Origin of the sequence: Streptosporangium sp. DT93 (assembly GCF_049844535.1) — a bacterium.
Taxonomy (GTDB): domain Bacteria; phylum Actinomycetota; class Actinomycetes; order Streptosporangiales; family Streptosporangiaceae; genus Streptosporangium.
Map to the genome: position 1 here is coordinate 498,600 of NZ_JBNCLF010000003.1, position 93,565 is coordinate 592,164.

At 72.1% G+C, this 93,565-nt stretch carries 72 protein-coding genes; 43 read left to right on the top strand and 29 right to left on the bottom strand.

What is annotated here, in order from left to right:
- Positions 1-203: 203 nt before the first annotated feature.
- From ACLQ2R_RS10030 to ACLQ2R_RS10055, 6 genes are all read right to left on the bottom strand, one after another.
- Entirely contained in the window at positions 204-1,376 is a 1,173-nt protein-coding gene (locus ACLQ2R_RS10030; RefSeq protein WP_425959175.1) for a lipid-transfer protein, read from the bottom strand.
- 155 nt (positions 1,377-1,531) lie between these two features.
- Entirely contained in the window at positions 1,532-1,957 is a 426-nt protein-coding gene (locus ACLQ2R_RS10035; protein WP_425959093.1) for a MaoC/PaaZ C-terminal domain-containing protein, read from the bottom strand.
- The gene (locus tag ACLQ2R_RS10040) at positions 1,957-3,171 is read right to left on the bottom strand and encodes a bifunctional MaoC family dehydratase N-terminal/OB-fold nucleic acid binding domain-containing protein (RefSeq protein WP_425959094.1); all 1,215 of its coding nucleotides are present in this window, start codon (positions 3,169-3,171) and stop codon (positions 1,957-1,959) included. The genes ACLQ2R_RS10035 and ACLQ2R_RS10040 overlap by 1 nt, the downstream gene beginning before the upstream one ends.
- Entirely contained in the window at positions 3,168-4,322 is a 1,155-nt protein-coding gene (locus ACLQ2R_RS10045; RefSeq protein ID WP_425959095.1) for an acyl-CoA dehydrogenase family protein, read from the bottom strand. Before ACLQ2R_RS10045 ends, ACLQ2R_RS10040 begins: the two co-directional genes overlap by 4 nt.
- On the bottom strand, positions 4,322-5,407 hold the full coding sequence (locus tag ACLQ2R_RS10050; protein WP_425959096.1) for an acyl-CoA dehydrogenase family protein: 1,086 nt from the start codon (positions 5,405-5,407) through the stop codon (positions 4,322-4,324). The genes ACLQ2R_RS10045 and ACLQ2R_RS10050 overlap by 1 nt, the downstream gene beginning before the upstream one ends.
- Positions 5,391-7,097 carry an AMP-binding protein gene (locus ACLQ2R_RS10055; protein ID WP_425959097.1) on the bottom strand — a complete coding sequence of 569 codons (1,707 nt, stop codon included), beginning with the start codon at positions 7,095-7,097 and terminating at the stop codon, positions 5,391-5,393. The genes ACLQ2R_RS10050 and ACLQ2R_RS10055 overlap by 17 nt, the downstream gene beginning before the upstream one ends.
- A gap of 276 nt (positions 7,098-7,373) precedes the next feature.
- Between ACLQ2R_RS10055 and ACLQ2R_RS10060 the strand changes: the two genes are divergently transcribed.
- The 5 genes from ACLQ2R_RS10060 (at position 7,374) to ACLQ2R_RS10080 (ending at position 12,618) form a co-directional block, all read left to right on the top strand.
- Complete coding sequence (locus ACLQ2R_RS10060) at positions 7,374-8,105, top strand: TetR family transcriptional regulator (protein WP_425959099.1); 732 nt, start codon at positions 7,374-7,376, stop codon at positions 8,103-8,105.
- Between the two features lie 130 nt (positions 8,106-8,235).
- Positions 8,236-9,390 carry a steroid 3-ketoacyl-CoA thiolase gene (locus ACLQ2R_RS10065; protein WP_425959100.1) on the top strand — a complete coding sequence of 385 codons (1,155 nt, stop codon included), beginning with the start codon at positions 8,236-8,238 and terminating at the stop codon, positions 9,388-9,390.
- Between the two features lie 131 nt (positions 9,391-9,521).
- Positions 9,522-10,541, top strand: coding sequence for an MBL fold metallo-hydrolase (locus ACLQ2R_RS10070; protein WP_425959101.1), 1,020 nt, complete (start codon positions 9,522-9,524; stop codon positions 10,539-10,541).
- 37 nt (positions 10,542-10,578) lie between these two features.
- Complete coding sequence (locus tag ACLQ2R_RS10075; protein WP_425959102.1) at positions 10,579-11,253, top strand: FadR/GntR family transcriptional regulator; 675 nt, start codon at positions 10,579-10,581, stop codon at positions 11,251-11,253.
- Between the two features lie 114 nt (positions 11,254-11,367).
- Positions 11,368-12,618 (top strand): MFS transporter, encoded by a 1,251-nt coding sequence (locus tag ACLQ2R_RS10080; RefSeq protein ID WP_425959103.1) that lies wholly within the window; start codon positions 11,368-11,370, stop codon positions 12,616-12,618.
- A gap of 109 nt (positions 12,619-12,727) precedes the next feature.
- Here the strand turns inward: ACLQ2R_RS10080 and ACLQ2R_RS10085 are convergent, their stop codons facing one another.
- Entirely contained in the window at positions 12,728-15,079 is a 2,352-nt protein-coding gene (locus ACLQ2R_RS10085) for a BTAD domain-containing putative transcriptional regulator (protein ID WP_425959104.1), read from the bottom strand.
- A gap of 449 nt (positions 15,080-15,528) precedes the next feature.
- On the opposite strand from ACLQ2R_RS10085, the gene ACLQ2R_RS10090 reads away from it, so the two are divergent.
- The 3 genes from ACLQ2R_RS10090 to ACLQ2R_RS10100 all read left to right on the top strand — a co-directional run bounded on the left by ACLQ2R_RS10090 (position 15,529) and on the right by ACLQ2R_RS10100 (position 19,437).
- Positions 15,529-16,698 carry a citrate synthase gene (locus tag ACLQ2R_RS10090; protein WP_425959105.1) on the top strand — a complete coding sequence of 390 codons (1,170 nt, stop codon included), beginning with the start codon at positions 15,529-15,531 and terminating at the stop codon, positions 16,696-16,698.
- A complete protein-coding gene (locus tag ACLQ2R_RS10095) occupies positions 16,691-18,088 on the top strand; it encodes an MmgE/PrpD family protein (RefSeq protein WP_425959106.1) in 1,398 nt (465 codons plus the stop codon). The genes ACLQ2R_RS10090 and ACLQ2R_RS10095 overlap by 8 nt, the downstream gene beginning before the upstream one ends.
- Positions 18,089-18,207: 119 nt before the next feature.
- Positions 18,208-19,437, top strand: a complete 1,230-nt coding sequence (locus ACLQ2R_RS10100; RefSeq protein ID WP_425959107.1) for an NADP-dependent isocitrate dehydrogenase — start codon at positions 18,208-18,210, stop codon at positions 19,435-19,437.
- 99 nt (positions 19,438-19,536) lie between these two features.
- On the opposite strand, the gene ACLQ2R_RS10105 is transcribed toward ACLQ2R_RS10100, so the two are convergent.
- On the bottom strand, positions 19,537-20,748 hold the full coding sequence (locus ACLQ2R_RS10105; protein WP_425959108.1) for an MFS transporter: 1,212 nt from the start codon (positions 20,746-20,748) through the stop codon (positions 19,537-19,539).
- A gap of 372 nt (positions 20,749-21,120) precedes the next feature.
- Positions 21,121-24,195 carry an amidohydrolase family protein gene (locus ACLQ2R_RS10110; RefSeq protein ID WP_425959109.1) on the bottom strand — a complete coding sequence of 1,025 codons (3,075 nt, stop codon included), beginning with the start codon at positions 24,193-24,195 and terminating at the stop codon, positions 21,121-21,123.
- A gap of 902 nt (positions 24,196-25,097) precedes the next feature.
- On the opposite strand from ACLQ2R_RS10110, the gene ACLQ2R_RS10115 reads away from it, so the two are divergent.
- The 11 genes from ACLQ2R_RS10115 to ACLQ2R_RS10165 all read left to right on the top strand — a co-directional run bounded on the left by ACLQ2R_RS10115 (position 25,098) and on the right by ACLQ2R_RS10165 (position 38,093).
- Positions 25,098-26,297 (top strand): iron-containing alcohol dehydrogenase, encoded by a 1,200-nt coding sequence (locus tag ACLQ2R_RS10115; protein ID WP_425959110.1) that lies wholly within the window; start codon positions 25,098-25,100, stop codon positions 26,295-26,297.
- Positions 26,298-26,317: 20 nt separating this feature from the next.
- Positions 26,318-27,640 carry a histidine kinase gene (locus ACLQ2R_RS10120; RefSeq protein ID WP_425959111.1) on the top strand — a complete coding sequence of 441 codons (1,323 nt, stop codon included), beginning with the start codon at positions 26,318-26,320 and terminating at the stop codon, positions 27,638-27,640.
- A 45-nt stretch (positions 27,641-27,685) separates the two neighbouring features.
- Positions 27,686-28,696 (top strand): C-terminal binding protein, encoded by a 1,011-nt coding sequence (locus tag ACLQ2R_RS10125; protein ID WP_425959112.1) that lies wholly within the window; start codon positions 27,686-27,688, stop codon positions 28,694-28,696.
- A gap of 139 nt (positions 28,697-28,835) precedes the next feature.
- Positions 28,836-29,774 carry a phosphoenolpyruvate mutase gene (gene aepX, locus ACLQ2R_RS10130; RefSeq protein WP_425959113.1) on the top strand — a complete coding sequence of 313 codons (939 nt, stop codon included), beginning with the start codon at positions 28,836-28,838 and terminating at the stop codon, positions 29,772-29,774.
- Entirely contained in the window at positions 29,771-30,916 is a 1,146-nt protein-coding gene (gene aepY, locus ACLQ2R_RS10135) for a phosphonopyruvate decarboxylase (protein WP_425959114.1), read from the top strand. The genes aepX and aepY overlap by 4 nt, the downstream gene beginning before the upstream one ends.
- The gene (locus tag ACLQ2R_RS10140) at positions 30,913-31,482 is read left to right on the top strand and encodes a hypothetical protein (protein ID WP_425959115.1); all 570 of its coding nucleotides are present in this window, start codon (positions 30,913-30,915) and stop codon (positions 31,480-31,482) included. The genes aepY and ACLQ2R_RS10140 overlap by 4 nt, the downstream gene beginning before the upstream one ends.
- Complete coding sequence (locus ACLQ2R_RS10145) at positions 31,433-32,704, top strand: CMP-5'-phosphonoformate--3-phosphoglycerate phosphonoformyl transferase (protein WP_425959116.1); 1,272 nt, start codon at positions 31,433-31,435, stop codon at positions 32,702-32,704. The genes ACLQ2R_RS10140 and ACLQ2R_RS10145 overlap by 50 nt, the downstream gene beginning before the upstream one ends.
- Entirely contained in the window at positions 32,701-33,930 is a 1,230-nt protein-coding gene (locus tag ACLQ2R_RS10150; RefSeq protein ID WP_425959117.1) for a hypothetical protein, read from the top strand. The genes ACLQ2R_RS10145 and ACLQ2R_RS10150 overlap by 4 nt, the downstream gene beginning before the upstream one ends.
- 234 nt (positions 33,931-34,164) lie before the next feature.
- Positions 34,165-35,058, top strand: coding sequence for a carboxyvinyl-carboxyphosphonate phosphorylmutase (gene bcpA / locus ACLQ2R_RS10155; RefSeq protein ID WP_425959118.1), 894 nt, complete (start codon positions 34,165-34,167; stop codon positions 35,056-35,058).
- On the top strand, positions 35,048-36,436 hold the full coding sequence (locus ACLQ2R_RS10160) for an aldehyde dehydrogenase family protein (RefSeq protein WP_425959119.1): 1,389 nt from the start codon (positions 35,048-35,050) through the stop codon (positions 36,434-36,436). Before bcpA ends, ACLQ2R_RS10160 begins: the two co-directional genes overlap by 11 nt.
- 274 nt (positions 36,437-36,710) lie before the next feature.
- Complete coding sequence (locus ACLQ2R_RS10165; RefSeq protein ID WP_425959120.1) at positions 36,711-38,093, top strand: collagen-binding domain-containing protein; 1,383 nt, start codon at positions 36,711-36,713, stop codon at positions 38,091-38,093.
- A gap of 43 nt (positions 38,094-38,136) precedes the next feature.
- On the opposite strand, the gene ACLQ2R_RS10170 is transcribed toward ACLQ2R_RS10165, so the two are convergent.
- The 5 genes from ACLQ2R_RS10170 to ACLQ2R_RS10190 all read right to left on the bottom strand — a co-directional run bounded on the left by ACLQ2R_RS10170 (position 38,137) and on the right by ACLQ2R_RS10190 (position 42,472).
- Complete coding sequence (locus tag ACLQ2R_RS10170; protein WP_425959121.1) at positions 38,137-38,508, bottom strand: mycoredoxin; 372 nt, start codon at positions 38,506-38,508, stop codon at positions 38,137-38,139.
- A gap of 234 nt (positions 38,509-38,742) precedes the next feature.
- A complete protein-coding gene (locus tag ACLQ2R_RS10175; RefSeq protein ID WP_425959122.1) occupies positions 38,743-39,678 on the bottom strand; it encodes an aldo/keto reductase in 936 nt (311 codons plus the stop codon).
- 128 nt (positions 39,679-39,806) lie between these two features.
- Entirely contained in the window at positions 39,807-40,553 is a 747-nt protein-coding gene (locus ACLQ2R_RS10180; protein WP_425959123.1) for an SDR family NAD(P)-dependent oxidoreductase, read from the bottom strand.
- Complete coding sequence (locus ACLQ2R_RS10185) at positions 40,546-41,580, bottom strand: enolase C-terminal domain-like protein (protein ID WP_425959124.1); 1,035 nt, start codon at positions 41,578-41,580, stop codon at positions 40,546-40,548. The genes ACLQ2R_RS10180 and ACLQ2R_RS10185 overlap by 8 nt, the downstream gene beginning before the upstream one ends.
- A gap of 46 nt (positions 41,581-41,626) precedes the next feature.
- The gene (locus ACLQ2R_RS10190) at positions 41,627-42,472 is read right to left on the bottom strand and encodes a fumarylacetoacetate hydrolase family protein (RefSeq protein WP_425959125.1); all 846 of its coding nucleotides are present in this window, start codon (positions 42,470-42,472) and stop codon (positions 41,627-41,629) included.
- A 359-nt stretch (positions 42,473-42,831) separates the two neighbouring features.
- On the opposite strand from ACLQ2R_RS10190, the gene ACLQ2R_RS10195 reads away from it, so the two are divergent.
- Together ACLQ2R_RS10195 and ACLQ2R_RS10200 are read left to right on the top strand one after the other, a co-directional pair.
- Positions 42,832-45,285, top strand: a complete 2,454-nt coding sequence (locus tag ACLQ2R_RS10195) for a glycosyl hydrolase family 95 catalytic domain-containing protein (protein ID WP_425959126.1) — start codon at positions 42,832-42,834, stop codon at positions 45,283-45,285.
- Positions 45,286-45,526: 241 nt separating this feature from the next.
- Positions 45,527-46,732: a cytochrome P450 gene (locus ACLQ2R_RS10200; RefSeq protein WP_425959127.1), complete on the top strand. Its 1,206-nt coding sequence runs from the start codon at positions 45,527-45,529 to the stop codon at positions 46,730-46,732.
- Positions 46,733-46,889: 157 nt separating this feature from the next.
- Here the strand turns inward: ACLQ2R_RS10200 and ACLQ2R_RS10205 are convergent, their stop codons facing one another.
- The gene (locus ACLQ2R_RS10205; protein ID WP_425959128.1) at positions 46,890-48,137 is read right to left on the bottom strand and encodes a macrolide family glycosyltransferase; all 1,248 of its coding nucleotides are present in this window, start codon (positions 48,135-48,137) and stop codon (positions 46,890-46,892) included.
- 251 nt (positions 48,138-48,388) lie between these two features.
- On the opposite strand from ACLQ2R_RS10205, the gene ACLQ2R_RS10210 reads away from it, so the two are divergent.
- Positions 48,389-49,291: a L,D-transpeptidase family protein gene (locus ACLQ2R_RS10210; RefSeq protein WP_425959130.1), complete on the top strand. Its 903-nt coding sequence runs from the start codon at positions 48,389-48,391 to the stop codon at positions 49,289-49,291.
- 71 nt (positions 49,292-49,362) lie between these two features.
- Here the strand turns inward: ACLQ2R_RS10210 and ACLQ2R_RS10215 are convergent, their stop codons facing one another.
- Positions 49,363-50,391 carry a GDP-mannose 4,6-dehydratase gene (locus ACLQ2R_RS10215; RefSeq protein WP_425959131.1) on the bottom strand — a complete coding sequence of 343 codons (1,029 nt, stop codon included), beginning with the start codon at positions 50,389-50,391 and terminating at the stop codon, positions 49,363-49,365.
- A gap of 290 nt (positions 50,392-50,681) precedes the next feature.
- Between ACLQ2R_RS10215 and ACLQ2R_RS10220 the strand changes: the two genes are divergently transcribed.
- From ACLQ2R_RS10220 to ACLQ2R_RS10245, 6 genes are all read left to right on the top strand, one after another.
- Positions 50,682-51,926, top strand: a complete 1,245-nt coding sequence (locus ACLQ2R_RS10220) for a glycosyltransferase family 4 protein (RefSeq protein ID WP_425959132.1) — start codon at positions 50,682-50,684, stop codon at positions 51,924-51,926.
- Positions 51,927-51,965: 39 nt separating this feature from the next.
- Complete coding sequence (locus ACLQ2R_RS10225) at positions 51,966-52,679, top strand: class I SAM-dependent methyltransferase (RefSeq protein WP_425959133.1); 714 nt, start codon at positions 51,966-51,968, stop codon at positions 52,677-52,679.
- A gap of 79 nt (positions 52,680-52,758) precedes the next feature.
- Positions 52,759-53,811, top strand: coding sequence for a prenyltransferase (locus ACLQ2R_RS10230; protein ID WP_425959134.1), 1,053 nt, complete (start codon positions 52,759-52,761; stop codon positions 53,809-53,811).
- Between the two features lie 94 nt (positions 53,812-53,905).
- Complete coding sequence (locus ACLQ2R_RS10235; RefSeq protein ID WP_425959135.1) at positions 53,906-55,165, top strand: DUF1702 family protein; 1,260 nt, start codon at positions 53,906-53,908, stop codon at positions 55,163-55,165.
- A gap of 133 nt (positions 55,166-55,298) precedes the next feature.
- On the top strand, positions 55,299-57,332 hold the full coding sequence (locus tag ACLQ2R_RS10240) for an FG-GAP repeat domain-containing protein (protein ID WP_425959136.1): 2,034 nt from the start codon (positions 55,299-55,301) through the stop codon (positions 57,330-57,332).
- Complete coding sequence (locus ACLQ2R_RS10245; RefSeq protein WP_425959137.1) at positions 57,329-58,354, top strand: enediyne biosynthesis protein UnbU; 1,026 nt, start codon at positions 57,329-57,331, stop codon at positions 58,352-58,354. The genes ACLQ2R_RS10240 and ACLQ2R_RS10245 overlap by 4 nt, the downstream gene beginning before the upstream one ends.
- Here the strand turns inward: ACLQ2R_RS10245 and ACLQ2R_RS10250 are convergent.
- The gene (locus tag ACLQ2R_RS10250; RefSeq protein ID WP_425959138.1) at positions 58,290-58,937 is read right to left on the bottom strand and encodes a class I SAM-dependent methyltransferase; all 648 of its coding nucleotides are present in this window, start codon (positions 58,935-58,937) and stop codon (positions 58,290-58,292) included. The two genes, ACLQ2R_RS10245 and ACLQ2R_RS10250, sit on opposite strands and share 65 nt — an antisense overlap.
- A 102-nt stretch (positions 58,938-59,039) precedes the next feature.
- On the opposite strand from ACLQ2R_RS10250, the gene ACLQ2R_RS10255 reads away from it, so the two are divergent.
- Genes ACLQ2R_RS10255 through ACLQ2R_RS10265 form a run of 3 tightly spaced genes read left to right on the top strand, consistent with a single transcriptional unit; the run spans position 59,040 to position 60,781 of the window.
- Complete coding sequence (locus ACLQ2R_RS10255; RefSeq protein WP_425959139.1) at positions 59,040-59,480, top strand: pyridoxamine 5'-phosphate oxidase family protein; 441 nt, start codon at positions 59,040-59,042, stop codon at positions 59,478-59,480.
- A 10-nt stretch (positions 59,481-59,490) separates the two neighbouring features.
- Positions 59,491-59,685, top strand: a complete 195-nt coding sequence (locus ACLQ2R_RS10260) for a ferredoxin (RefSeq protein ID WP_386234169.1) — start codon at positions 59,491-59,493, stop codon at positions 59,683-59,685.
- Between the two features lie 10 nt (positions 59,686-59,695).
- Entirely contained in the window at positions 59,696-60,781 is a 1,086-nt protein-coding gene (locus tag ACLQ2R_RS10265) for a zinc-binding dehydrogenase (protein WP_425959140.1), read from the top strand.
- 330 nt (positions 60,782-61,111) lie between these two features.
- Here the strand turns inward: ACLQ2R_RS10265 and ACLQ2R_RS10270 are convergent, their stop codons facing one another.
- From ACLQ2R_RS10270 to ACLQ2R_RS10295, 6 genes are all read right to left on the bottom strand, one after another.
- Positions 61,112-62,119: a sugar phosphate isomerase/epimerase family protein gene (locus ACLQ2R_RS10270; RefSeq protein ID WP_425959141.1), complete on the bottom strand. Its 1,008-nt coding sequence runs from the start codon at positions 62,117-62,119 to the stop codon at positions 61,112-61,114.
- Positions 62,116-63,330: a Gfo/Idh/MocA family protein gene (locus tag ACLQ2R_RS10275; protein WP_425959142.1), complete on the bottom strand. Its 1,215-nt coding sequence runs from the start codon at positions 63,328-63,330 to the stop codon at positions 62,116-62,118. The genes ACLQ2R_RS10270 and ACLQ2R_RS10275 overlap by 4 nt, the downstream gene beginning before the upstream one ends.
- Positions 63,330-64,397, bottom strand: coding sequence for a substrate-binding domain-containing protein (locus tag ACLQ2R_RS10280; RefSeq protein WP_425959143.1), 1,068 nt, complete (start codon positions 64,395-64,397; stop codon positions 63,330-63,332). The genes ACLQ2R_RS10275 and ACLQ2R_RS10280 overlap by 1 nt, the downstream gene beginning before the upstream one ends.
- A gap of 158 nt (positions 64,398-64,555) precedes the next feature.
- Positions 64,556-65,584: an ABC transporter permease gene (locus ACLQ2R_RS10285; RefSeq protein WP_425959144.1), complete on the bottom strand. Its 1,029-nt coding sequence runs from the start codon at positions 65,582-65,584 to the stop codon at positions 64,556-64,558.
- Entirely contained in the window at positions 65,581-67,095 is a 1,515-nt protein-coding gene (locus ACLQ2R_RS10290) for a sugar ABC transporter ATP-binding protein (RefSeq protein WP_425959145.1), read from the bottom strand. Before ACLQ2R_RS10290 ends, ACLQ2R_RS10285 begins: the two co-directional genes overlap by 4 nt.
- Positions 67,096-67,505: 410 nt before the next feature.
- Entirely contained in the window at positions 67,506-68,402 is an 897-nt protein-coding gene (locus ACLQ2R_RS10295) for an SDR family oxidoreductase (protein WP_425959146.1), read from the bottom strand.
- A 418-nt stretch (positions 68,403-68,820) separates the two neighbouring features.
- Here ACLQ2R_RS10295 and ACLQ2R_RS10300 point away from each other — a divergent pair, with 418 nt between their 5' ends.
- Positions 68,821-69,876, top strand: a complete 1,056-nt coding sequence (locus ACLQ2R_RS10300) for a dihydrodipicolinate reductase (RefSeq protein WP_425959147.1) — start codon at positions 68,821-68,823, stop codon at positions 69,874-69,876.
- Between the two features lie 51 nt (positions 69,877-69,927).
- Here ACLQ2R_RS10300 and ACLQ2R_RS10305 read toward each other — a convergent pair whose 3' ends face one another.
- On the bottom strand, positions 69,928-70,434 hold the full coding sequence (locus tag ACLQ2R_RS10305; protein WP_425959148.1) for a flavin reductase family protein: 507 nt from the start codon (positions 70,432-70,434) through the stop codon (positions 69,928-69,930).
- A gap of 190 nt (positions 70,435-70,624) precedes the next feature.
- Here ACLQ2R_RS10305 and ACLQ2R_RS10310 point away from each other — a divergent pair, with 190 nt between their 5' ends.
- The 7 genes from ACLQ2R_RS10310 to ACLQ2R_RS10340 all read left to right on the top strand — a co-directional run bounded on the left by ACLQ2R_RS10310 (position 70,625) and on the right by ACLQ2R_RS10340 (position 81,264).
- Positions 70,625-71,518, top strand: a complete 894-nt coding sequence (locus ACLQ2R_RS10310; protein WP_425959149.1) for a glutathione S-transferase family protein — start codon at positions 70,625-70,627, stop codon at positions 71,516-71,518.
- 345 nt (positions 71,519-71,863) lie between these two features.
- Positions 71,864-74,446, top strand: a complete 2,583-nt coding sequence (locus tag ACLQ2R_RS10315; RefSeq protein WP_425959150.1) for a glycoside hydrolase family 9 protein — start codon at positions 71,864-71,866, stop codon at positions 74,444-74,446.
- Positions 74,447-74,590: 144 nt separating this feature from the next.
- Positions 74,591-75,238, top strand: coding sequence for a B3/B4 domain-containing protein (locus ACLQ2R_RS10320; protein ID WP_425959151.1), 648 nt, complete (start codon positions 74,591-74,593; stop codon positions 75,236-75,238).
- Positions 75,239-75,432: 194 nt separating this feature from the next.
- Positions 75,433-79,221 carry a multifunctional oxoglutarate decarboxylase/oxoglutarate dehydrogenase thiamine pyrophosphate-binding subunit/dihydrolipoyllysine-residue succinyltransferase subunit gene (locus tag ACLQ2R_RS10325; RefSeq protein ID WP_425959152.1) on the top strand — a complete coding sequence of 1,263 codons (3,789 nt, stop codon included), beginning with the start codon at positions 75,433-75,435 and terminating at the stop codon, positions 79,219-79,221.
- Positions 79,222-79,328: 107 nt separating this feature from the next.
- Entirely contained in the window at positions 79,329-79,505 is a 177-nt protein-coding gene (locus ACLQ2R_RS10330; RefSeq protein WP_425959153.1) for a DUF6104 family protein, read from the top strand.
- Positions 79,506-79,735: 230 nt separating this feature from the next.
- Positions 79,736-80,557 (top strand): DUF4097 family beta strand repeat-containing protein, encoded by an 822-nt coding sequence (locus ACLQ2R_RS10335; RefSeq protein WP_425959154.1) that lies wholly within the window; start codon positions 79,736-79,738, stop codon positions 80,555-80,557.
- Positions 80,554-81,264, top strand: a complete 711-nt coding sequence (locus tag ACLQ2R_RS10340; protein ID WP_425959156.1) for a helix-turn-helix transcriptional regulator — start codon at positions 80,554-80,556, stop codon at positions 81,262-81,264. Before ACLQ2R_RS10335 ends, ACLQ2R_RS10340 begins: the two co-directional genes overlap by 4 nt.
- Positions 81,265-81,404: 140 nt before the next feature.
- Here the strand turns inward: ACLQ2R_RS10340 and ACLQ2R_RS10345 are convergent, their stop codons facing one another.
- The 4 genes from ACLQ2R_RS10345 to ACLQ2R_RS10360 form a co-directional block, all read right to left on the bottom strand.
- On the bottom strand, positions 81,405-82,484 hold the full coding sequence (locus tag ACLQ2R_RS10345; RefSeq protein WP_425959157.1) for an oxygenase MpaB family protein: 1,080 nt from the start codon (positions 82,482-82,484) through the stop codon (positions 81,405-81,407).
- A 171-nt stretch (positions 82,485-82,655) separates the two neighbouring features.
- A complete protein-coding gene (locus ACLQ2R_RS10350; RefSeq protein WP_425959159.1) occupies positions 82,656-83,618 on the bottom strand; it encodes a zinc-binding dehydrogenase in 963 nt (320 codons plus the stop codon).
- A 9-nt stretch (positions 83,619-83,627) separates the two neighbouring features.
- Positions 83,628-84,515: a hypothetical protein gene (locus ACLQ2R_RS10355; protein WP_425959160.1), complete on the bottom strand. Its 888-nt coding sequence runs from the start codon at positions 84,513-84,515 to the stop codon at positions 83,628-83,630.
- A gap of 296 nt (positions 84,516-84,811) precedes the next feature.
- Positions 84,812-86,302 (bottom strand): acetyl-CoA synthetase, encoded by a 1,491-nt coding sequence (locus ACLQ2R_RS10360; protein WP_425959161.1) that lies wholly within the window; start codon positions 86,300-86,302, stop codon positions 84,812-84,814.
- Positions 86,303-86,618: 316 nt separating this feature from the next.
- On the opposite strand from ACLQ2R_RS10360, the gene ACLQ2R_RS10365 reads away from it, so the two are divergent.
- Positions 86,619-87,737, top strand: coding sequence for a trypsin-like serine peptidase (locus tag ACLQ2R_RS10365; protein WP_425959162.1), 1,119 nt, complete (start codon positions 86,619-86,621; stop codon positions 87,735-87,737).
- A gap of 295 nt (positions 87,738-88,032) precedes the next feature.
- Here the strand turns inward: ACLQ2R_RS10365 and ACLQ2R_RS10370 are convergent, their stop codons facing one another.
- Entirely contained in the window at positions 88,033-88,566 is a 534-nt protein-coding gene (locus ACLQ2R_RS10370; protein ID WP_425959163.1) for an SSI family serine proteinase inhibitor, read from the bottom strand.
- A gap of 318 nt (positions 88,567-88,884) precedes the next feature.
- Here ACLQ2R_RS10370 and ACLQ2R_RS10375 point away from each other — a divergent pair, with 318 nt between their 5' ends.
- The 3 genes from ACLQ2R_RS10375 (at position 88,885) to ACLQ2R_RS10385 (ending at position 93,155) form a co-directional block, all read left to right on the top strand.
- Complete coding sequence (locus tag ACLQ2R_RS10375) at positions 88,885-90,447, top strand: hypothetical protein (protein ID WP_425959164.1); 1,563 nt, start codon at positions 88,885-88,887, stop codon at positions 90,445-90,447.
- Positions 90,448-90,659: 212 nt separating this feature from the next.
- Complete coding sequence (locus ACLQ2R_RS10380) at positions 90,660-91,862, top strand: trypsin-like serine peptidase (protein WP_425959165.1); 1,203 nt, start codon at positions 90,660-90,662, stop codon at positions 91,860-91,862.
- Between the two features lie 129 nt (positions 91,863-91,991).
- On the top strand, positions 91,992-93,155 hold the full coding sequence (locus tag ACLQ2R_RS10385) for a trypsin-like serine peptidase (RefSeq protein ID WP_425959166.1): 1,164 nt from the start codon (positions 91,992-91,994) through the stop codon (positions 93,153-93,155).
- Positions 93,156-93,565 lie beyond the last annotated feature (410 nt).

A 93,565-nucleotide genomic window follows, 5' to 3' on the forward strand; every position in this document is an offset into this window, starting at 1 on the left:
CGCTTGTGTACTACACCCCCCCCCCCCCCCCCCCCGCCCCCCCGCCTGCGCCCCCCCCCCGCGGGGCCCGCCCCCGGGCCCCCCCGCCGCGCCTCGCGCGTTCAGTCCTCCCGCGCTCCGACGGCCGCGTGTCCCTGACGGCGCGCGGCCGTCCTGGCGCCTGGGGGGTTCACGGCCCGCGCACTCCGGGGAGAGCCCGGCGCTCACTCCGAGGACAGCACCAGCCCGCTGGTCGGCACGCCCGTCCCCGCGGTGACCAGGACGTTCCTCACGGAGGGGACCTGGTTGACCGAGGTGCCCCGGATCTGCCGGACGGCCTCGGCGATCCCGTTCATACCGTGGATGTACGCCTCGCCGAGCTGGCCGCCGTGCGGGTTGACCGGCAGGCGCCCGTCGATCTCGATGCCGCCGTCGGCGACGTAGTGGCGGGCCTCCCCGCGCCCGCAGAAGCCCAGCTCCTCCAGCTGCGTGAGGACGAACGGGGTGAAGTGGTCGTACAGGATGGCCGCCTGCATGTCCGCGGGGCCGAGCCCGGACTGCTCCCAGAGCCTGCGGGCGACCACCCCCATCTCCGGCAGGCCGGTCATGTCGTCGCGGTAGTAGCTGGTCATCATCATCTGACCGGCGCCCGCGCCCTGGGCGGCGGCGGTGATCACCGCCGGTGACCTGCGCAGGTCCCTGGCCCGCTCGGCAGAGGTGACCACCAGCGCCACCGCGCCGTCGCTCTCCTGGCAGCAGTCGAGCAGGTGCAGCGGTTCCGCGATCCACTTCGACGCCTGGTGCTCCTGGAGCGTGATCGGGCGCCCGTGGAACCACGCGGCCGGGTTGGTGGCGGCGTGCCTGCGCATGGCGACCGCCACCCTGCCGAAGTCCTCGGAGGTGGCGCCGTAGACGTGCATGTACCGCCGGGCGAACATGGCCACCCAGGCGGCGGGCGTCATCAGCCCGTACGGCACGTGCCAGCTCATCTCCAGCCCCTGGGAGGAGGGTTCGCCGCCGATCCCGGCGTCGGGCCTGCCGAACCGGTGACCGGACCGCTCGTTGAACGCCCGGTAGCACACCACGGTCTCGGCGACCCCGGTGGCGACGGCCATCGCGGCGTGCATCACGGTGCCGCAGGCCGCGCCGCCGCCGTAGTGGACGCGGGAGAAGAACGACAGGTCGCCGATGCCCACCTCGCGGGCCACGGCGATCTCCTGGTTGGCGTCCTGGGTGTAGGTGACCATGCCGTCCACGTCCGCGGGCGCCAGGCCCGCGTCGTCGAGCGCCGCGAACACCGCCTCGGCGGCGAGCTGGAGCTCGGACCGGCCTGACTGCTTGGAGAACTCGGTCGCGCCGATCCCGGCGACGGCCGCGCTCCCCGAAAGGGAGACCACGGTGATGGGGCCTTTCTGCGTTTCACGTTTCACGCCCGCGTCCTCGTCCACGCTGGACGAGGGGCGGGGAGAGGGGGTCCGGTGACGGGATCCAGGGCACGGAAGCGGGGAGACGGGGTCAGGGATCCGGCGGGATCGGGAAGCGGGGGGCGGGGTCAGAGGGCGGGGAGAGAGAACCTGACGGTGCCCGAGGCGTGGTCGCCGAGGCTGACCCTGCCCCGCACCTCGGCCGTGAACTCGCCCTCCGCGCCGCCGTCGCCACCACCGGCCAGCACGGTGCCGGTGAAGACCAGCCGGTCTCCCGCGTACGCCGGGACGCCGAGTTTGACGTTGATACCCCGGATGATCGCCCCGGGCCCCGCCCAGTCGGTGACGTAGCGCTCGACGAGACCCATGGTGGTCAGGATGTTGAGGAAGATGTCCTTCGACCCCTGTGCCCTGGCCCCCTCCACATCGTGGTGGACGGGGGTGAAGTCCATGGTCGCCAGCGCGGTCGAGACGACCACCGTGGGGGTCAGCTCGATCGCGAGTTCCGGCAGCGGGGTCCCGTCCCGCACCTCGTCGTGGGTGAGTGTCCGCATCACGCCTCCCGGGGGGCCCACATGGGCAGGATCAGCTCGTCGTCCATCTGGTGATACGTCACGCGCACCGGCATACCGATACCCACTCGCGCGACGTCGCAGTCCACCACGTTGCCCACGATCCGTACCCCTTCCGGCAGTTCCACCACGGCCACCACGAAAGGCGTGCTGCGTCCCGGAACGGGTGGGTTGTGGTGGACCACGTAGCTGTAGACCTCGCCCTCGCCGCTCGCCGTCACGTGGGCGCGGGCGGTCGAGCGGCACGAGGGGCAGATCGGTCCCGGCGGGTGCCGGAGTTCCCCGCAGTCGGCGCACCGCTGGATCCGCAGCTCGCCCGCGGCGACGCCCTCCCAGAAGAACGCGGTGTCGGCGTTGACCGCAGGTCTCAGCGGGTACGGTTCGCGCGGCGCCTCCCGCCCCGCCTCGGCGCCGCCCCCCTCCGGCGCGGCTCCGTTCCCATCGGCGGGCCGCTCGCCCGCAAACCGCTCGCTCGTCGACGGCTCGCCCGCCGGGAACCCGTTCGGCGCGGAAGTGCCCGCGCCGGAGTTCCCGCCCGGGTCTCTCCCGGACGTCCCGCCCGGGTCCCCGCCGGAGGCGCCGGAGCGTTCCCTGGGACGGAACTTGAGCACCCGGAACAGCATCTCGGCCACGGCTTCGCCGTCGGCGTACCAGGTGACGTTCCACGTGACGAAGTAGCCCTCGCCGAGCGCGGTCCGCTTCGGGCCGGTGACGCCGGCGAACCGGGTGGCCGGGACCGGGGACTCGCCGAGCCGCAGGTAGCGGTGGTAGGTCTGCTCGCAGTTCGTGGCGACCACGCCGGTGTAGCCGTTGCCGTCCAGCATCGCCAGGACGGCGTCCACCGGCGTGCCGGCCCGCCCGGCGTCGCGGTCCAGGCCGGGCATGGTCCAGACCTGGATCATCGCCGGGGGCGCCACGATCTCCCCGTGCACCCCGGCGGCGGCGGCCCGGGCGTCGGTGTAGAGCGGGTTGGCGTCGCCCAGCGCGCCGGTCCAGTGCCGGATCATCGGCAGGTTCACCGGGTCGGCCGCCGCGACACCGCGTACCTCGCCCAGGGCGGCCTGGCGGTCGGCCAGGGCGGTGAGCCGCTCGTGCAGGGTGCCGGGGCCGGCCGCGGGATCGTCCGAAGGAACGGTCGCGGGGCCGGTCGAGGCGGCGGTTGCCGGGCCGTTCGAAGGGCCGGTCGTCGCGGTCATCGGGGCGGCCTCGGCAGGCTCAGGCCGAGCATGGCGATGAGTTCCCGCTGCACCTCGTTGACGCCGCCGCCGAAGGTGAGCACCAGTCCCCCCTTGGCCCCCCGGTCGACGCGCTCCATCAGGTCGGCGGTCTCGATGTCGGACGGGTCGCCGAAGCGGGCCAGGGTCTCGCCGACGATCCGGCCGACCTCCTGGAGCCGCTCGGAGCCGTACACCTTGGTCGCCGAGGCGTCGGGGGCGCCCAGCCAGCCCAGGCCCATGTTGGCCGCGACCTGCCAGTTCAGCAGCTCGTTGGTGCGGAAGTAGGCGTAGACGCGGCCGAGGGCGCGGCGCACCGCGGGTTCGTCGATCGCGCCGGTGCGGCGCGCCCAGGCCAGGAACCGGTCGTAGGTGTGGGCGATGTTGCCCGCCGGGCCGAGCGTGACCCGCTCGTGGTTGAGCTGGTTGACGATCAGGTCCCAGCCCCGGTTCACCTCCCCCACCACCATGTCCACCGGCACCCGCACGTCGGAGTAGTAGGTGGCGTTGGTGTGGTGGCGCCCGTCCATGGTCATGATGGGCGTCCAGGAGAAGCCGGGGTCGGAGCAGTCGGCGATCATCATGGTGATCCCGCGGTGCTTCCTCGCGTCGGGGTCGGTGCGCGCGGCCAGCCAGATGTACTGGGAGTAGTGGGCGCCGGAGGTGAAGATCTTCTGCCCGTTGACGACGTAGTGGTCGCCGTCGCGGACCGCGCTGGTGCGCAGGGACGCCAGGTCGGTGCCGGCCCCGGGCTCGCTGTAGCCGATCGCGAAGTGGCACTCCCCGGCCAGGATGCGCGGCAGGAAGAACTCCTTCTGCGCCGGCGTGCCGTACTGCATGAGGGTCGGCCCGACGGTCTGCACGGTGATGATCGGGTACGGCACCTCGGCGCGGGCGATCTCGTTGGCGAAGATCTGCTGCTCCAGCGGGCCGAGCCCGCCGCCGCCGTACTCCTTCGGCCAGCCAAGACCGAGCTTGCCGTCGCGGCCCAGGACGCGGCAGTGCTCCATGTACGCGTGGCCGAACGGGTCGGTGGCGATCTTCTTCCTGTCCTCGTCGGTGAGGCAGGACCGGAAGTAGTCGCGCAGCTCGGCGCGGAGTTCCTTCTGCTCGGGGGTGAGGTCGATCAGCATCAGACGAGCGCTCCGATCGTGTCGAGCCGGGCTTCGACCCCGCCCAGCAGGTGGGCGTGGTGCCTGCCCCAGGCGAAGTAGCGGTGCAGCGGGTAGGTCACGTCCACGCCGATCCCGCCGTGCAGGTGCTGGCAGGTGTAGAGGGCGCGCAGCGCCTCGTCGGTCGCGGTGAGCGCGCCCACCGCGAGGTCGGCCTCGGCCTCCTCGTCGTCGCCCCGTTCCAGCCGCCACGCCCCGGACCACACGGCCACGTCCAGCGCCCGCGCGGCGATGTAGACGTCGGCGATCTGCACGGTGACCGCCTGGAACTCGGCCAGGGCCCGGTCGAACTGCCTGCGGGTCCTGACGTACTCGGTGGTCAGCTCCAGGGCGCGGGCCAGCACCCCGGAGAAGACGGCGATGTTGCCGGACGTCACCAGGCGCCGCAGACCGGCGGCGGCCGTGCCGTCCGCGACGCCGACGAGCTCGCCGGGTACGCCCCGCAGGGTGAGCGCGACGGCCGGCTCGCCGGTGGAGACCGGCACCGGGTGCGTCTCCACGTCGGCGGGATCGACCAGGAACACGCCGCTCCCGGTATCGGTACGGGCCGTCAGCAGGATCTTCGAGGCCCCGGCGGCGTGGGGCGCGGTGCCCTTGGCGCCGTCCAGCACCCACCGGCCGCCGTCCTTTCGCGCGGTCGTGGCGGGCGGGGCGCCGAGGTCGCGGCCCGGCTCGGACGGGGCCACGGCCAGGGTGATCTCGCCCTCGGCCAGCGGGGCCAGCGCCTCGCGCTGCTCGCGGGAACCGTAGGCGGCGACGACCTGGGCGGCGACCAGGCTCGGCTCGACGGGGACCGGGGCCACGTGGGCGCCGATCTCCCGCAGCAGGACCGCCGTCCCCACCGGCCCCAGCCCGGCCCCGCCGGCCTCCTCGGGAAGGCAGGCGCCGAGCAGCCCCGCCTGGGCCAGGGAGCGCCACAGCGCGGCGTCGTAGGGGGCTCCGCTCTTCTCGTGCGCCTCCAGCCTGGCGGTCGTCACCTCCTTCCCGAGCAGGTCGGCCGCGAGCTGGCGCAGGTCGGTCCGGGTCTCGTCAAGGGTGAAGTCCACGCGCGCTCCAGGGGTGCCGTCGGCCGTTCCGGATGAACTCGTCGTCGATGCGGGTGATGTCGGCGGGGGTGAGGGGCCGCCAGGCGTCCTGCCCGGGGGGCCGCCACCAGACAGGGTCGCCGGTGGTGCCGCCGGTGTCGCCGGTGTGCCAGGCCTGCTCGGCCAGGACCCGTTTGACGACCTTGTGGGACGCGGTCTGCGGCAGCTCGCCGGAGATCCGCACGTAGCGGGGCGCGGCCTTGGCGCCCAGGTCCCCCCGGGACGTCAGGAACACCGCGAACGCCTCGGGGTCGAAGGCGCCCGCGAGCACCAGGGCCGCCATCACCTGGTCACCCGCGACCGCGTCCGGGACCGGGTAGACGACCGCCTCGACCACACCGGGGAACTCGCGCAGCACCGCCTCGATCGGGGCGACCGCGAGGTTCTCGCCGTCCACGCGTAATCGCTCGGTGCCGCGCCCGGCGAAGAACACGTGACCGGCGGCGTCGGCGTAGGCCAGGTCCCCCGACCAGAACGCGCCGTTGCGGACGCGCTCGCGGTCGGCGTCGGGGTCGTCGTAGTAGCCGTCGAACAGGCCCGCGCCCCGGGTGTTGACCAGCTCGCCGACCGCCTCGCCGGCGTTGAGCAGCCGCCCGTCCTCGAAGAGCGCGGGCGGGCAGCGCCGCCCGGTGAACGGGTCGCGGATCTCGACGCCGCCGGGGAGCCTGCCCAGGCTGCCGGGCGGCCCGGACGGGTCGGGGGTGATCGTGACCCCGGTCTCGGTGGAGCCGAAGCCGTCGACGACGTGGCAGCCGAACCGCTCGGCGAACCGGCGGATCGCGACGGCGCTCCCCTCGTTGCCGAAGGCGATCCTCAGCGTGTTGTCCGCGTCCCCGGGCGTCTCGGGGACGGCCAGCACGTAGGAGAGCGCCTTGCCCACGTAGTGCAGGTAGGTGACCCCGTGACGGCGGACGTCGGGCATCAGGCCCGAGGCGGAGAACCTGCGGCGCAGCACCAGCGCCGCCCCCGAGGCCACCGCCGGGGCGTACGCGGCCATGATCGCGCCGGAGTGGAACAGCGGCATCGAGCAGTACACGACGTCGTCCGGGGAGAGCATCGCGGCCAGGCTCGTCCCGGGCACGGCGATCTTCCGCTGGGTGATCCTCACGGCCCTGGGGCGCCCCGACGTGCCCGAGGTGAAGATGAGCATGGTCAGCCCGTCCTGCGAGCCGCGATCCGGCCCGCGGTCCGAGACGTGGTCCGAGACGCGGTCCGAGACGCCGGGCGGGGGCGCTCCCGGGGCGCGGAGGGCGGCGACCTCGGCGGCGAGGGTCTCGTGGCGGGGGTGGCCGGGCTCGTGCAGGATCAGGTCGACGTGGGTGGCGTCCGCGTCGCGGGCGAGCTCGGCGGCGCTCCTGGTGGTGTTCAGCGCGACGAGCACGTGTCCCGACAGGGCGGCCCCGCCCAGCAGGAAGAGCAGCTCGGGAACGTTGTCGAAGATCGCGCCGACGTGCAGGTTCCGGCCCCTGGCGTCCAGGGCGGCGGCGCGGGCACGGCATTCGGCGACGTACTCGCGCCAGCTCCAGGTCCGGTCCTCGAAGATCAGACCGGGCCGGTCGTCACCGGCGCGCCGCTCCAGCAGCCCCGCCAGCGTCACCTCGGACGGCGTCTCCGTGGACGGTGTCTCCGTGGACGGTGTCTTCTCGGACATTGCGCCTCCCGCCAGGATGCCCTCCTTCACCGTGCGGGCCCGCCCGGCCGGGACCCGCGTGCCGGGGACGGACGCGGGGCCCGCCCGTTCCGCGCGTCGTCGGCGCCCGTTCCGGCCCTCCCGAAAAGTAGAACACATTCTATTCTGTGTCCATAGCGAGCCGCGTCCGATAAGCCGGTATATAACCTCCATACGACATATGCCGTGTAAGCACGGGCATCTTTGTGACCGGCGAGTAACCCACCGGAGTATCCGGAAATCAGATAACGTGTTCTCATGCGTACCCCGCAGGTGACCACGGAGGCACCCGCCGCCGCGCGCCCGACCGGCAGGCACGCCCCGGGCAACGTCGATCCGACCACGACCAGGGCGACCAGAGGGACCAAGGGGGCATCCGGCGTGCAGAGCGAACCGGCGTCCACCGGCGTCCGCACCAGGAGCCAGCTCCAGCGGCGCAAGCGCATCGTCCAGGCCGCCGCCGCCCTCGCCTCGCGCGGCGGCGTCGAGGCGATGCAGATGCGGACCGTCGCCGAGCGTGCCGGGGTCGCCCTGGGAACGCTCTACCGCTACTTCCCCTCCAAGATGGATCTCGTCGTCGCCGTCGTCGGCGAGGAGATCGACCTCCTGGAGAGCAGCATCGAGCGCCGCCCGCCCACCGCCGTCGCGGCCTCGGGGCGGGCCGTGGACATCCTGATGCGCGCCACCCGCGGCCTGATGCGCGAGCCCGAGCTCGCCGACGCGCTCATCCGCTCGCTGATCATGGCCGAGGTCGAGACGCCGTTCGGCGACCGCATGACGGGGCTGCTGCTCCGGGTCGCCGGGGACGACCTCACCGTGGAGACCGCCACCGAGGAGCAGTTCGCGCTCGCGGGCTCGCTCTCCAGCGTCTGGGTGCACGAGCTGCTGGAGATGCTCCGGGGGCGGCGCACCTACGAGCAGATCCAGCGGCGCATCGAGATCGCCGCCGACCGGCTGCTCGCCGATTTCCGACCCCCTCCTTCCACCTGAAACTAGAACCCGTTACAGTCGCACTCGAAGGCGACTAGAGCGACGTTCTGGAGCGACGCGCGAGCGGGCGGACCGTCCCCGGCGGGCGCCCGACGGCCGCGAGTTCCTAGCCGGAAGGCGAGGAGATCGTATGGGTGCAGTGATCGTCGAAGCCGTACGGACCCCGATCGGCAGGCGCGGCGGATGGCTCGCGGGCCTCAAGCCGCAGGCCGTCCTCGCGGCGGCGCTGAGCGGTCTCGTCGGCCGCGCGGGCGTCGACCCGGCCGCGGTGGAACAGGTTTTCGCCGGCTGCGTCACGCAGTCCGGCGAGCAGGGCGGCCACGTCGGCCGGTACGCCTGGCTGTACGCGGGCCTGCCCTACCAGGCGGGCGTGACCACCCTCGACGCGCAGTGCGGCTCCTCCCAGCAGGCCGTGCACCTGGTCGCGGCGCTCATCCAGGCCGGGGTCATCGAGGTCGGCGTGGCCTGCGGCGTCGAGGTGATGAGCCGGGCGCCGCTCGGCTCCAACGTGCTCCCCGCCCGTCCCCGGCCCGACGACTGGTCCATCGACATGCCGAGCCAGTTCGTCGCCGCCGAGCGGATCGCCCGCCGGCGCGGGCTGACCCGCGAGCGGCTCGACCGGTTCGGCGCCCGCTCCCAGGAGAGGGCCGCGCGGGCGTGGGCCGAGGGCCGCTTCGACCGGGAGGTCGTCGGCGTGGACGCGCCCGTCCTCGGCGAGGACGGCGAGCCGACCGGCGAGACGCGCCTCGTCGACCGCGACCAGGGACTGCGCGAGACCACCGCCGAGGGGCTGGCCCGGCTCAGGCCGGTCACCGAGGACGGCCTGCACACCGCGGGCACCTCCTCGCAGATCTCCGACGGCGCGTCCGCCGTGCTGCTGATGAGCGAGGAGGCCGCCGCCCGGCACGGCCTGCGGCCCAGGGCCCGCATCCTCGCCCAGGCCCTGGTCGGCGCCGAGCCGTACTACCACCTGGACGGGCCGGTGGACGCGACCGCGAAGGTCCTGGCCTCCACCGGGATGAGCGTGGACGACCTCGACAGGTTCGAGGTGAACGAGGCCTTCGCCTCCGTGGTCCTATCCTGGACATCGGTGCACAAGCCAGACATGGAACGGGTCAACGTCAACGGCGGCGCCATCGCGCTCGGCCATCCGGTCGGCGCGACCGGAGCACGACTGATCACCACCGCACTGCACGAGCTGGAGCGGTCCGACTCCTCGACCGCGCTGGTCACCATGTGCGCGGGCGGGGCCCTGGCGACCGCGACCGTCCTGGAGCGCCTGTGAACGGCGCCCGCGAACGGCGTCCGTAGAAGGGCGCGGCTGGACAGCGCCCCTGAAGGGCGCCGATGAACAGCGCCCGTGAACGGCGCCGGCAAGGAGCGCCCCTCTCGGGGCGCCGGTAAGGAGCACCACCGTTGAAGTCCCGCCGCAGGCCGTACAGCGAGCAGCGCCCGTTCGACACCGGTGGCGGGGTGTGGAGCGTGCCGGTGCCCATCCCCGGCAACCCGCTCGGCTACACCCTGGTCTACGCGATCGAGTCCCCGGCGGGCCCGGTGCTGGTGGACGCGGGCTGGAACGCGCCCGAGGCGTGGCTGGCGCTGCGCGACGGGCTCGGCGCGGCCGGCATGGACGTCCGTGACGTACGCGGGGTGGTCGTCACCCACTTCCACCCCGACCACGCCGGGCTGGCCGGACAGGTCAGGGAGGAGTCGGGCGCCTGGATCGCCATGCACGAGGCCGACGCCGCGCTGGTCGGCCTGATGCACGCCACCGAGGAGAGCACGCACCGCGACTTCCAGGCCGACATGCTGCGCCGCGCCGGCGCGGGCACCGTGGAGATGGAGGAGGTCACCAGGAGCCGCCCCCGGCCGCCGGCCGCGCCCGACCGGGTGCTGACCGACGGCGACCTCGTCGACGTGCCGGGGCGCAGGCTGCGCACGGTCTGGACCCCCGGGCACACGCCCGGCCACATCTGCCTGCACTTGGAGGACGCCGACCGCCTCTTCACCGGCGACCACGTGCTGCCGGCGATCACCCCGCACGTCGGCATCTACCCCTACGACCGGGCCGACGTGGACCCGCTGACGGACTTCCTGGAGTCGCTGGAGAAGGTCAGGGGGCTGGGCGACCTCGAAGCCCTCCCCGCCCATGAATGGATATTTCCGGATACGGGGGCGCGGGCGGCCGAGATCGGCGTCCATCACGAGGAGAAGCTCCGACGGCTGGCCGAGCTGCTCGCCGAGGCCGGGGAGCCGCTGACCATCTGGGAGATCGCCGGGAGGATGACCTGGAACCGGCCCTGGGAGGAGTTCCCCCCCTTCCTGCGCGGGATGGCCGCGGGAGAGGCCGCGGCGCACCTGCGCACCCTGGAGGTGCGCGGCCTCATCCGCAGGACGGAGGGGACCGATCCGGTCCGGTTCGCCATACACTCATAGACATCGGATGTCTGGCGAACCCTGAGGACGGTGCAGCGTGGCGGTCACCGACGCCGCTATCGACAGGATCAAACAGATGATCCTGTCCGGCGAGCTCGTCCCCGGCAGCAGGCTGCCCAAGGAGGCCGACCTGGCCGACCGTCTCGGCCTCTCGCGCAACTCGCTGCGGGAGGCCGTCCGCGCGCTGGCCCTGATCAACGTGCTGGACGTGCGCCAGGGCGACGGCACGTACGTGACCAGCCTGGAGCCCAGGCTGCTGCTGGACGCGATGTCGTTCGTGGTCGACTTCCACCAGGACGACACCGTGCTGCAGTTCTTCCAGGTCCGGCGGATCCTGGAGCCCGCGGCGACCGCGATGGCGGCGACCTCCATGTCCGAGACCGGGATCGCCGAGCTGCGCGGGCTCCTCGACGGCCTGCCCGCCGATCCGAGCGTCGAGCAGCTCGTCGCCAACGACCTGGAGTTCCACCAGCGCATCGCGGAGGGGTCGGGCAACGCCGTGCTCTGCTCCCTCATCGAGAGCCTCTCCGGCCCGACGACCAGGGCCAGGATCTGGCGGGGCCTCACCCAGGAGAACGCCCTGGAGAAGACCCGCGAGCAGCACGGCGCGATCTGCGACGCCATCGCCGCCCGCCGGCCCGAGGTGGCGCGGGCCTGGGCCACGGTCCACATCGCCGGCGTCGAGGAGTGGCTCCGCAACACGCTCGCCTGAACGGCGTCCCGGGCACCGGCCTCGCCGTGCTTGGAACCGGCCGTCCCCGGGTAGGCACGTCGAGCACCGCGAACCTCGACGGCTCAGGCACCGCGGACCCCCCGGAGCAGACGCATGAGCACCCCCGTACGACTCGGCCTGCGCGCCAACCTCGCCCAGTTCACCCTGCTCGTCGCGGTCAACGCGCTGGTCGGCGGCATGCTCGGCCAGGAGCGCACCGTGCTTCCCCTGCTGGCCGAGCGGACCTTCCACGTGACCGCCTACAGCGGCGTGCTCACCTTCATCCTCGCCTTCGGCGTGGTGAAGGCGGTCACCAACTTCCTCGCCGGGACCCTCTCGGACCGCTACGGCCGCAAGCCCGTCCTGGTCGCCGGATGGCTCGTCGGGCTTCCCGTGCCCGCGATGCTGGCCTGGGGCCCGTCCTGGGGCTGGATCGTGGCGGCCAACGTCCTGCTCGGCGTCAACCAGGGTCTGACCTGGTCGACGACCATCATCATGAAGATCGACCTGGCCGGTCCCGAACGGCGGGGGCTGGCCATGGGACTCAACGAGGCCGCCGGGTACGTCGCCGTCGCGGCGACCGCGCTGGCCACCGGATACCTCGCGGGCGTCCACGGCCTGCGCCCCGTGCCGTTCCTGCTCGGTGCCGCCTACGCCGCCCTCGGCCTGGGCCTGTCGGTGCTGGCCGTGCGGGAGACCCGCGACCACGCCCGGTTCGAGGCGGCCGGGCACGGGCGTTCCGACCTGACCGTCCTGCAGATCGTCCGGCGTACCACCCTGACCGACAGGGCCCTGTCGGCGGCCAGCCAGGCGGGAACGGTCAACAACCTCAACGACGCCGTCGCCTGGGGCGTCTTTCCGCTGATCTTCGCCGCCCGGGGCCTGTCCGTCACCGAGATCGGCGTGCTGGCCGCCCTGTACCCGGCCGTGTGGGGGTTCGGCCAGATGCTCACCGGCTGGTGGTCCGACCGCGTGGGCCGCAAGCACCTGATCACCGCGGGCATGCTGGTCCAGGCGGTGGCCATCGCCATGGTGGCCACCGGCTCCACCTTCCCGGTCTGGGCCGCCGCGCAGGCGCTCCTCGGCGTGGGCACCGCGCTGGTCTACCCGACGCTGCTCACCGTCATCGGTGACGTCGCCCACCCGTCGTGGAGGGCTCGCTCCATCGGCGTCTACCGGCTCTGGCGGGACGGTGGCTTCGCCGTCGGCGCGCTGCTGGCCGGGGTGGTCGCCGACCTGTGGGGCCTGACCTCCGTCGCCTGGACCGCCGCCGCGCTCACCGCCGCCTCCGGACTGCTGGTCGCGGCCCGCATGTACGAGACCCTCCCGGGGAACGCGACGACCCGGCGGCGGCCCCCGCCGTGACAGGCGCGGAGGATTACCTCCCGGAGGCGTCCTCGCGCCCGTACGACCGTGGCGATCAAAGCGGTCACAGCGATCGAGGCGGTCACGGCGGTCACGGCGGTCACGGCGATCACGGCGAGAGGTCCGGAACTCCGATCTCCTCGGCGATGCCGAGGGCGTGCCGGAAGCAGTCGTCGGCCCGCTCCCGGCGCCCGGCCCGCAGGTGGAGGTGGCCCAGGCCGGTCAGCGCGTTGAGCTCGCCGGCGCCGTAGCCGATCGCGCGGGAGAGGTCCAGGGCCTGCCCGAGGCAGGTCCCCGCCAGGCCGGGCCGACCGGCCCGCAGGTGGGCGTGTCCCAGGCTCACCAGCGCCTCGGCCCGGCAGCGGCGGTCTTCGGCCTGGCCGGCGACGCGCATGGCCAGCCGCTGGAGGGCCTCGGTGTGGTGGGCGTGGTTGCGCAGGTGTCGGTGGAGGCTCACCGACAGGTGCAGGGCGTGCACGGGCAGATCGTGGTCGGCCGCGTGGTCGGCCGCGGCGAGCAGCCCGGCCAGCTCGGCCTCCATCCAGCGCGCCGCCTCCGCGGGAGCCTCGAAGCCCGGAGCGGGAGTGGGCGAGGAGCGGGGGGGCGGGCTCGGCGGCGCCTCCAGGGGGTGCAGGACCCTCGTCGCCTCCGAGGCGGTGTGGACGTAGTGGTCGAGCAGGCGGAGCAGGGCGGCCCGCCGCCGGTCGGGGGGCTCCTCGGCCTCGGCCCTGGCCGCGGCGTAGACGCGGAGCAGGTCGTGGAGCCGGTAGCGGCCGGGGACCGGTTCGGAGATGAGGCTGGCCTCCAGGAGGTCGCCGAGCAGCCGGTCGGCGTGCTGGAGAGTGGAGTCGGTCAGCGCCGCGGCGGCGTAGACGTCCAGGCCCGTCCCGGGGTCGTCCTCCGGCGCCGCGGCACGGGTGCCGGACGCCGCCCCGAGGCGCAGGCCGAGCAGCCGGAACATGCGCTGCTGGGCGGATGTCAGCTGGTGGTAGGACAGGTCGACGGCCGCCGTCACGCTGCGCTGCCCGACCTCGAGCTCGGCCAGCCGGCGACGCTCGTCGCGCAGCCGGTCGATCAGGTGTGCCAGGGTCCAGGCGGGCCGGGCGCGCAGGCGGGCGGTGGCGATACGGAGCGCCAGCGGTGACCTCCCGCACAGCCCGACCACCTCGGCGACCCGTTCAGGGGGGTGGTCCGCCCCGGCGACCTGGGAGAACATCGCGATCGCGTCGGCGGCCGGCAGCATGTCCAGCCGGATCCTGTGCGCGTCGTCCACGCCGGTCAACCGGCGCCGGCTGGTGATCAGGACCAGGCAGCCCGGACTGCCGGGCAGCAACGGCAGGACCTGGGTCTCGGTGGCGGCGTTGTCGAGCAGGATCAGCATGCGCCGCCCGGCCAGCGTGGTCCGCAGCAGGCCGGCCCGGTCGTCCAGCTGGTAGGGGATCTTCCCACCGGGCACGCCCAGCGCCCGCAGCAGCCCGTCCAGCGCGTCGGCCGGCGTGGTGGGTGCCACGCCGTAGGTGAAACCGTGCAGGTCGACGAAGAGCTGCCCGTCGGTGAAACGGCCGGCCAGGTGATGCGCGGCGTGCACCGCCAGCGCGGTCTTGCCGATGCCCGCCATGCCGTCGATCGTCCCGATCACCACGGTCGCCGGGGACCGTGTCTCGTCGCCGACCATGTCGAGCAGGCGGTCCAGCTCCGCGGCGCGGCCGGTGAACGTGGGCAGGTCGGCGGGCAGCTGCCGCGGGACCGGTGCCGCCTCGCCGGCCGGAGCCTGGGGCCGGTCGGGAACGGGATCGTTGCGCATGATCGCCAGGTGGAGTTCCCGCAGTTCGGCCGGAGGGTCCAGGCCGAGTTCCTCGCTCAGTCTCTGCCGGGTGCGCTCGTAGATCTCCAGCGCCTCGGCGGTGCGCCCGGCACGGTGCAGCGCCTGCATGAGCCCGCCGGTCAGGCGCGGGCGGCGCGGATGCTCGGCGGCCAGTGCCAGCAGCTCCTCCAGCAGGCTCTCGTGCCGGCCGAGACGCAGCCGCGCCTCGACGAGGTCCTCGACCGCGGTGAGGCGCGACTCGTCCAGCCCCCGGCACACGTTCTCCCTGACCTCCTCGGGCGCGGCCCCGGACAGCGCCGGCCCGCGCCACATCGCCAGCGCCCGGCTCAGCAGCTCCACCCGCCGTTCGTCGTCGCCGTTCCTGGCCTCGGCGAGCAGGGCGCGGAACCGGTGGACGTCGACGCGTTCGGGATCGCAGCACAGGGTGTAGCCGGCCGGCCCCCGGTCGATCCGGACCCCGTCGGACCTCCCGGGGCCGGCCACGACCGCGCGCAGCCCGCTGATGTAGGTGTGGATCATCCCTCTCGCGGTCATGGGCGGATCCTGCGGCCACGTCAGCTCGACCAGCCGCTCGGTGGTCACCTGTCTGTTCGCCTCCAGGGCGAGCAGCGCCAGCACGAACCGTTGCTTGCGCACCCCCACATTCACCGGCCGGCCCGCGGCACTCGCCTGAACGGAACCCAGTAGAAAGAACTCCAGAACAACCTCCCCGAGACAAGTCTCGTAAATTTCACAGTAAACACCAGGTCCCATCAAACCAGAAAGCCCGCCGACCGCAAGAAAATATAAAGATCAACTTGGGGCCGTGGCTGTAATTATTGGCCCTACAAGATCTCCGGTACATGAAGGGAGATACGTCAGGACCTTTTTCCCCTTAATCGCCGTCGCCTTTGTGATGGCCACCGGCCCGCCCGCGCGGGCGTCCACGCTTATTCGGCGTATTCACGATGTCGCCGATCGTATTCATAAGAGGATGCGCTCTCCGTGGAACTCACAGATACCGAACTCACCGTCGAACGTGCCGCGAGTAAGGGTGCCGGGAGCCGGCGCGGCGTCCCCCTCCCGCCGGCCCCGGGACGGACGCCGTGAGCGGCCCCAACCGGCCCGTGGTGTACGGGCTCAACGACATCATCCTGTGCCACACACAGATCTCACACGTGGACGGTCACCTCGGCCGATATCGCTACCGTGACCACGACGCCATCGAGCTGGCCGGCGCCTGCGCCCTGGAGGAGGTCTGGTGCCTGCTGCTGGACGGGCGGCTGCCCACGGCCGCGCGGCGGGAGGACTTCCTGCGGGAGATCGAGGCCCTGCGCGCGATCCCGCCCGCGGTCACCGAACTGCTTCCCGGCCTCGCCCGCCTGGGGAGCGAGGCCGACGGCATCGCCTGGTTGCAGTCGGCCGTCTGCCTGCTGGCCAGGGCCCTGGACTGGGCACCGGTCCTGGACCTGGACCACACCGTCCTGCGCCGCCAGGTGCTCCAGGCCACGGTGTCCGCCCCGATCCTGCTGGCGGCCCTGCACCGGCTGAGGAACGGCCTGCGGCCGGTGGCCCCGGACCCCGCCCTGGGCCACGCGGCCAACGCCCTCTACATGATGACCGGCGAGCCTCCCTCCGAGGAGCACGCCCGCGCCCTGGAGCAGTATCTGATCATCGCCGCCGAGCACGGCATGGCGGCCTCCACCTTCGCCGCGAGGGTCATCCTCTCCACCGGCGCCGACCTGGGATCGGCGCTGTCCGGCGCGCTCGGCGCGCTGAGCGGGCCGCTGCACGGAGGTGCCCCGATCCTCGCCCTGGAGATGCTGGACGAGATCGGCGCCCCGGACCGCGTGGAGCCGTGGCTGCGCGAACGGCTGTCCAGGGACGAGCGGATCATGGGCTTCGGCCACCGCGTCTACCGGACCGTCGACCCCCGGGCCACCACCCTGCGCGAGGTCGCCGCGCGCCTGGGGTGCGAGCGCCTCGACCTCACCCGGCGGGTGGAGAAGCACGCGGCCGTCATCCTCGACGAGGTCAAACCCGGCCGGTCGCTGCGCGCCAACGTGGAGTTGTACGCGGCGCTCGTCATGGAGGCGGTCGGGCTGCCCAGATCCATGTTCTCGGCGACGTTCGCCATGGCCAGGCTGGTCGGCTGGGGAGCCCACCTGCTCGAACAGCACGCGGGAAACCGGCTGATCCGGCCGGTCACCGCCTTCGCCGGCGGGCCCGTCCGGCCCGTCCCGTCCCTTTCACAGAGAGGTCGCCCCCATGGCTGACGAGCCCATGACCCGCCGGATAGCCAGGTTCGCCACATCGGCCAGGTTCGAGGACGTACCGGCCGACGTGCGGGACACTTTGAAGATCCGGCTGCTGGACGCGCTGGGCTGCGCCATCGGCGCCCTGGACGGGCCGCCGATCGCGATCCTGAGGGAGGACCTGGCCGAGTTCGGCGGCCCGCCCCTGGTCTCCCTCATCGGCGGCGGGCGCACCTCCCCCTACGAGGCGGCCCTGTACAACGGCGCCCTGGTCCGCTACCTCGACTTCAACGACTCGTACATCGCCCCCGGGGAGACCTTCCACCCGAGCGACAACATCGGCGCGGTGCTCGCCGCGGCGGAGTACCGCGACCTGCCGGGCAGCGAGTTGCTCACGGCCATCGGCGTGGCCTACCAGGTGCAGTGCCGGCTGGGGGAGGAGGGCGCGGTCAGGTGGCGGCACTTCGACCACACCACCCACGCCGGCTACGCCGCGGGCGCCGGCGTCTCGCGCGCGCTGCGCCTGGACGTCGACCAGGCCTCGCACGCCCTGGCCATGGCCGGTACGGCGCTCAACGCGCTGCGCGTCACCCGGACCGCGCTGTCCCATTGGAAGGGCCTCGCCTACCCGTACGCGGCGGCGGCCACGACCCACCTGGCCTTCCTCGCCGCCCGCGGGCTCACCGGCCCCCTCGGCGCCCTGGACGGCCGAAAGGGCCTCATGGAGGCCGTCTCCGGCCGGTTCGAGGTGGACTGGGAGAACGAGGGCTTCGACCGGATCCGCAGGACGTTCGTCAAGCGGTTCAACGCCGAGGTGCACTCCCAGTCGGCGCTGGAGGCCGCCCTGGAGCTGCGCGCGGAGCACGGCCTCCACGGCGCGGACATCGCCTCGGTGGAGCTGGACACGTTCGACGTGGCGTACGACATCATCGGCGGCGGCAGCGACGGCGACAAGACGCGGATCACCACCAAGGAGGAGGCCGACCACTCCCTGCTGTACCTGCTGGCCGTGGGGCTGCTCGACGGTCAGGTGCTGCCCGCCCAGTACGCGCCGGAGCGCATCGTGGCCGACGACGTCCAGAGCCTGCTCGGCCGGGTCCAGATCCGGGCCGAGAGCGGCTACACCGAGCGCTTCCCCGAGGAGCTGGGCTGCCGCCTGCGTATCCGGCTGAACGACGGCACCGTCCTGGAGAGGGAGAAGCGCGACTACGCCGGACACTGGCGCCGTCCCGCCGACTGGACCTCGGCGCTGGCGAAGTTCACCTCGCTGACGGAGCGCTTCCTCACCCCCCGGCTGCGCGACGAGATCGCCGAGTGCGTGCGGAACGTGGACGAGCGGCCGACGAGCGCGCTGACCGACCTCCTCCGGCAGGTGTCGGGGGACGCGAAGGCCGACGACCGGAGTTCGTGACCGGGACCGGCACCCACGTGACCGGCGAGGCCGTGACGGCGGCCGGGGGTGCGTCCCCCGGCCGCCGGCACGACCGGGTCCGGCAGGCACCGGCACGTCCCAGAGGAGGAGCGCACACCATGCGGAAGATCCAGGTAAGGGGTGCCGTCGCGGAGCTCGACGGCGACGAGATGACGCGGGTCATCTGGCGGCTCGTCAAGGAACTGCTCATCCTTCCCCATCTGGACATCACCCTGGACTACCACGACCTGTCGATCCAGAACCGCGACGCCACCCGCGACGAGGTGACGTCGGACGCCGCGCAGGCGATCGTGAAGCACGGCGTGGGCGTCAAGTGCGCCACGATCAACCCGGACGCGGCGCGGGTCGAGGAGTTCGGCCTGGAGCGGATGTGGACCTCGCCGAACGCCAGGATCCGCAACCTCCTCGGCGGCGTCATCTTCCGCGAGCCCATCGTGATGGCGAACGTCCCGCGGCCGGTGCCCGGATGGACCGGGCCGATCGTCGTCGGCAGGCACGCGCACGCCGACCAGTACGCGGCGGCCGACGTCACCGTGCCCGGCCCCGGGGTCGCGAAGCTGGTGTACGTGCCCGACGACGGCGGGGAACCGGTCGAGACCGAGGTCGCGCGGTTCACCGGCGGCGGCGTCGTGATGGGCATGTACAACCTCGACGCGTCGATCCGCGACTTCGCGCGCGCCACGATGCGCTACGCGCTGACCCGCGGCCTGCCGCTGTACCTCTCGACGAAGAACACGGTGCTCAAGGCGTACGACGGCCGTTTCAAGGACCTGTTCGCCGAGGTGTTCGAGACCGAGTTCAGGAGCGGGTTCGAGGAGGCCGGGATCGCCTACGAGCACCGGCTGATCGACGACATGGTCGCCCAGGCCGTCAGGTCCCGGGGCGGCTTCGTGTGGGCGTGCAAGAACTACGACGGGGACGTGCAGTCGGACTTCGTCGCGCAGGGCTTCGGCTCGCTCGGCCTGATGACCTCGGTGCTGATGACGGCCGACGGCCGCGTCACCGTGGCCGAGGCGGCCCACGGCACGGTCACCCGCCACTACCGGCGCCACCAGCGGGGTGAGCCGACCTCGACCAACCCGATCGCGTCCGTCTTCGCCTGGAGCCGCGCCCTCGCCCAGCGGGGAAGGCTGGACGCCACCCCCGAGGTCGCCGCCTTCGCCTCCGCGCTGGAGCGGGCCTGCGTGCGGACCGTGGAGGCCGGCCTGATGACCAGGGACCTGGCGCTGCTCACCGGCCGCACCTCGTGGCTGACCACGGAGGAGTTCGTCGCCGCGGTGCGGGAGAGCCTCGGGCGGGAGACGGGCGGGCCCGGGGCTCCGGCGTAGGCGGCCCCGGCGTAGGCGGCCCCGGCACGGCGGACGCGGCGGCACCGGCGAGGGAGCCCGCGGGGGAGTCACGAGCGCGAGGGCCGGGAGCGGGCGTGCTCAGGATCTTCCGTAGGCGACCAGCATGGCGGACGCCACGACGCTGCAGACGGCCACCACGAGCATCACGAAGGGGTAGCCCATGCCCTGGCTGAGGAAGGCCGCCGCCAGCGGGCCGAGCGCCTTGGCGAGCATGATCGGAAGGGCCTGGGCCCCGGCGATGGTCGCGTAGTCCGCGACGCCGTACCTCTCGGCGATGAGCACGGGGCGGGCCAGGGTGCCCACCCCGAACCCGATCCCGAAGGCGACCACGCAGGCGACGGCACCGGCTCCGCTCCCGCCGAGCACCGGCAGGAGCACCGCGGCCACGGCCTGCAGGAAGAAGACGGCGGCGGTGACCCCCGCGGCCGAGAAACGCCGGTGAAGGCCGGTGGTGACGAGCCTGCCGGTGACCGACAGGATGCCGAGCAGCCCGGTGACGGAGGCGGCGAACGTCGGGGAGTGACCGAGTTCGGTGAGGTAGGCGAGCAGGTGGACGGCGACGATCGCGACGGCCGCGGTGTGCGCGACGAACGCGACGGCCAGCAGCCAGAAGGCCCGTCCGCGCATCGCCCGGCGCACGCCGGCGTCGCCCCGCGGTTCCTCGCTCCCGGCGGGCTCGGGGCCCTCGGCGGGAGGCGGCCTGCGGATGAAGAAGGCGTGCAGCGGGATGGTCGTCACCGCGTGGACGACGGCGAGGACGACCAGGGCGGTGCGCCAGCCGTGGCGGTCGACGAGCAGTCCGGTGAGGGGCAGGAAGATGCTGGAGGCGAATCCGGCCACCAGGGTGACGGTCAGCAGGGCGGTGGAGCGGCGTTCGGGGTCGAACCAGGCGACGACGATCGCGAACGCCGGTTCGTAGAGTGTCATGGCCGAGGCCAGGCCGATGACGGCGAGGACCGCGTACAGGGCGGGCAGGTTGTCGACCCGTGACCAGGTGAAGGTCGCCAGCGTGCCGGCGATCGAGCCCAGCGTCATGAGGCCGCGCCCGCCGCGGCGGTCCAGCCACCGGCCGACCAGCGGGGCGGCCAGCCCCGTGATCAGCACCGCGAGGGTGAAGGCGCCGGTGACCTGGCTGACGGAGGCGCCCAGATCGCGCCGCATGGGGCTGAGGAAAACGGCGAACGCATAATAGAGCACCCCGTAGCCGACGGTCTGCGTTATGGCCAGGGCGATGACGATGCGCCACCCGTGGGAGATCCGAGGGGGTTTACTGTGCTGTTTGACGGTCACTCGCGGTATTCACCTCCGGGTCGAAGGGCTCCGGCCGGCTCGCGTGGATCCGCGTCCGCGCACCCGTGAGCGACTCGGCCGCGTGACGTTCTCCAACGGTATTCGAAGCGCGTTACCGGATCGGTGAGGATCCCGGCGGAAGCGGGCGCCCCACCCTGTGAACAAGGAACCGTTCCCGCTGTCCGATGCGGCAATCCACGAAAGAACACTCATCACCGCGTGATTTCGGTCAACGAATCGGCGCACAATGTGAGGGAGCGTCATGATATAGAACGTCCGGCCAATGAAAACTAAATGGGCGTGGTTTCCGTTCCTCCGCCGGCCACCGGTCCGGGCCTCGGCGGGAGTCGTGGCCCGGACCGGTGGCCGGTCTCAGAGATGCTCGGAGCAGCAGCCGTCCTTACGCATGATCCGGGACGTCTCCAGCCAGTCGGTCGCGCCGGCCGCACGGGGCGTCTCCGCGCTCCGGGTCATCAGCTCCTCCTGGCGGTACAGCACGCCGTCCCGCATCGTCATGGGGGTCCGCACCAGCGCGGAGAAGTCCGTGAACGGGTCCCCGGCGACGAAGACGAGATCGGCGATCTTGCCGGGCTCGACCGCGCCCAGGTCCTTCTCGACGCCGAACACCCGGGCCGGCAACGCCGTGACCGTGCGCAGCGCCTGGGTGGCGGAGAAGCCGTACCGGTGCAGCGCCCGCAGGGCCAGGTGCAGGTGCAGCCCGACCGGGTAGAGCGGCGAGTCGGTGCCCAGGGCGATGCCCGTGTCCTCCCCGATCATGCGCCGGTAGATGCCGACCTCGGTCTCGATCCTGAGCAGCTCGGCGAACGTCGGGGGCTCCGCCGCGGTGCCGCGCACCAGGGCGACGTCCCACGGTGGCATCAGCCGGGTCACCCGGGGGTCCTCGGCGAGCGAGGGGTCCGCGCCCAGCAGTTGCAGCGCGGAGAAGGGGGTGGCGACCAGGTGGAAGCCGGGAGCGCGGTAGACCTCGTGGACGTCCTGGTAGGCGCGGCCCAGCGCGGAGGTCGCGTGGCCGTACTCCAGCCGCTGGGTGGCCTGCAGGTGCGTCGTCAGGTCCTGGCCCAGGTTGATCCCCGGGTAGGACAGGTGGCTCCCGGCCCGGACGCCGAGTTTCTCGTGCGCGGTCCTGGTGGCCTCCTCCATGATCCAGCCGGCCGCGCGCACGTACGTCTTGACGAAGTCGTAGTCCAGCGACCTCGCCCGTTCGAGGGTGCGGCGCACGCCCTCGCGGGTCTGGTGGGCGCGGCCCATGGTGTAGGCGACCCGCGATCCGTCGATCAGCTCGCCGGTCGCGAAGAGACGCGGCCCGATCATCTCCCCCGCGGCGATGGCCTCGCGCAGCCGTACGCCCTCGTAGGCGAAACCGCCCAGGGAGACGGTCGTGGTGATGCCGTAGGCGAGGTTGACGACGTTCTGCCGGCCGCCGTAGGTGTACTGCCAGGGGTGGACGTGGGAGTCCCACAGACCGGGCAGCACGGTGTGGGCGGAGGCGTCGACGTGCCGGTCGCCGCCGCGGGGCCTGCCCGGCCGGTGCGGCTCGACGGAGACGATCCGGTTCCCGCGGACGACGATGTCGACGTTCTCGCGGACCCTGTCGCCGGTGCCGTCCCACAGGCGGCCCGCGTGGATGCGGGTCGTGGCGGAGGGCGGCGTCCTGCGGCGGTAGGTGAGCGGGGCGCGCAGCGCGCGGCGCGCCCCGCCGTCGCGGTCGACCAGCCGCAGCTCTCCCCCGGACAGGTAGAGGATGGTCCGGGAGTCCCCGGCCCAGGAGGGGTGGTCGGCCTCCTCGTCGGTGATCCGACGCGGCGCCCCGGCGGGAGTGCCGTCCTGGCGGACGGGCAGGACCCACAGCGCCGACTCGGCGACGAACACCATCCATCGCCCGTCGGGGGACCACACGGGCCCGGAGGCGTAGCGGTCCGACAGCGACATGTGCCCGGCGGGGGCGTGCAGGACCGCCTCCCCCGTGCGCGTGTCGACGACGCGGATGAGGTTGTAGCCCTCGCGGAAACGCTGGGTCAGCCGGTTGCGGTCGGCCAGGGCGATGTAGCGGCCGTCCGGGGACCAGGTGGGCGGGCCGGGCAGGCCGCCCGCGCCGAGCGCGGCGATCAGCGTGCGCTCCTCACCGGTCGCCAGGTCGCGGATCAGCAGGTTTCCCGCGGGGTCGTGGCAGGCGAGCCGGGTGCCGTCGGGGGACAGCGCCGGGTTGACCCGTCCTCCGGTGGCGAGGGTCGTCTCCGTGCCGCCGGCGACGTCCCTGCGGTGGACGGCGTACAGGCCGTCCCTGTCGTCGCAGTAGAGGAGGCTGCGGCCGTCGGGCGCCCAGACCGGTGACTGGATGTAGTGCTCCGGCCTGGCCTGGACGAGTTTGCGCGGCCGGCCGCCGACGGGCATGAGCCAGAGGGCGTTGAGCGCGGCGAACGCGACCGACCGGCCGTCCGGGGCGAGCACCGGATGGTGGATCCCCCGCACGGGGCGGGGGGCGGTGGAGTCGAAGTCGTACCTCTTGTTCCGGTAGACGGGGTGCGGCACGTCGAGCCGCGCGGTGAACGGGATCACCGTGACGTTCCCCGAGCCGGGCCGCCGCACCCTGACCTGGCCGTCGGCGAGGTAGAGCAGCTCGCCGCCGGGCAGCCAGCGGACGGGTACCGGGAAGACGTCCTCGCCCTCGGCGATCCGGGTGCCGTCCACCATGAGGGCGGCGTCGGGTCCCCTCTCCCCGGCGGTGACGTGGACGTAGGCGACGCGCCCGCCGTCGGGCGACGGGGCGGGGCAGACCACGGTGCCCGTGCCGACGGTGCGCACCACGGTGGCCTCGCCGCCCTCCGCCGGCACCGAGGCGACGACCCGGCCCTCCAGCGCCTCGGCCCTGACGAAGAGGACGGTGCGGCCGTCGGCCGACCACGCCGGGTCGTAGTCGTTCTGCGGGCCGGTCGTCAGTTGCGTCAGCCTGCCGTCGCGGACATCCACGGTCCAGATGTGGTACGAGGCGCCTCTGGCGGGGTCGCCGCCGCGTTCCGAGGCGAAGGCGATCTTCCTCCCGTCGGGGGACCAGCTCACTCCCCGGTCGTCCCAGGGACCGTCCGTGAGCCGGCGCAGGCCGGAGCCGTCGGGGGCCATGACCCAGATATGGAAACCGCCGCCCTTGTACGCGCACAGGGCCACGGCGGAGCCGTCGGGTGACCACGCCGGCCGGGTGGGTTCGAGGTCGGCGGTGGTCAGGGCGACGGCCGTGCCGCCCGCCCGCGGGAGCGCCCACAGGATGCCCTGGACCTCCAGGATCAGCCGGTCGCCGGTGGGCGAGACGGCCACGGTCCCGTTGGTGAGGCGCGTGAAGGTGAGCGTCCGGCGGGCCTTGACGAGCGTGGCCGGGTCCTGTGCGGCCGGAGCGAGCGCGCCGAAAACGGACTCGACACCAGGAACAGCCACCGAACCCGCCGAAGCACCTGTGATCGCCATTGTCTGGATGAAACGTCGTCGAGAAAAGCCACCCACAGCGAATACCCCTTTCTGGAAGCGCGTTGGAACCCCCCGACATGGCACCTGAGCGTAAGGAGTACCGCAGATACGATCCAGGGCTTGACTTCTCGGAAAACAGCCGCGATCTTCCGCGACACCGTTCCACGGAACCGCCGGGTCCGGACACGGGGCCCGGAAACGACCACAGGAAAGAACCGCGCCCCCGTCCTACCGGAGCGGCCGTGCGCGGATACAGGCACGTCGCGGGGACGGCGGGGATATTCGGCCGGTCTGGGCGATGGACGGCATTCCAAGATGATGGCACCGGGAACCCCAAGTCGATCTCCGTGTTTTCTTGAGATCACGACGGCTCCGCGACATCGGCCCCGACCGGCCGGCGGGTCGTTCATCCGGCGCCCGCTCCCCCGCCACCGAATCCTCGCCATACAGACATTTCCGACTAAATACGCTTTGAGGGAAAATAATCTCAACGGAGCACTACAGGCCGCGAACGGAAGATCGAGAACAGGAAAACCCCACGTCACGAGACCGGAACGGCGCAAAGAGGTCCGTTATCAAATCGTGATACCCGTCACTCCCGACGGGAATATTAGGTGAATCTTCCGTTAACCTCCGCAAACCACTATGGAACACAACCGGTGCGGCGGAGTGTGACGTGACGACTACGCACACACACTTGCGTTCCCCGATATCGATGTGCTGTCTTTCTATAGGCAATACAGGGGCGGACGAATCCCTGGGCCACGAGAATTCGACGGCCACTCGAAGCCGCCGCACAACCCATTCGGGATATCACCCGCACGGTTCGCACGGAAACTGTTCTCGATTTTTCTCCAGATAGGTCGCCGTCGATGTCCGTCGTACATGTTCCGGTCGACACCCTGCTTACGGAATCCCCGAGGACCCTGATCGGGGCAGGGCGGGCGGCCGCCGTGGCAAAAGAAGCCGAAACTGTATCGCAAAGCGCGTCCCGGCCCCTGCGGGTCCTTCTGGTGGTCGGTGCCGGATTCTCCCGGCGGCCGTGGCACACCGCGGTGGTCGGCGCGCTGCGCCCCGCCCGTCTCCACGTGGCCGTCCAGCCGGGCATGCCGACGCCCGCGTCCGTCGCCCGGCTCGCCGGCGAGGCTCGCGACCATCGCGCCGACGTGGTGGTGGCGGTGGGCGGCGGCAGCGTCCTGGACGGCGCGAAGGCCGCGGCCGCCCTGTCCTACGAGCCCGCCGACCCCACCTGCGCGTCCGTGGCCGGCGCGTGCGACGAGCCCGCCCCGGCCACGGGGCTGCCGGTCGTCGCCGTGCCCACCACCCCGGGGACGGGAGCCGAGGCCACGCCGTTCGCCACGATCTGGGACGTCGACCGGGGCCGCAAGCTCTCGCTGCGCGGAGGCTCCGTGCTTCCCTCCGTCGCGATCCTCGACCCCGACCTGCTCCTCGGGCTCCCCGGCACGCGGTTCGCCTGCAGCCTCCTCGACACCTTCGCCCAGGCCCTGGAAGGGGCGTGGTCGACGCGCGCGGACGACCGGGCCGAGGCTCTGGGCGCGGCCGCGTGGGCCCGCCTGTCCCGGTTCCTCGACCGGCCGTACCGGTCCGCGGAGGCCCCGGACGCCTCGGAACGGCGGGCCGCGCTCCTCGCGGGGCACTACGCGGGCCGCGCCATCGCGGTCGCGGGGACCACGGTGTGCCACGCGCTCTCCTACCCGCTCACCCTGCGCCACGGTCTCGACCACGGCCACGCGTGCGGCGTCACGCTGGGACGGGTGCTGCGGTACAACGCGGCCGTCGAGGACGGTGACTGCGCCGACGCGCGCGGCGCCGCCCGGGTACGCGCCGCCATCGCACGCGTCACCGACGCCGCGGGAGCCGGCGACGCTCCCACCCTGGCCCGGCGGATCGAGTCGTTCCTCGCGTCCTCGGGCCTGCCCCCCGTACCGGATCTGCGCCCCGACGCCGCCCGCGTGGCCGCCGAGGCGCTCAGCTACGACCGCGCCGGCAACAACCCCCGCCGGCTGAGCATCGAAAGCCTGACCCGGCTCCTGACGACGACCGCGCCCTGACCGATTCCTCGGAGGCGAGCATGCGCGTTGACACGTACAAGGTCGTTCACTGGATGAACGTCCGCAAGATGACGACCCGGCAGGTCGCCCAGGCCTCCGGCCTCGACCACGGGCACCTCGAGGAGATGCTCGGCGTGCCCGGAGACGGGGACTGGCCGGACGCGACCACCACCGCGGTCGCCCGGACGCTCCGGATCGAGCCGGAGAAACTCGGCGCCAGCGGCCGGCGGGACCTGACCGTGGTCACGAAGACCGCGCGCGAGCTGCGGGACACGCGACGCCCGATACAGCGGGATGGCATCCACTTCTACAACTACTACACGATGGCGGCCCCGCCCGGCGCGGTCGCACCGGTCATCCTCGACATCCTCTGTCCCGCCGGCCGCGTCCCTGCCCTCAACAACGGGCACCTGGAGCCCGCGATCACGGTCAACCTCGGCCCCGGCGACATCCACGGCCGCTGGGGGGTGGAGCTCGACGACACGACCTGGCAGGTGATCAAGGCCGCCCCCCGGGACGACGCGTGGATCGTCGGCGACTCCTACGTCGAACCCTCCTACTGCCCGCACAGCTACTCGCTGGCCTCGGACGTCCCGGCCAGGATCGTCTCCTACACCGGTCGGTCCAACCTGGCCGGGTTGCTGGAGGACGTCAACGACTGGTCGGAGCCCGCCGTCCTGGAACTCCTCGACCGGCTCGGCGAGGACCCGTCCCCGTCCGCGCTGGCCGGCGTGCTGCTGGCACGCCGCGGGCACACCCTCGAAACGGCGGCGGCGGCCCTGGGCACGAGCGGGGAGAAGCTTGCCGCGGCGCTCGACGACGGCGCCGTCGACGTGCTGCGCGAGCTGGGCTCCGCGCTCGGTCTCGACCACCGGCTGCTGCTGCGGCCCGAGCGCAGGCACGACGCCGCGGGCAAGACCTACAGGGACGTCGCCGAGTGCCTGCGCGACGTCCGGACCTTCCGCGGGTACGAGGTCACGTCGCTGGCAGGCGCCCCGCACCTGCCCGACCTGGTCGGCCAGTACATGCGGGTGACCGGTGACGCCGGCGAGGCCCTGTGCGAGCCCGCCGAGACGCACTACCTGGTGACCCGCGGCACGCTGGAGATCCACTGGACCGGCGCCGACGGACGGGCCGAGTCCGCCGCGCTGGGCGTGGACGGAACGGCCTGGGCCGCCCCCTTCGTGACGCATCGCTGGTCCGGCGACGGCGCGCTGATCAAACTCGGCTCCGGACGGCACCTCGGCTACCTGGACCTGTACGAGCTCACCAACACCTACGCCGCCGCCTCGACGCTGCGCCGCGGCCGGCGCGACGGCCGTAGCTGGGGTTACGACTCCTGACGGGGTCCCTCCGGACATCCGCCCCCTCACACCGGGAGAACGATCATGCGTGTCGTTTACACCGATCCGGCCTGGGCCCTGGACGACACGGGCCGGCCGGATCCGGCCCAGGCCGACATAGAGCGGGACGTGTTCGGCCCCGGGATCGACCTCGGCCTCGGGCTGTTCACCGACCGCTACCAGACCGACGGCCCCGACTTCCACGACCACGTACGCGGAGCCGACGCCCTGGTCATCTACCGCTGCCAGATCACCAGGGAACTCCTCGACGCCGTCGGGCCGGGGTGCCGGGTCGTCGCCCGCAGCGGCGTCGGCATCGACAACCTCAACGCGCCGCTGCTCACCGAGGCCGGTGTCGTCGGCTTCAACGTCCCCGACTACTGCGGCGACGAGGTCAGCACCCACACGCTCGCGCTGCTGCTGGCCCTGGAGCGCCGGATCTGCACCCAGGACCGGCTCGTCAGGTCCGGCCGGTGGAACATCCACGCCGGCGGGGTGCCCCGGCGCCTGTCGACACGGACCGCCGGCATCGTCGGCTTCGGCCGCATCGGCCGGGTGACCGCCAGGAAGCTGCGGGCCTTCTACGACAGGGTCGTCGCCTACGACCCGTACGTGTCGGCGGACCTGATGGCCGGTCACGGCGTCGCCGCCGCGGCCGACCTGGCCGAGCTGTTCGGCACGGCCGACGCGGTGGTGGTGCACGCGGCGCTCACCGCCGAGACCGACCGGCTGATCGACGCGGACGCCCTGGCGCGCCCGCGGCCGGGCGCCCTCCTGGTCAACACGGCCCGCGGACGCCTCGTCGACGTCCCCGCCGTCCTCGACGCCCTCGAACAGGGCCTGCTGGGCGGTTTCGCCTCCGACGTGTTCAGCCCCGAGGACCCGAACGACGACCCCGTGGCCCGCAAACTGCTGGGACGCGACGACGTGGTCGTGTCGGCGCACCGCGCGTTCCTGTCCGCCGAGTCCGAGCGCAGCGCCCGGCGGCGGGTCGCCGAAGGGGTCGCGGCCGTACTGAGAGGCGGGCCCCCGCCCTCGGAAGGCCGGGTCGCCTGAACGTCAACAGCCCTCCGGCCTCGCGGGACAACCGCCTGGACCCCGCAGCCCCCGCCCGGGCCCGCCCCGGCCCGCCCGGAACGCGGGAGGCGCCGGGTTCCGCGGAGGCCGCCCGAGCTTCACAGGGAAGGAAAAGACGATGACCACAACCGGTTCCCGGCAACTGCGCCGGCCCGCGCCCGAAGCGGAGGCAAGCCCCGGCGCCAAGCTCCGCGCGCTTCTCTCCGGCCCGGAACCCGCCGTCCTGATGGGCGCGCACGACGGACTGAGCGCGCGCATCGCGGCCGAGAGCGGATTCCCCGGGCTGTGGGCCTCCGGGTTCTGCATCTCGACCGCGCTGGGGGTACGCGACAGCGACGAGGCCTCCTGGACCGACCTGCTCGGCATGATCGCCAGAGTGGTGGAGGCGGCCGGGCTCCCCGTCCTGGTCGACGGCGACACGGGCTACGGCAACTTCAACACCGCCAGGTTGTTCACCGCGCACGCCGAGCGGATCGGCGCCGCGGGGGTGTGCCTGGAGGACAAGGTCTTCCCGAAGATGAACTCCTTCGTCGGCGACGCGCACGTCCTGGCGCCGATCGGCGAGTTCTGCGGGAAGATCACCGCCTGCCGGGAGGCGCTCTCCGACCCGGACTTCATGGTCGTGGCACGGGTCGAGGCGCTGATCGCCGGCGCCGGGATGGCCGAGGCGCTCCGCAGGGCGGAGGCCTACCGGCAGGCCGGCGCGGACGCGATCTTCATCCACTCCCGCCGGTCCACCATCACGGAGATCGCCGAGTTCGCCGGGAGGTGGGACGGGCGGCTGCCTCTGGTGATCGCGCCGACCACCTACCACTCGACCCCGATGGCGGAGTTCGCCGAACTCGGCATCTCCGGGGTGATCTGGGCCAACCAGAGCATGCGGGCGGCCGTGACCGCGATGCGGCAGACCTGCCGGTCGCTCCTCGCCGAGGGCCCCAAGGACGTGGAACCGGCGATCGCCACGCTGAACGAGGTGTTCACCCTGATGGGGTACCAGAAGCTCGCCGCGGACGAGGAGCGCTACGCCACTCTCCACGCGGGCTGGGGCGACTCGTGATCGACGCGCGCACCCTGCTGGGTGAGCTGACCGCCCGCGGGGTGTCCGACGTCACGGGCGTGCCCTGCTCCTACCTGACCCCGCTGATCAACCGTGTGGCCTCCGACCCCGCGGTGGGCTACCTGCCCGCCACCCACGAGGGAGAGGCCGTGGCCGTGGCCACGGGCTGCTGGCTGGCGGGCGTCACCGCGGCCGTCATCGCCCAGAACTCCGGCCTGGGCAACATGGTCAACCCGCTGACCTCGCTCAACCGGCCGTGTGCCGTCCCCATCCCCCTCGTCGTCACCTGGCGGGGGGAGCCGGGCCGCCCCGACGAGCCGCAGCACGGGCTGATGGGCGCCATCACACCCGCACTGCTCGAACTCCTCGGGATCGGCCACTCGGTGGTGCCCGCCGACCCGGCCGGCCTCACCGCCTGCCTGGACGCCGGCTGGACGGCGATGCGCCGCGAGCGGTCGCCGTACGCCTTCGTCCTGCGCGAGGGCGTGGTCGCCCCCGAGGCCCTCGACGAGAGGATCCCGCCCGCTCCCCGCGTACCCGGCATCGTCCGCCATGGCCGGAACGGGCCCGTTCCCGGCCGCGCCGCGGCCCTGGAGCACCTGCTCGGCGTCCTGCCCGACACGGCGGCCGTGGTGTCCACCACCGGCAAGACCAGCCGCGAGCTCCACACCCTCGCGGACCGGCCGCAGCACTTCTACATGGTCGGCGCGATGGGGTCGGCCGCCGCGGTGGGGCTCGGCGTGGCCAGGCACGCCGATCGGCCCGTGGTGGTGGTCGACGGGGACGGCGCGGCCCTGATGCGGCTGGGCACGCTCGCCACCGTCGCGGCCCACCCCACGCCCAACCTGACCCACGTCCTGCTGGACAACGGCGTGCACGACTCCACGGGAGGCCAGCGGAGCCTGGCGTCGCAGGTGGACTTCCCCGCGATGGCGGCCGCCTGCGGGTACGCCCAGGTTCACGACTGCGACGACCTGGTCGGCTTCGTCGACGCCCTCAAGGCCGCGCAGGCCGACGGCGGGCCCGCGTTCGTCTACCTCAGGATCCGGCCGGGCTCGATGTCCGGGCTGGGCCGGCCGGACGTGCACCCGTCGGACGTGGCACGGCGGTTCAGGGACTTCGTGACGGGAGCGGCCCGGTGAGCCGCGTCGGCGTGATCCACGGCCGCTTCCAGCCGCTGCACCTCGGGCACCTGGAGTACCTGCTCGCCGGGGCGGGCCGCTGCGACGTCCTCGTCGTCGGCATCACCAACCCCGACCCCGAGCTCACGGCGTACGAGGCCAGCGATCCCGGGCGCGGCACCGCGGAGGCCAACCCGTGCACGTACTACGAGAGACACCTGATGGTCGAGGGGGCGCTGGTGGAGGCGGGGATCGCCAGGGAGCGGGTCCGCATCGTGCCGTTCCCGCATGGTTTCCCCGAGCGGCTGCGCCACTACGCGCCGACCGAGGCCACCTACTACCTGACCGTCTACGACGAGTGGGGCGACACCAAGGTGGCCAGGTTCACCGAACTCGGCCTGCGGACGGAGATCATGTGGCGCCGTACGGACAAACCGATCAGCGGGCACAGGGTGAGGGAGGCGATCGCCGCCGACGACGGCTGGCGGTCGCTCGTCCCCCCCGCCGTCGCCTCCGTGATCGTGGAAAGGGCAATAGATGAGCGGATCCGGCAAGCTGTATCTGATCGCGCTGTGCGGCGGGGGTGACCGGCCGAACGAGGCGCTGGGCGGGCGCACCCCGTTCGAGGCGGCGTTCACGCCGCACCTGGACCGGCTGGCCGCGGACGGCCGCAACGGCCTGCTGGAGGTCATCGGCGAGGACATCCCTCCCGAGTCCGACTCCGGCGCGATGGCGCTGCTCGGCTACGACCCGGCCGTCCACTACACCGGCCGCGGCCCGCTGGAGGGCTACGGCAACCGCTACTGGGACCCCGAGGGGTACTCGGTGGCCTTCCGCATCAACTTCGCGAGCCTGAACCGGGCGACGGGACGCCTGGACCGGCGTACGTCCCGCGACCTGACCGACGACGAGATGCAGCGGCTCGTCGCGGAGATCCTCCAAGGGGTGCGGATGGACCCCGGCATCGACGTGCGGCTCACCGGCTGGGGCCGCCACCGGGGCATCCTGGCCTTCACCAGCAGGACCCGGCCGCTGTCGGGGGAGGTGTCCAACACCGACCCCGGGTTCACCAAGAGGGGGCCGTTCGGCATGCCGGTCCGCGAGCACTCCGACCGGCCGCTTCCCGCCAGGGCGATGACCGGCGACGCCGCGGCCGAGCTGGTCGCCTCCCTGGTCAACACCTTCGTCGAGCGGAGCGCCGAGGTGCTCGACGCCAGCGAGGTCAACGCGCGGCGGGTCGCGGAGGGCCGCAAGCCCGCCAACATCCTGCTGGTCCGTGACGGCGGGCACCTCCTGCCGGACCTGCCGCGCGCCACGACCCGCATCTCCATGTACGGGCAGGTCCCGGCCGAACGCGGCCTCGCCCGCCTGATCGGGGCGGAGTTCACCACCGCCAAGGTCGCCCCGGGCCAGACCGAGCCCGACTTCTACGCGCGGCTGCTGCCCTCGCTCCTCGCCGATCCGGCCGACGTCGTGTTCGCGCACGTCAAGGGTCCCGACGAACCCGGCCACGACGACCAGCCGGAGGAGAAGGTCCGCGCGATCGCCGACATCGACGCCCACCTGGTCGGACCGCTGCGCGCGGCCCTCGGCCCGGCCGACGTCCTCGTCGTCACCTGCGACCACGCCACGCCCTGCGCGATCGGCATCCACACCGCCGACCGCGTGCCGCTGGCGGTGGTGGGGCCCGGCGTCGTCCCCGACGCGGTCACCGCGTTCGGTGAGGTCGCGGCGTCACGCGGCGACCTGCCCGTGAAGCGCGCCTGCGAGCTCATGCCGTGGCTGGCACAGGTCCGGGGGCGCGGATGACGCCGGCGACACCGATAACCGGGGTACTGCTGCGGGGGATCCTCGACTCGCGGGCCCGCCCCACCGTCGAGGCCGACCTGTCGCTCGGCGAGGTACGCGGCCGGGGCTCCTGCCCGGTGGCCATCGCGCCCGGCCGCCTGGAGCGGCGCCGCGGCCTGCGCACCGGAGGGCTGGGCCGCCTGCGCGACGGCCCGGCGGCACGGTTGCTCGACGACGCCCTGACCGGATACAGCCCCGACGGCCAGGCCGGTCTGGACGCCCGCCTGCGCGAGCTGGACGACCGGTACGAGCTGGGCGCCGACGTCACGCTCGCGGTGTCGCTCGCGTACGCCCGCGCCTCGGCCACCGTCGCCGGAAGGTCGCTGCGCGCGTGGCTGACCGGGCTCGCCTCCTCGGCGCCCGGCACGCCTCGGCTGCTGGTCAACGCGTTCTCCGGCGGGATACACCGGACCGGCGCCCCCGACTCCTTCCAGCAGGTCATGGCCATCCCGCACGCGGGCTCCCTCATCGACGACGTGCACGCCGCGCTGGAGATCTACGGCGCCGTGGAGCGCGGGATCGCCGAGGGCGGCGGTACGCCGGCGATCTCCGCGTCGAGCGGTTTCCTGCCGGGCGACCGCGACGTCTCCTGGCAGCTCGGCACGCTCCGGCGGGCGTGCCCGGCCGAGGCCAGGGCCACGCTGGGCGTGGACGTGGCCGCCGAGCACCTGCTGGCCGCACCGGGCCGCTACCGGTTCCAGGGACGCGAGCACGCCTCGGCCGGCTTCGGGGCGCTGCTGCTGGACCTGGCCCGTGCCCACGGCGTCGAGTACGTCGAGGACCCGTTCGACCCCGCCGACACCGCCGCCTGGCGCGCCTTCCTGCCCGCGGCCCGCGAGGCGGGGGTGACCGTCGTCGGCGACGACCTGTTCGCCTCCGACGCCACGCGGGTCCGGCCGGGACTGGCCGACGCCGTCCTGCTCAAGCCCAGCCAGGCGGGCACGGTGACGGCCACGCTGGACGCCGCCAGGGCCGCCCGCGACGCGGGACTGCTCCTGGTGGTGTCGCACCGTTCGGGAGAGACGGAGGACACCGCCATGTGCGACCTCGCGGTGGCGGTCGGCGCCGAGTGGATCAAGGTCGGTGGTCCCAGGAGGGGCGACCGGATCGCCAAGTACAACCAGCTCATCCGCCTCACCGAGGGCATCCCCCCGCCGGAGCCCCTGCCGATCCCCGGGGAGCCCTGACCGGAGTCCTTCGCGGGTTCCGGGCCGGGGGTCCCTCTCCCGGCCGGGTTCCCCTCCCCGTTCCCGACGAGCTCCCCCGAGTTCCCGACGAGCTCCCCTTGAGTTCCCGACGAGCTCCCCTTGAGTTCCCGACGAGCTCCCCTTGAGTTCCCGACGAGCTCCCCGACCGAGTTCCCGACGAGTTCCCATGAGTTCCCGACGAGTCACTGACGAGTTCCCGACAAGGAGAAGCGCATGTCGCGTGCCAAGCAGTTCAAGGACCTGATGCTCGCCCCCGAGCTCCTGGTGGTGCCCAGCGCGTACGACGCGCTGAGCGCGAAGGTGATCGAGCAGGCCGGCTTTTCCGCCGTCCACATGACCGGCTCGGGTACGTCGGCCTCCATGCTCGGCCTGCCCGACCTGGGTTTCGCCACCATCACCGAGATGGCGTGGAACGCCAAGAACATCTCCATGGCCGTGGACCTTCCGGTGATCATGGACCTCGACGCCGGGTACGGCAACGCGATGAACACCTGGCGCAGCGTCCGGGAGTTCGAGCGGGCGGGCATCGTCGGCGGGCACATCGAGGACCAGGTCGTGCCCAAGCGGTGCGGGCACCTGGAGGGCAAGCGGCTGATCTCCACCCGGGAGATGGTCGGCAAGATCGAGGCCTCGGTGGAGGCGCGCACCGACCCCGACTGGGTGATCATCGCACGCACCGACGCCCGCGAGAAGCTCGGCCTGGACGAGGCCATCAACCGCTCCAAGGAGTACGTGGCGGCCGGGGCCGACTGCATCTTCCTGGAGGCCATGCTCAGCGTCGACGAGATGAAGCGCGTACGCGACGAGATCGACGCGCCGCTGCTGGCCAACATGGTCGAGGGCGGCAAGACCCCCTGGCTCACCACCAAGGAGCTGGAGGAGCTCGGCTACAACCTGGCCATCTACCCGCTCTCCGGGTGGTACGCCGCCACCACGATCCTGCGCAAGGTGTTCGCCGCGCTCCGCGACGAGGGCACCACGCAGAAGTTCTGGGAGCGGAACGACCTGCGGATCACCTTCGACGAGCTCTTCGAGGTGTTCGGCTACTCCCACATCTCCGAGCTGGAGGCCCGCTTCGTGGTCAAGGACGAGAACGATGTTTCGTGACGGCGCGCTGCGGACCGGAGGCGACCTGCTGACGGTGCGCAACCCCTGGAACGGGGAGATCGTCGGTTCCGTACCGGCCGACACCCCCGACGAGGTGGCGGAGGCCGTAGGCGACGTCCGCGCGGCCTGGCGGCCCCCGCGCCCGCACCAGCGGGCGGCGGTCCTGCGGCGCAGTGCCGCGCTGCTCAGGGAACGCGCCGGCGAACTGTCCGTGCTGATCTCGCGGGAGTCCGGCGTGTGCGTCACGGAGACCCGCAGGGAGACCGAGAGGGCCGCCGCCAACCTCACCGTCGCGGCCGAGGAGGCGGAGCGGCTGCGCGGGGAGGGCATCCCCGTCCCCGGGCACGACCGGCTGGCGGTCACCGTCCTCGAACCCGTGGGCATCGTGGCGGCGCTCACGCCGTTCAACCGGCCGCTCAACCAGGTCGTCGTCAAGATCGCGCCCGCCGTGGCCGCGGGCTGCGCGATCGTCGTCAAGCCCTCGGAGAGGACGCCGCTGACCGCCCTGGCCTTCGCCGGCCTGCTGATCGAGGCAGGGCTCCCCCCCGGTCACCTGGTGGTCACCACGGGCCCGCCCGGCACGATCGGCCCGGCGCTCGCGGGGCACCCCGAGATCGACATGATCACCTTCACCGGCTCGGTGGCCACCGGCCGGGCGGTGGCACTGGCGGGCGCGGGCAGGAGGCTCCTCCTGGAGCTGGGGGGCAACGATCCCCTGATCGTGCTGCCCGGCGGTGACCTGGGACTCGCGGTCCGGCTCGCGGCGGAGGGGGCCTTCGCCACGGCGGGGCAGTCCTGCCGGGGCGTCAAACGGGTGATCGCGGTAGGGGAGACCGCCGATGTCGTGGCGGCCGGGCTGGTCGAGGCCGCCCGGCGAAAACGGGCGGGCGACCCGCTCGACCCGTCGACCGACCTGGGCCCTCTCGTCAGCGAGGAGTCGGCCGCCGGCGTGGAGCGGCGGATCGCGGACGCGGTCGCCGCCGGCGCGAAGCTGCTGTGCGGCGGGGAACGGCGCGGCGCCCTGCTGACCCCCGCCGTGCTGGACCACGTGCCCCCCGACGCCGAACTGGTGGCCGAGGAGACGTTCGGACCGGTCGCCCCGGTGATCCGCGTGGACAGCGTGGACGAGGCGATCGCGGTGGCCAACGGCACGCCGTACGGCCTGCAGGCCGGCGTGGTCACCTCCGACGCGGCGGCGTTCTCCCGGATCGCGGCGGAACTGCGGGTCGGCGCGGTCAACCTCAATGCCGGCCCCCAGTTCGACTCACCGCACATCCCGTTCGGCGGCGTGAAGGCCAGCGGGATGGGCCGCGAGGGGATCCGCTACGCGATCAGGGAGATGAGTGTGACGAAGACCCTCACCTTCCCCTATCCCTGACGCGCTCCACGGCCCGGATCCCCGGCCCGTAGGCCGGGGATCCGGGCCGTGCCGCGCCCGGTGGGACCCGCCGGGGCGTGGCGGGGTCCACGACGGGTGGTCTCGTGCCCGTCCGTGACATGTAGGCCTTCTCTCGCCCGTTCTCCGATTCGAGCCACAGGCATGGGCGACATTTGCCCGCGGGAAGCCGATCACCCCCTCTGAGCTGCCTAAACTCGCCCGTAGTGTGGATCATCACGGGGGACATATGCGCAGCGTGTACTTTTCCGCGGGTTTGAGCGTCCTTGTCATCGGCCTGGGGGCTCTCATCGCCGGCTCCGCCTCGGTACACGCCCCTCTGAACCCGGTCAGCGGCAACAACGGCTTCACCGTCGTCGTGGAGGGGGACACCCGCCTCAACAGCAACGAGAACGAGGGCACCCTGGCGGTGGGCGGGGACCTCATCCTGACCGGCGACTACCGGGTCGCCGGTCAGACGGCGGGCACCTTTGTCGTCGCCGGCGACGCCCGGCCCACGGCACTGGTGGTGGGAGGCCGGATCGACTTCGCCCAGAGCAGCCCCACCGGGCGCCTCTCGGTGCTCTCCAACGCCTACGTCAAGATCGGCGACCTCACCGACACGTTCGTCGTGGACGTCGACGGCAACGGCGCGCTGGTCAACACCCGGATCAACGCCACGGGCGACTACGACGCGCCCGCACGGGTGGAGCTGACCGTGCGTCAGCCCGCCGCCTCCGTCGGCCCCGTATCGGTGATCGACTTCGCCGCGCTCTTCGCCACCTACCGGCAGCGGGCCGCGGACCTCGCGCTGTGCGCCAACACCGTGATCCTGCGGGACGGCAACGGCGTGCCGCTGCCCGGCAACGTCGTCCCGCCGGGCTCCAACGTACGCATCAACCTGACCGACGGCATCACCAACGTCCTGCAGATCGACGCCGCGAACCTGAACAACATCGCCAACCTCATCTTCGACGACCTGCCCACGGCCACCGCCCCGCTCCTGGTCGTCGTGGACACGACCGCCGTCGGCGGCGACTTCACCTGGGCTCCCCCGAACTTCGCCGGTGTCTCCGGCCGGGAGGGCCAGTACATCCTGTTCGACTTCCCGGACGCCACCACCATCAGGCTTCCCGCGGGGGCGGGAGACACCATCGAGGGGACGATCTTCGCGCCGGACGCCGCGCTGATCGACGAGAACTCCTCCAACATCGAGGGCAACGTCATCGTCCGCGAGCTGACCGCGGGTACGGCCACCGCCAACGGCGGAGAGATCCACCACTTCCCGTTCGGCACGCAACTCGACTGCGCGGCCCTGCCGCCGACGCCCACCCCGACCCCGACCATCACGCCCACCCCGACCCCGACCCCGACCATCACCCCCACCCCCACCCCCACCGTCACGCCGACCGTCACGCCCACCCCGACCCCGGTCGTCACCGTCACCGTCACCGTCACCCCGACCCCCACGCCGGTGGTGTGCCCGAGCTCGGGAGTGCACACGTCCACCCACCAGTCGAGCTCGTCGGTGGTGAAGTGCGCCTCCAGGTGCCAGGAGGGAAGAGGCCGGTGCCGGGGCGCGCACCGGTGCCACGCCAGGCGAGGATGCTCCGGTCCGGTGTGGCCGGAGGAGAAGGCGGCGATACCCCGGCGCCCGTGATCGGGACGGGTCACATCCGCGCCGCAGGGATTCTCCGGCCGGCCTACGGCCGCTCACCGGCGTCGGAGGGCGAGGGCGGCGAGCCCGCCCCGGCCGCGGCGAGCACCTGGCGCACGGACGGGTTCACCATCGCCTTTCCGGCCACGGTCACGGTCGGCACGGTCTCGTTCCCGTCCGCGACCGAGCGGACGAACGCCGCCGCGTCGGGGTCCTTCCAGATGTCGACCTCGCTGTAGCGCAGGCGCGTGAAACGCAGGCGGGTGCGCAGCTTCATGCAGTACGGGCAGCCGGGCCGCCAGTACAGGACCACGCCCTCGCGGTCCGCCTCCCGGTGCGACGTCACCCGGTCGCGCCGGGGCAGATTCATGACGATCAGCAGCAGGCACGCGACGGCGAGCAGAATGGTCGAGACCATGGAGGACATGGGAGGAGTATCGCAAACCCCTCCCATGTCGCCCATGGTGGGCTTTTCGCCGCTCGCGTGCCCGGCACGAACCGCCTCACGCACGGGCTCCGGCGCGGGCCCCTCTCCCACGGGCTCCGGCGTGGGGCACTCTCCCACGGAGATCACCGGGGCGGTCCCGGGCGGGGAGGCGAGGACTGCGGTCGGCCCAGGGGTTCCCGCCGGGACGATCCCGACGGGAGGCGGTCAGGAGATCAGGCCCTCGGCGGCGAGGTCGGACCACAGGTCCTCGGGCACCGGGCGGGCGGTCAGGGCGGCGTTGCGGACGACCTCGTCGGCGGAGCGGGCGCCGACCACGACGGAGACGACCGCCGGGTGGCGCAGCGGGAAGGCCAGGGCGGCCTGCGGAAGCGTGACGCCGTGGCGTTCGCAGACCGAGGCGACGCGGCGGGCGCGCTCCAGCAACGGGCCGGGGGCGGGAGCGTAGTCGTAGGTGCCCGACGGGTCGTGGGTGGCGAGCAGGCCGCTGTTGAACACCCCGGCGGCCAGCACCGACACGCCGCGCTCCTGGCAGAGCGGCAGCAGCTCCTCCTGCCCGGACCGGTCGAGGAGGGTGTAACGCCCGGCGAGCATGACCAGGTCGACGCCGGTCTCGCGGACGAAACGGGCGAGCATCGCGGTCTGGTTCATCCCGACCCCGATCGCCTTGACGACGCCCGCGTCGCGCAGCTCAGCAAGCGCGGGGTATGCCTCGGAGACGGCCTGTTCCCAGTGGTCGTCCGGGTCGTGGATCAGGACGAGGTCGGCCGACTCCAGCCCGAGGCGCTCCAGGCTCTCCTCCAGCGACCGCCGCACCCCGTCGCGGGAGAAGTCCCAGACCCGGCGCGAGGAGGCCGGGACGTCGAAGCCCTGGTCGTCCCGGCCGAAGGGGCCGTCGCCGTCCGCGGGGACGATCAGGCGGCCGACCTTGGTCGACAGGGTGTAGGAGTCGCGGGGACGGCCGGCGAGGGCGGCGCCGAGCCGCCGTTCCGACAGGCCGAGCCCGTAGTGGGGCGCGGTGTCGAACAGGCGGATCCCCGCCTCGTAGGCCGCGTCCACCGCGGCCCGCGCCTCGTCCTCACCGACGGGAGAGAACAGGTTCCCGATCGGGGCCGCACCGAAGCCGTACCTGCTGACCTGCACCGGCCACTCCGTTCTGCACAGGGTGCCTCCGGTACGGAGGCGATCCCCGGTACCGTCTCACGCTCCCGGGCCGGCGTGGTCCGCGCCCTCCCACGTCCTCCCGCGTTCGGAGGCGGGAGGGGAGCGGGTCAGGTCCTGGGCCGGAGCCGCAGGCCCTGCATGCCGCCGTCGACGGCCAGGACGGTCCCGGTGGTGGACGCCGCGAGCGGGCTCGCCAGGTAGGCGACGGCCGCGGCGACCTCCTCGGCGCCCACCAGGCGCCCCATGGGCTGCCGGTCCTCCAGCGCCGCCCGTTCGGCGGCCGGGTCGTCGGCCGCCGCCAGCAGGCGCTGCACCCAGGGGGTGTCGGCGGTGCCGGGGTTGACGCAGTTGACGCGGATCCCCTCGTGGACGTGGTCGGCCGCCATCGCCAGGGTCAGCGACTGGATGGCCCCCTTGGACGCGCTGTAGAGCGCCCGCTGGGGAAGGCCGGCCGTCGCCGCGATCGAGCAGGTGTTGACGATCGCGGCGTGCTCCGAGCGGCGCAGGTACGGCAGGGCCGCCCGGGTGACCCGGACGAGGCCCAGGAGGTTGACGTCCAGGACCTTGAGCCACTCCTCGTCCGGGTTGTCCTCGACCGTACCGGCGGCGCCGATGCCCGCGTTGTTGACCAGGACGTCCAGGCCGCCGAGCCGTCCGGCGGCCTCGGCGACGGCGGCGCGGACCGCGGCGTCGTCGGTGACGTCCGCGGTGACCTCGACGAACGGGCCGCCGGAGGCGTTGACGTCCAGCGAGGCCACCCCTGCGCCCCGTTCGGCCAGCAGGGTGGCGGTGGCCAGGCCGATGCCGGAGCCGGCGCCGGTGACCAGGGCGCGCAGGCCGTCGAACTCACCCATTGAGGGACCTCCATACCGGGCCGTCAGGATAGCTGTGGTCGGCGATCGACGAGGCGTGCATGGTGGCGCCGAAGCCGGGCAGGCTCGGCGCGACGTAGGCGCCGTTCTCGATCACCACGGGGTCGGCGAAGTGCTCGCGCAGGTGGTCGACGTACTCGATCACCCGGTTCTCCGTCGAACCGCTCACCGCGACGTAGTCGAACATCGACAGGTGCTGCACCAGCTCGCACAGGCCCACCCCGCCCGCGTGCGGGCAGACCGGGACGCCGAACCTGGCGGCCAGCAGCAGGATCGCGACGTTCTCGTTGACGCCCGCGACGCGGGCCGCGTCGATCTGCACGGACGAGATCGCCTCGCGGCACAGGCGGCGCAGCTTGTCGTCGTCGCCGAGCCAGCCGGGCGAGGTGGTGTAGGCCGGGTAGCCGTGCTCGCGCAGGTGGGCGATCCGCCCGCGCCTGCCGGGTTCGGCCGCGCGCAGGATGGCCAGCGCCTCCTCCGGGGTGAGGGCGTCGGTGAGGTAGCGGAAGTCGACCAGGGCGACGAACTCCTCGGGTGACATCTCGGCCGGCAGCAGCCAGAGCGGCTTTCCCGCCCGCTTGGCCTTGAGGTCCCAGAGCGCGTTCACCACGGCGGAGATCGCCATGTGCATGACGCCCTTCTCCGGGCCGAGCCAGCGGAGCTGGGAGTCGTGGACCATGTCCTTCCAGAGCGTGCCCATGTTCTCGGCGTCCCTGCCGAGCACGTACGGCTCCAGCACCCTGATCGCGGCGGTCTGCACCTCGTTGCCGCGCCCGATGGTGAACGCGAAGCCGTGGCCCTCGAAACCGTCGTCGGTGCTCAGCACGACGTAGGCGGCCGAGTAGTCGGGGTCGGGGTTCATCGCGTCGGAGCCGTCGAGCTCCAGCGAGGTGGGGAAGCGGATGTCGTGGGTGCGCATCGAGACGACGCGGTACACGCCGCTCCCGGCAGGGGCTGTGGCGGGGACCGGGATGGTGGCCGGGGCGGTGCCGGCGACCGGGACCGTCACCGGGTCGTTACCGAGGGCAGGGCGGTGCCGGGGGCGGTCAGCTCGCTCATGCCTGTCCCACGGTCTGCCGCTGGCGGCCCAGGCCGTCGATCTCCAGCTCCATGACCTGGCCCGCGCGCAGGTACGGGTTGCCGGGCAGGCCGAGGGCGACGCCCGCCGGGGTGCCGGTGTTGATCAGGTCGCCGGGTTCGAGGACCATGAACCGGCTCAGGTAGCGGACGATCTCCGCCACGGCGAAGATCATGTTCTGGGTGCCGCCGTCCTGGTGCCGGGCGCCGTCCACCCACAGGCGAAGGCCGAGGGCCTGCGGGTCGGCGATCTCGTCGGCGGTCACCAGCCAGGGGCCGAGCGGGTTGAAGGTCTCGCACGACTTGCCCTTGTCCCACTGGCCGCCGCGCTCCAGCTGGAACTCGCGCTCGGAGACGTCGTTGGAGACGGCGTACCCGGCGATCTTGGACAGCGCCTCCTCGTGCGTCTCGACGTAGCGCGCCGTCTCGCCGATCACGATGGCCAGTTCGACCTCCCCGTCGGTCTTCACGCTGTTCCTGGGGATGAGCACCTCGTCGTACGGGCCGATCACCGTGTTGGGGGCCTTCATGAAGACGATCGGCTCGGCCGGGATCGCGGCGTTCGTCTCGGCGGCGTGGTCACGGTAGTTGAGGCCGATGCACACGATCTTTCCCGGCCGGGCGATCGGGGCGCCGATCCGCAGCCCCTCGGCCTCCAGCACGGGGAGTTCGCCCCGCTCCAGCGCCGCGCGGACGCGGGCCACGCCCCCGGAGGCGAGGAACGCCCCGTCGATCTCGGGCTCCGGGATCTCACGGAGATCACCGGCCTCGTCCAGGACGGCCGGCCGCTCCTGACCGGCGGACCCCACGCGCAGCAGCTTCACACCGCACCCTTCGTCGATGCCGTTGATACATCCGATGTCTTCTCCCGTGATGCTGGACGACGTTCAGGGGTCGCGTCAACCCTTCACGGGCCTGCACATCCGATCCGTTACCCGGGCGAAGCCGCAGATGAACCGGGTAGATCCGGATCACCGCCGGATCGTGACCTTCGTTCGGCGGACGTCCCCCCGGAGGGGAACGCGGGGATCGCCGGGCCCCCTTCCGGGGCGGGGGCGAGATCTGAGAGGATCGATCGCCGCCAAACATCGGAGGACGACTCCTGTCGCACCACGGTTTCAGCCTCCCCTGCGGGACCATGCCCGTCGCAGGGCCGTAAGGACCATCGGAGTTGTGAACGACCGTGACGACGCCACAGAGCCCCGACCCGACCCTCCGGTACGACGCCCCGGCGACCGACTGGGAGACCCAGGCGCTGCCGATCGGCAACGGCGCGCTGGGCGCCATGGTGTTCGGCGGCGTCGGCCGCGAACGGATCCAGTTCAACGAGAAGTCCCTGTGGACCGGCGGCCCCGGCTCCGAGGGTCACGACCACGGGAACCGGGCCCGTCCACGGCCCGGGGCGCTCGCCGAGGTCAGGGCACGCATCGACGCCGAGGGCAGGATGTCCCCCGAGGCGGTGGCCGCCCTGCTCGGGCAGCCCCGGCGGGGGTACGGCGCCTACCAGCCCTTCGGCGACCTCTGGCTCGACCTGCCCGAGTTGCCCGAGGCGAGCGGGGTGGGCGGGGTGGCCGGCGGGGGGACGGGCACGGCGGGGGTGAGCGGGTATCGGCGGGAGCTGGATCTCGGGGAGGCCGTGGCCAGGGTCGGCTACACCGCCGGAGGGGTGGGGCACCTGCGCGAGTACTTCGCCTCCCATCCCGGCGACGTGGTCGTCGGCCGCATCTCCGCCGACCGGCCGGGCCGGGTCTCGTTCACGCTGCGCATGTCCTGCCCGCACCCCGGCGGCCGGGTCACGGTCTCCGCCGGCCGCCTGACCCTGCGGGGGGCGCTCGCCGACAACCGCATGAGGTTCGAGGCGCAGGTCCAGGTCGTCGCCTGCGGCGGGACCCGTGCCGACGGCGCCGGGCACGTCACCGTCGAGGGCGCCGACAGCGCGGTGTTCGTGCTGTCGGCGGGCACCGACTACGCCGACGTCCACCCCGGCTACCGGGGCGACGACCCGCGCGCACGGGTCACCGCGACGGTGGACGAGGCGGCCGGCACGTCCTACGAGCGGCTCAGGGCCGCCCACCGGGCCGACCACCGGGAGCTGTTCGACCGGGTCGTGCTGACCCTCGGACGCCGGGCCCCGGCCGCTCCGGAGGATCCGGACCCGGCCATCGAAGCCGCTTCGGTCGTCCCGGTCGTCCCGACCGACAGGCTGCGTGCCGCCTACACCGGGGGCCCCTCGGCCGCGGACCGGGCGCTGGAGGCGTTGTTCTTCGCCTACGGCCGCTACCTGCTCATCGCCTCCTCCCGGCGGGGGTCGCTCCCGGCCAACCTCCAGGGGGTGTGGAACGACTCGACGACCCCTCCCTGGTCGGCCGACTACCACGTCAACATCAACCTGCAGATGAACTACTGGCTCGCCGAGCAGACCGGCCTCGCGGAGACCGCCGAGCCCTACGACCGCTTCGTCGCCTCGCTGGTCGCGCCCGGCCGGGAGAGCGCGCGGCGGATGTTCGGCGTGCGCGGCTGGGTGGTGCACGACGAGACCACCCCGTTCGGTTTCACCGGCGTGCACGACTGGCCCACCGCGTTCTGGTTCCCGGAGGCGGCGGCCTGGCTGACGCGGCGGCTGTACGAGCACTACCTGTTCGGCGGCGACCTGTCCTACCTGCGCGAGGCCGCGTACCCGGTGATGCGGGAGGCGGCGGTGTTCTGGCTGGACACCCTGCACGTCGACCCGCGCGACGGCACGCTGGTGGCCTCGCCGAGCTACTCCCCCGAGCACGGCGACTTCTCCGCGGGCGCCGCCATGTCCCAGCAGATCGTCTTCGACGTGCTGACCAACACCCTGGAGGCGGCCCGGACGCTGGGGGACGACCCGGCCTTCCGGGCGGAGCTGGCGGACGCGCTGGCCAGGCTCGACCCGGGGGTCCGGATCGGGTCCTGGGGGCAGTTGCAGGAGTGGAAGGACGACTGGGACGACCCCGGCGACACCCACCGGCACCTGTCGCACCTGTACGCCCTGCACCCGGGGTCGCAGGTGACGGCGGGCACTCCGGAGGCGGAGGCGGCCAGGGTCTCGCTCGTCGCGCGGGGCGACGGCGGCACCGGCTGGAGCAAGGCGTGGAAGATCGGCTTCTGGGCGCGCCTGCTGGACGGCGACCACGCCCACCTGACGCTCGCCGGGCAGCTGAGGGACTCCACTCTCGACAACCTGTGGGACACCCACCCGCCGTTCCAGATCGACGGCAACCTCGGCGCCGTCGCCGGCATGGCGGAGATGCTGCTGCAGAGCGCGCACGGCACGGTCCACGTGCTGCCCGCGTTGCCGGCCGCCTGGCCGGACGGCTCGGTCACCGGCCTGCGCGCCCGGGGAGGCGTGACCGTGGACGTCTCCTGGACCGGCGGCGCGGCCACGCGGATCGTCCTGCGCGCGGGGGCAACCGGCCCGATCAGGGTCCGCGCGGCCATGATCGCCGGCCCCCACCGGGTACGGGACGCGGCGGGCGGGACGCCCGGCACGACCCGGGCGGAGGACGTGCTCGTCGTCGACGCCCGCGCCGGGGAGACCTACATCGTCACCGCCGGGGAGTCCCGCGCCGTCACCGCCGGTGCGCACCGGGTTGACGGGTCCCCCGCCGCGTAATAGAACACGTTTCAGAAAGGTATCGTACCAAGCGTAAGCTCGAACGCTTGGTGGTCCGGCGTGCCCGGCGGCGAAGGGGAGTCCCGGCGGCCGCCGCGTCCGCGACGACCGTCCCGCGAGGAACGAGCCGCCCGGACGGGAGGGTACGTCGCCCGGACGGAGGGCACGTCATCCGCGCCCGCGGGTCACCCGGCCCGAGCGCCGTCACGAGAACGCCGATCCGGCTCGCGCAGGAGGACCGATGGACATCAACCTGGTCGACCAGGACTTCTACTGGCGGAACGGCGCCCCGTACGACCAGCTCGCCTGGCTCCGCGCCAACGCGCCGGTCTACGCGCACCCGGGTGACTCCGAGCGGGACTGGCCCGGTTTCTGGGCGGTCACCAAGCACGCCGACGTGGTGCACATCTCCCGCCGCTCCGACCTGTTCTCCTCCAGCAGGAAGCTCGCGCTCTTCAACGAGATCCCCGAGGACCAGCGCGCGCTGCAGCGGCTGATGATGCTCAACCAGGACCCGCCGGAGCACACCCGGCGCCGCTCCCTGGTCAACCGGGGCTTCACCCCGCGCATGATGGGCGCCCTGGAGGGGCACATCCGCGAGATCTGCCACCAGCTCGTGGACGAGGCCAAGGGGCGCGACTCGGTCGACTTCGTCCGCGACATCTCGGCCCCGCTGCCGCTGTACGTGATCTGCGAGCTGCTCGGCGCCCCGCCCGAGGACCGCGACAAGCTCTTCAACTGGTCCAACCAGATGATCGGGTCCGAGGACCCGGACTACGCGGCCGATCCCGCCGAGGGCCCGAACGCGGCCGGTGAGGTCTACGCCTACGCCAACGAGCTGGCCGCCGAGCGGCGCCGGCAGCCCCGCGAGGACATCGTCACCAAGCTGATCATGCCCGACGCGGCCGGGGACACGCTCACCGAGGAGGAGTTCGACCTCTTCGTGCTGCTGCTCGTGGTGGCGGGCAACGAGACGACCCGCAACGCCGCCTCCGGCGGCATGCTGGCCCTCTTCGAGCACCCCGAGCAGTGGCAGCGCCTGGTCGCCGACCCCTCGCTCGCAGGCACCGCCGCCGACGAGATCGTCCGCTGGGTCTCCCCGGTGAACCTCTTCCGCCGTACGGCCACCGCCGACACGGTCATCGGCGGGCAGGAGGTCAAGGAGGACGACAAGATCGTCGTCTTCTACAGCTCCGCCAACCGCGACGAGGACGTGTTCGCCGACCCGGACACCTTCGACATCGGCCGCGACCCCAACCCGCAGATCGGCTTCGGTGGCGGCGGGGCCCACTTCTGCCTCGGCAACCACCTGGCCAAGCTGGAGCTGCGGGTGCTCTTCGAGGTGCTGGCCGAGCGGCTGCCGAAGCTGGAGCAGGCGGGCCCGGCCCGCCGTCTGCGCTCCAACTTCATCAACGGCATCAAGGACCTGCCGGTCAACCTGAGCTGATCCCGGCCGGGAGCGGCGACGTCCTCCGGGGCGGGGTCCCGTGACGCCCGGCAGGGCCACGGTCCGGTCCCGGGAGGGCGTGACGCCCTCCGGGGGCGGGGCCGGCTTCGGAGGGACGTGACGCCCGGGAGAACCGGGGCCCGGTCCCGGGCCGGAGTCATCCCCGCCGGGACGGGGCCTCCGCCAGCATGTCCTCGATCAGGGCGACCGCGCGGGGGGTGCCGCCCTCCGCGCGGGCCTCGGCCTGGATCGCGGCCAGCCGCGCGGCGACCTCCGGGTCGCCGGTGAGGTCGAGCAGGGCCGTGCGCAGCGTCTCGGGGGTGGCCTCCGCGGTGTCGACCCGGCGGCCGACACCGAGCTCCACGAGCCTGTCGGCGTTGCCGAACTGGTCGGCGGCCTGGGGAACGGCGATCATCGGGACCCCGCAGTACAGGCCCTCCTGGGTGCCGCCCATGCCCGCGTGGGTGACGAACGCGTCGGCCTGTTCCAGGATCGACAGCTGCGACACCCAGCGGTGCACCTCGACGTTGGAGGGGATCTCGCCGAGCCCTTCGAGGTCGATGTGCCTGCCGATCTGCAGCACCACGTGCCAGCCGGGCAGGTCGCCGAAGGCCGCCAGGCAGGCGCGGTAGAAGTCGGGCACGTCGGTGAAGGTGGATCCGAGCGAGACGAGCAGCACCTTCCCGGCCCCCTCGGGGCGCTTCCAGGGCTCCTGGCGGGGCCGCACCGAGAAGCACGGCCCGGTGAAGGTGATCCTGGCGGGGTCGACCCGGTCCGCGTTGGGCTGCATGACCTTCGGGATGAGCGCCAGCGCCCGGGGCGGGCGCCCGGAGAACTCGTGGGAGTCGAGGTGGCCGACGCCGCTCGCCGACAGCCACTCGTCGAACCGCCGGTAGTGCTCGGCGCCGCCCGGGGCCTTCCCGAGCTCCTCGATCATCGGCGCCATGTCCTCGCGGTAGCCCTCCCAGGCCACGTACGTCGGCGAGAGCTGCATCAGCGGGATCCCCCAGTTCTCCGCGAGCACCCGCACGGCGTACCCGCCGATGTCGTAGAGGAACAGGTCGGGACGGTCGTCCTCGTACGCGGCGCGCAGCGTCGGCAGCATCGCCATGGCGTCGCGCAGGAAGAGGTCGAGCTGGCCGATCGCGTCCTCGGGCCAGGTGCCGGAGTCCACCTTGGGCAGGAGCGAGTCGTAGAGCACCGGTTCGGCCCCGGCCTCGGCGACGATCCCGGCGTAGGAGGGGTCGTTGGCGTAGGTCACCCGGTGACCCCGGGCGGCCAGTTCCCTGATCACCTCGATGCTCGGGTTCACGTGGCCCGGGGCGGGGATGCTGACCATGGCGATATGGGCGCGGCGGCGGGTCATGCGTTCCTCCGGGGTAGGGGTCTCTTTGGCGAGACGCATCGTCTCGCGATGAGCCCAAGCATGCACCGGCCTCTCGCCCACTGTCAAGACGCTACGTCTCGTCTTGCAGGACGACCGCCCGCGATCCGGGCCGGAACCGGACCGAGCCTTCAACGAACCTTGGGCGACCCGGCGCCTCCCAGCGGGCATCGAGTCCATGCGGGGACGGGAGATCGCAAACCCGGCCGCCTCGTCCCGGAAGGCGCGCTCCGGGACGATGTGATCCGAGGCGGCGGGGGGACGCGTCCACGATGGTGAAACGGCTCACGGCTCCGGCGGGCCCACCCGCCTCACGACCGTCCCGGTCGCGGCCGCTCCGCCTGCTGGTGCCGCTCGGCGCGGTGCCGCTCTGCGCGCAGCTGCTCGCCTCCTGCGCGGCGGGGACGCCCGCGCCCACCGGACCGCCCGTCCCCGCGCCGACCCCCATGCTCAGCGCCGCGCCGCGCGAGCCCGCCGGGGAGAGGATCGCGCCGGTCCCGGTGTCGGCGGCACGGATGGCCCGGCTGCCGGACGCCACGACGTACGCGACGCTGCGGCGGGTCCCTCGCGACCCCGATCCGTTCCGGCCCGTCGACGGGCCGGTCGTCCACCCCCGGCGGGACCGGGTGGTCTACGCCCGTCCCGGCGGGCCGCCCGTGGCGGTGCTGCCGCGCACCCAGCTCTCGGGCCCGACCTGGGTGCCGGTGGTGGAGAGGCTTCCCGGCTGGGACCGGGTGCTGCTGCCGAGCCGGCCGAACCGGTCCACCGGCTGGCTGCACACCGGGGGCGGGGGGCTGCGCGTCGTCCGGAGCGGGTACCGGGTGGAGGTCGAGCTGGCCGCGCGCAGGCTCACCGTGTTCCGGGGCGACCGCGAGGCGGGGTCGTGGCCGGTGGCGGTGGGGGCGCCTGGCACCCCCACGCCCCGGGGGCGGACGTTCCTGCTCGCCTCGCTCGCGCCGGTCCCCGCGACCTACAGCCCGCTCTTCCTCGCGCTGGGCGCGCACTCGGGCACCCTGGAGACCTTCGCGGGCGGGCCGGGGACGATCGCCCTGCACGGCTGGCCGGACAGGGCCGCGTTCGGCCGCGCGGTGAGCCACGGCTGCGTCCGGGTCCCCCCGGCCGCGCTGCGGCTGCTCTCCCGCGTCCCGCTGGGCAGTCCCGTCATGATCACCTGACAGGCGCGATCACCGGCGGAGGCGTCCCGGCACGGCCTGGTACGGACAGGGCCGGGGACGGACGGACGCGGTCAGGGCCAGGAGGAGTCCTGGTCGGGGTCGCCGCCCTCGGTGAGCAGCTTGACGTCCGCCTCGACCATCATCGCGACGAGCTCCTCGAAGGCCACCGTGGGCTCCCAGCCGAGCTGGACGCGGGCCTTCTTCGGGTCGGCGCAGAGCAGGTCGACCTCGGCCGGGCGGTGCAGGGTCCGGTCGGTGACGACGTAGCGCTCCCAGTCGAGACCGGCGGCCGTGAAGGCGGCCTGGACGAGGTCGCGGACGGTGTGGGTGCGGCCGGTGCCGATCACGTAGTCCTCGGGGGTCTCCGCCTGGAGCATCAGGTGCATCGCGCGGACGTAGTCCCCGGCGAACCCCCAGTCCCTGCGGGCCTCCATGTTGCCCAGGCGGAGCTCGGAGGCGAGACCGAGCTTGATCCTGGCCACGCCGAGGGTGACCTTGCGGGTGACGAACTCGGCGCCCCTGCGTGGCGACTCGTGGTTGAACAGGATCCCCGACACCGCGTACATGCCGTACGACTCGCGGTAGTTCTGGGTCAGGAAGTGCCCGTAGGCCTTGGCCACCCCGTACGGCGAGCGGGGGTGGAAGGGGGTGATCTCGGTCTGCGGGGTCTCCCGGACCTGTCCGAACATCTCCGACGAGGACGCCTGGTAGAACCGGATCTGGTCCGACCCGGCCACCGTGCGCGAGGAGGAGATCCCGGAGCAGACCCGGATGGCCTCCAGCATGCGCAGCACGCCCATGCCGGTCACCTCGGCGGTGAGCTCGGCCTGCTCCCACGACATGGGGACGAACGAGATGGCGCCCAGGTTGTAGACCTCGTCGGGCTGGACCTTCTCCACGGCGGAGATCAGCGATCCCTGGTCGAGCAGGTCCCCGCGGACGAGCTGGACGTCCTGGAGGAGCTTGCGGAGCCGCGAGACGCGCGGGTTGGCCTGCCCACGGGCGAGGCCGGAGACCTCGTACCCCTGGTTCAGCAGGCACTCGGCCAGGTAGGAGCCGTCCTGCCCGGTGATGCCGGTGATCAGTGCGCGCCTGGCCAACGCGTCCTCCTCGCTTGCGGGGGCGGGACCTGTGCGGTCTCATGCCGTTTGATTGGCGAATGTACCCTCAGACCCCCAGGCGGGCACCAAGCGCCTCCCCGCGGACCTAGAACACGTTGCACAGAACTACGTTCGGTAACGTTAACCGCCCAGCTCGCACGCGGTAGGGCGGCCGCTGAGAACAATTCCACATCAGGTATAACAGAGCTGCTGAATGGTAAGGTCCGAGGACTAAGGTCATCTTTCACGGTACCTGTCCCTTTTCGGACAGGAGGGATAGGGGGGTCGCCGTGCCGGGTGCTGAATCACTGCGGGTCGCGCTGCTGTCGTACCGCAGCAAACCGACCTGCGGCGGGCAGGGCGTCTACCTGCGCCACCTCAGCCGCGAGCTGGTCGCCCTCGGGCACAGCGTGGAGGTCTTCTCAGGACAGCCCTACCCGGAGCTGGACGAGGGCGTCGTCCTCACCAAGGTCCCCAGCCTCGACCTGTACCGCGACGAGGACCCGTTCCGCACCCCCGGCCTGCGCGAGTACCGCGACTGGATCGACCTCCTGGAGGTCGGGACGATGTGGACCGCGGGCTTCCCCGAGCCGCTGACCTTCAGCCTGCGGGCGTACAGGGAGCTGAAGAAGCGTGTCGGCGACTTCGACGTCGTCCAGGACAACCAGACCCTCGGCTACGGCCTGCTGGGCATCCAGAAGCTGTTCCCGGTGGTCGGGACCATCCACCACCCGATCAGCGTGGACCGCCGCATCGAGCTGAAGGCCGCCCCGCTGCGCAAGAAGCTCTCGATGCGCCGCTGGTACGGCTTCGTCCGCATGCAGGCCAAGGTCGCCCCCAGGCTCAACCCCATCCTGACCGTCAGCGAGTCCTCCCTCGCCGACATCCACCGCGACTTCAACGTGCCGCAGAAGAACATGCGGCTCATCCCGCTGGGCGTCGACACCCGCTACTTCCACCCGCGCCCCGAGATGCCCAGGCGGCCCGGGTCCATCGTGGCCGTCGCCAGCGCCGACTCCCCGATGAAGGGCGTCTCGACGCTGCTGCGGGCGGTGGCCAAGCTCGCCACCGAGCGCGACGTCAACCTGACCGTGGTCAGCAGGCCCACCCCGGGCGGCCCCACCGAGAAGCTCGTCGCCGAGCTGGCGCTGCAGGACCGCGTCCGGTTCGTGCACGGCATCTCCGACACCGAGCTGGGCGAGCTGATCGCCACCTCGGAGATCTCGGTCGTGCCCTCCCTGTACGAGGGCTTCTCGCTGCCCGCCGTCGAGCACATGGCCTGCGGCACCCCGCTGGTCGCCAGCCGCACCGGCGCGCTGCCCGAGGTCGTCGGCGACGCCGCCGTGCAGGTCGCCCCGGGCGACCCCGAGGAGCTGGCCGCGGTGCTGCGCCGGCTGCACGACTCCCCCGAGGAGCGTGCCGCGGTGGGCCGCAAGGGGTACGACCGGGTCATGGAGCGCTACACCTGGAACGTCGTCGCCCAGCGGACCGTGGAGGCCTACCACGAGGCCGTCCGGGCCCGCCGGGCCACGTGAGCGACCTCTCGTGACGATCCCCTTCACAAGGAGCGGCCAGTGCTGACCGTCGACTTCGACCGCTTGCCCGTGGGACCCGGGAACCGGGTCCTGGACCTGGGATGCGGCGCCGGACGCCACGCCTTCGAGGTGCTGCGGCGCGGCGCCGACGTGGTGGCCTTCGACATGGACGCGGGCGAGCTGGAGGGCGTGGCGACCATGTTCGCCGCGATGGACAAGGCCGGGGAGGTGCCGCCCGAGGCGACCGGCGAGACCGTGACGGGCGACGCGCTGGACATGCCGTTCGAGGACGGCAGCTTCGACCGGGTGATCGCGGCGGAGGTGCTGGAGCACATCCCCGACGACATGGCGGCGATGCGGGAGATCTTCCGGGTGCTCAAGCCGGGCGGCCGGGCGGCCGTCACGGTGCCGAGCTTCCTGCCGGAGCGGATCTGCTGGGCGCTCGACGAGGCCTACCACACCGCCCCCGGCGGGCACGTCCGCATCTACACGCTGGCCGAGCTCACCGCGAAGCTCAAGTCGACGGGCTTCGCCGTCGGGCCCCACCACCACGCCCACGGCCTGCACGCGCCGTACTGGTGGATCAAGTGCGCGGTCGGGGTGAACAACGACGAGCACCCGCTGGCCAAGGCCTACCACGAGCTGCTGGTCTGGGACATCATGAAGCGCCCCGCGGCCACCCGGATCGCCGAGGCGGTCCTCAACCCGCTCATCGGCAAGAGCGTGGTCCTCTACGTCCGGAAGCCGGCATGACCTTCCCGTACGGGACCCGGCGCGGCGAGCACGCGGGTCCCGCGGGGAACGGCGCGGCCCGCGCGGCGATCGAGGAGCGGTGAGCGACCTGATGGAGTGGGAGCGGGTCGTCCAGACCGCCCGGAGCATCGCGGCCGTACAGGAGGCCGACGGCGGCGTCCCCTGGCCCGAGGGTCACGTGGACGCCTGGAACCACGTCGAGTGCCTGATGGCGATGAGCGTGGCCGGGCTGACCGATCCCGCGCGCCGGGGCTACGACTGGCTGGCCCGCACCCAGCGGGACGACGGTTCCTGGCCGATGAAACTGGTCGGGGGCGAGGCCGTCGAGCGGGGCGGGGAGTCCAACCACGCCGCCTACGTCGCGGTCGGGGTCTGGCACGAGCTGCTGGTGACCGGCGACGAGGACTTCACCCGCCGGATGTGGCCCGTCGTGCGGGCCGCGCTGGACTTCGTGGTCGGCCTGCAGACCACCCGCGGCGAGATCGTCTGGGAGCGCGCCGCGGACGGCCGTCCCGCGGCGTACGCCCTGCTGACCGGGTGCGCCTCCATCCACCAGGGCCTGCGCTGCGGCGTGCTGCTGGGCGAGCACCTGGGCGACCCTCAGCCGGACTGGGAGCTGGCCGCCGACCAGCTCGGCCACGTGCTCGCCGCGCACCCCGAGGCGTTCGCCGACAAGAGCCGGTTCTCGATGGACTGGTACTACCCGATCCTGGGCGGCGCGGTACGCGGCCCGGCCGCCGAGGCGCGGCTGGCCGAGGAGTGGGACACCTTCGTCGAGCCCGGGCTCGGCATCCGCTGCGTCTCCGACCAGCCGTGGGTCACCGGCGCCGAGACGTGCGAGCTGGTGCTCGCGCTGGACGCCCTCGGCGACCGGGAACGGGCGAGCGCGCTCTTCACGGACATGCAGCACCTGCGGCACGAGGACGGCTCGTACTGGACCGGCTGGCAGTTCGTGAACGAGAAGTGGTTCCCGCACGAGCGCTCCGCCTACACCGCCGCGGCCGTCGTGCTCGCCGCCGACGCGCTGAACGGGTACACCCGGGCGGCCGGGATCTTCCGCGACGCGGGCGCGTACGTGAACGACCGCCCCACCGCCGCCTGCGGATGCAGCCACGCCCGCTCCCGGGGCTGAACGCCGCTCCTTCGGCACCGTCGGGTGTTTTCTTTGCCCGCAATCGGAAACGCGGTGCTTGAAGGGCTGATCGCGCCTGGCTACCTTCGGGTCCGTGAGTAATGCGGAGGGCACTCGAACGGTAACGCAGAGCGATGGGGACGGTCCCGCCGGGGCGGGTCCCGCGGTCTCCGAGGCGACCCCGCGCACCGTGGCCGCGCCGGACGTCCCGGCCCCCGCGAGCCCTCCCGACTCCGAGGCGACCCCGCGTACCGTGGCCGCGCCGGACGTTCCGGCCCCCGCGAGCCCTCCGGACTCCGGCACCGCCCCGCCCCCCTCCTTCGTGCCGCCCCTCCCCCTCCCGCGGACACCGGCCCCGGCGGAGCCGGACCCCGGGCGGGCGCCGGGGCCACGGCTGGCGGTGCCGGCGCCCGTACCGGCGCGCTCCAAGGGCATGACCCGGCTGCTGTGGCTGGACCCGGGCCAGGTGAGGTTCGCGACGCGCAGGTTCCGGCTGGGACCGGCCCGTGAACGGCTGGAGGACGCGGAACGGTCGTTCACGACCGGCTTCAACGCGATGGTCGCCGGGGAACCGGGACGGATCGACGACCTGCGCGAGGACCTGCGCGGTTTCGGGTACGAGGGCGCCGGCACGGCCTGCGCGACCCTCGACGTGCTCACGCTCACCGGAGGCCGGCGGCTCAGGGAACTGCTGGGCGGGCAGGGACTGCTCCACCCGCACCTGATCCACCTGGGCACCGGCCGGGCGTACGCCCGCATGCGGCTGCGGCCGATGTGGGGCATCCGCTCGGTCCACCCGCTGCTGCGCTGGCTGGCCCACGACGGGTTCGGGTTCCACCAGGGGTTCTTCTGCTCCGACCGTACGGTGGGCCACCAGCGCACGGCCGGGCTCATGGACCGGACCCGGCGGGCCGTCTTCGACCAGGGCCTGGGACGGATGCTCTGGTTCCACGAGTGCGCGAGGGCGGACGACATCGCGCCGCGCATCGCCGAGTTCCCCGCGGGCCGCCGCGCCGACCTGTGGAGCGGCGTGGGCCTGGCCGCGACCTACGTCGGGGGCGCGAGCCCCGCGGACCTGGAACGGCTGGCCTCCGCCGCGTCCGGGGACGGCTTCCGCGCCCACCTCGCCCAGGGCGCGGCCTTCGCCTGCGCCTTCCGGCTGATCTCGGGCGTCGTCCCCGACCACACCGTCGCCGCCGCCCCCGTACTGTGCGGGACCGAGGTGGACGAGGCCGCGGACTGGACGGACAGCGCCCTCGTGGCGCTGGGTCACAACGCCTACAGCGGTGAGGACTACCAGGCCTGGCGGGCGGGGATCCGGAAGGCCTGGGCACGACGCGACCGCGACGCGTGACGACGTCCCGCGACGCCGGCCCGTGCCGGCGTCGCACGGCACCGGCCCACGACACGGCTCACGCCGGCGGTCCGGGACGCCGGTCCGCGAGGCGGTTCACGACGACGGCCCGGAAGGACGGCTCGAGAGGACGATGACCGCGATGTCCGCGATGTCCGGGGTGCGCAGGTACGCGGCGGGGGCTCTCGCCCTCGTGGCCGTCGTCGCCGCGTGGCGGTCCGCCTCCCCGCCGGAGACTCCCCCCGTCGCGACGGCCACCGCCTTCTCCTTCAACGCCAGGCCGCTGGGCCCGCCCACCGCCCCCGGTGACCGCGTGCTGCGGACGGTCGCGCCCGGGTACGCGAACGTCCGGGGCTGGGTGTCGGCGCTGGGGGCCGGGGTGGCGCTGTTCGACGTGGACGGCGAGGCCGTCGCCGACGACGTGTGCCTGGTCGATCCCCGCCGCGACACCGTGACCGTCAGGCCCGCGCCCGGGACCCCCCGCTCGTACCGGCCGTTCACGCTGGTCCCCCCGGACCGCAGGCCGTACGAGGCGCCGACCGGGTGCCTGCCCGCCGATCTCGACCAGGACGGCTGGGAGGACCTGGTCGTCTACTACTGGGGACGCTCCCCGTCGCTGTTCCTGCGCGTGCCCGGGACCACGCCGTCCGGGACGGCCTTCCGGCACCGGCCGCTGACGACCGGCCGGGAGATCTGGAACACCGGCGCCGCCACGGCGGGGGACTTCGACGGGGACGGCCGCCTGGACCTGGTGTTCGGCAACCACCTTCCCGACGGCGTCCGGGCGCTGGGCGGCGCGACCGGCCCGCCGGGCGAGGCCGTGATGCCCGACTCGCTGTCGGACGCCGGGAACGGCGGCACCGACCGGCTCTACCGGGCCACGGGTCCCGCGACGTTCGCCGAGGCCGAGGGGGTGTTCGACGAGGTCGGCGGCGGGGGGTGGACGCTCGCGCTGGGCACCCAGGACCTGGACGGCGATGGTCTTCCCGAGCTGTACGTGGTCAACGACTTCGGCCCGGACCGGCTGCTGGTCAACGCGTCGGCGCCCGGCAGGATCCGCTTCACCGAGGCCCGGGGGGCGACGGACCCGGCGACCCCCCGTTCCCGCGTCCTCGGCCGTGACTCGTTCAAGGGCGCGGGGGTCGGCTTCACCGACCTCAACACCGACGGCAGGCCGGACATCCTGGTGAGCAACGCCGACTCCGGGCGCGGGTCGCACGAGACCGACCTCGCCTTCGTGTCCGGTCCCGGCGGGTTCCGCGACGGGCGGGCGCCCTACCGCGACCGCGCCGCGGAGCTGGGACTGAGCCGGAGCGGCTGGTCCTGGGACGTCAAGGCCGCCGACTTCGACAACGACGGCACCGACGAGATCATGCACGCGACCGGGTTCCTCGCCGGGGAGACCGACCGGTGGCCGTGGCTCCACGAGATGGCCTTCGCCGCCGATCCGCTCCTGTCCCGTGCGGCGTCCTGGCCCCTGCTCGGCGACGGGGACGACGTGTCCGGGCACGAGCCCGGCACCTTCTTCGCCGCGGGCCCGGACGGCCGGTACACGGACGTGGCCGCGTCGGCCGGTGTCGACGGCGGCGGGAACGGCAGAGGCGGCAGAGGCGGCGGGGGTGGCGAGAACGGCGGGTACGCGACGAGCCGGGCCCTGGCCGTGGGCGACGTGGACGACGACGGGCGGCTGGACGTCGCGGTCGCCAACCAGTGGTCGCGGTCGGTGCTCTACGGCAACCACGGCCCCACGGCGCCGTTCGTGGGCCTGCGGCTCCGCCTGCCCACCGGTTCCTGCCCCACCACAGGCACGACAGGCACGAGCAGCACCGGCACGACGGACACGGCCGGCACGACCGGCACGACCGGTATGACCGCCACGGCCGGTTCCGGGCCGACGCGGGCCGCCCTCGGAGCCGTCGCCACCGTGCGACTGCCCGGTGGCGGGACGCGCACCCGCCAGCTCTACCCCGCCGTCGGGCACAACGGTTTCTCCGCGCCCGAACTCCTCTTCGGCCTGGGCCGGGACCTGCCCGCCGCCCCCCTCCCCGTCGAGATCTCCTGGAGGGACGCCTGCGGCGCGATCCGGGGCGCGTCGATCTCCCTCGAACCCGGCTGGCACCGCATCCTGCTGGCGGACGGCCGCGCCGCGGAGATCCCCTCGCCATGAGGACCGGCCGCGCCCTCCAGGGCGCCCCCGGAACGTACCGGAGCGCGATCCGCGCGCACCGGGACGACCGCCGGGGTCGTAACGGGCGCGGGCGGGTCCGTGCCCTGCGATGGGCGGCGGCGTCCCTCACCCTGCTCACCGTGCTCGGGCACACCGTCCTCGGTTTCGAGTCCCCCTGGTCGGCGCCGGTGGCCGGCGTGCTGACCGGAACGGTCGCCGAACTCGTACTGGAGGCCGTGGACGCGTGGGCGGGGCGGCGCCCGGTCCGCTACCTCGGGGTCCCCCGCGACCGGGTCGCCGACTTCCTGCTGCCCTCCTACGTCTGCGGCCTGCTCTGCGCGATGCTGCTGTACGGGAGCGGGCACGCGACGCCGGTCGTCGTCCCGGCCGTCCTGATCGGCGTCGGCAGCCGGTACGTCCTGCGCGTACGCGCGTCGGGCAGGCCGCTCCTGAACCCCGTCGCCACCGGGGTCGCCGTCGTGCTCCTGCTGCTGCCGCGGGCCGCCCCCGCGCCGCCCCACCAGTTCACCGCCTGGGTGTCGGGGCCGTTCGACGTGATCGTGCCGTCGGCCGTGCTGGCCGCGGGCGCGGTGCACGCCGTCCTCGCCGGGAGGGTGCCGCTGCTCCTGGGATGGACGGGCGGGTTCGCCGCCCAGGCGCTCGTCAGGGGATGGCTCACCGACGTCCCGGCGCTCGCCGCGCTGCTCCCGATGACCGGGGCGGCCTTCGCGCTGTACGCCTGCCACGTGGTCGCAGACCCGGCCACGTCACCGGTCCCGGCCCGCCGGCAGGTCCGGACCGGCCTGGCCACGGCGGCGGTCTACGGGCTGCTGGCCCACTCCCACGTCGTGTCCGCGATGTTCCTCGCGCCGGTGGTCGTCTGCGCGGGGCGGGCGCTGTGGCCGGTCCTGCTCGCCCGTGCGGGACGGGCCGCGGCCACGTCCCCGAACGGGAGGGTCAGCCGATCCCCGGACCCACCCGTTCGAGAACCCGCAGGGACCCCTCCTGGCGGACCTCCCTGAACGCGCCCGAGGCCAGCACCCGCCGGTACACCCGGTACGGCGCCTGGCCGCCCGCGGCCGGGTCCGGGTAGATGTCGTGGAAGACCAGGGCGCCGCCCTCCATGACGTGCGGGGCCCACCCCTCGTAGTCCTTGGTCACCGGCTCCTCGGAGTGGCCGCCGTCGATGAAGAGCATCGCCAGGGGGGTGTTCCAGAGCCGGGCGACCCGCTCGGACCTGCCGACGATCGCGACCACCTCCTCCTCCAGGCCGGCGGCGGCGATGGTGGCGCGGAAGGTGGGCAGGGAGTCCATCTTGCCGAAGCGGGGGTCCATCAGCGTGGGGTCGTGGTGGGCCCACCCGGGCTGGATCTCCTCCGACCCCCGGTGGTGGTCCACGGTGAGGACGACGGACCCGGCCTGCCGGGCGCCCGCGCCGAGGTAGACGGCGGACTTCCCGCAGTAGCTGCCGATCTCGCAGATCGGGCCGCGCGATCCGTACGCGACGGCGGTCTCGAACAGCGCGAGCCCCTCGGCGTGGGGCATGAAACCCTTGGCGCGCTGAGCGGTGTACAGCAGGTCGGCGGGCATGGTGGCGTTGCTCATCCCAGCAGACTATCGACGACCGAATAATATTCCACACGGCCCTTGCCCGACCCTATGCAACGTGTTCTACTTTGCACCGTGAACCACCGCGCCCGTATCACGATGTCCGACGACGAGGTGACCTCCTTCGTCGCCGAGTCACGAAAACTGCAGCTCGGAACCATCAACCCGGACGGCACACCGCACCTGGTGACCATGTTCTACGGGCTGACCGAAGGCAGGATCTCGTTCTGGACCTACGGCAAGGCCCAGAAGACACGCAACATCGAGCGCGACGCACGGGTGAGCTGCCTGATCGAGGCCGGAGAGGAATACTCCGACCTGCGGGGCGTCCTGGTCTACGGGACGGCGCGCAGGATCGACGACACCGAGGGGGTCCTCGGCGTCGGCATGACCGTGGCCAGGAAGATGGCCGGCATGCCCGACGCGGAGGAGCTGCTCACCGAATACGTGGCCTACACCGGCCGCAAGAGGGTCGCCTTCGTGGTGGAGCCCACTCGAGTGATCTCATGGGATCACCGTAAGCTCGCCGTCGCCGACTGAGGAGGCCCATATGAAGATCAAAGTTGACTATCTGGTGTGCGAGGCCAACGGCGTCTGCACGGGACTCGCCCCGGAGGTCTTCGAACTCGACGACGACGACCAGCTGCACCTGCTGCTGCCTGAGCCGCCGCCGGAGATGATGGACCGCGTCCGGCACGCGGTGCGGTCCTGTCCCAAAGCCGCCCTCTCCCTCGAGGAGAACTAGGAGGACCCCCATGCGTGGTGCGCTTCTGCATGCCGTCGGCGACGACAAGCTCGACATCCGCGACGACTTCACCCTCGCTCCGATGGGCCCGACGGACGTCCGCGTCAAGGTCAGGGCCACCGGGGTCTGTCACTCCGACCTCTCGGTGATCAGCGGCGTGCTGCCGATGCCGCTGCCGATCATCCCCGGGCACGAGGGGGCGGGCGAGGTCCTCGAGGTCGGCGACCACGTCACCTCGGTACAGCCCGGCGATCACGTCATCATCAACTGGACCCCGGCGTGCGGCACCTGCGCGAACTGCCTGGTGAACCAGCCGTTCCTGTGCATGACGTACGTCATGGACAGCTTCGTCAACGCCCGCTTCCGCTACGGCGGCGACACCCCGGCGTTCGGCATGGCCGGGTGCGGCACCTGGTCGGAGGAGATCATCGTGCCCTGGCAGGGTGCGATCAGGGTCGACCCCGAGGTGCCCTTCGAGGCGGCGGCCCTGATCGGCTGCGGCATCACCACCGGCGTCGGCGCGGCGCTCAACACGGCCAAGGTACGGCCCGGCTCGACCGTCGTCGTGATCGGCGCCGGAGGCATCGGCCTGTCGGTGATCCAGGGGGCCCGCATCTCCGGTGCCACCACGATCCTGGCGATCGACCCGGTGGAGTCCAAGCACGCCCTCGCGAAGAAGGTCGGCGCCACCCACGCCGTCACCCCCGACCAGCTGGCCGACGCGATCGCCACGCTCACCGGCGGCGCCGGGTTCGACTACGCCTTCGAGGCGGTCGGCAAGTCGGCCACCATCCTGACGGCCTGGCAGGCGGCCCGCCGGGGCGGCGAGGTGATCGTGGTGGGCGCGGGCGCGATGGACGACGTCGTCCCGCTGAACGCCTTCAGCCTGCTGTTCGACGGCAAGAACATCCGCAGCTCGCTGTACGGCGGCTCGGACGTCCGGCGCGACTTCCCCTTCCTCGCCGGGCTCTACAAGGCGGGCCAGCTCGACCTGGAGAGCATGATCAGCGCCCGGATCAAGCTGGCCGACCTCAACGACGCCGTGGCGGCCCTGCGGGGCGGCGAGGTGCTGCGCCAGGTCGTCGTCCTCGACTGAGGCCAGGAACCCTCCACCGGCGTTCTCGGCCGGGAACGACGACGGCCCGGGGTGGTCTCCTCCCTGCGGAGGCGGACCACCCCGGGCCGCTCCTTCACCGTGCCCGCACCGTCCCGGGACCGGCGTGCGGCCACGCCCCGGGCCGTCCTGTCACCGTGCCTTCGGCGTGCCTTCAGCGCGCCTTCGGCGTGCCTTCAGCGCGCCTTCGGCGTGCCTTCAGCGCGCCTTCAGCGTGCCTTCAGCGTGCCTTCAGCGCGCCTTCAGCGCGCCTTCAGCGTGCCTTCGGCGTGCCCGAGGCCGGCGTACGGCCGCGCCCCGGGCACGCGCCGGTCACTCGGTGGAGAAGGCCGCGTCGAAGGACGTCGAGGGCGGGGTGATCGCGTTCAGGCGGCGGATGACGGCCAGGGCGTCGGGCGCGCCGTCCAGCCGGTCCATCCCGGCGTCCTCCCACTCGATGGAGATCGGCCCGGTGTAGCCGATCGCGTTCAGCGCGCGGAAGCAGTCCTCCCAGGGCACGTCCCCGCGGCCGGTCGAGACGAAGTCCCAGCCCCGGCGCAGGTCCGCCCACGCCAGGTGGGAGGAGAGCCGGCCGCGCCGGCCGTCCCCGGTGCGGACCTTGGCGTCCTTGCAGTCGACGTGGTAGATCCGGTCGGCGAAGTCCAGGATGAACCCGACCGGGTCGATCTCCTGCCACACCATGTGCGAGGGGTCCCAGTTCAGCCCGAACGCGGGCCGGTGGCCGATGGCCTCCAGGGTGCGCACCGTGGTGTGGTAGTCGTAGGCGATCTCACTGGGGTGCACCTCGTGGGCGAAGCGCACCCCGACCTCGTCGAAGACGTCCAGGATCGGGTTCCACCGGTCGGCGAAGTCGGCGTACCCGGCCTCGATCATCGACGGGGGCACCGGCGGGAACATCGCCACGGTGTGCCAGATGGACGAGCCGGTGAAGCCGACCACGGTGTCGACACCCAGCTTCGCCGCTGCGCGGGCGGTGTCCTTCATCTCCTCGGCGGCACGCTGCCGTACGCCTTCGGGCTCGCCGTCGCCCCAGATGCGGGCGGGCAGGATGCCCCTGTGCCGCTCGTCGATGGGGCTGTCGCAGACGGCCTGGCCGAGCAGGTGGTTGGAGATCGTCCAGACCTTGAGGTTGTGCTTGGCCAGGACCTCCAGTTTGCGCTCGACGTAGCCGTCCTCGGAGACCGCCTTGTCGACCTCGAAGTGGTCGCCCCAGCAGGCGATCTCCAGGCCCTCGTAGCCCCACCCGGAGGCCAGCCGGCAGACCTCCTCGAACGGCAGGTCGGCCCACTGGCCGGTGAACAACGTGATCGGCCTGCTCATGTCTCCTCCACGGGTGTGAGTCGGGACTGCTCGGCGGCGCTGCGTTCGACCGCGGCCAGCACACGCTGGACGCGCAGCCCGTCGTCGAAGGACGGGGCGGGGGCGTCTCCGGCGCCGATCGCCTCGACGAAGTCCTTCACCTCGTGGGTGAAGGTGTGCTCGTACCCCAGGCCGTGCCCCGGGGGCCACCAGGCCCCCGCGTAGGGGTGGCCGGCCTCGGTGACCAGGACGCGGCGGAACCCCGCCTCCTCCGCGGGCAGGGCGTGGTCGTGGAACCACAGCTCGTTCATGGCCTCGAAGTCGAAGGCCAGGCTTCCGGCCGAGCCGTTGATCTCGATGCGCAGCGCGTTCTTGCGGCCGGTGGCGAACCGGGTGGCCTCGAACGAGGCCAGGCCGCCGCCGCTGAGGCGGCCGATGAACAGGGCCGCGTCGTCCACGTCCACCGTACCGGTCTCCCTCACCGGCCCGCCGTCACCGGCCCCTCCCGCCTCGGCCGACAGTCCGGCCGAGGCCTCGGCCAGGGGACGTTCCCTCACGAACGTCTCGGTGAGCGCCGAGACGTGGGTGAGGTGCTGGCCCGTGATGAACTGGGCGGTGTCGATGATGTGCGCGCCGATGTCGCCCAGCGCGCCGGAGCCGGCCAGTTCCTTGCGCAGCCGCCACACCAGGGGGAAGTCCGGATCGACGATCCAGTCCTGCAGGTACTGGGCCCGCACGTGGCGGATGTCCCCCAGCCGGCCCTCGGCGACCCAGCGGGCGGCCAGCGCGATCGCCGGTACCCGCCGGTAGTTGAAGGCCACCATCGCGTGCACCCCGCGCGCCGCCGCCTCGCGCGCCGCCTCGGCCATGGCCTCGGCCTCGGCGACCGTGTTGGCCAGGGGCTTCTCGCAGAGCACGTGCTTGCCGGCCCGCAGGGCGGCGATCGCGATCTCGGCGTGGGAGTCCCCGGGCGTGCAGATGTCGACCACGTCGACGTCGTCGCGGGCGATCAGCGCGCGCCAGTCGGTCTCCACCGCCGCCCAGCCCATCTGACCGGCCGCCTGGGTCGCGCCCTCGGCCGAGCGGCCGCAGAGCGCGGCCATGACCGGCCGGACCGGCAGGTCGAAGAAGGCCGAGACGCTGCGCCAGGCCTGGGAGTGCACCCGGCCCATGAACGCGTACCCGACCATGCCGATCCCCAGCGTCGGCCTCGCCTCGTCCGGACCGCCCATCAGGACTCGAATCCCAGCGGCAGGTAGGTGTCCACGTTCTCCTTGGTGATCGTCTCCGAGGCCAGGGTGATCGACTGGGGCACCTGGTTCTCCACCAGGTCGCTCATTCCCTTGCCCTGCGCGATCAGGCGGGCCAGCTTGATCGCCGAGGACGCCATGGTCGGGCTGTAGGTGACCGTGGCCTTCAGCACACCGCTGTCGGCCTTGATGTCGCGCATCGCGTTGGCCGAACCGGCGCCGCCGACCATGAAGAACTCCTCGCGCCCGGCCTCCTTGATCGCGGCGAGCACCCCGATGCCCTGGTCGTCGTCGTGGTTCCAGATCGCGTCGATCTTCTTGTGCGCCTGCAGCAGGTTGGCGGCGACCTTGTTGCCCGACTCCACGGTGAACTGCGCGTCCTGCTTGGCGGTCACGCTGAAGCCGTAGGTCTTGAGCGCGTCCTCGAAGCCCTTGCTGCGGTCCTGGGTCAGCGGGAGCGTGGCGATGCCCTGGATCTCCAGGATCACCGGGTTGGAGACGCCCTTGGTCTTGAGCGTCTCGCCGATGTAGTGACCGGCCGCGACGCCCATGCCGTAGTTGTCGCCGCCGATCCAGGTGCGGTACGACAGCTTGTCGGGGAAGACGCGGTCCAGGTTGATCACGGGGATGCCCGCGTCGGAGGCCTGGCGGGCGACCTGGTTGAGCTGCTGGCCGTCGTTGGGCAGGATCACCAGCGCGGCGACCTTGGCCGCGATCAGCGACTCCACCGCGGAGATCTGCGCGTTGATGTCGTTGGTGGGCTCGACCGGCTTGAACTCCACGTCGGAGAACTCCTTGGCGGCGGCCTCGGCGTTCTTGGCGATCGCGGCGATCCATCCGTGGTCGGCCGCGGGGGCCGAGAAGCCGATGACGACCTTCTCGCCGGGCGCCTCGTTGCCACCGGTCGCCGCCGGCGCCGGTGCGGGCGCCGAGGACGCGGCCGCGGCCGGCGCCGCGGGCTCGTTGCTCGTGCACGCGGTGACCAGCGCGCCAGCGCCGATGACCGCCCCGCCGAGCAGGAAACCCCTGCGCGCGACGTTCTCTGTCATGACCGTGCTCCTTTTTCGGGGTGAGACCCGGGGACGAACCCCGGGGGAGATCGTGAGATGTGGAGGTAAGGAGGTGTGAGGGGGGCGCGGCCCGGTCGTCACCGGCCCGCGGCCGGGGTCACGGCCGTGCCGCGGACCGGGTCGTGACCGGGCCGCGGCTAGGTGGCGGTCCGCAGGCTGCGCCGCTGGAGCAGCACGGCCACCACGATGATCAGGCCCTTGGCCACCAGCTGGTCGCTGGTGTTGAGGCCGTTGAGGATGAACAGGTTCGTGATCACGGTGAAGATCAGCAGGCCCAGGATCGACCCGACGATCGACCCCCGGCCGCCGGTGAGCAGCGTGCCGCCGATGATGACCGCGGCGATCGCGTCCAGCTCGTACAGGTCACCGTGGGTGGAGGAGCCGGTGGTGGTCCGCGCCATGATCAGCACGGCCGCGATGCCGCAGCACAGCCCCGACAGCGCGTACAGCGCCACCGTGTGCCGGCGCACGTCGATCCCGGCCAGCCGCGCGGCCTCGGGGTTGCCGCCGACGGCGTAGGTGCGGCGCCCGAACGTGGTGCGGTTGAGCAGCACCCAGCCCAATACCACGACGAGGGCGAAGATGTAGACCAGCAGCGGGATGCCCAGCACCCGGGTGGTCGACAGCTCGACGATCGCGTCGTTGCCCTGCGCCACGAGCTGGGTGCGGCGGTCCGACATGCGCTGGGCCAGTCCGCGGGCGGCGACGAGCATCGCCAGCGTCGCGATGAACGGCACCATCCGCCCGTAGGAGATCAGCAGGCCGTTGACCACGCCCGCGCCCGTGCCGACCAGCACCGCGCACAGGATCATCACGAACGGCCCGTACGCCTGCGTGGCCAGCGTGGTGGCCCAGACCGACGCCAGCGCCATCAGCGCGCCCACCGACAGGTCGATGCCGCCGCCGATGATGACGAAGGTCATGCCGACCGTGATCACTCCGATGGTGGCGGCCAGCGACAGGATGCCCACCATGTTGGAGGCGGTGGCGAAGCTGTCGGGAACCGTCACCAGGCCCACGACCGCCAGCAGCACCAGCGCGACCACCAGGCCCAGGTGGGGGACCTCCCCCAGGCGGGTGAGCGGGCTGGGCGGGGCGGCGGGCGCGCGGCCCTGCCCCGTCGCCCGCGCCTTCTCGTCCACCGCAGGCGGCCGGGACTCGCTCATACCTGACTTCCTTCCATGATCATGTCGAGGACGGCGTGCTCGTCCAGCTCTCCGGCGGCGGCCTCGCGGACGATCCGGCCCTCCCGGATGACCAGCACCCGGTCGGCCAGGCCCAGTACCTCGGGTACCTCGCTGGAGACCAGCAGCACGCCGATGCCGTCGTCGGCCAGCCGCCGCACCAGCGCGTACAGTTCCGCCCGCGCTCCCACGTCCACCCCGCGCGTGGGCTCGTCCAGCAGCAGCAGCCTGCGGTTGTTCAGCAGCCAGCGCGCCAGCACCGCCTTCTGCTGGTTGCCGCCCGAGAGCGTCTTGACGGGCCGTTCGGGGTCGGAGGGCCGGATGTCCAGCGCCTCCACCATGGCCCGCGCGTCGGCCGCCTCGCGGCGCCGGTCCATCCAGCCCAGTTTCGAGTAGCGGCCCAGGCTCGCCAGGCTGATGTTGCGCGAGACGCTCTGGTCCAGCAGCAGCGCCTGGGCCTTGCGCTCCTCCGGTGCCAGTCCCATGCCCATGCGCACGGTCGTCCCGGTGCCGCCCCGGCCCGTCGAGCGGCCCTCCAGCGTCACCGTGCCGGAGAAGCGCCGGGCCCCGTAGACGGCCTCGATGATCTCCGACCGGCCCGAGCCGACCAGCCCGGCCAGTCCGACGATCTCTCCGGCCCGCACCGAGAACGACACGTCCTCGACGCGGCCGGGGACGCTCAGGTTCTCCACGCGCAGCACCTCGGCCCGCTCCTGCCCCACGCCGGCCTCGGGCCGGTCGGGGAAGAGGTACTCCACGGTACGGCCGGTCATCAGCGAGATGACCTGGGAGGTCGGGGTGTCCTTGGCGGGCAGGCCCACCGCGACCGTACGGCCGTCCTTGAGGACGGTGACCCGGTCGCCGATCTCGCGGATCTCCTCCAGCCGGTGGGAGATGTAGACCACCGCCACGCCCTGCGCGGTCAGCTCGCGGATGATCCGGAACAGGTTGCCCACCTCGTCGTGGGCCAGTGCCGCCGACGGCTCGTCCATGACGATGAGCCGGGTGTCGTGCGAGAGCGCCCGCGCCATGCTCACGACCTGCTTGGCGGCCGGGGAGAGCCGTCCCACCTCGGTGGACGGGCGGATCTCGCCGTGCCCGAGCCGGGCCAGCACCTCCCGTGTCGTCCGGGCCGCCGCCGACCGGCTCACGAACCCCAGCCGGGCCGGTTCGTGGCCGAGGAAGACGTTCTCGGCCACGCTCAGCCCGTCGACCAGGTCGAGTTCCTGGTAGATCGTGGAGATCCCCAGCTTGATCGCCGCGGTCGGGCTGGTCAGCCGCACCTCCTGGCCGCCGAAGGTGATCGTGCCCTCGTCGGGCTGGTGCGCCCCGGCCAGGGTCTTGATCAGCGTCGACTTGCCCGCGCCGTTCTGGCCGAGCAGGCAGTGCACCTCGCCGGGCAGCACCTCCAGGTCGACGCCGTCCAGGGCGCGCACACCGGGGAACTGCTTGACGATCCCTCGCATGACCAGCAGAGGGGTTGCATCGGACATGGGGCCTCGCTGGTTCCTCATGGGGCCGGAGAAGACGTGGTCGCCGCGGAGTCCGGCCCGTCACGGGCCGTCACCGTCGGCGCCCACGCCGACACCTCCCCCTCCGCCGTGGGATGTGCAGAAGCTAACTCCCTGTGTCCTAGTTTGTGAAGGGCTTTCATCTAACAGTTCGTAGACTTTTGCAGAAATCAGCAAAAGTTCCCCGCGCGGGAGCCGATCCCGGAGGACATGACCGGGTCCCGGAAACGCGATCCGGCCCCGCGGATGTGACCAGGTCCCGGGGACGCGAAAGGGCGCCCTCGACGGGAGGACGCCCTCGGGGCCGGATCTCCGGCCGGGCCGGACCCGGTCCGCGCACGGTCGGAGCGGGCCGGAGCGGAGCGGGCCGGAGCGGGTCAGGTCAGGTCAGGTCAGAGCATGGCCTTCATCGAGGCGGTCGCCTGCTGACCGAGAGTGGTCGGCGTCAGGTACGGCTGCTCGGCGAGGATCGCCTCCCAGTTGTCGCGGATGTCCTCCACCGTGTGGTCCTCCTTGGCCCAGCCGGGGCCCTCGGCGACGAACACCCGGGCGATCCGGCCGCCGCCGACGCTGAACACCTCGCCGCTGGTCTCGCAGGCCTCGTGCGCCAGGAAGGTCACCAGGGCGCTGACGCGCTCCGCGGTGAACTTCTCCTCGAACTCGGCCGGCAGGATCTCCTGGGTCATCCGGGTCCAGGCGATCGGCGCGATCGCGTTGGCCTTGATCCCGGCCCTGGCCCCCTCGATGCCGAGCGTCTTGGTGAGGCCGACGAGCCCCATCTTGGCGGTGGAGTAGTTGGCCTGGCCGAAGTTGCCGAACAGCCCGGCGGGCGAGGAGGTGTTGACGATCCGGCCGTACCCCTGCTCCTTGAGGTGGGGGAACGCCGCCCGGCTCACCAGGAACGAGCCGCGGACGTGGACGGCCAGGACCTGGTCGAACTCCTCGACGGTCATCTTCCCGAAGGACCTGTCCCGGAGGATGCCGGCGTTGTTGACGACGATGTCCAGCCGCCCGAAGGCGTCGATCGCGGCCTGGACGATCGCCGCGGCCCCCTCGGGGGTCGCCACGTTGTCGGTGCTGACGGCGGCCTCACCGCCGTTCTTCCTGATCAGCTCGACCACGTCGGCGGCCGGGCCGGTGGAGGCCCCGGTGCCGTCCAGCGCGCCGCCCAGGTCGTTGACGACCACCTTGGCGCCGCGCTCGGCGAGCGACAGCGCGTGCGCTCGGCCGAGACCGTGGCCGGCCCCGGTGACGACCGCGACCTTGCCGTCGAATCGCAGCTCTGACATCCGCACCCCTCCCACGAGAACATAATTCTAGTCGTCTGAACAATAGCCCGACCGGCCCCCGCGATGCCATCGGCGAATCCGTCCGGCGGCGGCGGGATCACCCGGCCGCCGCCGCACCACCGTCACCGGCGGCGATCTTCCCGGATGTCCCGGCCGGCCCATGGCCCCGCGTGACCTCGCGACACCCCGCCGCACCGCGTGGCGGGGTGCGGCGGGGTGCGGCGGGGTGCACGGGCACAGGGCGGGACACGCCGCCGGACGGATCCGTAACCGGAAACGAATGGGATCATTGCGCTTAGTGAGCAAGCGTGTTAATTTCTGCTAAAGTTTTTGCCCCCATAAGGGCGAGGGTCAACGACGACACCCCTCAACTCCTGCCAGTAGGGCCCCGCCCGCTCATTCGGGCTGGAGGCCCCACATGTCCTTATCGCCGCCCCTGCGCGTGGTCCAGTGGGCCACGGGCGCCGTCGGCAGATACTCCCTGCGCAGCCTGATCACCCGCCCCGAGTTCGAGCTGGCCGGGGTGCTGGTCTACGACCCGGACAAGGTGGGACAGGACGCGGGAACCCTCGTCGGGCTTCCCGAGGCCGGTGTCACCTGCACCGACGACGTGGAGGAGATCCTCGCGACCGACGCCGACTGCGTGCTGCACATGCCGCTGCCGGCGTTCTACTTCGGCGGGGATCATCCCAGCGACCTGGAGACCATCTGCGCGCTGCTCGCCGCCGGCAAGAACGTCATCACCACCACCGGTTTCGTCTACCCCAAGTGCTACGGCCCGGCGGTGGTGGAACGCCTGGAGGCCGCCTGCCGGGCGGGCGGTGCCTCGCTGCACGGCACCGGGGTCAACCCCGGTTTCATGAGCGACGTGCTGCCGCTCACCCTGACCGGCCTGTCCAGCCGCATCGACCACATCTACGTGCGGGAGTCCTCCGACTTCCGGGGGCACCCCTCGCGGCAGATCGTGGTGGACCTGTACGGCTTCACCCGCTCCGCCAAGGACTACGCCGCCGCCGTGCGGCCCTTCCGCGCCTTCCAGCGCTCGCTGTTCGCCGAGAGCGTCCAGTTCGTGGCCGACAACCTCGGCGTGGAGCTCGACGAGGTCGAGGAGAGCGACGAGTTCGAGCTCGCCACCGAGGAGTTCGAGATCGACGCGGGCCTGGTCAGGGAGGGCACGGTGTGCGCCTCCCGCTGGATGTTCAGCGGGCTGGTCCGCGGCCGTCCGTTCATGACCGTGGAGTGCGTCTACAAGGCCGACGCCACCCGGGTGCGACGCTGGTCCGAGCCCGGTTTCACCATCCACATCGAGGGTGTTCCCCAGTTGATGCTGAGCGTCGACGAGATCTCCCACGGCCTGGCCGGAGCCGCCGCCCACGCGGTGAACTCCGTGGCCGCCCTCTGCGCCGCCCCGCCGGGCATCCGCACCGCGCTGGACCTCATGGCCACCGGCCGGGGCACCGTACGCCTCGCCTGAGGACGCTCCCGTCCCCCTCCGGGATCGTCCTCGGGCAGGTTCGCACGCGGGTCAGGGGTGCGGGATGAAGCGCCCGAAGCGACCCTGGTGGTAGAGGAGCGGGCGCCCGCCGGGTTCGAGCCCCGTCTCGGTGACCAGGCCGACGACCAGCACGTGGTCGCCGATGTCCACGGTGGAGTGGGGGGAGCAGATCAGGTGGGCCGAGACGCCGCCGAGCAGCGGGACGCCGTACGAGCCCACGGTCCAGGAGGTGGGATCGGCGAAACGGTCCACCCCCTTCCTGGCGAAGCGCGAGGCCACCGGCGCCTGGTCACTGGCCAGCACGTTCACCGCGAAGTGATCGGCCTGCCGGAGCCGGGGCCAGGTCGTGGACGAGTGGTCCACGTAGAAGGAGACCAGCGGGGGCGCGAGGCTGACCGACGAGAACGAGGTGGCGGTCAGGCCGACCGGCACGCCCTCGACCTGGGCGGTCACCACCACGACCCCGGCGGCGTGGAGGGCCAGCGTCTGCCGGAACCGCTCGGCGTCGACCGCCTGGACGGGCAGGGTTTCGGTCATGACGCCTCACTCGGGGACTCGCCGGTCATCACCAGGATGCTCCACTTGGTCACTTTTCCCCCTCTGAGGAACAAAGGACACCTCTCAGAACCCATTAATGCAGCCTTCTCTTCCCGCCGTCACCCATGACGCTCCTTTTCGCAGGTGCGCCCCCTCGCGGGCAGGGCGCCCGCCGCCGTACCGTCGGAGCATGAAGCTGGAGAAGGAGACCTCCCAGAGCGGCCGCTTCGTCAGGCAGCCGAACCGGTTCACGGCGCGGATCGAGGAGGGCGGGGAGTACCCGCCGGAGCCCGGCCGCTACCAGATCTACGCCTCCTACGCCTGCCCGTGGGCGCACCGCTCGCTGATCGTCCGCGAACTGCTGGGCCTGCGGGAGGTGGTCGGGGTCACGATCGTCGACCCGATCAGGGACGAGAAGGGCTGGCGGATGCCCGGCGGGGACCCGGTGACCGGGGTGGAGTACCTCTCGGAGCTCTACCTGTCCACCGACCCGGGCTACGAGGGCAGGTACACGGTGCCGTGCGTCTGGGACACCGTCACCGGACGGCTGGTCACCAACGACTACCCGCGGCTCACCCTGACCCTGGAGACCGCCTTCGCGCCCTGGCACGCCGAGGGCGCCCCCGACCTGTACCCGGAGGCGCTGCGCGGGGAGATCGACGCGCTGAACGAGGTGATCTTCCAGGGGCTCAACAACGGCGTCTACCGTGCCGGGTTCGCCCGCTCGCAGGCGGCCTACGACGAGGCGGTCACCGAGGTGTTCGCCACGCTCGACCTGCTGGAGGAGCGGCTGTCCACCCGGCGCCTGCTGCACGGGGACGCGCTCACCGAGAGCGACGTGCGGCTCTACCCCACGCTCGCCAGGTTCGACGCCGTCTACAACACGCACTTCAAGTGCGCGGTGCGGCGGCTCACCGACTACCCGGCCCTGTGGGCCTACGCCCGGGGGCTGTACGCCCTGCCCGCCTTCGGCGGCACGACCGACTTCGACCAGATCAAGCGGCACTACTTCGTGACGCAGACGGACATCAACCCGAGCGGGATCGTCCCGCGCGGCCCGGAGGTCGACTGGACCGCTCCCTGAGGACGGCCGCCCGCCCCCGTGGCCCTACGGGGCGCGCACCTCTCCCTGGTATGGGCGCGCGTCCCGCGACCTCACGAGCACGGCTCCCCTGCCCCCGATCTCACGGGCACGCCCCCCGGCCGTGAAAGTTTCATGGGATATATCGGGCATTCGCCCGGTCAGCGGGCGTCCCGGCGGAGGCGTCCGTTGACGGTGGGTGAAACGCGCTGGAAACATCGGCACGTCTCGGTAGTGGGAGCGCTCCCACTTCGGCTCTGGGCCTCGGCCCGGGGTCGCGGCCCCCATCCGGCGCTCCCACGACCGGGCTCCCAAGCCGGGAGAAACCCGCCGTCCGAAGGACCGCCCGTGACCCGAACGTCCCAGTCCCGCTCCACCGCGCCCCGACGGCGCGTCACCAGGCCCTCGCTCTGGCTCGCCCTCGCCACGGCCGCCACCATGGTGACCCTGACCCCCCTGCCCGCCGCCGCCGCCGACGGTCCCGAACAGATCGTCAACGGCACCTTCGAGAGCGGCACCGCCCCCTGGTGGGGCACCTCCAACACCACCCTGGAGATCGAGGACGGACGGCTCTGCGCCGACGTCCCGGGCGGCACCGCCAATCCGTGGGACGTCATCATCGGCCAGGACGGCATCCCCCTGGTCAAGGACGAGACGTACGCGTTCTCCTTCTCCGGCGCCGCGCCGCAGGGCGGGCCCAGGACGGTCAAGGCGCTGGTCCAGCTCCCGGTCGACCCCTACACCCAGTACCTGTCGGCCACCCCGGAGCTGAACGCGACCGCCGCCGATCACCGCTTCACCTTCACCTCGCCCGTGGACCTGCCAGGCGCGCAGGTGGCGTTCCAGCTCGGGGGCAGCGCCACCCCGTGGAGGTTCTGCGTGGACGACGTCTCCCTCAAGGGAGGGGCCGAACCCGAGGTCTACGAGCCCGACACCGGTCCCCGCGTCCGGGTGAACATGGTCGGCTACCTTCCCACCGGCCCCAAGGGAGCCACCCTGGTCACCGAGAAGACCGAGGCGGTGGGCTGGACGCTGAAGCGTGACGGCGAGGTCGTGGCCGAGGGCGACACCGCCCCGCGCGGCGTCGACGCCAGCTCCGGCCAGAACGTGCACTCGATCGACTTCGGCCGGGTCACCACGCCCGGCACCGGGTACACGCTCTCGGCCGACGGCGAGACCAGCCGCCCGTTCGACATCGGCGCGGACGTCTACGACGAGCTCGGCACCGACGCGCTGAAGTTCTACTACACCCAGCGCAGCGGCATCGAGATCCTCGACACGCTGCGTCCCGGCTACGGCAGGCCCGCCGGGCACGTCGGCGTCGCCCCCAACCGCGGTGACATCGAGGTGCCCTGCAAGCCGGGCGTCTGCGACTACACGCTGAACGTCAAGGGCGGCTGGTACGACGCGGGCGACCACGGCAAGTACGTCGTCAACGGCGGCATCTCCGTCCACCAGCTCATGGCCACCTTCGAGCGGTCCAAGGCCGACGGCCTGCACGGCGACGGCGACCTGAACATCCCCGAGAGCGGCAACGGGGTGCCCGACATCCTCGACGAGGCCCGCTGGGAGCAGGAGTTCCTGCTGAGCATGCAGGTCCCCGACGGCCGCACGCACGCCGGGATGGCCCACCACAAGATCCACGACGCCAACTGGACCGGCCTGCCGCTCATGCCCCACCTGGACCCGCAGCAGCGCGAGCTGCACGCGGTCTCCACCGCGGCGACCCTCAACCTGGCCGCCACCGCCGCCCAGGCCGCCCGGGTCTTCGCCCCGTACGACGCCGCGTTCGCCGCGCGCAACCTCGCCGCGGCCAGGAAGGCGTGGGCCGCGGCCAAGGCCGACCCGGCCCGCTACGCCGACCCCGCCGACGGTACGGGCGGCGGCACCTACGACGACGGCGACGTGACCGACGAGTTCTACTGGGCCGCGGCCGAGCTCTACCTCTCCACCGGGGAGAAGGAGTTCTCCGACCACGTGCTCGCCTCGCCGCACCACACCGCCGACATCTGGCGCGAGCGCGGCTTCGACTGGGGCCACACCGCCCAGCTCGGCCGCCTGCAGCTCGCCACCGTGCCCAACGCGCTGCCCGACCGCGCCCGGGTGCGCCGTTCGGTGCTGGAGGGCGCCGACACCTACCTCGCCGTCCAGAAGGCCCACCCCTACGGCGTCCCGTACGGCCCCGGGGACTACGACTGGGGCTCCAGCCACCTGGTGCTGAACAACATGGTGGTGATGGCCGTCGCCCACGACATCAGCGGCGAGGCCAAGTACCACGAGGGCGTGCTGGAGGGCCTGGACTACATCTTCGGCCGCAACGCCCTCAACCAGTCGTACGTGACCGGCTACGGCGAGGTCGCCTCCAAGAACCAGCACAGCCGCTGGTACGCCCACCAGATCGATCCGTCGCTGCCGAACCCGCCGCGCGGCACCCTGGCCGGCGGCCCCAACTCCGCCATCCAGGACCCGGTCGCCCAGGCCAAGCTCAAGGGCTGCAAGCCCCAGTTCTGCTACATCGACGACATCGAGTCCTGGGCCACCAACGAGCTGACGATCAACTGGAACGCCCCGCTCGCCTGGATCGGCTCCTACCTGACCACCCCGGCCCGCCCGGGAACGTGCAAGGTCGTCTACACCGGTCACGGCCAGTGGCCCGAGGGCTTCAACACCCAGGTCACCGTCACCAACACCGGCACCGAGGCCATCGACGGCTGGAGCCTGAGCTGGTCCTTCCTGGGCGGCCAGACCGTGCGCAGGCACTGGAGCGCCGACCTCAGCCAGGAGGGCGCCACCGTGACCGCCCGCAACCTCGCCTGGAACAAGGTGATCAAGCCGGGCGGGTCGGTCACGTTCGGCTTCATCGGCGCCGAGGCCCCCGGCCCCAACCCCAAGCCCGAGCGTCTCCTGCTCAACGGCACCCTGTGCACGTGACCCCCGGCCGGCCCCGGGTGATCCTGCCCGGTAAGGCCACGTAGAACCCGTTCCGGCCCGGTGGGTCCACGCGCGGGGCCCCCCCCGGCCGGGGGTGGGTGCCCCGGGGCGGGCAAAACGGGGGCCCGGATCGAGGACATCCGGGTGGACCCCGCCGTCAGCGCGCTCAGGCCGGACTTCGCGGTGCTGTTGATCGGCGCGGGGGGCCTGCGCAACGGCCCGAGCGACGACGCCTCCCGCGCCTGGCTGGCCGAGGCGGCCGAGAAGGCCACCGAGAGCGGCGATCCGCGTATCGAGGCGTGGCGGGAGGCCTACCGGGCCTTCGGCGCCAAGCCCCAGCGGACCAGGCCCTCGGTGGACGCCCTGGTCAGGCGGACACCCCTGCCGGAGATCAACAAGGCGGTCGACGCCTACAACGCGATCAGCGTCCGTCACGGCCTGCCGATCGGCGGGGAGGACCTGGCCCGCTACGAGGGCACGGCCCGCCTGGTGCGGGCGAGCGGCGACGAGCCGTTCGAGGTGATCGAGAAGGGCGAGCCCGGGATCGACCACCCGGAGCCCGGCGAGGTCGTCTGGCGCGACGACAGGGGCGTCACCTGCCGGCGGTGGAACTGGCGCCAGTGCGTCCGCACCCGGATCACCGAGGAGACCGTGGACGCGCTGTTCATCCTGGAGCGGCTGGCGCCGATGTCCCTGGAGGAGCTGCGGGCCGCGGGGGACGAGCTGGCCGGGCTGCTCGAAGATGTTACCCCGGGGATACGGGTCACCTCCCGCCTCCTCGGACCCGCCTGATCCGGCCCGCCAGGCCGTCCCCGGCCAGGTGACGAGCCCGCGGGCGGCCCCGGGCACGGTGAACGTTCCAAACGGCGCCGCGCGGATCGGGAAGGAAGCCTGGACCGGACTGGCGCAGGTCCGGGCCGAGGCGAGTAACCTTGGACAGGTTCTCCATCATCAACGCCGATCTGCGGAAGAGGGCGATTTCCGCCGTGTCGTCAGAGTCGTCGCGGACAAATCCGTTGGCAGCCTTCGGTCAGAACGAGTGGCTGGTCGACGAGCTGTACCAGAAGTACCTCCAGGATCCCGAGTCCGTCGATCGTGCCTGGTGGAACTTCTTCGCTGACTACAGCCCTGATTCGGGGGCCGGCAAAGCCGCGCCCCAGGGGGCGGCGACCGCCGCGTCCACTCCTCCGACACCCGCGGCCCCGGCCGGCACCCCGGCCCAGGCCCCGGCCGCCGCCGATCCGGCCGCGGAGGCCGCCGCCACGACCCCCGACGGGTCGTCCGGCGAGGCTCCCGCCACGGCTCCGGCTCCCACCGCCACCCCGGCCCCGGCTCCCAAGGCCGTCCCGGTGAAGACCCAGGCGCCGGCGGCCAAGGCCGCCCCGGCGGCCCGATCCACGCAGGAGACGCAGTTGCCCGCCGGTGCCGAGGAAGTCCGACTACGTGGCGCGGCCGCCAGGACGGCCGCCAACATGGAGGCCAGCCTCGTCGTCCCCACGGCGACCAGCGTGCGCGCGGTCCCGGCCAAGCTGCTCATCGACAACCGGATCGTGATCAACAACCACCTGTCGCGCGGTCGCGGCGGCAAGGTGTCGTTCACGCACGTCATCGGCTTCGCGGTGGTCAAGGCCCTGGCGGCCCTGCCGGAGATGAACCACTCCTACACCGAGGCCGACGGCAAGCCGGTGCTGGTCAAGCCCGAGCACGTCAACCTGGGCCTGGCCATCGACGTCGCCAAGAGCGACGGCACCCGCCAGCTCCTGGTCCCCTCGATCAAGAACACCGAGGGGATGGACTTCCGCCAGTTCTGGGTCGCCTACGAGGAGGTCGTGCGCAAGGCCAGGGCGGGCAAGCTGGGCGTCGACGACTTCGCCGGCACCACGATCTCGCTGACCAACCCGGGCACCATCGGCACCGTGCACTCGGTGCCGCGCCTGATGCCGGGACAGGGCACGATCATCGGCGTCGGCGCGATGGAGTACCCGGCCGAGTACCAGGGCGCCTCCCCCGACACGCTCTCCCGCCTCGCGGTGAGCAAGGTCATGACGCTCACCAGCACCTACGACCACCGGATCATCCAGGGCGCCCAGTCGGGCGACTTCCTGCGGCAGATCCACCGGCTGCTGCTGGGCGAGGACGGCTTCTACGACGAGATCTTCGAGTCCCTGCGGATCCCGTACGAGCCGGTCCGCTGGGTGCAGGACATCTCGACCACCCACGACGACGACGTGGCGAAGTCGGCCCGCGTCATCGAGCTGATCCACGCCTTCCGGGTCCGCGGCCACCTGATGGCCGACACCGACCCGCTGGAGTACAAGCAGCGCAAGCACCCCGACCTCGACATCAAGTCGCACGGCCTGACGCTGTGGGACCTGGAGCGCGAGTTCGCCACCGGCGGCTTCGGCGGCCGGCCCCTGATGAAGCTGCGCGAGATCCTCGGCGTGCTGCGTGACTCCTACTGCCGCACCATCGGCGTGGAGTACATGCACATGCAGAACCCCGAGGAGCGGGCCTGGATCCAGGCGCGCATCGAGCGGCCGCACGCCAAGCCCGACCGCACCGAGCAGCTGCGCGTGCTGGAGCGGCTCAACACCGCCGAGGCGTTCGAGACGTTCCTGCAGACGAAGTTCGTCGGGCAGAAGCGCTTCTCGCTGGAGGGCGGCGAGTCGCTGATCCCGCTGCTGGACTCGGTGCTCAGCTCGGCGGCCGAGGAGCGGCTCGACGAGGCCGTGGTCGGCATGGCCCACCGCGGCCGCCTGAACGTGCTGGCCAACATCGTCGGCAAGTCGTACGGGCAGATCTTCGGCGAGTTCGAGGGCAACATCGACCCGCGCAGCGCCCACGGCTCCGGCGACGTGAAGTACCACCTGGGCGCCAGCGGCGACTTCGTCTCGCCCGACGGCTCCAAGCTCAAGACCTCGGTCGTGGCCAACCCCTCCCACCTGGAGACGGTCGACCCGGTCCTGGAGGGCGTGGTCCGCGCCAAGCAGGACCTGCTGGAGCGCGGCGAGGAGGGCTTCACCGTCCTGCCGGTGCTCGTCCACGGCGACGCGGCCTTCGCGGGCCAGGGCGTGGTGGCCGAGACGCTCAACCTGTCGCAGCTGCGCGGCTACCGCACCGGCGGCACCGTGCACATCGTGGTCAACAACCAGGTCGGCTTCACCACCAGCCCGGCCAGCTCGCGCTCCAGCGTCTACGCCACCGACGTGGCGCGGATGATCCAGGCGCCGATCTTCCACGTCAACGGCGACGACCCCGAGGCCGTGGTCCGGGTGGGCCGGCTGGCCTTCGAGTACCGCCAGGCGTTCCGCAAGGACGTCGTGATCGACCTGATCTGTTACCGGCGCCGCGGCCACAACGAGGCCGACAACCCCGGCTTCACCCAGCCGCTGATGTACGACCTCATCGATGCCAAGCGCTCCACCCGCAAGCTCTACACCGAGGCGCTGATCGGCCGGGGCGACATCACGGTCGAGGAGGCCGAGGGCGCGCTGCGCGACTACCAGGCCAAGCTGGAGAACGCCTTCGCCGAGACCCGCGCGGCCAAGGACGAGACCGGCGAGTTCTCCCGGCCGATCGACATGGAGACGGTCCCCTGGTCGCACGAGGACGTCACGACGGCCATCTCCGACGAGACCGTCAAGCGGATCGTGGAGACCCAGCTCAACATGCCCGAGGGCTTCACCGTCCACCCGCGTCTGCTGCCGGTGCTGCAGCGCCGCGGGCAGATGGTGGCCGAGGACCACATCGACTGGGGCATGGGCGAGACGCTGGCGTTCGGGTCGCTGCTGATCGACGGCCACCCGGTCCGTCTCGTCGGCCAGGACTCGCGGCGCGGCACGTTCACCCAGCGCCACGCCGTGCTGGTCGACCGGATCACCGGCGAGGAGCACACCCCGCTCAAGACGTTCAACCAGGGCACCACGAAGTTCTACGTCTACGACTCGCTGCTCAGCGAGTACGCCGCCCTCGGCTTCGAGTACGGCTACAGCGTGGAGCGGCCCGAGGCGCTGGTCGCCTGGGAGGCGCAGTTCGGCGACTTCGTCAACGGCGCCCAGTCGATCATCGACGAGTACCTCACCTCGGGTGAGCAGAAGTGGGGCCAGCGCTCCGGCGTCACCCTGCTGCTGCCGCACGGGTACGAGGGCCAGGGCCCCGACCACTCCTCGGCCCGCATCGAGCGCTTCCTGCAGATGTGCGCCCAGGACAACATGACGGTGGCGCAGCCCACGCTGCCCGCCAACTACTTCCACCTGCTGCGCTGGCAGACCCTGTCGAACCGGCACCGCCCGCTGGTGGTGTTCACGCCCAAGTCGCTGCTGCGGCACAAGGCTGCGGTCTCGGCGGTGAGCGACTTCACCTCGGGGTCGTTCCGGGCGGTGGTGGGCGACCACACGGCCGACGCGGGCGCCGTCCGCAAGGTCGTGCTGGTCTCCGGCAAGCTCTACTACGACCTGGCCGCGGCCCGGGACAAGCAGGGCCGCAATGACGTGGCGATCGTCCGGATCGAACGGCTCTACCCCTTCCCCGGTGACTCGCTGGAGGCGGAGCTGAGCCGCTACTCCGGCGACATCGAGCTGCTCTGGGCCCAGGACGAGCCGGTCAACATGGGGCCGTGGCCGTTCGTGGCGCTCAAGCTGGCCGAGAACCCGAGCGTCTTCGGCGGGCGTTCGATCAGGCGCGTCTCCCGCAAGGCGAACTCCTCCCCGGCGACCGGTTCGCACTCGGCCCACGAGGCCGAGCTGCAGCAGATGCTGAGCGAGATCTTCGGCTAGGAGGCGGCCCGCCGGGAGGCGGGCACGATCTCACCCGGAAGTCCCCCGCAGGAACCTCTGCGGGGGACTTCCCCGTTATGGCAAGTGCCGTCACCACGAGGAGAACGATGTACTTCACCGATCGGGGCATCGAGGAGCTCGCCACGCGCCGTGGCGAGGAGGAGGTCACGGTCGCGTGGCTGGCCGAGCGGCTGCGCGAGTTCGTCGACCTCAACCCCGACTTCGAGACGCCGGTGGAACGGCTGGCCACCTGGCTGGCCCGCCTGGACGACGAGGACGACTGACGCCTGCCGGGGACTTGGCCGGGACGACCGGGGCGACCGGGCCGGCTGAGGGCGACCGGGGAACGACCGGGCCGGCTGAGGGTGACCGGAAACGGCCGCGCCGACCAAGGACGACCGGGAACGACCGGAGCCGGGAGTCGGCCAGGACGCCCGGGGACGATCAGGAACGCGACATATCTTGACCTCTCGCGTAACGCGACATATCGTGTTACGGACAAGGAGGTCGGACCATGCGGCAATGGAACGTCGAGAAACCGGAGCGGCTCATCTTCGACCCGGTGAGCAGGCTCAACGTGCGCATCGTGGGGGGAAGGCTGGCCGTGCTGGCCGGCGACGGGCCTCCCACCCTGGAGGTGACCGAGGTCGGCGACCCCCCGCTGCTCGTGACCCACGACGACGACGGCGTCCTCACCGTCACCTACCGGGACCTGACCCGGGACGGCCTCGTGGAGGGCCTGGTGGACCGGCTGCGCGGCGGCTCCCGTACGGGCGACCGGCGGGTGCGGATGACGCTGACCGTCCCCGCCGACCGGCGGGTCAGCGTGGGCGTGGTCTCCGCCTCCGCGGTCGTCTCCGGCTTCCGCGACCGCACCTCGGTCAGGAGCGTCTCGGGCGACATCGTGCTCGACGGGGTGAGCGGCGAGATCAACGCCGACACCGTCTCCGGTGACCTGGAGAGCCGCGACCTGGTGGGGGACCTGTCGTTCAAGAGCCTGTCGGGCGACCTGACCGTGGCGCGGGGGAAGCCCCGGCGGCTGAGCGTCACCACCGTCTCCGGCCGGATCACCGCCGACCTGGAGCTCCCGCCCACCGGTCACGTGACGATGAACAGCGTCTCCGGCGACATCGTGGTCCGGCTCCCGCACACCGTCGAGACCGACGTCAAGATCCGTTCCACCTCGGGCAGGATCGACACCACCTTCTCCGAGCTCGACCACTCCGCCCAGACCGGCATGAACGCGCTGTCGGGGCGGATCGGCGGCGGCATGGCGTCCCTGAGCGCCCACACCGTCTCCGCCGACGTCACCCTGCTGAAAGGAGGCCGGACATGAGCCCGGTCTTCGGCCACGGAAGGCTCCGGCTCTACCTCCTGAAGCTGCTGGAGGAGAGCCCGCGCCACGGCTACGAGGTCATCCGCCTGCTCCAGGACCGTTTCCTGGGCGTCTACTCCCCCTCACCCGGCACGATCTACCCGCGCCTGGCCCGGCTGGAGGAGGAGGGCCTGGTCACCCACGAGGTGGTGGACGGCAAGAAGGTCTTCACCATCAGCGACCGGGGCCGCGCCGAGCTGAACACCCGGCTCGACGAGCTGGCCGACCTGGAGGAGGAGATCTCCGACTCGGTCCGTGACATCGCCCGCGAGGTCAAGGAGGACGTGCGCGAGACGGTCAAGTCGCTGCGCGAGGAGCTCACCCAGATGGCGCGCGACGTGCGCCAGGGCGCCAGGCAGGAGGAGCGGCAGGCCAAGAGCGACCACCGCGAGGCCTGGCGCGAGCAGAAGGACGAGTGGCGGCGCCAGAAGGACGAGTGGAAGCGCCAGTCCGGCGAGTGGAAGGACGACTGGAAGCGCGTCTGGGCCTCCGGCTTCACCGGTGAGGGCTCGTCCGCCGGGGACGACCGGCTCGGGCAGATGCTGGCCGAGTTCGTCGAGGAGGTCCGCAGGGACGCGGCGGGCGCGCAGGTCGGCGAGGAGACCCTGGCCACCGCGCAGGACGCCCTGTACGACGCCGCCCGCCGCATCCGCGACACCCTCCGCTGAGGCCGGGCGCCTTCCCGGGGACGCGCACCGTCCCCCGGAGCGGGCGCCTTCCCGGGGACGCGCACTCTCCGCCGAGGCGAGTGCCTCTCCGGGGACGCGCGCCGTCCGCCGGGCGGGTGTTCCGCGAGGGCGGGCGCCCGTCAGGCGACGCGCATGGCCCGCACCAGCCGTTCCCGCGCCCGGGCCGCCTGCCTCGCCCGGTAGGCGATGGGCAGGTACCGGGCCCGCTCGGGAAGCAGCGGCATCGTCGCCGCGACCGCCCTGCCGAGGCGGCGCAGCCGCGCCTCGTCCCGCACCGTCCACGGCAGGCCCAGTTTCGCGCGGACGGCGGCCGGCAGCGTACCGACCGTGACGAAGTGGTTGATCCGGCCCGAGGTCAGCCCGAGCGGGCGCCACAGGGCCCGCAGCGGCCCCGGCACCACGGGCGGCGGCCCCACGGTGAGCGTGGTCTCCAGCACGTCGCGCGCGGTCGGGTGGTCCTCCAGCGTGTTGGCGACCATGTCGTCGAAGTAGTCCCAGTAGTCCTCGACCGTGGCCGGGAACATCCGCTCCGGGACCCTCAGGATCCGGCCGAGGCGGACGATCTCCTCGTAGAGGCGCCGCTCCTCGTCCGGGGTGTAGGGCCGCTCGCCGAAGTACCTCAGCGTGGTGACGGCCCGTTCGAAGGCGGTCAGGTGCACCCAGGCGTACGGTTCCGCGCTCAGCGCGTGATAGCTCCTGCCCCGGTCGTCCACCCCGCTGATGTCGCGGTGCAGCTCGCGCAGGCGCCTGCCCTCCTCGATGGCCCGCTCCCCGCCGTACACCCAGGTCTGCAGCGAGGTGAGCGAGCGGGTGAGCCGCCCCCAGGGGTCGGTCCGGTAGACCGAGTGCTCGCCGACCGCCGCGCCGATCGCCGGGTGCATGACCTGCATGACGAGGGCCCCGCCGAGCAGGAACATCAGCCGCTGGTCGCCCATCCCCTCCCAGAGCAGGTCACCGGGGCCGAACGGTTCGGGTTCGGAGGGCGTTTCACGGCCGGGGGGCGCGGCCGGTTCACGATCGGAACCCGCGGCCGGTTCGTGTTCGAGGTGCACGGCCGGTTCACGGTGGAGGCGCGTGGCCGGTTCACGGTCGGAGTACGAGGCCGGACCGTCAGGGTGCGGGGCCGGACCGTCGAGGCGCGAGGCCGGACCGTCGAGGCGCGAGGCCGGACGGTCGTGGTGCGCGGCTGAGTCGGTCATTCCGGGCCTCCCGGGTGATTCGCGCTCATCTTCGTTCTATCACCCGGCAAGAATAAAAGTAACCCGTTACTTACACGACTGGGCAGGAGCACACCCCGTCCTCCGGCCGCCCGCCGGGCCCGTACCGGAATTCGGCATGGGCCCGTTCCGGGCGCGGCGTGCTCTCCGGCCTCAGCCGGGCAGGGTGAAGACGACCTTTCCGAACAGGGCGCCCTCGTGCATGGCCGCGAAGCCCTCGCGTGCCTCGGCCAGCGGCAGGGTCCGGTCGATCAGCGGGCGGGTCCCGGTCTGCTCCAGGAAGCGGACGAGCCTGCCGAGCTGCTCGCGGGTGCCCATGGTGGAACCGACCACCGACAGCTGCAGGAAGAACACCCGGTTCAGGTCGGCGGGCGGCACCGCGCCGCTGGTCGCCCCCGAGACCACGATCCGGCCCCCGGGACGCAGCGCCTTCAGCGAGTGCGCCCAGGTGGCCTGGCCGACGGTCTCCATCACCGCGTCGACCCGCTCCGGCAGCCGGGCGCCGCTCTCGAAGACCTGGTCGGCGCCGAGCTCCAGCGCCCGGGCCCGCTTGTCCTCAGAACGGCTGGTCGCCCAGACCCGGTACCCCCCGGCCCGGGCCAGCATGATCAGCGCGGTGGCCACACCACCACCCGCGCCCTGGACCAGCACGGTCGAGCCCGGCTCCAGACCCGCCTTGTCGAAGAGCATCCGGTAGGCGGTCAGCCAGGCCGTCGGCAGGCAGGCGGCCTCCTCGAACCCGAGACAGGCGGGCTTGGGCACCAGGTTGCGCCGGGGCACGGCCACCCGCTCGGCGAAGGTACCGTCGTGTCTCTCCGAGAGCAGGGAACGCTTGGGGTCGAGCGTCTCGTCGGCCCCGGTGCCGATCACCGAGTGGACGACGACCTCGTTGCCGTCCTCGTCGATCCCGGCGGCGTCCGTGCCGAGGACCATGGGGAGCTGCTCGGCGCGGATGCCCACCCCCTTCAGCGTGAACAGGTCGTGGTGGTTGAGCGAGGCGGCCCTCACCGTGACGGTGGTCCACCCGTCGGGCACCCCGGGTTCGGGGCGGTCGCCGAGCGTGAGACCGGTGAGCGGGTTGTCGGGATCGAACCGTGTGGCGGTTACAGCGAACATGGCCGCACCCTACGCCGTCCGCCTGACCGTCAGACCGGCGATGGTCCTCTCGACGTTCCCGCGCTCCCCCGAGGCGGCCACGTACACCCCGTCCATGCACGCCTCCGCCGAGAAGCGGTGACGCTGCTCGATGACGGAGAGCTCGATCGCCGCCACGTCGCAGCCCGGCACCGGCGCCAGCACCAGCAGCGTCTGCCTGGCCCCGCCGAACCACAGCTGCGGCCCCGCCTGGTCGCCGTCGACGGCCTGCCCGGGGACGGCCAGCCGCAGGGGCGGCCTCGCGGTGAGCACGAGGTAGCCGCCCTCGGTCACCTTGGCACGCAGGCTCCGCGCCCAGAGCATGCGCTGCTCGAAGGTCAGGCCCTCCTTGAGGTCGCGCAGCGCCACGAACCACGGGTCGAACGCGAACAGCAGCGCCTCGCCCTCGGCCGGGCTCATCGGGTGCCAGAGCGTGACCTTCCCGGCCAGTTTCCTGATCATCGGCCGCCCCCGGGACGCCCCGGCCGGACCGCCTTCCGGGGTGGTCAGCCGCCGGTGGGAGCCGGGGGCGCCCTCCAGCCACCCCGTCGTCACGGGCCGGACCCCCAGATCGGCGAGGGCGAGCTCCGCCGGGTAGCCGATCTCCGCCGCCGAGCCGTCGGGGAAGACCACGTCGAGGACGTCCCTGCCGTCCCGGTACCGGGGCTCGGGGCGGAGCAGGTTGGGAACCTCCCTCTCCGTGGCCGCCGTCCGGGTGGGCTCGGGCACCTGGAACCGCGGGACCGCGCCGGGCTCCCGCCCTGCCAGCAGGCTCGCCACCGGCACCGTCACGAGCGCCGCCAGGACCAGCACGCCGATCCAGCGCCGCGGCCCCTTCGGCGCGTTCTTCTCGACGATGTCGTACGGATCACCGCCCACGTCTCAGGCCGCCTCCCACGAGAAGGTACGGTCGCCGTCCCGCGTTCACCGGTCAGGGCGATCCGGGAGCGCACGCGAACGGGACCCGGAGCCATCGTGGGGCCCCGAGGGTCTCGGTCCCCGGCCCGGGAACATCACGAATCGGAATCGTTCTCCTCCACGCCGCGCCGGCGTCCGTCCCGGAACGCACCGGAGTGTCCCGTGATGCACCGGAGCGTCCCGCGACCCCGGACCGCCGGCCCGTGACCACGAAGATCCCCGACGGTCTTCGAGGGCTCCGGTGGTCTCCGGTGTCCTCACCAGGTCGCGACGTTCACCGGACCGTCGGGGACCAGACGCACGCCGGTGCCGACCAGTTCCCGCGCCTCGGCCTCGGCGATCAGGTCGGGGTGGCGGACGTGGGCGTGGGCACGCCCGCCCCCGGGCAGGTCGGCGATCAGGACGCCGCGCTCGGCCGCCCCGTCCCTGCCGTGCGCGACCGTGTACCCGGCGACCGTGGCCGGTCCCTCGTAGGACGCCACGATCGGCACCGGCTCGGCGGTGTACACCGGCGCGGCGTCGCCCAGCGCGCCTCCCGGCTCGGTGGACCAGACCGCGGAGGTGTGCTTGGTCAGGTGCATGCCCACCCCGGTGACCAGCCCGTGCCCCGGCGCGGCGCGCAGCCGCTCCGCCATCGCCGCGGTCGAGTGCAGGACGTAGTCGCTGGCCGGGCCGCCCGCGTACGGCAGGCCGCCGGTGACGGTCAGCCCGCGCGGGTCGAGCGGGTCGAACCCGGTCGCGGCGCAGGCGGCGCGGAGCGCGACGGCGAAACAGCTGTAGAGGTCCAGCGCGGACATGTCGTCCAGGCCCGCCCCGGCCCGGTCGAAGGCGGCCCGCGCCGCGGCGGCCATGGCCGGGGAGGAGCCGACCTCGGGACGGGCCGCCACCTCCCAGGTGTCCTCGGCGTAGGCCCATCCGCGCAGGTACAGGCGCCTCTCGCGGGGGATGCCGAGGCGGTCGGCGAAGGCGTCGCTGACCAGGACGGCGGCGGCGGCCTGGTCCACCTCCATGACCGCGACGGTGTTCCTGGTGTAGGGCCAGCCGACGAACCGGTTGGAGGCCGACGGGACGACCAGTTCCTCCGGCGTGCGGACCCGCCGGTCCCAGGCGTGGGGGTTGGCCGCGGCGACCTCGGTCATCGGGGCCATCATCAGCCCCCGGCCGGCCCGTTCCCGCTCGTCGGACTCCCCTGCCGCCGCCCGCCGTGCCGTTTCCATGATCGCGTAGGTGTGCACCGGCAGGAAGAGCTCGTGGGCCAGCTCGGCGGGGTGCGGGGGACGCTCCCAGCCGTAGGGCGGCTTGGGGTCGGCCGGGTGGCTCCACCGCACGCGCTCACCGGCCCTGCGCAGCGTCCTGCGGGTGGCCAGGGCCTCCGCGCCGGTGACCAGGGCGGCGTCCAGCTCACCTCTGGCGATCATCGAGGCCGCCGCGCCGAGGAGCATCTGCGGGGCCGTGCCGCTCACCTTCGAGTACACCCGGTGGCCCGGGCTCGCCCCGAGCCGCCCGGCGAGCCTGGCCGCGGGGTCGTCGTACTGCCAGGACTCGGTGTAGACGATCTGGATCGAGCCGAGGGCGGTCAGCAGCTTCGAGGCTCCACCGGCGGTCCCGGCGGGGAGGCCCGCGACGGCGTCGGCTGCGGCCTCGCGGGCGACCAGCTCCCACAGGTCCAGCGGCTCGGGGCCCGGCCGGTCGCGGACGGTGTGCTGGGCGACGCCGACGAGACATGGGGTACGGGGGTCTCCGCTCATGCCGACATCCAACCAGAACATCATTCGGTTTAATAGTCCGGAGGGGCCGGAGTTATTCGAGGAACCTTCGGCAATCGTCGTTACCGGTGGTGTCCGAGGTGTCGATGGTGTCGCCTTCAACATGGTGTGAGCTGCGGAAATACTTATTCGTTAAACGATAACCAATTGCTTTCAAATAACGAGTCGGCATCGGACGGAACCGTCTCAGACCTTTTCCCGTCAATTCCCACCCGGCGCCACATTGCATCAGTAATGTTCCGATCGTTTTCCCGGCGAGGAGAGGTCCCGTCTCCGAGCCGAAAGCGAAAGGAGTCCCATGAACCCCCGAGCACGGCGCCTCACGATCCCCCTCACCGGCGTTCTCGCGATCGCCGGAGTGATCGGCGCCACCACCACCGGCGCCGACGCCGGTACGGCCCCCAAGGACGTGGTCAGTTCCCAGGCCTCGGAGACGGCCACGCAGGCCACCTCCTTCTGGTCGCCCGAGCGGATGCGCAAGGCCACGGATGCCACCGGCGACCTCGACCTGAGCATCAAGGGCGGCAAGGCCTCCGGCGCGGCCGGCCCCGACGGCCGCGCCGGGTCGGTCCCGCCGATCGGCGCCGAGGGCACGAAGTCCACCAGGAGCAAGCACGTCAACCTGCCCAACACCGTCGGCCGCGTCTTCTTCACCCTGCCCGGCGCCAACCCGTCGGACCCCAAGAGCTGGAAGTACTGCTCCGGCAGCTCCGTGCAGGGCACGTACCGCAACGTCGTGGCCACCACCGCGCACTGCGTGTACGACGTGAAGACCAACCAGTTCTACGACAACTGGGTCTTCATCCCGTCCTACTGGGACGGGAACCAGGCGTGGGACGGCAAGAACCCCTACGGCATCTACGCGGCCAAGTGGTTCAACGCGCACGACGACTTCGTCGTGAAGGAGGACTACGACTACGACTACGCCTTCGTCAACGTCCACTCCGGGTTCAAGGTGAACTGGGAGAAGGACACGAGCGGCACCTGGAAGCCGATCGTCAAGAACGTCGGGCGGCTCGGCGACAACGTCGGCGGCCAGGGCTTCGCCTGGAACCAGAAGGTGAGGAAGGCGGTCTTCTCCTTCGGCTACCCGGCGGGCCTGCACCCCGACGGCGACAAGCCCTACTCCGGCCGCACGATGAAGTGGTGCTACGGCACGACCGCCGCCATGCCGGCCGCGCCCGCGTACAACGTCCAGGAGCACGTCGGCTTCAAGTGCGCCTTCACGGCGGGCGCGAGCGGCGGTCCGATGATCTACAAGTACAAGAGCTCCAGCCGGACCGGTTACCTGGTCGGCGTCAACAGCATCGCCTGGGACACCGACAAGAACGACCGGTACGACAAGGTCTCCTCGCCGTACTTCAACGGCGACACCTACAAGGTCTACAAGGCCGCGGCCAACCGCTGGACCAAGTGACCCGCGCGAGCGCACGACCCGCATGACCGCACGGCCCGCATGACCGCACGAAACGCATGACCGCACGAAACGCATGACCGGCGCACCGGCCGACCGCAGGCCATTCGGCCGGCCGGGCGACGACGTGGGGCCCGGTCCTTCCCCGGACCGGGCCCCACGCCCGGGAACGACTCCCCGCCGACGTCACCTCCGTCACCGTCCTGACCGCCGTCATCGTCCTGACCGCCGTCACCGTCTCGTCCGGTGTCACCGTCTCGTCCGGTGTCACCGTCTCGTCCGGTGTCACCGCGGGACGTCAGTGACCGCCCCGCTGGTTCCTGACCAGGAAGACGGGACCGGTGGCGGCCCGCAGCGAGCAGGCGCTGCCGAAGGTCTGCTCGAACCGGATGAAGCGGCCGTTCCAGATCCCCATGGCGCTCACCGTGACCGGGTCGTACTGCATCGTGCAGGCGACCCCGGACAGCGGCCTGAGCCTGGCCGGGTCGCCCCGCACGCCGGCCAGCGCCTCGCACGCGCCGACCGCGTCGGGGTGGGTGCTCCCGGGCCGGTCGCACAGGAGCAGCGCGTGCCCCGTGGAGGGCAGGGGCTTCTCCCCCTGCGCGACGCTCAGCACGAGCGCCTTGGCGCTGCGCGAGGGACGGTCACCGGGCAGGGGCCGCGACGGTGCGGGTCTCGCCTGGACCGATCCGCCCGAGTACGGCGGCAGCGGGCTCACCACCCGAGGCCCGGGACGGTCCGGCCCCGGACTCCAGGGCGGCGGGGCCGCGGCCGACGCCGCGACCGGAAGGTGGAAGAGCCCGGCAACGGCCAGGCAGAGAAGACGCCGCATGAGATCCCCCGATGACGTGTGACGCGGATGCCGCCTCAGCCTCCCCCGCGCCTCCGGCCGGGGCAATCACCGGTCCCGACGTTTTTGCAGGTCATGCGCTTACGTGACCCGCACCAGACTTTTCGATCACGAAAGGAAGGATCAGACGGCCGCCATCGGCTTCCGGTTCCCTCAATCAAGTAACGAAAGCATATCGGTCCCAACCAATGTCTGGTTTATAGCTCTTTAAACCATCTTTGCCGAGTACGGTCACCTCTTGTCTCTTTTACGCATGCGTGGGTCGCGTCCCGAGTGACCCATGACAAAGAAGGAGCTTCATTGAACTCCCGAGCCAAGCGCCTCGCCCTCCCTCTCGGTGGCGCCCTCGCGGCGGCCTCCATGATCGGTGCCTCCCTCACCACCACCACCGCCGCCCAGGCGAGCGTGGACCCCGACGTCAAGTCGTCGGCACTCACCCCCTCCGGTAACGCGAAGGCCATCGCGGGCTACTGGACGGCCTCGAAGCTGAAGTCGGCGAAGACGTACCTGTCCGACTCCACCGTCTCGGCCAAGCTGAGGAAGACCGGCGCGGCCAAGGCCGCCGCCGACGGCAAGCCCGGCGTCGTCGCCCCCACCGGCGAGGGCGGCAAGAGCGCCGGCACGTCGCGGAACGTGAACCTGCCGATCACCGTGGGCAAGGTCTTCTTCGTCGACGACAAGGGCCAGGAGCGCTGGTGCTCCGGCACCTCGGTCCAGTCGAAGTTCCGCAACCTGGTCGCCACGGCGGGCCACTGCGTCTACGACACCGACACGAACAAGCCGTTCGGCAACTTCGTGTTCATCCCCGGCTACTACCAGGGCAAGGCCCCCTGGGGCGTGTACGTCGGCGCCAAGGTCAACACCCACGACGACTTCACGGTCTACGAGGACTACGACTACGACTACGCCTTCGTCAACGTCTACAACGGCATCAGGCAGCAGCCCGAGCGCGAGGTCGACTACAAGACCTTCAAGGCGCACATGGACAAGGGCGGCGTCGGCCGCGAGGACGCGCGGACCGTCGACCGGAAGACCTACGACGACTGGACCAAGAAGGGCGGTCTCGGCAAGGTCGAGGGCGTCGACAAGGAGGACCAGGTCGGTCCCCAGTACAAGGGCGCGATCGCCGTCGCCGTGGAGACCGGCAAGTCCGCCTGGGACAAGACCTCCGGGAGGGTCTACGGCCTGAACGACGACAAGGTCACCCTCGGCGGCAGGACGCTGGACCAGGCCGACTGGCCCAAGCCCGACTCCAAGCTCGAGCCCCGTGTCGAACATCTCACCAAGACCGAGTACGACACCTACAAGGGTCCCGGACACAAGAACGTCGACTCGAAGGGCAACTACACGGTCACGCGTTACTACGTGGTGAAGTACATCGCGAAGACCTCGTCCGCGAAGTACATCGTCTTCCGCCACTACATCACGTTCGTGACCGACGCCGGACGCCTCGGCGACAACGTCGGCGGCCAGGGCTTCAGCTGGAACCAGAAGCTGGGCAAGAAGGTCTTCACCTTCGGCTACCCGACCTCCGCGCACCTGGACGGCGACAAGCCCTACTCCGGTCACACCCAGAAGTGGTGCTACGGCAAGACCGCCGCCGCGCCCGTGGTGCCGGCGTACAAGGCCGAGGAGCACCAGGCGATCAAGTGCGCCTTCACCCCCGGCGCCAGCGGCGGCCCCTTCCTGCTGCAGTACAAGAACAGCAAGAGGACCGGCTACCTCAACGGCGTCGTCAGCCTGACGATCGACAGCGACAAGAACGGCCGCTACGACCGCGTCACCACCCCGTACTTCAACGGTGACACGTACGGCATCTACCGCCACGCCGCCAACCTCTGGACCGGCAAGCTCCCCGCCTAGGCCGACGGCCGCGCGAGCGTGAGGAAGGGCCCGGCGTGCGCCGGGCCCTTCGCGCACCTTGACGGGGGTCTTATACACCCTCCGGCAGAGTGGGCCGATACGGAGTACGACAGGATCGCTCCAACGACCTGCCCATAATCGAGTTGATCTGGAAAAATCAATCTCCGTACGTCCGGCCCGTCCCCCGCGCCGCCCCTGAAAGGAATCCCCCGATGTCCTCCCGCGCACGGCGCCTCACGGCCGCACTCGGCGCGCTGGTCGCCGCCTGCGTGATCGTGACGTCGGCGTTCACCGGGAGTGCCGCGGCAGGTCCGGTCTACGGGGTGCCCAACGGCATCACCACCATCACCCTGACCAAGACCGCCGCCGACATGAAGCGGATCGCGGAGTACTGGAGCCCGGCCAGGCTCAAGCAGGCCTCGGACAACACCCCGGCGGGGCCGGACGAGATGAGATCCGGCGCCACCCGGTCGGCGACCCCCACCCCCCGTGGCACCGCCGCGGGCGGGACGGCCGCGGGCGGCGTGGCCACCACCGCCGCCGGGGGGAAGACCCCGGCCACGGGCCTGCGGAGCACCCTCGGTAAGAAGACCACCTCCACGGGCGCCTCCGTGCCGGTCGTCAAGCCCGCCCTGCCGAAGAAGCGGCCCGCCGCCTCCAACGGCTCCCCCCTGACCGTGGGCAAGGTGTTCTTCCGGATCGGCGGCAAGGACTACTGGTGCTCGGCCTCCTCGGTGGCGTCGGCCAACCGCAACCTGGTCGCCACCGCCGGGCACTGCACCTACGACGCCAAGACGGGCAGCCAGGCCGAGTACTGGATCTTCATTCCCGGTTACGACCGGGGGGAGACCCCGTACGGGATCTACGTCGGCCACTCGCTGAACCTGCACGAGGACTTCGTCGGCAGGGGCGACTTCGACTACGACTACGCCTTCGTCACCGTGCACGACGGTTTCCGGTGGAAGGCCGGCAAGACGACGGGCACCTACGAGATGGAGGGGGTCGGAAGCCTGCAGGACAACGTCGGCGGCCAGGGGCTGACGACCAACCGGGGCGTGGGCCTGTTCACGATCGCCTACGGCTATCCCGCCGCCCCGCACCCCGACGGGAGCAAGCCCTACAACGGCGAGGTGCTCAAGTCGTGTGACGGGCGCACGATCAAGGTGCAGTCCCCCACCCGCCTGGTCGAGCACGGCACCGCCCTGACCTGTGGTTTCACCAACGGCGCGAGCGGTGGCCCGTGGTTAATCGGCTTCGACCGCAAGCACGCCGTCGGGTATCTCAACGGCGTCAACAGCTTCGCCTGGGACGTCGACGTCGACGGCAAGTACGACCGGATCTCCTCCCCGTACTTCATCGCGTCGACCTACGTCGTCTACACCTGGGCCACCGCCCAGCGGGCACCCCGACCATAAAGGAACCTTAAGAGAGGCTTAAGAGAGACTTATCGGGGGTTTGCCCGGACGCTCCCTGCATAGGTTCGTAGCTTGTCGTCCCGCAGTTCCCGGATCCCCGGGAGCGTTGCAGCGCAAGGAGCCACTCTCTTGAAGCACTCTCTTCTCCCCCTCGGTGGCGCCGCAGCCGTCACCACCCTGCTGGCCACCACCCTGGCCGGCGGTACCGCCCAGGCCGCCCCGGACTGGGCGACCGACCCGATGGCCAAGAACAACTCCTCGGCCGTGTCGGTCATCGACTTCTGGGCCGCCTCCAACTTCGCCGCCCTCAAGAAGGCCACGGTGTACAACCCCGACCCGGGCGGCCCGAAGATGAAGGTGGGCGGCGGCTTCTCCCCTGACGGCCGGCCCGGCACCGTCGGCCCGACCGGCTCGCAGAAGCCCACCCCCTCCCTCGCCAAGAACGTCAACCTGCCCAGGACCCTGGGCAAGGTGTTCTTCGTGGTCGACGGCCAGTACCGCTGGTGCTCGGCCACCTCGGTCCAAGGCAAGTACCGCAACCTGGTCGCCACGGCCGGTCACTGCGTCTACGACCCGGGCAGCAACGGCGACACCCTCGACAAGTGGGTCTTCGTCCCCGGCTACTACCAGGGCAAGACCCCGTGGGGCATCTACGTCGGCAAGAGCGCGTGGACGCACTACGACTTCGCCAACTACGAGGACTACGACAAGGACTACGCCTTCGTCACGGTCTACAACGGTGTCGCCTTCAACGGCGTCAAGCAGGTCACCAAGAAGGAGTACGCGGGCTTCAGCGGACCCAAGTGGTCGCGCGGCTCGCACTACTACATCCTGCTGTCGAAGGACGTCGGCCGGCTGGGCGACAACGTCGGCGGCCAGGGCTTCACCTGGAACCAGAAGACCGGCAAGACCGTCTACGTCTTCGGCTACCCCCAGGCGCCGCACCCCGACGGCGACAAGCCCTACAGCGGCGTGACGCCCAAGTACGTGTACGGCAAGACCTCGGGCAAGGAGTACGTCTCCGCGGCGGAGAAGGTCGAGGAGCACGTCGGCCTCAAGGGCGCCTTCACCCCCGGCGCCGACGGCGGCCCCTGGCTGACCCAGTACAGCAGCGCCAGGCGTCTGGGCTACCTCAACGGTGTGACCAGCCTCTTCGGCGACCAGGACCAGAACGACCGCTACGACCTGATCACCTCGCCGTACTTCGACGGCGAGACCGCCGAGATCTACCGCAAGGCCTCCGGCGTGTGGTCGGGCAAGATCGTCGGCCCGAACGGTGAGCTCTACAGGTAACGCGCGACATCTCCGCCGAGGGCTTCAGGCCCTGTGAAGCGACCAGCGGGACCCGGCCTCTCAGGCCGGGTCCCGCACCCGTTTCCGGGGCACCGCGGGCACCGTGCGGGTGGGCCGGAGAGCCGGAGAACGAGCGCGGACGGCTCGGATCGCCGCTTTAGACGTGCCGTGGGGGAAATCGGTGCCATCAATCTGATGTGATCTGCGTCACAGAGCGTCGTTCACTCGCCGCGACACAACAGCCACGCCACATCAGCCACTATCGCCGCAATGTTACGCCCATCTGGGCAAACGTGATCGATACCGCTCCGTCACCACATCGATACCACGTCTGTCTAAACATTACGGATGGGTCACGGGGGTGGCAGGCGGATCTTTACCCCTCGAAGTGGCTTCCGATGCCCAAGATC

Coding starts and splice junctions, on each gene's coding strand:
- ACLQ2R_RS10145 (WP_425959116.1), top strand. CDS start 31,433: ATGAGCGGATCCGGCAAGCTGTATCTGATCGCGCTGTGCGGCGGGGGT.
- ACLQ2R_RS10250 (WP_425959138.1), bottom strand. CDS start 58,937: ATGAGCAACGCCACCATGCCCGCCGACCTGCTGTACACCGCTCAGCGC.
- ACLQ2R_RS10380 (WP_425959165.1), top strand. CDS start 90,660: ATGTCCTCCCGCGCACGGCGCCTCACGGCCGCACTCGGCGCGCTGGTC.
- ACLQ2R_RS10210 (WP_425959130.1), top strand. CDS start 48,389: ATGGTGAAACGGCTCACGGCTCCGGCGGGCCCACCCGCCTCACGACCG.
- ACLQ2R_RS10280 (WP_425959143.1), bottom strand. CDS start 64,397: ATGACAGAGAACGTCGCGCGCAGGGGTTTCCTGCTCGGCGGGGCGGTC.
- ACLQ2R_RS10270 (WP_425959141.1), bottom strand. CDS start 62,119: ATGAGCAGGCCGATCACGTTGTTCACCGGCCAGTGGGCCGACCTGCCG.
- ACLQ2R_RS10240 (WP_425959136.1), top strand. CDS start 55,299: ATGACCGCGATGTCCGCGATGTCCGGGGTGCGCAGGTACGCGGCGGGG.
- ACLQ2R_RS10290 (WP_425959145.1), bottom strand. CDS start 67,095: ATGTCCGATGCAACCCCTCTGCTGGTCATGCGAGGGATCGTCAAGCAG.
- ACLQ2R_RS10340 (WP_425959156.1), top strand. CDS start 80,554: ATGAGCCCGGTCTTCGGCCACGGAAGGCTCCGGCTCTACCTCCTGAAG.
- ACLQ2R_RS10260 (WP_386234169.1), top strand. CDS start 59,491: ATGAAGATCAAAGTTGACTATCTGGTGTGCGAGGCCAACGGCGTCTGC.
- ACLQ2R_RS10180 (WP_425959123.1), bottom strand. CDS start 40,553: ATGGGTGAGTTCGACGGCCTGCGCGCCCTGGTCACCGGCGCCGGCTCC.
- ACLQ2R_RS10370 (WP_425959163.1), bottom strand. CDS start 88,566: ATGCGGCGTCTTCTCTGCCTGGCCGTTGCCGGGCTCTTCCACCTTCCG.
- ACLQ2R_RS10125 (WP_425959112.1), top strand. CDS start 27,686: ATGCGTGTCGTTTACACCGATCCGGCCTGGGCCCTGGACGACACGGGC.
- ACLQ2R_RS10255 (WP_425959139.1), top strand. CDS start 59,040: ATGTCCGACGACGAGGTGACCTCCTTCGTCGCCGAGTCACGAAAACTG.
- ACLQ2R_RS10335 (WP_425959154.1), top strand. CDS start 79,736: ATGCGGCAATGGAACGTCGAGAAACCGGAGCGGCTCATCTTCGACCCG.
- ACLQ2R_RS10365 (WP_425959162.1), top strand. CDS start 86,619: ATGAACCCCCGAGCACGGCGCCTCACGATCCCCCTCACCGGCGTTCTC.
- ACLQ2R_RS10310 (WP_425959149.1), top strand. CDS start 70,625: ATGAAGCTGGAGAAGGAGACCTCCCAGAGCGGCCGCTTCGTCAGGCAG.
- ACLQ2R_RS10060 (WP_425959099.1), top strand. CDS start 7,374: ATGCGTACCCCGCAGGTGACCACGGAGGCACCCGCCGCCGCGCGCCCG.
- ACLQ2R_RS10205 (WP_425959128.1), bottom strand. CDS start 48,137: ATGCGTCTCGCCAAAGAGACCCCTACCCCGGAGGAACGCATGACCCGC.
- ACLQ2R_RS10275 (WP_425959142.1), bottom strand. CDS start 63,330: ATGGGCGGTCCGGACGAGGCGAGGCCGACGCTGGGGATCGGCATGGTC.
- ACLQ2R_RS10200 (WP_425959127.1), top strand. CDS start 45,527: ATGGACATCAACCTGGTCGACCAGGACTTCTACTGGCGGAACGGCGCC.
- ACLQ2R_RS10295 (WP_425959146.1), bottom strand. CDS start 68,402: ATGTCAGAGCTGCGATTCGACGGCAAGGTCGCGGTCGTCACCGGGGCC.
- ACLQ2R_RS10285 (WP_425959144.1), bottom strand. CDS start 65,584: ATGAGCGAGTCCCGGCCGCCTGCGGTGGACGAGAAGGCGCGGGCGACG.
- ACLQ2R_RS10160 (WP_425959119.1), top strand. CDS start 35,048: ATGTTTCGTGACGGCGCGCTGCGGACCGGAGGCGACCTGCTGACGGTG.
- ACLQ2R_RS10245 (WP_425959137.1), top strand. CDS start 57,329: ATGAGGACCGGCCGCGCCCTCCAGGGCGCCCCCGGAACGTACCGGAGC.
- ACLQ2R_RS10115 (WP_425959110.1), top strand. CDS start 25,098: ATGTCCGTCGTACATGTTCCGGTCGACACCCTGCTTACGGAATCCCCG.
- ACLQ2R_RS10150 (WP_425959117.1), top strand. CDS start 32,701: ATGACGCCGGCGACACCGATAACCGGGGTACTGCTGCGGGGGATCCTC.
- ACLQ2R_RS10100 (WP_425959107.1), top strand. CDS start 18,208: ATGCGGAAGATCCAGGTAAGGGGTGCCGTCGCGGAGCTCGACGGCGAC.
- ACLQ2R_RS10095 (WP_425959106.1), top strand. CDS start 16,691: ATGGCTGACGAGCCCATGACCCGCCGGATAGCCAGGTTCGCCACATCG.
- aepX (WP_425959113.1), top strand. CDS start 28,836: ATGACCACAACCGGTTCCCGGCAACTGCGCCGGCCCGCGCCCGAAGCG.
- ACLQ2R_RS10305 (WP_425959148.1), bottom strand. CDS start 70,434: ATGACCGAAACCCTGCCCGTCCAGGCGGTCGACGCCGAGCGGTTCCGG.
- ACLQ2R_RS10170 (WP_425959121.1), bottom strand. CDS start 38,508: ATGGTCTCGACCATTCTGCTCGCCGTCGCGTGCCTGCTGCTGATCGTC.
- bcpA (WP_425959118.1), top strand. CDS start 34,165: ATGTCGCGTGCCAAGCAGTTCAAGGACCTGATGCTCGCCCCCGAGCTC.
- ACLQ2R_RS10040 (WP_425959094.1), bottom strand. CDS start 3,171: ATGACCGCGACGACCGGCCCTTCGAACGGCCCGGCAACCGCCGCCTCG.
- ACLQ2R_RS10360 (WP_425959161.1), bottom strand. CDS start 86,302: ATGAGCGGAGACCCCCGTACCCCATGTCTCGTCGGCGTCGCCCAGCAC.
- ACLQ2R_RS10045 (WP_425959095.1), bottom strand. CDS start 4,322: ATGCTGATCGACCTCACCCCCGAGCAGAAGGAACTCCGCGCCGAGCTG.
- ACLQ2R_RS10330 (WP_425959153.1), top strand. CDS start 79,329: ATGTACTTCACCGATCGGGGCATCGAGGAGCTCGCCACGCGCCGTGGC.
- ACLQ2R_RS10035 (WP_425959093.1), bottom strand. CDS start 1,957: ATGCGGACACTCACCCACGACGAGGTGCGGGACGGGACCCCGCTGCCG.
- ACLQ2R_RS10265 (WP_425959140.1), top strand. CDS start 59,696: ATGCGTGGTGCGCTTCTGCATGCCGTCGGCGACGACAAGCTCGACATC.
- ACLQ2R_RS10345 (WP_425959157.1), bottom strand. CDS start 82,484: ATGACCGACTCAGCCGCGCACCACGACCGTCCGGCCTCGCGCCTCGAC.
- ACLQ2R_RS10055 (WP_425959097.1), bottom strand. CDS start 7,097: ATGTCCGAGAAGACACCGTCCACGGAGACACCGTCCACGGAGACGCCG.
- ACLQ2R_RS10080 (WP_425959103.1), top strand. CDS start 11,368: ATGAGCACCCCCGTACGACTCGGCCTGCGCGCCAACCTCGCCCAGTTC.
- ACLQ2R_RS10120 (WP_425959111.1), top strand. CDS start 26,318: ATGCGCGTTGACACGTACAAGGTCGTTCACTGGATGAACGTCCGCAAG.
- ACLQ2R_RS10350 (WP_425959159.1), bottom strand. CDS start 83,618: ATGTTCGCTGTAACCGCCACACGGTTCGATCCCGACAACCCGCTCACC.
- ACLQ2R_RS10300 (WP_425959147.1), top strand. CDS start 68,821: ATGTCCTTATCGCCGCCCCTGCGCGTGGTCCAGTGGGCCACGGGCGCC.
- ACLQ2R_RS10065 (WP_425959100.1), top strand. CDS start 8,236: ATGGGTGCAGTGATCGTCGAAGCCGTACGGACCCCGATCGGCAGGCGC.